Origin of the sequence: Legionella cincinnatiensis, assembly GCF_900452415.1 — a bacterium.
Lineage (GTDB): Bacteria > Pseudomonadota > Gammaproteobacteria > Legionellales > Legionellaceae > Legionella > Legionella cincinnatiensis.
Window position 1 is genome coordinate 288,357 of the sequence record NZ_UGNX01000001.1, and the last position, 115,343, is coordinate 403,699.

Consider the following 115,343-nt stretch of genomic DNA (forward strand, 5'->3'; position numbering starts at 1 on the left):
TACCATTAGACGTTGTTGCCCGAACTTTTTCTTTCAGCTCATGAAGGGCGCTGTTTTTATCCTTCGCTAATTCAGTACCAATTTTGACTTGATTTAAATGTTTTCGTGAATATTTCTCAATTAAGAAAGCAGTATGTTCTACCTCCCATGCTTGGGAAGGACGTTTGGCGTCTGTAGGTAGTTCTACTGTTACCTCTTTTTTTATTCCTTGTTGTTTATCCCATGCGCGGGCAAAAGTAAGTACTTCTTTTTTATCAGATCCTGAGTTGAATTGACTGGCCAAATAATCCCAACCTGCAGCCAGAGCGTATAAAGGTGAGGCGATGATTTTTAGAAGACGCGTAGGAATATCGGTATTAGACTCATTTTCTGCTTCTCCTGCCAAACGCTCTTCCAATAACGTTGCTGTTTTCTTAGCAGCCTGCGACGATTTCTCTTCATGGCCTGCAAAATAGTGAGCATCTTCAAAACCTTCACTGATAATCCCTACCAATGCGGATACAATTTGTGGCACGCCAGGCATACGATCGGAAGTTACGGCGATACTGACTAGATGCCCTAAAAAGAGCAGAATTCGTAACGGAGTCAAGGTCAGTTTTAAAAGAAGGCGAAATGGGTTGAAAATCTGGAACCAATTTTCTGTATCGCGAACATGAGAGAGGTTTTCAGTCACTGACTCATAAACACTGCGAAATATGTTTTTATTCGAGCGAGTTGCCTCATCCACCATTTCTAGAGATTCAGCAGTATTTTGGATGTTAAAGAATATAGCAGATAATCCTGTAATAATTGGATTAATCACGCCCATAATAAAGCTGGGCATCTTTTTCATCCATTCAAATAACGGACGTGCATTACTCGCTATAGTCCACCAAGTTCCTGCAGTACAAATCGTAAGCGCAACCGCTAAACCTGCCAAAAATACGGCCATAGATGCCATAAATACATTACGAACCGTTAAGCCTTGGCTCAAATCATGGCGAAGTTTTTGATACCATTTATTAATGGTATCGTTGTTAATCAGATCGGTGATGGTGTTATAGGTCAACATTCCATAGGCAGCTCCGGCAATGACCGACATGGGAACGATTATGAATGGCCATAATGCAAAGGGAATAGCGGCAAACAAAGGAATCACGCTAAATGCTTCAACGATGAGATAAGTACTACCTAACCCCATAAAAATTGCAGCAAGAGCACTAAAGCCTTTAACATAATTAAACGTAGATTGACGCTTCTCCAGGCGTGCTTGCCATTCGTTTTGCCCATGTTCCGCAAGCCATTTTCTTAACTCAAGCTCATACGCAGAAGGCTTTTCTTCATTTGGCAAATCTTTGGAAACAAAAAGCTGTAACGCAAACCATTTTTCCATGTCTGCTAAAGTTTTTTCGATTTGCTCTTTTTGCCTTTGACTTGCCTTATCAAGTTGTTTGTGATGAAACAGGTTAAGAAGTTGCAGTTGTTTCTCATAATCCTTGAAAAACTGAGGGCAATTTGGATCATCCGTATTCTCGGGAAAATTTTGTAATAGATACTCCTTTGCTAAATGATTTTCTAAGTAATTACTTTTAAATAATTTTTTAAAGGCACCTTTAATATTTTGCAAATAAATTTCACCTTCATAAGCGACTGAGAGGCCAAAAGTGGCAAATGCTAATGACAAAGCGGGAATCAATGCATACATTCCACCAAAACTTAAAAAACCAAGGATTAAACTAGCACCCGTTGTAAGAAGTGTTAGAAGCAGATAATAGGGAATTTTTTTTATAGGAAAAATTTTTTTATTGATTGCCATATATTTGTTCATTCAGTGGATTAGGGGCCCCACTTTATCCTAAATGAAAATGATTATCAATAGCAAACAGATCAAAAAAAGAGCATGTGCTCATTGTTTGTTGTAACACAACTTTAATTAAGCAGTAGATCCCAGTGTAGAATTTAGGTAAAGTAAATGGCCACGAGTTAATCTCGTTTTAAAATTAATTTAATTTAGGAGTAGAAATGCGTTTGAATCAATGGATGACCTATATCGCAGCGGGTTCGATGTTTGCGAGTGCGAATGTTTTGGCAGCGAATGCTATTCACGAGCAAGTGCAAGTATCTCAATGTCTGGCTGCAAAAATTACTACTCCCTATAAGGTTTTGGCAGAAAATAAGGATTTTAAAATCATTGATATTTCCTTAACTGATTTGGATGCTCTAAGTCATTTAGCAGATCAAAACCAATGTGGGCGATTTGTCAATGTGAGCCATAAAATTGAAGGCTCGCAAATTGCGCTAAAAAAACAATCAGCGCAAAGACTGTTACAGCAAAAGACAGTGAAAGCAAAACCTCTAAGTGATGTTGCTTATGAGATTAAACACCAAAAGGAAGTTAATGAAGAGTTAAAAAATATAGTACCTGATAATATTTGGCACACTCTATCTCAATTAACTTCATTTCATGATCGTTCAGCAACTAAAGATACAGGCGTATTAGCTGCTAATTGGTTAAAAGACACATTTGAACAGATGGTCACTGCAAGTGGTCGCACGGATACCGCAACTTTCTTTGTGAAAACAGGTCGGTATAAACAACCTTCCTTAGTAACTGTTATTGGTAAAGACATTAAAGCACCTGCGGTAGTGATTGGGGCGCATATGGACACGCTTGATGGTGATGGAAGATATTTGCCTATGCCAGGAGCGGGGGATGATGGTAGTGGCTCATCATCGAATATGGAAATGGCACGCGTATTGTTGAATTCTAAAATAGCATTTAAGCGACCCATTTATATTATTTGGTATGCTGCAGAAGAACGCGGTTTAGTCGGCTCTCAGTATGTAGTTGATCATTTTAAATCTAAATCTATCCCGGTAAAAGCAGCAATCCAATTTGATATGACTGGCTACCGCGTAGATCCTAAAGATCCGACTATGTGGGTATTTACTGATTACACCGATAGGAACTTAAGTAAATTTGTCGCTCAATTAATTAAGACTTATGTACAAGTTCCAGTTGATTATTCAGAATGTGGTTATGGATGTAGTGATCATGCGTCATGGCATGAAATGGGGGTTCCAGCAGCATTCCCATGCGAGTCTAATTTTGAAGATCATAATCCTTACATTCATTCTTCTGCTGATACAATGGAAAAATTAAGCCTAGAACATATGACTAATTTTTCTAAATTGGCTTTAGCCTTTGCTATCGAAATGGCTTCAGAGTAATTGTCAATGCCCCAATTGGGGCATTTTATTTTTTGGCGTATCATGTAAATCTTTCTGCACTAGTTCTCCCAGCCGGCGTCCTCGCGGTTTGTTCCTGATCATAACTTAGTGTGAGTATTGTTATTAAGATAAGCGAACGAGGATTTACTTCGACCCCTTCGGGCAGAGGAAGCGCATCAGCGCCGTCTCGAAGCCTTGGCAGTACTTTCGCACTCGATACCAAGGCTTCGAGACGGCATAAATGCCTCCTCAGCCTGAACGGGTTGAGACAGAGGTGGATGTAAACCGATACTTTATCTGAAATTCACACACACTCAACGTTAGTTATGGATAAGCGAACGAGGATTTACTTCGACCCCTTCGGGCTGAGGAGGCGCACCAGCGCCGTCTCGAAGCCTTGGCAGGTACTTTCGAATTCGATACCAAGGCTTCGAGATGGCATAAATGCCTCCTCAGCCTGAACGGGTTGAGACAGAGGTTGGATGTAAACCGATACTTTATCTGAAACTCACACACACTCAACGTCAGTTATGGATAAGCGAACGAGTGATTACTTCGATCCGTTCGGGCTGAGGAGGCGCACCAGCGCCGTCTCGAAGCCTTGGCAGGTACTTTCGAATTCGATACCAAGGCTTCGAGACGGCATAAATGCCTCCTCAGCCTGAACGGGTTGAGACAGAGGTTGGATGTAAACCGATACTTTATCTGAAACTCACACACACTCAACGTTAGTTATGGATAAGCGAACGAGAATTTACTTCGATCCGTTCGGGCTGAGGAGGCGCATCAGCGCCGTCTCGAAGCGTTGGCAGGTACTTTCGAGCCCGCTGCCAAAGCTTCGAGACGGCATAAATGCCTCTTCAGTTTGAACGGGTTGAGACAGAGGTTGGATGTAAACCGATACTTTATCTGAAACTCACACACACTCAACGTCAGTTATGGATAAGCGAACGAGGATTTACTTCGACCCCTTCGGGCAGAGGAAGCGCACCAGCGCCGTCTCGAAGCCTTGGCAGGTACTTTCGAGCCCGCTGCCAAAGCTTCGAGACGGCATAAATGCCTCCTCAGTTTGAACGGGTTAATACAGAGGTGGGATGTAAACCGATTCTTTATCCGCAACTCACACACACTCAACGCCAGTTATGGATAAGAGATCAAGTAATTACTTCGAGCCGTTCGGGCTGAGGAGGCGCACCAGCGCCGTCTCGAAGCCTTGGCAGGTACTTTCGAGCCTGATGCCAAAGCTTCGAGACGGCATAAACGCCTCCTCAGTCCGAACGGATCGTGATAGAGACTTGTTATAATTATATCTTTATTTCAAGTCTCGATTAATTAGGTGATAAATATTCTGGATCTCGTGGATAAGCCGACGTTGTTGCAGATTTATAAAATTTGTTTTTTAATCTGGGGGATGAAAAAAAATAATATGGTATTACGAACCTAATCGGCATGACTTCTGTTCGAATTAATCTCTTAGTATCCAACTATCGTGATTAGATCCGTTTGCCACTTTCCTCGCCATGAAAAAAAATTGCAAAAGAGTCAGTTTCTAAAGTAATCAGAAAATGAAAAGGGCAATAATCGCTTTTGTTCAGACACAAACATACTATTTGGAATAGACATCTAACTGTTTGTTAAGTACAGCATGTTTAAAATGAAATAAAGACTATCAGGAGAATATTATGTCTACAATCGCTTTATTAGATGTCGATAGCACTTTATTATTTAACGGCAGTGATTTGAACTATGCTTTGTTGGATTCTTTATTGAAAAATGGCATTAAAGATGTCTATTTGTTTACTAACATGGGTTTAGAGGATATCCGGAATTATAACCAAGACTATGCTCCCTTGAGCCGTCACGTAATTATCCAGACGATGCAGCAAATGGGGTTCAATGTTCATGGTGTAATTACCCCTGCTGATGCAGGTAACTATGATAACCAACGTCAATTACGACCTGTTGGTACCATCTTTAATCAATTATATACCCCATTAATGGAGCAAGTAATAAAAAGCGGAGAACCACTGGACCTACAAAACTTTGCCAGCAATAAGGAGCTTATCTGTAACTATTACGTTAATGAATTAGCAATGAAGACAGCTGAATGCATTATAGACGCTCGTCTGAACAATCCTGCAGGAGAAAAAGTAAATATTAATTTACCTCAATTAACTTTGGTAGATGTTTTAGCTTCACCTCCAAAACGAATTCCTGTTAACAAGGAGCAGCTTATGGAAGAATTGAATAAAGGGACAATACCCAGGAATCCTTATTTAATTGATTTTTCTGAGGGCAATCAAAAAGTAGAAGTAATGGGTGCAGACTTTCCTCCAGATACTGCAAATAAAGCGTTGATGATGGAGGCATTCCTCCAGCAATTTGCATCCAAATATCCTAACTTATCCATAGCTTATTTTGATGATGATGAGAGGCAGTTGCAGGCTTGCCAATTGGCTGTTGTCCACTATAACAGTACTCATATCACTCCGGTTCATTTAACGACACACCAGGTATCTAAAGATTATAATATTGCTAATAACAGTGTAAATAGCTATACAGATGTAATAAAAAATTCTCAATTAATTGATAAAACATTAAATCAAGCGATTAAAGATGTTGCTCATCACTATTCTGCCGCTTTATACGATCAAATGGGGGCCGCAAAATTCATTCAAAGGCACTTCAAAGATATGAACTACCAGCAATATATTGAACTAGCAAAAGTCGCTATGAAAGGGAATACAATAATGTTTAATCCAGGTGGAGCTAATTCCGCACTTCATTGCCTGCGCGTTGCTATGCTTTTGACTAAAAATGATAGTCAGGAAAATGAGGTGATAAATGTGTGTCGGCAACTCATGGAGAAATACAATTATGATGAGCTAAAAACACAAAATGTGGATAAAAACCTGATGGAAGTTTATAGTGCATTCATGAGAGCAGCTGTCGAAGTTAATCCAAAACAAAACAAAGAAATAGTCCGCCAATTTGATGCATTAAAAAATAATATTGGCAAAACAAACCTAACTTCGCACTTTAGAGAAAAGTTTGGTTTCTTCCTTCATAGGGATACATCAAATGAGCTTTCTCAACAAGAAATTTATGAAAATAAAAATCAAATAAAAAAGTAACTCGCCGCGTTATCCTTCAAGTGATTTATGCTGCTTGAAGGCCTTTCTGCCCTCTCGACCAGATACAAATCAAGCGTTAGGGAGCGGTTTAGGTGGACAATGGTATTCTTGGGTAATTTCATTTTCAGAGTTTACTGCTTGCAATACGATAGGGAATTGCCACAAGGAATAAAGATGTTTGAGTACATCTGTGGTGGTATTACCCAAGGGAACTCGATTGTGTTGAGCATATCTTAAGGTCATGGAGCGGTCACCTTGTAAATCAATGGAATAAACTTGGATGTCTGGTTCAAAATAACCTAAATTATATTGTCGTGATAAGGCTTCTCTTATTTTTTGATATCCGGATTCATTATGAATGGCATTGACGTAAAGATCAGGGCTGCGATCATCATCGACGATATGAAATAATTTCAAGTCTCGGATTAATTTAGGCGATAAATATTGGGCAATAAAACTTTCATCTTTATAATTACGCATAGCTGTATCTAGACTGGTTAACCAGTTTGTATTTGCTAAATAAGGAAACCATCGTTTATCTTCTTCACTAGGATTTTCACAGATCCGTTTGATGTCTTGCATCATATGGTACCCCAATGTATAGGGATTAATACCACTATAATAAGGGCTATTGTAAGGCGGTTGCATGATGACATTAGTATGGCTTTGTAATATTTCCAGCATAAACTCGTCAGTAACTAAACCTTCATCATACAGAGCATGTAAAATCGTATAATGCCAAAAACAGGCCCATCCTTCATTCATTACTTTAGTTTGGCCTTGGGGATAAAAATATTGCGCCATTTTGCGTACTATACGTACAATTTCGCGTTGCCAAGGTTCTAATAAGGGGGCATTTTTTTCAATAAAATATAAAATGTTTTCTTGAGGCTCTTCTGGGAAACGCTTTTTCGGAGACTGACTTACCACTTGCTTGCTGTGTGGGATTGTTCGCCATAATTCATTGACCTGAGATTGCATGTATATTTCGCGGTTTTGCTGGCGAATCTTTTCTTCTTGCATGGATAATGGGGCAGGGTGTTTATAACGATCTACTCCATAATTCATAAGGGCATGGCATGCATCAAGTATCGCTTCAACCTCATTAATGCCATAGTGTTCTTCACAATCACTGATGTATTTTTTTGCAAATACTAAATAATCAATGATGGCATCAGCCGAAGTCCACATTTTAAATAAATAATTATTTTTAAAAAAGGAGTTATGGCCATAACAAGCATGAGCAATAACCAAAGCTTGCATAGGCATAGAATTTTCTTCCATGAGATAGGAAATGCAAGGGTTAGAATTGATCACTAATTCATAAGCTAAACCCATTTGTCCACGTTTATAACTTTTTTCAACACTTACAAAATGTTTGCCAAAAGACCAGTGATGATAACCTATAGGCATACCTACGGCGGCATAGGCGTCCATCATTTGCTCAGCAGAAATGACCTCTATCTGGTTAGGATAAGTGTCAAGCTTAAAGTCTTTAGCAATGCGTGCGATTTCGCGATCATAATCCTGAATTAATTCAAAGGTCCATTCTGCGCCTGTAGATAATGGCTTCTTTCTCATACAGTTTTCCTTTTAAAGAGCTCATGGAATACAGGATAGATATCTGCTACCGTATCAATATTTTCCATGGCAAAATTAGGATAGCTCTCTTTAACGAGCTGATAAACTTCCCATAAACTTTGATGATGACGCGGCATGATTTCGATGTAAGCAAAATATTGCAATAAAGGCATAATCTTATCTTGAAGTAGCTCTTGGCAATAAGGTGAGTCAGCATTCCAATTATCACCATCTGATGCTTGAGCTACGTAAATATTCCAAGACTCAGGTGGATAGCGGGCCTCAATAATGGCGCTTAAAAGCTCCAATGCACTGGAAACTACAGTTCCTCCTGTTTCTCGAGAATAAAAGAACTCTTCTTCATTGACTTCTTTGGCTGATGTATGGTGGCGGATAAACACTAATTCAATTTTTTCATAATTCTTAGTGAGGAACATGTAGAGTAAGATGAAAAAACGTTTTGCAATGTCTTTTTTAGCTTCATCCATTGAGCCTGATACATCCATCACGCAGAACATGACTGCTTGAGTAGAAGGAGAGGGGATGCGAATACGATAATTATAGCGGAGATCAATAGTGTCTATGAATGGGACGGTTTGTATTTTTCTTTTCAAAAATTCAATTCTTTTTTCTAGTTTTTTTACTTCCTCTGTATCTAGAACAGGTTGTGCTTGCAGCTTATCCAATTCTTCAACAGCATCTTTTAATTGTTTTTTATAGGGTGATGCTAAAGCTACTCTTCGCCCTGTTGCTTGTTTCATGGAGCGCAGAACATTAATATTGTTAGGGATGCCGCTGGTTGTTACTCCGGCACGTACGGTTTTGAACGTACTAATTTGTGCGAGTTCTTTTTTAACCAAATCAGGTAATTCAAGATCTTCAAAATACAAATCGAGAAATTCTTCTCGCGATAATTCAAAAACAAAATTATCTTCGCCCTCTCCACTATCACTCGCACTAGAGCTATCGCCTCCTCCTCCAGAGCCACCACTAGGTCTTTTTATTCTATCGCCAGCTATAAAATTGTCATTACCCGGCAATACGCGCTCTATGTGTCCACCCTGGCCTCGGCGAAACATAGGCTCAGAAATATCTTTAGCTGGAATCGTAATTTGTTCGCCTTGGTCAATTTCAGTAATACTACGTTTTCCAACGGCATCGGAGACAGCACGTTTGATCTGATTTTTATAACGACGAAGGAAACGTTGACGATTCACCGTGCTTTTTTTCCCTGCGTTTTGTCGTCTATCAATCAATTGCGACATAATTTATCCCCATACAAAATCATTTTTGGTGAATACTTGTAGCTTTAGTGAAGCACAACTATACCCTCAGGAGCTTGAGCCCATCCTGCATCCCATCGTAATCATAGATGAGATGTTTTTATTATTGTGACTTCCGTACTCGCAAATACCATTCACAAAGCAAACGTACTTGTTTGCGCGTATACCCTTTATCTATCATTCGTGAAATGAATTCCTCATGTTTCTTCTTATCATCTTCAGAGGCTTTAGCATTGAAGGAGATAACTGGCAACAAATCTTCAGTATTGGTAAACATTTTTTTCTCAATAACAGTTCTTAATTTTTCATAACTGTTCCAAACAGGATTCTTGCCTCGGTTATTGGCGCGGGCCCGTAACACAAAATTTACTACTTCATTACGAAAATCTTTTGGATTTGATATCCCGGCTGGCTTTTCAATTTTTTCCAATTCTTGATTCAATAAAGCCCGATCAAAAATTTCGCCGGTATCAGGATCACGATAATCTTGATCTTGTATCCAGAAATCAGCATAGGTGATGTAGCGATCGAAGATATTTTGTCCGTATTCAGAGTAGGATTCCAAATAAGCTGTTTGAATTTCTTTGCCAATAAACTCAACATACTTAGGAGCAAGATACTCTTTGATGAAACCTAAGTAAGATTCTTGTATTTCTTGAGGAAGCTGTTCTTGTTCGATTTGACGTTCTAACACATACATTAAATGTACTGGGTTTGCTGCTACTTCACTATGGTCAAAATTAAACACTTTAGAAAGTATTTTGAACGCAAAACGAGTGGAAACACCACTCATTCCTTCATCAACACCAGCAAAATCACGATATTCTTGATATGATTTTGCTTTTGGATCAGTATCTTTTAGGCTTTCTCCATTGTACACACGCATTTTAGAGTAAATACTAGAGTTTTGTGGCTCTTTTAAACGCGTTAAGACGGAAAATTGGGCTAACATATCCAAGGTCCCGGGTGCACAATGAGCTTGGGTTAATGAACTGTTATCAATAAGCTTTTGATAAATTCTATTTTCTTCAGAAACACGCAGACAATAAGGGACTTTTACAATATTGATACGATCAATAAATGCTTCATTATTTTTATTGTTTCTGAATGTTTGCCATTCTGATTCATTAGAGTGAGCTAAAATAATTCCTTCAAAGGGTATGGAAGATAAACCCTCCGTTGGATTGTAATTGCCTTCTTGAGTTGCTGTTAATAAAGGATGTAAAACTTTAATGGGGGCCTTAAACATTTCAACAAACTCTAAAAGACCACGGTTGGCTCGGCATAGCCCTCCAGAATAACTGTAAGCATCTGGATCATCTTGAGAAAATTCTTCTAATTTACGAATGTCAACTTTACCTACCAATGAAGAAATATCCTGATTGTTTTCATCGCCGGGTTCTGTTTTAGCGATTGCAATTTGTTTTAAACGGGAAGGTTTTACTTTAATTACTTTGAATTTGCTGATGTCTCCATTGAATTCATGTAATCTTTTTACCGCCCAGGGAGACATAAGGTAGCGTAAATAGCGGGAAGGGATGCCAAAACGCTCTCGCAATAATTCTGCATCTTCTGTCGGATTAAATAAAGAGAGTGGGGATTCAAACACCGGCGAACCTTTAATGGCATAAAATGGGACTTTTTCCATCAAATCTTTTAGTTTTTCAGCAATTGACGATTTACCACCACCAACAGGTCCCAAGAGATAAAGCACTTGCTTTGTTTCTTCCAACCCTTGAGCCGCATGTTTTAAAAAACCGACAATTTGCTCAATCGGCTCTTCCATGCCGTAAAAATCTTGGAACACATGATACTGTGGAATCACTTTATTGGAGAAAATTCTTGATAACACAGGATCATGGCGGGTGTCGATCATTTCTGGCTCCCCTATAGCCATTAATAAGCGTTCCGCTGGATTGGCATAAGCAGAAGGGTCATTTTTACACAATTCCAGGTATTCTTCCAAACTCAGTTCTTCTTCTTTATTATCAACAAAACGTTTGGTATAGCCGGTTAAAAAGTCTTGAGTGTTCATGTGCCATCCCCTTATACATATCCTGGTGAAGGATATAAACATATGTTTCTTTACATTTAATACTTCTCGTGGATAAAAGCAATAAATGTTTTTAGTTAACTTCTCACTCTTTATAATGTTTGATCTAAGAAGCTACCCCTTTATAATTATTATAGGCTAAACTAAGTAAATTTTTTATATAACTCAATAAATTAATCACTCTTTCGCAAAGGATGTCATAATCATGCCAAACACTACTGTTTTTTTGAAAAATTACCAGGCTCCTTTTTTTACAGTAGATACTGTGAATTTAAATTTTGACTTATATGATGATCATGCATTGGTTAGCAACGAACTTAAATTAATTCGCCGTCATAAAGGAGCATTGCGTTTATATGGTGACGAATTGGAATTAGTAAGTCTACATATGAACGGTCAAAAATTAGAACCTTCGGCTTATACCTTACAATCTGAAGCACTCATTATAGAAAATTGTCCTGATGAGTTGACCTTAACTATAGTGACACGTATTTATCCCCAAAATAATACACAATTATCCGGACTATATCGCTCCAACCATTTATTCTGTACTCAGTGTGAAGCAGAGGGATTTAGACGAATTACGTATTTTCCAGATCGCCCTGACGTATTAGCGACTTATACCACGCGTATCTCGGCAGATAAAAAACAATATCCTATTTTGTTGTCTAATGGAAATTTAGTCGATGCAGGGACTTTGGCTGATGGACGTCATTGGGTGATTTGGAAGGATCCTTTTAAAAAGCCTTCTTATTTATTTGCTTTGGTTGCGGGTAATTTGGCTCAAGTCAGCGATCAATTTGTCACTTGTTCTGGGCGGACTATCGATTTGCATATTTATGTTGAACCTGGAAATGAGGATAAATGTGCTCATGCAATGAAATCTTTGAAAAATGCCATGCGTTGGGATGAAGAGGTTTATGGACGAGAATATGATTTGGATATTTTCATGATCGTAGCCGTCAGTGATTTTAATATGGGAGCAATGGAGAATAAAGGATTAAATATTTTTAATTCTAAATACATTCTCGTGCGTCCAGATACAGCAACCGATCAAGATTTTGCTGATGTTGAAGGAGTAGTTGGGCATGAATATTTTCATAATTGGACAGGCAATCGGGTTACATGCCGAGATTGGTTTCAATTAAGCCTAAAAGAAGGCTTAACTGTTTTTCGTGATCAAGAGTTTTCTTCTGATATGAATTCACGTGATGTGAACCGTATTATGGATGTGCGTGTGTTACGTAGCGCCCAATTTCCAGAAGATGCTGGTTCAATGGCGCATCCTGTGCGACCAGACTCGTACCAAGAAATAAATAATTTTTACACGGCAACCGTTTATAATAAAGGTGCTGAGGTAATTCGCATGCAGCATACTTTACTTGGAAAAGAAGGTTTTCGCCGTGGTATGGATTTATATTTTGAACGTCATGATGGTCAAGCAGTGACTATTGACGACTTTGTTGCAGCCATGGAGGATGCGAATCAAGTAGATCTGACTCAATTTAAACGATGGTATAGCCAGGCAGGAACCCCAGAGGTTACGGTAATCAGTACTTATGCAAATGGTACGTTAACCTTAAAGATGCAACAATATTGTCCTCCTACTCCTGAATGCCATCATAAGAAACCATTTCATATTCCTATTCGTATTGCCCTCTTTAATTCTCAAGGTCATAAGATGTCTCTAGATAGAGATATTTTGGAGTTAAAAGAAACAGAACAAAGTTTTAGTTTTTCTGATTTGAGCGAAAAACCTGTTTTCTCCTTATTAAGAGGATTTTCTGCTCCTATCAAATTGAAACATGATTTAAGCCAAGATGAGCTACTTTTCTTATTGCGATATGAAACAGATGGATACGCTAAGTGGGATGCTGCCCAGAGTTTGGTGTTGAGTTGTATTAAGGATTATTTAGAACAGCCATCAAATACGTGGCAAATTCCTGCTGCCTTGAGTTCAGCATTCAAACATGTCTTACTCGATGAGTCATTAGATGCTGATTTACGCGCAGAATTATTGACTCCCCCTGGTTTTGAAGAGATTGCAGCAACATTAAATTGTGTTGATGTGGGTGCAGTAGAGGTTGCTCGTGATTTTTTCCGTCAACAATTGGGTTGGTATTTGTATGACTCAGCACAAACACTTTATCACCAATTATGGCAAGCAGAAGATCATCAGATGCATGGAGTGGCTTATGGTCGTAGAAAACTACGTAATATTTGTTTGTGGCTCATGATGAAGGCTAAGGAAACCGCTGCTTTAGAGACGTGTCAGCAGCAATTTATCTCTGCACAAACGATGACCGATCAAATAGCGAGCTTTTCTTTATTAGCCAGTTGTACCAACCAAGGATTACGGGAACAGGCAGTTGAGGATTTTTATAAACAATGGGCTAAAGATGACTTGGTTTTAGATAAGTGGTTCACAATACAAGCAACCAGTGAGATTCCAGACACCTTAACTCATGTCAAAACCTTATTACAACATTCTGCATTTAATATTAAAAATCCTAATAAGGTTCGCGCTTTAGTTAGTGCATTTTGTATGGCAAATCCACGTAATTTTCATGCTGTTGATGGCAGCGGATACAGCTTTTTAGCAGACATATTAATTACGTTAGATAAGATCAATCCACAGATTGCAGCGCGCGCTGCCAATCCATTTACGCGATGGCAGCGTTATGATAAATCCAGGCAAAGTTTAATGCATAATCAGTTAGAACGATTAGCGAAGCAGAGTCTATCGCGTGATTTAGCCGAAGTTGTTTCCAAAAGTTTGGAACACCATTAAGTTGTCTTTTCAGCAATTTTGCCTTCCGCAAAGCGGAAGGTCTAAATCTCCATAATTATTATCAAAGTTGCATTACCAAAGTATGATACGGTTTTGTTCATAGAGGTGAGTTAAATGAATTTGTTGGAAAAAGTATTATTCTTAGAGCAAGAGGCTGCTGATTTTGGCTTTCAGTGGGAAACGACGGCTCAAATTATAGAGCAAATTCAAAGTGAATGTATGGAAATTTCAGAACATTTACAGTCAAAACAGAGCATGAATCAATCTGGGTTACAAGAAGAAATTGGTGATCTATTGCATGCGGTATTTTCCTTATGTGTTTATTGTCAATTTTCCCCTCAAGATACGCTTAAAAAAACATTAGAGAAATTTGAGCGTAGACTACAAGCAGTGAAAACAGTTGCAAAAGAAAAAAAACTAAATAATTTACAGGGACAATCTTTTGATGAATTGATGCTCATTTGGAATTTAGCGAAAAAGCGTGTGGGTTAAGTATAAGTGTTGTTTGGAGCTCCATTTTAATGACTATTGATTGCAACCAAATTTGGAATGGAATGGAGCATTAAGAACCAATATTAACCAAAAACAATAGGCCTACTATAAAGGATACTCTGCGTTTTAATTCAAAATATCAAAAACCGCCATGGCCCACAATTGCAGTTTCAGCTATCTATAACGAAACTTTAGCGCTTTCAGCAGGAAGCGCACTAATCCAATTACAAAAATCCATAGGATTCAATGTATAATAAAGTCCTATACCCAGCTCACATAAGAAAATAATGAGCACAAGCATACTAAAAAGAGAAAAGAGGAGCTGCTTACTTTTTCTTTTTTTCTCATGAATCTTATTTAAAATGGTTTCATTACTATGGAATAATCGATCACTAATAATTTTGATAATGGCCTCTACAATAGCTTTATGGCAGCGTTGATTTTCTAATGCATGTAATTGACTAATGGAAGTGTGTAGCACAACAACTGACTCAATAGCAATTACTGTAAGCGCACACGTACGATTTTGAATGGCCCTCATTTCATCAATTGTTTCACCAGCGGCTAATGTTTCTATAAATTCGGGATCAGAATTCTCATCCTCTTTCTTATAAAGACCAACAGTGCCTGAAATAATGATAAAAAAATCATCACTTATTTCTCCTTCTTTAAGTAAGAGGTCGCCTTTTCCAAAAGTTGTTCTAGACGAAATAGCCATGAACAACTGATAGTTCTTTTCAGACAAATGTTTCAACAATGGACTGTTTCTCAATATATTTTTTTCGTGTTCGGAAAAATCGCTCATTGAATTTTCCTTAATTCAAATTTAATTTTTATTCGTAATCACTGTATGACAGCAAAGGCGATACGAAGAAGGAGGGTTTATTTTAATTATTGTAAAATTATGTATTTTTGCAAGAAAAGTTAAATAATTCTTGGATTAATTGGTGTTGGTAGTACTAAAAATTACTGCGAGAGCTTGCCTTATAGAATTGAATTATTGAAATTAGATCAAAAAATTTCTAGGGTGTCCTGATGATTACCGCATGTTTCTGATATTATTGATGCTGTCGTAATGATACCAAATACCAATAAAAAGGAGAGTGAATTGCCTCAGCGTTATGCAGTTATGGGTAATCCTATCGCACATAGTCTATCCCCTATCATTCATCAACATTTTGCCAAGCAGGTCAATGTTTCAATAACTTATGAAAAAATTAAAGTAGATGATCACACTTTTGAACAACAAGTGACTGATTTTTTTAATCAAGAAGGCAAAGGACTTAATATTACTTTACCTTTTAAGCAACGTGCTTTTACAATGGCGCAACAACGTAGTCATCGCTGCCAGCAAGCTGGAGCAGCAAATACTTTATGGATAAATGCAGATCAACTGCAGGCAGATAATACAGATGGTATTGGTTTTATTCGTGATTTGAGTCGTTATCTTTCGGTACAAAACAAGCACATATTAATCCTGGGTGCCGGAGGTGCTGCACGTGGGATTATTTATCCATTACTAGAAGAGCATCCTGCAGCCCTTATCATCGCGAATCGGACGCCTGAGAAAGCAGCCGCATTGCAGCTGGATTTTCCACAGATCAAATGTATCAACCTTCATGAAGTTGAGGGTGTGTTTGATATTGTTATTAATGCCACCTCTGCGAGTTTGGCAGGTGAGTTTATTGCTCTACCTTTGGAGTGTATGGCTGCAAAACCGTTTTGTTATGATTTGTCTTACAAACATCAAGATATAACGGCTTTTGTCCAATATGCTAGAGATTTAGGCTGTGACGCCGTTGATGGCTTAGGGATGTTGGTAGAACAAGCAGCAGAGGCTTTTTTTATTTGGCATGGAATTCTTCCCGAGACTAAGGATGTGTTGCGATTGTTACGCTCATAATCTATGAGCATTACATCATTTAGGCACGTTTATTCTATACGAACATCTGGTGGAGTTGGTCAGAGCGTGTCACTCAAAAAAAGCAGCCACTTCTTTTGCATTGTTCATCGTATCTTGAAAACCTAACTGAAGAATCTCTCTTGTGAAATCTTGTTCGAAAAGAACAAAACTTAGAAGATCGCCAGAATGCTTCTTTTCACCTAAAAAGTTAAGTAGATATCTCAACAATGTGGGTAAGGCTTTAAAATGTCCTTGAGCTAAAGGCGCTAAATCTTTACTAGGGCGCAGGTGTAATGTTGTAATAGGCCGCCAAGGAGAACGACGCTTCTTCCAGATGGATAGGAGCATGGCAATTTCGTTCATTCGATTTACCATTTCAATATCACGGTCAAGATTATCTAAAAAAAGCGCATTGAGCATATTTCCAAAGATATGCGAAAAGGGAATATCGTCGTTATTACGCAAATTTTCCTGCTCAACGAATGTAGGTATGGCCCGAGTTCCTAAAATTAAAATTTTATCCACTTCAAATCGAATAGCACCACGAAGTGGTGCTGCTAGGCCTATACTTCCATCGCCATAATGAAATCCATCCACTAATACTGTAGGAAAAAATAAGGGTAAGGCACTGGATGCTAAAATATGCTCTGCTTTAATATTGGCGCGCTTACTGCTATGTCGCGGATAATTCCAATCAATAAATTCAGGATTGTTATGCTCATAAAAAGAAATTGTTTGGCGTGTTTCATAGCAATTACTAATTATTTCCAGCGTATTTAGTGTTCCGTTGGCTATATTTTGGGTGATTTTAGTGAAGTCAAGCTCCTCTTCGATCATCTGCTTCAGTGGGGTTGTGTCCAATAAATGTGCGGCTTGGCGCTGTTTGATCATCATCGTACTCATATTTCGTACTACTGATTTACCTAATGCAAAGTTGCTGGCTTTGTAGATTTGTTGGCAATGGATTTCACTCCATATGGTTTCCAGTTTATCAAGGGCAGTTGGAAAGTCATCCGCATTTTCAGCAAGTACAATCGCATTAATACTGCCTACACTAACGCCACTGACTACTTCAAAAGGAAGTGTTTTAACTTGTAATATCTGGCCAATTGCTTTGAGCACCCCTGCTTGATAAGCGCCTCGGGCACCTCCTCCAGCTAAATAAATGGCTTTTTTAGACATGATGATTTTTTTTGTCGCATTTTATTGAATATTTATGTGAAATATAGTTGAATTTGAGATGAATTAGCAAGCTCTTCATAAGCTCTCTTCTCAAAATTTACTCTCCTGGTTAAGTGACTTAAGATCTTTTAAGCTAACAAGGTCTATTGCAAAAAAATTAAAACTCCTTTACTTTAGCTTTAGACAAAGCAGTCAAATTATATGACGCACGATAAGGAACTTAAACTACTGGATTTTTTGAATTTTTTAACGATAATGGAAGCGCTTGTTTCCCAAAAAAATCCAAAATTTGCCCTTTAAGGAAGAACGCTTATGGTAAATATTCTTCGCGAACAACCACGCGCATTTCATATGATTTTTATGTTGGAATTATGGGAACGGTTTGGGTTTTATACAGTACAAGGAATTTTAACCCTGTTTTTTATCCGCTACTTGGGATATACAGATACGGTTTCATATTATACATTTGGTGCTTTTTCTGCTCTTGTTTACGGAATGGTAGTTATTGGTGGCTACTTAGGAGATAGGGTATTAGGTACCAAACGCACCATAGTTCTTGGTCTTATTGTTTTAGCTGCGGGATATTTTTCATTAGCGGTTACTGATAAAGAACATGTATTTTTTGCACTAGGTTTAATATGTGTAGGGAATGGCTTATTTAAAGCAAACCCATCGAATTTATTAGCTAAATGTTATGAAGAAAATGATCCTCGGTTACATGAAGGCTTTACTTTATATTATATGGCAATTAATTTAGGTAGTATGATTGCATTATTTGCAGGTCCTTCCATTTCCAGTCGGTATGGTTATTCTTACGCCTATATGATGAGTGCAATCGGTTTGTTAATTGGATTAGCGAATTATTGGTTACAACATCAATTTATTGCCCATATTAACACTGATGCAGATAAGCGTGAGATCTCCGCATTCCATTGGCTAATAATACTTTTTGGAGTATTTTTTCTCACAGAATGCTCGGCATATTTATTGCAGCATGTAATGCTCACAAAAAATTTATTTTGGGTTATTACCCTTGCCGTGATTGGCTATTACGTATTTATACTACGCAAAGAAAATAAAGTGGTAAGAAATCGGATGTTAGTTGCCTTAGCACTCATGTTCGAAGCGGTAATTTTCTTTACGTTGTATCAGCAAATGCCAACATCCCTCAATTTATTTGCGGTACATAATGTGACTCCTGTTTTCTTAGGTATTACTATTGATGCACAAAGCTTCCAAGCATTGAATCCTATTTGGATTGTATTGATGAGCCCAGTTTTGGCTTGTTTTTACGGTTTACTCAATAAAAAAGGAATTACATTTTCTATTCCTTATAAATTTTCTTTAGGCATGACCATGTGTGGATTGAGTTTTTTAATGCTCTTTTTTGCCCGCTATTTTTATACGGAACATGGAATGGTTTCATCATGGTGGCTCATTATAAGCTATTTGTTCCAAAGTCTTGGCGAACTGTTAGTTTCTGCTTTGGGGGTGGCTATGGTTGCAGAATTAGTCCCCGCACAAATTACGGGTTTCGTGATGGGTATGTGGTTTCTAACTTCTGCAATAGCTGGATTTATTGGTGCGACCGTTGCTTCATATACGGCACTTCCTGAGCAAATTAAACCAGGAGTTGGTTCTTTGATGATTTATACTCATGTATTTGCTTGTATTGGTATCGTAACTTTAATAATTGCGCTGCTTATGTGGATATTATCACCTCGATTAAGCCGTTATATAGCAACAAAAAATACAAACTCTCATCAGGAAGTGAAGGAAGTTGAATATTCTGTATCTAGATGCTTTATAAAGCCTGCTGGATTAGAAAATCATTCTAATTCTTAGGAGCTTAATTTATACTCGATAAAACTAAAAATTGTGTTTTTATTGGAGTGTATGTTTAAGAGAGCGTCACCTTTTGGGAGGGCAGGAGGCTATTGACGGTATGTAGTAAGATGACGATTCTAAAAGGTTTGTTGATTTTTAGACCTTCTGCTTTTTGTGCATAGGCGTCAATTTTTTCTTAAATTGACGCCATTATGCGGGCTCTTACGAAGTTATTAGCGCCAATGACCATGACCACCGCCGTGCCAGCCACCACCATGCCAACCACCACCGCCGCCGTGCCAGCCGCCACCACCGCCGTGCCAACCACCGCCATGCCAGCCGCCACCATGCCAACCACGACCATACCAATTATTACTATTCCAATAGCCCCATCCACTACCTAATCCTCCACCCCATCCGGAGTAGTAGTAGTTTGGGTAATAACCCGAATAACCACTATAGTAATAGCTTCCTGGGTAAGAGGTGACATAACAACCATTTAAGAGTAGGGTGGGTACAAGTACTAGAACTGCGATTATCGTTTTTTTCATGCTCGTTCCCTCGGTCAATTATTGTACTTTAAGTATAAGGCATGAATTAAAATTGTACAGAAAGAACAATTATTTTCTATTGACCGGTAGCTTGGGAACTTAGGAGTAATACACGATGGGGAATAGCTACAGTGTGTTTTACCGCAATAGAATAACCAAGAAAATAATAATTTTAAATTAGTGTAACCCGCGAAGTTTGATGTTTATGTAGGTATGGGTTTATAATTTATAAAAAATTTACAAAGCTCAGAAATGAAAAGGATTTTCTGTATTCTCTTAGTTTTTTTTATCGTTCACCTTCCTGTAAAGGCTGCAGTTATCATTGGTACGCCTATTTATGATCCACCTTACGCAGTTAATGATAAAGTTATTGGTGTTACAGGCTTTGATATTGATGTAATGAATATTATTTGTAGTCGCCTCAAATGGGACTGTCACTATGTGTCCATGCACTATTATGATTTATTTTCGGCCTTGGACGCAGGCAAAATTGATTTTGCAATTGGTGCTTTAGTTATTACTCCCGACAGAGAAGGAAAATATCTTTTTACTTTGCCTTACATGACCTCTGAGGGTGGCTTTTTACTGAAAATCGATAATCCAATTAACAGCGTCAATGAATTAGAGACCAAACGCATTGGAGTATTACAAGGAAGAGAGTATTTAAATTATTTATCTCAAAATGAGTTAGGTAAATATACTATTATTGGTTATAAACGCCCGGTTGAATTAGTAAATGCCTTATATAATAACGAAATAGATGCCCTATTTGGAAACTATTTGACAGTGTTGTATCTCCATTCCCAATATCCAGAATATACCAAGGTATTAAAAAACCACTTCAAAATAGGCAGCGGGCTGGGCATTGCTACCCTCCCTTCTAATAAATTGAAAGTAGAGCAGATCAATACAATAATATTACAGTTTTGGTCCGATGGAACATTTATCAAATTATATAAATATAATTTTCAATTTATTTCTTCTTAATTTTTTTAGCACAAGTAGTATTGCTTTTTCATATTCCCAGAGAGCGTATTTAATCTTATCGATTCAAGGAGTGAAAATCAGAATTCATTTTATCAAGAATATCTATTTTGCGGGATTTGATGTAGCATTAAGTGCTTCAGTAAAATTTGAAGTTAAACGTTGTGATGGATATTGCAATCAGTCTGCGTTCACAAAAGTGGATAAAAAAATATTTACTTGCCAGCGGTGTTCGACGAAATGAAATCTTACCTCCTACTTCTATAAAGTTCAAAACTTTAATTTCTTGGTTAAGTACCGATCCCATTAAATCTTTTGAAAAGTCCAAAAAGAGCCAAAAGATGGAATTTATTCTTGTTTCTTTACAAACAGCGTTCTTGAGAGATTTAGGTCTTTCTATGAAAGGCGAGTATGAAAAAACAGAGAAAAAAAATAACAACAATTCTTCGGAAATGAGCAAGATCAAATTTCTTTTTCTTACGTCTGCAGGAATTTTAATCACTGCGTGCCAAGGGTTTGATGGTGTTGTAACTATGTTAAGTGTATTTGCTTTGTCACCTTCGATTATGCTTGGGATAGGATTTGCTTTTATTTTGCTTTCCGTTATTGTTTTTTTTGGAGTGGACTTAGTTAAAGTCTCTAATGCCTTAGGCGTTAAATTAAGTGAATATAAATTATTAGATGCTTATCTAATACAATTACAAAAGATCAAGGTGATTAGGAAGAAAATTAATGATTACACTCTTGTAGCCATGTCACAAGAAGATTTGCAACAGTTGGAATTAATACTTTCTATGTTGCAAAAGCGCTTTATGTTTCTTGCAGTAGCCAGTAAGCAATTTGATGAGGCTTTAAATAGTAAGAATGTGCAAATGATCAAGACCGCTATTTCTGGAGTATCTGCACTGTTTTTTTTTGGTAGTGGTTTTTTTGCAGGACAATCTGTTGCTCTTTTTATTGCAAGCCTTATTCTGGATTCAGTACTTCCCACTTTTTGGCCGATAATTGTTTTTAGTGCGCTTGTGGGATTAGCAGCACTTAGTATTTATTGGTATGTTGAGCGTCCTGGATTAGAAAAATTAGTGACTAATTGGTTTGGATTGAATGAGGAAAACGTACAACAATTATGTGATAAAAATTCATTGAACAAAGAGATAAAGAAATTAGCAAGTTTAAAAGAAAAAGTGATTAGCACCGCAAGAATCACTAAAAAACTTGCACAATTAGAGCAGGAAATCAATAGCAACGAACCATTGGCTTTGGAGACAACTCCTAATAAAGCTGTGGCTGAGCTACGAGTAAGTACCAATTTTTATTCTTTCCTTAAATCTCCTGTTTCAGCAACTGCTCATGAAAAGCAAGATTTTAATGAGGCGATGTCTTGTGGGGTGATGTAGTTTGAAAACTCATGTTAGAGCAAATCATTAAATATTTAAAGTACCCTTTACAAAGGGAATCGTTATTTTTCGCTGTGCTTCAAGAGAGGCATCATCCAGACGATTAAGTATATGATGTAGATCATGCATATTTCTCGAGCATCTATTAAGCAGAAATTGACCAACACTATCTGGTAAATCAAATCCTCGTTTTAATGCATGGTGTTTTAACGTATTAATTTTATCTTCATCATCGAGCTCCATTAATTGAATGACTAAGCCCCAACTTAATCTGGAACGTAAGTCTGCAAGCTGAATAGGAAGGTTTGTCGGTGCTTGGTTTCCAGAAATAATTAAAATACTTCTCTCTGTATCTTTGATTTTATTATACAAATGAAATAACGCCTCCTCCCAAATCGGATCTGTAGCAATAATATGAATGTCATCTATACAGATTAATGTTTGCTCTTCAATACCCTCTATAGTTTGTGGCCCCCACTCTTTAAGGAGCGTCAAGGGAAGATAGATTGCCGATTGAGTTGAGTTGACTTCTTGACAGCATGCTTGTAATAAATGTGATTTGCCACTTCCAGAAACACCCCAGAGATAAAGTAATCGATTTTCTCTGTAATTTAGCATGTTCTCCAATTGTTGTTGCAGCAGCTTATTATTTCCCCAATTAAAATCTTCCAGGCTTGCTTGATTGTTTAATTTTATAGCTAAAGCTAACTGCTTATTCATTTTGACAGTTCTTTTTTGGGCCATGCTTTTCTGCCCCAGGTCCAAAGATAATCAATGTAGGTAATTACTGTAGTTATTGTTGTCAAACAGATTAATGTGGTTAATAAATAGACGGGGAAGGCAAAATAAGCCAATTCAAAGAGGCATGAAGTCACTAAAGTGAGCTGCAATGCTGTATTGATTTTGCTTAGAACCGTGGGTTGAAACTCTAGTTTTTGGCGAATAAAGTGGTACCAGGCTACTACCCCTAGAGAAATAGTTAAATCTCTAAGAAAAACTAATGCAACTAACCACCAAGGCAGTACGCCTATTAATGCTAATGAAATAAAGCTGGAAGCGATTAATAATTTATCGGCTAAAGGGTCGACAAAGGACCCAAAAAAACTTTGCCAGTTAAAGCTTCTCGCTAAAAAACCATCTAAACCATCACTAAGACCAGCCAGAATAAATAAGTAAAAAGCAATAATATATTCATGAACATATAAATAGAATAAAAAAGGAACGATTAATAGTAAGCGCAATAAAGTAAGCGCATTTGGTATATATTTTAATATCATAGGCCATACGATAATTTAATTACCCCTTATTTCGTCCAGTACCTTGCTAAATCAAAGATAAGATTGACTCTGGAAGGGAATATGTTATTTGCCAATTAGTAAGGTCTAGTGTATACAATACTTAGGGTTCTGTCACTTATGTTTCTCTTCATTTTTACGATACATAATGACTGTGTTACCAATCATTTGTATGAATTCGGCCTGTAATTGATGACACAATTCATGAGCCATGATAAGTCGGTCTTCTTTTTCTGCGCCATTTATTTTTACTTTGATGAGCTCATGTGAATGTAAGGCAACATCCGTTTCCGCAATCACTGCTTCAGTTAAGCCCTTGGCACCAAGAAGGACAACTGGTTTTAGATGATGAGCTTTAGCTTTAAGTGATTTTTTTTGTGAAGTATCCACTGTAATAATCCTAAAATAATTTCCCAATTAACCTAAGTCATTTGGAGGTTAAATGATAAAATGGCAAATTATTGCACGTTTTGCTGGGAAAAGGTAGTGAAATTCAGTATGATAAGGCATATTGAAATCGATATAAAAATTTATGAAGCGTACTAAAAGCAGTAAGCGCTGGCTGCAAGAACACTTTGATGATGTTTATGTAAAAAAAGCACAAGCAGAAGGTTATCGCAGTCGTGCTGTCTACAAGTTAAAAGAAGTAGATGATAAGGAGTCATTACTTAAACCAGGAATGACTGTAGTTGATCTTGGTGCTGCTCCAGGGGGGTGGACTCAGTATATTTCTGAGCAATTGAAAGGTTGCGGACGTATTATCGCTTTAGATATCTTGCCCATGGATGCTCTACCGGATGTGGATTTTATTCTTGGTGATTTTCGAGAAGAAGAGGTATTGCAAAAGTTAATGAATTTGATTCCTGAACATAGCGTGGACTTGTTATTATCAGATATGGCCCCAAATATGAGTGGAAGTAAAGCGATTGATATTCCAAGAGCAATGTATTTGGCGGAGCTTGCTTTTGATTTTGCTGAAAAAATGTTAAAACCTGGTGGTGCTATGTTAATTAAAGTTTTTCATGGTTCAGGTTTTGATGATTTAGTAAAACAAGCAAGATCTTTTTTTGAAAAAGTAGTTATTCGTAAGCCATTGGCTTCACGTGCTCGTTCAAAAGAAACCTATTTGCTGGCAAAGGGATACAATTTATAGTAACTTTATGATCTAATAATTTCGATTGCACAATATAAAGCAGTTCGTCACTAACGAGGTTAATACTTTGAACGACATGGTTAAGAATTTATTTTTATGGCTGATTATAGCAATAGTTCTTGTTTCAGTTTTCAGTAATTTCGGCCCTCGAAACTCGGTTGCTGAGAAACTTTCTTACAGCCAGTTTTTGAAAGAAGTTGATCAAGGTATGGTCAATTCAGTCACCATTGAAGATGATAAAATCATCAAAGGAATCACCAAAAATAATAAGCGTTTTGTAACTTACATGCCTATGCAAGATAATGCTCTACTTGGTGAATTGTTAAAAAGTAAAGTAGAGGTAAGTGGTCAGGAAAAGCAACAAGAAAGTTTCCTCCTGCATTTATTTATCAACTGGTTTCCGATGTTGCTTCTCATTGGTGTTTGGGTCTTTTTTATGCGTCAAATGCAAGGAGGTGGGGGCCGAGGTGCTATGTCTTTTGGGCGATCGCGCGCGCGCCTGCTTGGTGAAGATCAAGTTAAAGTCACTTTTGCAGATGTTGCCGGAGTTGATGAAGCCAAAGAAGAAGTTAAAGAATTGGTTGATTTTTTGCGCGACCCTACCAAATTTCAAAATCTTGGTGGACGCATTCCCCGTGGTGTGCTCCTCGTTGGTTCTCCCGGAACTGGTAAAACACTCTTAGCGAGAGCCGTTGCCGGTGAAGCAAAAGTTCCTTTTTTCACGATTTCAGGTTCTGATTTTGTCGAGATGTTTGTTGGGGTAGGAGCCTCTCGTGTTCGTGATATGTTTGAGCAAGCAAAAAAACATGCACCTTGCATTATTTTCATCGATGAAATCGACGCTGTAGGGCGTCATAGAGGAGCAGGGCTCGGGGGGGGGCATGATGAGCGTGAACAAACCCTGAACCAATTGCTTGTTGAAATGGATGGTTTTGAAGGCAATGAAGGTGTTATTGTTGTTGCTGCAACCAACCGTCCAGATGTTTTGGATCCTGCATTATTACGTCCAGGGCGTTTTGACCGCCAAGTGGTAGTACCTTTGCCTGACATACGAGGACGAGAGCAAATATTAAGAGTACATTTGCAAAAAACTCCCGTAGATACCAATGTAGATGTGATGGCCATTGCTCGAGGAACTCCTGGGTTTTCTGGCGCTGATTTAGCAAATCTCGTTAATGAAGCTGCTTTATTTGCCGCACGAGCGAATAAACGTAAAGTCAGTATGATTGAGTTGGATAATGCAAAAGATAAAATCATGATGGGAGCTGAACGACGCTCCATGGTGATGGATGATAATGAGAAAAAGTTAACCGCATACCACGAAGCAGGACATGCGATTGTAGGTTTATGTGTACCAGAACATGACCCTGTTTATAAGGTATCTATTATTCCTCGTGGACGTGCCCTCGGTGTGACTATGTTTCTACCAGAGCAAGACAGATATAGCCATAGTAAACGTCGCTTAGAAAGCCAATTATCTAGCTTATTTGGCGGACGAATTGCTGAAGAGCTTATTTTTGGTCCAGAGAGTGTGACTACAGGTGCTTCAAATGACATTATGCGTTCTACTGAAATAGCGCGTAAAATGGTTACTACTTGGGGGTTATCGACTTTGGGACCGCTTACTTTTGGTGAAGAAGAAGAAGAGGTATTCTTAGGTCGATCTATGAATAAACATAAAGAAATGTCAGACCGGACGGCACAACAGATTGATGATGAAGTTCGGGCAATTATTGATAGAAACTATAAGCGAGCCAAGGAAATTCTGGTTACTAATATGGATAAACTCCATTTAATGGCTCAAAGCTTAATAAAATATGAAACTATAGATTTCCAACAAATCCAAGAAATTATGTCAGGTAAAGAGCCTTCGCCACCACAAGACTGGGGTTCATCAAAACCTTTAGATGGTTCTGACACGCTGAATCATAATAAATTGTCTGAAAAACCAACCGATCCTGAAGTAATAGTAAATCCTGCTGAAGAGCACTGAAATTATTAATCATAAGTGAGAGAAGCAGGTGAATTCAAAGCAATTTATGAGTTGGCTTCAACGTCAACTCGTACCCGATAGCCTTTTTGAAAATCCATTAATTATGGGTATATTAAATGTCACACCAGATTCTTTTTCTGATGGAGGCCAGTTTTTATCAGTGAATCATGCATGTGAACATGCATTTCAATTAATTGCCCAAGGGGTAGACATAATTGATATTGGGGGACAATCTACACGGCCTGGTGCACAGCAAGTATCAGTAGATGTTGAATTAAAGAGGGTTATTCCGATAATTGAACAACTTCGGTTTAATTCAGATATTTGTATTTCTATTGATACAAATAAACCAGAAGTGATGGAGGCTGCTGTAAATGCTGGTGCTAATCTGATTAATGATGTTTATGCGCTACGCACCGACGGTGCACTTGCAATGGCAGCTAAATTGGCAGTTCCCATTTGCTTAATGCATATGCAGGGGGAACCACAAAATATGCAGAATGAGCCTTATTATTCAGAGGGCGTACTTACTGCAATACTGAGTTTTTTTAAAGAGCGTATCGCAGAATGTGAGCGGCAAGGGATTGATCGCCAAAATATCATTTTAGATCCTGGTTTTGGTTTTGGAAAGCATATACAAGATAATTTGCTCTTAGTTAAAAAGCTTGATATTTTTGCTTCGTTTGGATTGCCGTTGCTTTTAGGGGCATCACGTAAAAGCACTATTGGGGCGATACTTGGAAAAGAAGTTAATGATCGTTTAATAGGCAGTATTGCAGTAGCTGTTTATGCTGCATTGAAAGGCGTTGGAATTATCCGAACGCATGATGTCGATGAAACAAAACAAGCGCTACATATGATCAATATGATCTGTCGTGCGAATATTACATTCCCTGGCAGTATCGATTAAATGAGAGGTAAGTAGGATGAGTCAGCGAAAATATTTTGGTACTGATGGTATTCGTGGGCATGTAGGACTATCAAATATTAATCCTGAATTCATATTAAAGTTAGGCTGGGCAATTGGACAAGTATTGGCGAATGGTCATCGTAAAAAAGTAGTTATCGGAAAGGACACTAGAGTGTCTGGCTATATGTTAGAGTCCGCTTTAGAAGCTGGCTTATCCGCAGCTGGAGTTGATGTCGCTTTATTGGGTCCCATGCCAACTCCAGGCATTGCTTATTTAACGCAAACATTAAGAGCTAATGCAGGTATTGTGATCAGTGCTTCGCATAATCTGTTTGAAGATAACGGGATTAAGTTTTTTTCCGCGGAAGGTGGAAAATTACCTGATAGCGTTGAATTAGCCATAGAAGAAGAACTGGAAAAAAAAATGCAAACAGTGCCTTCTGAAAAATTGGGTAAGGCAACACGAATCAATGATGCAACGGGACGTTATATAGAATTTTGCAAATCTACTATTCCCTCTCTAACACGATTATCCGGTTTAAAAATCATTGTTGATTGTGCTAATGGCGCGACTTACCACGTTGCGCCTAATGTATTTGCTGAGCTTGGAGCTCAAGTTATCTCTATAGCCAATCGTCCTGATGGCTTTAATATCAATGAAAATTGTGGCTCAACATCCCCCGAGTTATTAAGGCAAAAAGTAATTAGCGCGGGTGCAGATATCGGCATTGGTCTTGATGGTGATGGGGATCGCACTATATTAATTGACGCAGAGGGTAACATCGTTGATGGTGATCAAATTTTATATCTTATTGCCAAAGATAGACACCAACGTGGAGTATTACATGGAGGAGTAGTTGGAACATTGATGAGTAATTATGGCTTGGAACGTGCGTTTAATGATCTAGGGATCCCGTTTATCCGTTCAAAGGTTGGTGATCGATATGTTTTAGAGGCTTTACACAAAAATGATTGGAAAATTGGGGGTGAACCCTCAGGCCATATCGTCTGTTTGGATAAGACTACAACAGGGGATGGGATAGTTGCTGCGTTACAAGTATTATCTATGATGGTCAAGCAAGGTAAAACATTACACCAACTAACACAAGGGCTGACTTTATTACCACAAAGTCTTGTAAATTTTAAAACGAATCATGCCGAGCTTTTAGCGAAAAATCCTCAAGTAATTGAAAAAGTTAAGTCATTAGAAAAAAGTTTAAATGGTGAAGGTCGGGTTCTATTAAGACCATCAGGTACTGAACCACTCCTACGCATTATGGTAGAAGGTATTAATGAGTCTTTAGTAAAACAATACGCAAAAAAGCTTTGTGATGATATAAATCAAATTGATGAGCATGAATTCATTAAGTAGGTTTTGGGATCAATATCATTCGTAATAAGAAAAGCTTTTAATAAAAAAAATGCAATAAGACTACACATCTTGTTTGAGTTTGGGTATAGTCCGCAGTGGAGAATAAGAGGGTTAATTAATGAGACAGAAAATAGTCGCTGGCAATTGGAAAATGAATGGTCAGTTACACCAGGTAGTTCAATTAACTAATGAGATTAAAGAGCTACTTCAGTCTGTTAAAAATACCCATGTTGTAATTATGCCGCCATCAATTTATGTACCGCAAGTAAGAGACTTAGTTGCGGAGTGTAATATTGCTCTCGGGGCGCAGAATGTATATCCAAAGGATTTTGGTGCTTATACAGGAGAGATATCTGCTCCTATGTTAAAAGATTTTAACTGCCGTTATATCTTGGTAGGTCATTCTGAGAGAAGACATGGATTTCATGAAGATGAAAATTTTGTCGCGCAAAAATTCCACCATGTAAAAGATCATGGTATGATACCTGTTCTTTGTGTCGGTGAAACACTAATTGAGCGTGAAAAAGGACATACAGAACAAGTAATAACAAATCAATTATTGGCAGTAAGCGAACAAGATAAAAATTGCTTTCGTGATTGTGTAGTAGCTTACGAGCCTGTGTGGGCAATAGGTACAGGAAAAACTGCATCACCAGAACAGGCTCAGGAAGTTCATAAATTCATTAGAAAGTTAGTTGCAGAAATAAATGATAGCGATGCAGAACAACTCCCCCTCCTTTATGGTGGTAGTGTCAATGAAAATAATGCTAAAGCACTGTTTTCAATGCCAGATGTTGATGGTGGTTTGGTAGGAGGAGCATCGTTGAACGCGAAACAGTTTGTGGAAATTGTGAAATGTATCAATTGATATTAATGATTCATGTAATCGTTGCAGTAGTCTTAATCGGCTTAGTACTTATCCAACATGGTAAGGGTGCCGATGTAGGCGCAGCTTTCGGATCAGGCGCTTCCAATACCCTATTTGGTAGCCAAGGAACTGGGGGGTTTTTGTTTAAGCTAACGGGTGCTTTAGCGTTGACTTTTTTTGCTACCAGTTTATTGTTATCTTATTTAGTATCTATGCAATATCAAAAAACGGAACCACAAGTAATCCCTCAACAAACAAGTGTACCGGTGAATTCAATTCCAGTTCCGATTGATGGCAATGATAAAAAGAACAAATAAATTTTTTACTTTGTTTTTAAAGTAAAAAGAAATGGTTAGAAGTAATAATAAATAGAAAAACATGCCGAAGTGGTGAAATTGGTAGACACGCCGTCTTGAGGGGGCGGTGGCGTAAGCCGTGCCGGTTCGAGTCCGGCCTTCGGCACCATTTTAATTCGTGCAAGGTAAAAAAATGCTATCTCAATATTTTCCAGTTCTCATTTTCATAATAATTGGAGTCGCATTAGGTTTAGCGATGTTAGGTGCTGGTAGCCTATTTTCAAAACATATGCCCGATGATGCCAAAAATGCACCTTACGAATGTGGATTTGGTGCCTTTGAAAATGCGCATATCCCTTTTGATGTTCGCTTTTATCTTGTAGCCATACTTTTCATTATCTTTGATTTGGAAACGGCTTTCTTTTTCCCTTGGGCTTTGGTTCTACGTAAGATAGGTTGGTTTGGTTTTGCAGGAATGATGTTATTTCTAGGATTGTTAGTTATTGGTTTTATTTATGAATGGAAACGCGGCGCACTTGAGTGGGAATAATTTTAGTGCAAGCATGTTCACTTCTGATCGCTTTCTACAGTAGAAGCATACGATTAGAAGGACTCTTTTTTTATTAATATTTAACTGCTTAGAGGCTAGCTATGGCGGTTGCTGAATTGCAAAAAAATGGCTTTGTGACGACTTCTGTCGAAAAACTTGTTGGATGGGCGCGTAGCGGTTCTATGTGGCCTATGACATTTGGTTTAGCATGTTGTGCCGTAGAAATGATGCATGCTGGTGCTGCACGTTATGATTTGGACCGGTTTGGAGTTATTTTTCGTCCTAGTCCTCGTCAATCTGATGTGATGATAGTGGCTGGCACATTGTGTAATAAAATGGCTCCTGCTTTACGCAAAGTTTATGACCAAATGCCTGAACCTAGATGGGTGATTTCCATGGGATCATGCGCTAATGGAGGTGGATATTATCATTATTCCTACTCAGTAGTGCGTGGGTGTGATCGTATTGTTCCTGTAGATGTTTATGTGCCAGGGTGTCCTCCAACTGCTGAAGCACTACTTTATGGAATTATTCAATTACAAAACAAAATCAGGCATAAAAAAATCTTAGAAGCTTAAGATTATCAAAGGTGCAAATAGATGACAAAAAATGATTATTTGGTTGAACAACTCAATAGTGAATTGACAAGTTACATCAGCACTGTATCTGTCGCTCATGATGAGGTAACCATTGAAGTTGATGCATCAAATCTAAAAGCCGTAATGCTTGAATTACGTGATTTAGAGGCTTTTTGTTTTGATCAACTTATTGATCTTTGTGCGGTAGATTATTTGCTTTATGGTCAATATGATTGGGAAACAGATGCAGCAACAGAAAAGGGTTTTTCTCGAGGCGTTGAGCGCCAAGAAACCAACGCATATACACTCGATAAACCTCGTTTTGCCGTAGTTTATCACTTGCTTTCAACTAAAAAAAATCATCGTATACGTGTTAAAGTATTTGCTGATGAGTCACACTTAATTGTTCCATCAATACATGATTTATGGAAAGGAGCAAATTGGTTTGAGCGTGAAGCTTATGATTTATATGGTGTTTTATTTGAGGGCCACCCAGATTTAAGACGTATCTTGACGGATTATGGTTTTATTGGACACCCATTTCGTAAAGATTTTCCCCTAAGCGGCCATGTTGAAATGCGCTATGATGCAAAATCTGAAAAAGTCATTTATGCTCCAGTAGATATTGAGCCTAGAGTTTTAGTGCCTAAGGTTATTCGTAATGATAACCGTTATATTGGTAACAAAGGTGGCGAAAATGATTGAATTGAAAAACTATACTTTAAATTTTGGCCCACAACACCCAGCGGCACATGGCGTATTACGTTTAGTTCTTGAACTTGAAGGTGAAACAATCATACGTGCTGATCCTCATATTGGTTTATTACATAGGGCAACAGAAAAATTAGCAGAAACAAAACCCTATATCCAAACTATTGGTTATATGGATAGGCTCGATTATGTCTCTATGATGTGTAATGAGCACGCATATGTGCGAGCAATCGAAAAGTTATTAGGCATAGAAATTCCCTTACGTGCTCAATACATTCGGACTATGTTTGATGAAGTAACACGTATTTTGAATCACCTTTTATGGTTGGGTGCCATTGCACTTGATATAGGAGCTATGACTGTCTTTTTATATTGCTTTAGAGAGCGTGAAGATTTATTTGATTGTTATGAGGCTGTATCTGGAGCGCGGATGCATGCTACTTACTATAGGCCTGGAGGTGTAGCACGAGACTTGCCCGATATGATGCCTAAGTATCAAACCTCAAAATGGCATAATGATCGTGAAGTTGAAAAACTAAATGAAGACCGTAATGGCAGCTTGCTTGATTTTCTCTGGGCATTTACTGAGCGTTTTCCGCGCTGTGTCGATGAGTATGAAACATTATTAACCGATAATCGAATTTGGAAGCAACGCACCGTTGATATTGGTATTGTTTCACCTGAAGATGCACTTCAATGGGGTTTTACAGGCCCTATGCTTCGTGGTTCTGGAATTGCCTGGGACTTACGAAAAAAGCAAAGTTATGCTGCTTATGATCGTGTAGATTTTGATATCCCTGTAGGTAAAACAGGTGATTGTTATGATCGCTATTTAGTTCGTGTAGAAGAGCTAAGACAATCAAATCGCATAGTCAGACAATGTATTGAGTGGTTAAAGGCAAATCCTGGTCCAGTTCGAGTAGATGACCATAAAATTACGCCTCCCCGACGTGTAGAAATGAAAGCAGACATGGAAGAGTTAATCCATCACTTTAAGTTATTTACTGAAGGTTTTTGTTTACCTGCGGGTGAAGTATACAGTGCTGTTGAGGCGCCTAAAGGCGAGTTTGGTATTTATATGGTATCTGATGGTGCTAATAAACCCTATAGAATGAAAATTCGTGCTCCTGGGTTTGCTCATCTGTCCAGTTATGATGAAATGACTCGAGGACATATGATCGCTGATGGGGTCGCTATTTTAGCAAGCCAGGATATAGTATTTGGTGAAATTGATCGTTAATTCTTAGGGTGTTTTATTGCAAAGTTTTTGCTATGACCTTGCAGGAGTTTAATTAAAGATCGTAGAAATTTATATAATTTGTGCTTGATTTGCTGTCAAATTGACATGTTTGATAATGCGCAGGCACATATTGGTATGTAGTATATGAAGCATTTTGCAAATGAAATGTCAAGATGATGGTTAAGATATGATGTGAGTCATGTAAATTTTTTGCACGACTCCCTAAATAAAAGGTTTAGAAATGTCTGATAATTCAGCAAAAATATTGCATCAATTAGTCTCGGCTGAGAGAATAAAAGATATTGACCATTGGATAGCAAAATATCCAATAGATCAAAAACAATCTGCTGTAATGAGTGTTTTAAGAATTGTTCAAGAAGAGCATGGCTACTTAACTACTGAACTAATGGATGCAATCGCGAATTACCTTGATATGCCTCCAATTGCGGTTTATGAAGTGGCCAGTTTCTATACGATGTATGAGCACAAGCAAGTTGGTAGACATTTGATAAATGTATGTACCAATATTTCATGTATGCTCTGTGATTCTGCCGCGGTTGTAAAACATCTAGAAAAAAAATTAGACATAAAATTGGGTGAAACTACGGATGATGGGCGCTTTACCTTACGAGCAGTGGAATGTTTGGGGGCTTGTGTTAATGCACCAATGATGCAAGTGGATAAGGACTATCATGAAAATTTGACTCCTGAATCAATAGACAAAGTGTTGGAACAATACCAATAAAAGATAGAGGTGGTTGCCGTGGTTGAATTAAATCAAGTTTGCTATCGAACATTTCATCTACCAGAACCTTGGACACTATCTGCATATGAAAGTGTTGGTGGATACAGTGCTTGGAGAAAAATTTTAAAAGAACAAACTTCTCCTCAACATATTATTGACGAACTCAAAACTTCTGCATTACGAGGTCGAGGTGGCGCTGGGTTTCCTACTGGATTGAAATGGAGCTTTATGAATCGCAATAATCCAGTACAAAAATACGTTGTATGTAATTCTGATGAAGGTGAGCCAGGTACTTGTAAGGATCGAGATATACTCAGATTTAACCCTCATCAACTTATAGAAGGTATGGCTATAGCCGGATATACCATGGGAGCAACTGTGGGTTACAACTATATCCGTGGTGAATTTTGGCTGCCTTATGAACATACCGAGATGGCCATAGAAGAAGCCTATGCTGCAGGTTTATTGGGCAAAAATATCTTAGGTTCTGGTATTGACTTTGATCTATACAATCACTTAGGGGCAGGGGCCTATATCTGCGGTGAAGAAACTGCTTTACTTAATTCTCTTGAGGGAAAAAAAGGTCAACCACGATTTAAACCTCCGTTTCCTGCAAATTACGGTTTATACGGCAAACCCACGACAATAAACAACACTGAAACTTTTGCTTCCGTTCCCGTTATTATGGAAAAGAGTGGTGAATGGTTTTTAAAATTAGGTAAACCCAATAATGGAGGCGCTAAGTGTTTTAGTGTTAGTGGACATGTCAATAAGCCAGGAAATTTTGAAATTCCACTAGGCACCCCTTTTAAAATACTTGTAGAGTTAGCAGGTGGCGTTCGCGAAGGTCGAAAGATAAAAGCGGTAATTCCTGGGGGAACATCGATGCCTGTCTTGCCAGGTGACGTTATGATGGGTCTTGATATGGATTATGATAGCATCCAGAAAGCTGGTTCAGGACTAGGATCAGGAGCGGTAATCATCATGGATGAAACTACTTGTATGGTAGATGCGTTGTATCGTATTGCAGAATTCTACATGGATGAGTCTTGTGGTCAATGTACTCCATGTCGAGAAGGTACGGGTTGGATGGTTCGTCTATTACACCGCATTAAAGAAGGCCATGGTGAACCTGGGGATGTAGAGAGATTAGTCAATGTCGCGAATAATATCGAAGGACGCACTATTTGTGCATTAGGCGAGGCAGCCGCTTGGCCTGTACAAAGTTTTATTAAGCATTTCCGCGATGAATTTGAATATTTCGTGAAACATAAACGCTCAATCGTCGCAGCATAAATAAAAGGTTTGACTATGACTACTACTATTGAAATCGACGGTAAAGTTTTTGAAGCAGAAAATGGTCAAATGATCATTGAAGTGGCAGATGAAGCAGGTATTCATATCCCACGTTTTTGCTATCATAAAAAGTTATCAGTGGCAGCAAACTGCCGCATGTGTTTAGTTGAAGTTGAAAATGGCAGAAAACCAGTTCCTGCTTGTGCAACGCCAATTACAAACGGGATGAAAGTCTTTACTAAATCAAAAGAAGCCTTACACTCTCAAAAAGCAGTTATGGAGTTTCTTCTCATTAATCACCCCTTGGATTGCCCAATATGCGATCAAGGTGGGGAGTGTGAATTACAAGATAACTCTATGGGATTTGGTTCAGGCTCATCAGAATACAAAGAAACAAAGCGGTCTGTGGATGATGATAATTTAGGGCCACTCATTTCTACTGAAATGACGCGATGTATCCATTGCACTCGTTGTGTCCGATTTGGCGAAGAAATAGCAGGATTAAGAGAGTTAGGTGCAACAGGACGTGGTGAACATATGCAAATTGGCACGTATGTTCAGCATAGTATGAAGTCAGAAGTTTCTGGTAATATTATTGATTTATGTCCTGTAGGGGCTTTAACCTCTAAACCCTTTCGTTTCACAGCAAGAGCTTGGGAATTAACGCAACATGAAGGTGTTGCACCCCATGATTGTTTGGGATCAAATATTTATTTACACACACGCCGAAATGAGTTGATGCGTGTTGTTCCTAAAGAAAATGAAGTAATTAATGAAACCTGGCTCTCTGATCGTGATCGATTCAGTTATTTAGGATTAAAAAGCGCAGCAAGAGCTTCTCAGCCTCAAATTAAACGCAATGGTCAATGGGAAACAGTTGATTGGGAAACGGCCTTAAAATTTACGGCAGATGGGCTAGCTCGTGTTATAAAAAATAATGGACCTGAACAAGTAGCCGCATTTGCATCGAGTTCTTCTACCTTAGAAGAACTATTTTTATTGCAAAAACTGATGCGCGAAATTGGAGTGCATAATCTTGATCATAGAGTGCAACAAATTGATTTCAAAGATCAAGAAAATCAAACAACAACCCCTCAAAGTTCTTTAGCGTATGCCGACATAGAGCATCAAAATTCTATATTGCTCGTTGGATGCAATATAGATCGCGAAGTCCCCTTGGCTGGTGTTCGACTTCGTAAGGCTTTTCGTAATGGCGCCAAAATTTATGCAATTAATCCAGTAGATTTTGAATTCCGTTTTGATTTAAGTGAGCGCTTTATAATTCCACCCTTGGAAATGCCAATGCAATTGGCCAAACTTATTTTAGCTCTTACTGATAATATAAAGAATTTACCTGAGGAAATACAAAAATTATTGATAGGCTTAGAACCAGACGAAGCGATTCGAAGTGTTGCTAAGGCATTAAAAGAAGGCAAGGCATGCCTCGTTACTGGTGCTCTTTGTGAAAATCATCCAGAGGCTGCTTTATTGCGTACTTTTGTTTTCTTGATCGAAAAGTTAAGTGGTGCAAAGGTACTCAGACTTACTCAGGGTGCTAATACTGCCGGAGCATGGATGGCGGGAATGGTTCCCCATAGAACAACAGCAGGAAAATCTGTTTCCACTGTCGGAATGGATGTCCAGTCAGCGATCAATGCAAAACTTAAAGCATATTTTTTAATGGGAGTTGAGCCTGGCTTTGATTTTGCTAATCCTTTTGGTGCAAGACAAGCGATGCTTGCCGCAGAATTTGTGGTGCTTCTCTCTGCCTATAATCATGATTCAATGCATGATTATGCGGATGTAATCTTACCTATAGCTCCTTATGCAGAAACTTCAGGAACATATGTTAATGTTGATAATACTTGGCAAACAGTAAAAGGCGCTTTGTCTCCTCATGGAGATTCTCGGCCGGCATGGAAGATTTTACGAGTGTTAGGTAATTTGCTCCACTGCCATGATTTTGAATATATGTCGACTGAGCATGTGTTAACAGAAATAAAAAATATTATTGCAATTACAATGGAGCAGGAATATAAACCTTATTATCCTGAATGTTTACCACTAATGAATCAATCTCTAATTCGAGTTGGCGAATGGCCTCTATACCGTAGCGACGCGATTATTAGAAATGCTAAAGAGTTACAATTATGTGCTGCGGCTGAGTCGGCATGTATTCGCATCAATCCTGAAACGGCAGATAGATTAAATTTAGATGATGTTGCTACTGTATCTCAGGGAGATATTGAGATAACATTGCCGCTTAAACGTGATGAGCGCATTGCGGCCGATGTTGTATGGGTAGCAAACGCGATGCCTGAGACAGTTGATTTAGGTCATTCATTTGCTGCAATAACTATTAAGCGCTAGGCAGGTAAAAAAATGCTGCAAGATATTAGCATATTAATTTGGGTCATTATCAAAATATTAGTGATAGTAATACCTTTATTACTTTGTGTTGCCTATTTAATTTACGCTGAGCGTAAAGTAATAGGATATATCCAGGCTCGGATAGGTCCAAACCGAGTTGGTGTTAAAGGTTTACTTCAGCCTATTGCTGACTTAATTAAATTGATTACAAAAGAAATTATTATTCCTACACGATCAAATAGATACCTCTTTATTGCTGCACCATTGTTTGCCTTGGTACCTGCTTTAGTTGGTTGGGCTGTTGTTCCTTTTCAAGAAGGAGTTGTTCTCGCAAACATTAATGCAGGTGTGCTCTATATTTTTGCAATGAGTTCCTTAGGCGTGTATGGGGTATTAATTGCAGGGTGGGCGTCTAATTCTAAATATGCAATGTTCGGTGCCTTAAGAAGTACTGCCCAGACTGTTTCTTATGAGATAGCGATGGGTTTTGCGTTAGTAGGGGTACTGCTGGCAGCAGGAAGTATGAACTTAACCGACGTCGTTAATTCACAAAAAGGAGGCATTTTACATTGGTGGTTTATTCCATTATTGCCACTCTTTCTTGTATTTTGGATTGCAGGTATCGCTGAAACAAATAGAGCCCCCTTTGATTTGGCTGAAGGAGAGTCTGAAATTGTTGCAGGGTTCCACGTTGAATACTCTGGGATAGGATTTGCACTATTTTTCTTGTCCGAATATGCCAGCATGATTCTTATTTCTGTATTGCTCAGTGTTTTATTTCTCGGGGGATGGATGTCTCCATTTGAGGGAATACCGATTTTAGAAGACATCTTTTTTGTTGTTCCTGGTTTTGTTTGGTTGCTCGTAAAAGTATGCTTTTTCCTTTACGTGTATTTGTGGATAAGGGCAACTTTTCCTCGTTATCGTTATGACCAGCTTATGCGTTTAGGTTGGAAAGTACTTATTCCAGTCACCATCGTTTGGATTATTGTAACTGCCTTAATGGTTATAACACATCTTAAACCTTGGTTTTGATGATTAATAGAGAAGCCGATGAAAAAAGCATATCAAAATATAAAATATTATTTACGTAGTTTTCTTTTAGTAGAATTATTATTGGGGCTAAAGTTAACGGGTAAATATTTCTTTAAGAAAAAAGTAACTGTGCAATTTCCTGAAGAAAAAACACCCATTTCACCTCGTTTTAGAGGCTTACTGGCGTTGCGTCGTTATCCCAATGGTGAAGAGCGTTGTATCGCGTGCAAGTTATGTGAGGCGGTGTGCCCAGCATTGGCCATAACAATTGAAGCAGAACCGCGTGCAGATGGTACACGTCGCACAACACGATATGATATTGATATGTTTAAATGTATTAATTGCGGTTTATGTGAGGAATCATGCCCAGTGGACTCTATAGTTGTTACCCCAATACATCATTATCATGTTAGTGAGCGTGGGCAAAACATTATGACTAAAGAAAAGTTATTGGCGCTTGGTGATTTGATGGAACCCAAACTTGCAGCAGATCGAGCTGCTGACGAAAAATACCGATGATGAGGTAATTTTTATGCATGATTTATTAGTTCAAGTGATTTTTTATATCTTTGCAGCATTAGCAATCGGTGCTGCCTTTATGGTAATTATCCAAGATAACCCAGTGCGTAGTGTTTTATTTCTTGTACTTACTTTTTTTGCCAGTGCTGTATTATGGATACTTGCGGAAGCGGAGTTTCTCGCGCTTATTCTTGTGTTAGTTTATGTTGGCGCAGTGATGACATTGTTTTTATTTGTCGTCATGATGCTCAATATTGATGTTGAAATAATGAAGAGCCATTATAAACGTTATTTACCCTTTGGACTGATTCTTGTTGCTTTGTTCCTTGGACTTTTAATGGTGTCTATTCCTTCTGGGACCTTTAAGAAAAACGTAGAAGTTCAACAAAGTCATGCAATAAGCTCACAACTGCTTGATGCAAAACAAAATGGCACTGAAGAACAACGACCATTATCGAATACTGAAGCTTTAGGTATGGTGCTGTATACAGATTATTTATTGGCTTTTGAAATTGCAGCTGCTTTATTGTTAATAGCAATCATTTCCGCAATAACTTTGGCTCATAGAGGCCCGAGAAAATCGAAAAGACAAAATGTGAAACAACAGATTCTAACGCATAAAAATCAGCGAGTAGAATTAATTAATATGAAAGCAGAAAAATAATATTGGGGAATTCTAGATGATACCTGTTAATCATTACCTAATTTTAGGAGCCATTTTATTTGGTTTTGGTCTTATTGGCATTATGATGAATCGGAGAAACATCATTTTATTGCTCGTATGCATCGAATTAATGTTACTCGCAGTGAACACGAATTTTGTTGCATTTTCACATTATTATAGCGAAATTAGTGGACAAGTTTTTGTTTTTTTTATATTAACTGTTGCTGCTGCAGAAGCGGCTATAGGTTTAGCCATAGTGATGTTGCTTTTCAGAAATAGAGGTAACATTAACGTTGATAAGATGAATCATTTAAAAGGTTAACATTGTGAGTATCCAACAACTTTGTCTAATAATTGTTCTAGCGCCTCTTGCAGGTTCTATGATTGCTGGCTTTTTTCGTAATCAAATAGGACGAGCTGGAGCTCATACAGTCACTATTTTGGGAGTTGCGATTTCTTTCGCAACATCAGTGTATTTGGCGTGCCAGCTTTTTTCTGGCCACATCTCAACTGAGAGTACTGTTGTTTATCATTGGGCGAGTGGCGGATTAATTCTTCCATTCGAATTTAATATAGGATTTTTAATTGATCCGTTAAGTACAGTCATGTTGGTTATCGTTAACTTTGTATCGTTACTCGTACATATATACAGTATTGGATATATGGCGGATGATGATGGGTATCAACGTTTTTTTAGTTATATTTCGTTGTTTACCTTTATGATGCTGATGTTGGTAACTGCCAACAATTTCTTACAATTATTCTTTGGCTGGGAAGGTGTAGGACTAGTGTCTTATTTGCTTATCGGTTTTTGGTACCAGAAAGAATCGGCTAATGAAGGTAGTCTGAAAGCGTTTATTGTAAATCGCGTAGGCGATTTTGGATTTTTATTAGGTATTGCTCTCGTTTTTGCATATACAGGAAGCATTGATTATACAACTGTGTTCCAAAATGCAAACTACTTGGCTACTCAAAATATAGAGTTATTTCAAGGACATCCTTGGTCTTTGATGACGGTAATTTGTTTGGCTTTGTATGTGGGGGCTATGGGAAAATCAGCACAAATACCTTTACATGTATGGTTACCTGAATCTATGGAAGGTCCAACACCAATTTCAGCACTTATCCATGCTGCAACAATGGTTACAGCAGGGGTATTTATGATAGCGCGTATTTCTCCACTTATTGAATATTCTACTACTGCGCTAAGTGTGGTCCTGGTGATTGGTGCTAGTGGTGCACTCTTTACGGGAATTTTAGCTTTGGTGATGAATGACATTAAACGGGTTGTAGCCTATTCGACTTTGTCACAACTTGGTTATATGATGGTAGCGATGGGTGCTTCTGCCTATAGCGCTGGCATCTTTCATCTGCTTACCCACGCATGTTTTAAAGCATTATTGTTCCTTGGTGCGGGTTCAGTTATTATTGGCATGCATCATGAACAAGATATGAGAAAGATGGGTGGCTTATGGAATAAAATGCCTATTACCTATGTGACTTACGTTATTGGTTCTTTGGCTTTATGTGCGTTTCCACCTTTTGCAGGATTTTATTCAAAAGATACAATTATCGAAGCAGCCCAATTATCGCAGATCCCTGGAAGTAGTTATGCCTATTTTTGTGTCGTTCTCGGTGCTGGTGTAACGGCGCTCTATACATTTAGATCTTTATTTATGACTTTTCATGGCAAGCCGCGCATGGATGAACATACATTAAGCCATATTCATGAATCACCATGGGTAGTATGGCTCCCGCTGGTTTTACTCGCCATTCCTTCTGTTATATTAGGCTACGTACTTTATATGCCTATGCTCTATGATAACCCAAGTCTAATTGGTTCATCACTGTTTATTCTACCGCAACATAATGTTTTAGCAGAACTAGCGCATGAAGTTGTTTCTCCTTTTGAAAGCATGCTACATTCAGTGTACTCCTTGACGCTTTGGATTACTTTAGCTGGCGCCGCTATCGCGTGGGTTTGCTATATTGCTGTTCCATCTCTCCCAGGACAATTAGCACGACGCTTTTCACTCATTTATAAAATACTTGTTAATAAATATGGTTTCGATGCTTTTAACAATTTGTTTATTGTAAAAGGTTCGAAGGGAATAGGACGAATATTTTATAATGTCGGTGATCAGAAATTAATCGATGGAATGGTTGTAAATGGCAGTAGTCGACTTATTAGATGGTTTTCAGCTAAAGGTCGCACGATACAAAGCGGTTATCTGTATCATTATGCGGCAGTAATGGTATTGGGGTTATTTGGATTTTTATGCTGGTTGATACTCGGCTGAATATAGGGTGAAGGTATGCATTATTTGCTCAATTTACTAATTTGGTTGCCCATAATAGGCGGTGTTTTTGTTCTTCTCGTTGGAGATGATCGTAACCCGAATATTTCACGCTACTTAGCTTTATTTACGGTAATACTTTGCTTGTTGCTTTGTATTCCACTTGTTGCAGGTTTTGATACCAAAACATTAGGAATGCAATATTTGGAAGAATTTCCGTGGATGCCAGCCTTAGGGATTAGCTATAGTTTAGGCATTGATGGACTCTCTTTGCTTCTTATTGTGCTTAGTATTTTTACTAACCTAATTGTTATTTTAGCTACTTGGGATAGTATCACCAATAGAGTTTCTCAATATTTAGCTGCATTTTTAATTATGCAGGGCCTATTAGTTGGGGTGTTTTCTGCTTTAGATGCCATTTTATTCTATGTGTTTTGGGAAGCAACATTGATCCCCATGTATCTGATTATCGGTATCTGGGGTTCGGATAATCGAGTCTATGCTGCTATTAAATTTTTCTTATACACTTTTTTAGGCTCGGTGTTAATGCTGGCCAGCTTTTTGTACATGGGATATATCGCTGGTACATTCAATATTGAAGCTTTTTATGCAATTAAACTTGGCATGACCGCACAAACATTGATTTTTATTGCTTTTTTCCTAGGCTTTGCAATAAAAATTCCTATGTTTCCTGTTCATACTTGGTTGCCAGATGCTCATACGGAAGCACCTGCAGGGGGCTCTGTAGTGTTAGCCGCAATTTTACTGAAGCTAGGCGCTTACGGATTTATTCGTTTTTCTTTGCCTATAGTTCCTGATGCATGTAATCGATACGCCGGGATAATGATTGCTCTCTCTTTAATTGCGATTGTTTATATTGCTTTGGTTGCAATTATTCAAAAAGACATGAAACGACTCATTGCATATTCTTCAATTTCGCATATGGGATTTGTGACCCTAGGTTCCTTTGCTATTTTTGCTATTGCGAAACAATCAGGTCTAAGCGGAGCAGGTTTAATATTAGAAGGTGCAATCGTTGTAATGATTTCACATGCCTTTGTCTCCAGTGGGCTTTTTGCGGGTGTTGGATACATTTATGATCGGATGCATACCCGAAAATTAGCGGATTTTGGTGGAATCGTAAATACAATGCCTATGTTTGCTTCGTTCTTTATGCTCTTTTGTATGGCAAATGCAGGACTACCAGGAACCTCCGGATTTGTTGGCGAGTTTATGGTAATTTTGGGTTCACTTAAAGCGGGCTTCTGGGTTGCATTTTGGGCCGCAACTACGTTAATTACATCTGCAGGCTATAATCTCTGGATGTATAAACGCGTCATTTTTGGGCCTATAGCTAATGAAAAGGTTGCAGCGCTAAAAGACCTTACGGGCTTTGAGTTAAGTGCTTATATCCTGCTTGCTTTAGCAGTAATTGTTATGGGTGTTTATCCTAAGCCATTGTTAGAGTATATCCATCAAACAGTAAGCCATACTCTCGCATTAGCAAGCCAATCAAAACTGTAATCAAGGTTAATCAATATGACAGCATTACTAGAAAATATTCATGTAGCCCTTCCTGAAATGGTTGTGTTGGCTACAGCCTGTATCGCATTGCTTGCCGATTTATTTTTAAGGCATCGGTATAAGTCAGCTGCTTATTTTATATCCTGCATCGGATTGATTGTAGCTGCCTTGATTAGCTTCTTTTATATTGGGATGTTTAAAGTTATTACTTTGAGTGGCTTGTTTATTAGTGATGATGTAGCTCATATAATGAAGTTTTTTATTTATCTTACTGTTTTGCTCAGTTTTATCTATTCAAGAAACTACATCGATGAGCGTCAAATGCCATCCGGTGATTATTATGTATTAGGAATGTTTTCTGCATTAGGTATGATGCTTCTTGTTTCAGCTCATTCATTGTTAACCGTATTTCTAGGGTTAGAATTATTATCTTTACCTTTGTATGCTATGACAGCCATTCGCAGAACAGATGGTGATTCTTCTGAAGCTGCAATAAAATATTTCGTAATGGGATCCATCGCATCGGCTATGCTTTTATACGGCATGTCTTTAATTTATGGAGCTACCGGGAAATTAGATCTATTAGATGTTGCTAATGCAATTGCTGCAAATTGGCAACAGCAAAATGCATTATTATCTTTTGCCTTAGTCTTCATTTTGGCAGGGGTTGCGTTTAAATTAGCTGCTGTACCGTTTCACATGTGGGCTCCTGATGTATACCAAGGAGCACCTAGCTCCGTTACTTTGTTTATTAGTGCCGCACCAAAAATAGCTGCAGTTGGTATGACTTTTAGATTACTTACTATTGGTTTGGTAGATATTAGTTCGCAATGGCAACAAATTTTGCTGGTAATCACGCTGCTTTCTACTGGCTTAGGAAATCTATTTGCTGTAGTTCAGAGTAGTATTAAACGCTTACTGGCATATTCAGCGATATCACATATAGGATATGCTTTGTTTGGTATTCTAGCTGCAAGTGCATCAGGATATTCAGCTGCTCTTTACTATATTGTAGTTTATTCGATTACATCAGCAGCTGCTTTTGGATTGATTGTTTTAATGTCAAGTCAAGGGATGGAAATTGATAATGTTGATGATTTAAAAGGACTTAGCAAAAGAAGTCCTTGGCTTGCATTTATGATGCTAATCATTATGTTTTCAATGGCAGGTGTTCCTCCTACAGTTGGATTTCTTACCAAATTACTCGTGCTTAAAGCTCTAGTCGATGCACAAATGACGTGGGTTGCAGTAGTAGGTTTATTCTTTACAGTTATTGGCGCTTATTATTATTTGCGTATTGTTAAAATAATGTATTTTGATAAACCTGTTCATAATGAACCCGTTATTGTAGATAAAGGTAATGTTTTAATTTTTTCTTTCAACTGTCTCTCATTGCTTTACTTGGGTATTTTTCCCGGAGCTTTAGTTGTAACGTGTATCAATGCTTTTGCTTCTTAATAACCTATGTCTGCATCATAAATTGGTCTTTTGGGGATGCAGAACACATTTTATTGACAAACTTGAACGAAAGTACTTGCTAAGAAGGAAGAGTCTCAGTATACTTGCCTTCAGTTGACGCGGGGTGGAGCAGCCTGGTAGCTCGTCGGGCTCATAACCCGAAGGTCGTAGGTTCAAATCCTGCCCCCGCTACCACTTATTTAGAACCCCATTTATGGGGTTTTTTATTATCTTAAAAAACGTAGTTGGATTGCAGTGAAAAGGTTAACGTACAATCATTCACCGTAAATCAAATTTTTTAGGATTGTATTTAATTTGTAACTGCACTAAGAACATAGTAGCCCTGTAGAATAAAGTCATTCTGTGAAATTTCTACTTATAGAAGATTTCCAAATATATGCTTTATCTTCAGCCAGGTTACTGTACCGTATTTGTATTAGGCAATATGCCTTTTTGAAATTATAAATAGTATGATACAAGATGAATTGGAACATTTATTAGCTCCTGTAATTGCTGATATGGGCTATGAACTTTGGGGATGTGAATATCTTTCACAAGGTAAGCATTCTTTGCTGCGAATATACATTGATAAATCTGATGGAATAACAATTGATGATTGTGAAGCGGTAAGCCATCAAGTAAGTGCCTTACTTGATGTAGAGGATCCAATTCATGGAAATTATAGTTTAGAAGTATCCTCTCCTGGCATTCCTAGACCTCTATTTAAAAGTTGGCAATATCAACGATATTTAGGGCATGAGATTCAGGTGAAAACTTTTAAGCCGGTTGGCGGTAAACGTAAATTGATGGGCATTCTAGTTTCAGCATCTGAAACTTCTATAGTGCTTAATCTAGGCAATGAAGATCAAGAATTACTTTTTTCAAATATTGTGAGAGCAAGTTTGACAGTATAGAGAGGCGAACAATGAGCAAAGAATTGTTACTGGTTGCAGAGGCATTATCAAACGAAAGAGGTGTAAGTAAGGACGTTATTATACTTGCCATTCAGGCCGCATTAGAGTCTGCAACTCGCAAGATCTTTGGGCTAGACATAGGTGTAAGAATTAAATTAGATTCTCGTACAGGAGACTATGAAACTTTTAGATATTGGGATGTTGTTAATGAGGATGATCTTGAATATCCCGATCGTCAGCTCACCTTAGAACAAGCAAGGATACGTAACCCATCAGTAAATATAGGTGAGCGTATCGAAGAATCAATTCCTTCTATTGAGTTTGGGCGAATCGAAGCTCAAGCGGCTCGTCAAGTGATTATGCAAAAGGTCAGAGAAGCGGAGCGTGAGTTAGTAATTGATCAATTTAGAAGTAAATTAGGACAGTTGATTTATGGTACTGTAAAAAAAGTAACTCGAGACAACATTATTATTGACCTAGGTGGAAAAGCAGAAGCATTCTTGCCTCGAATAGAAATGCTTCCTCATGAAATGTTTCGTCCTAATGATAGAGTACGTGCTTATTTATATGAGATAACACCACAGGCACGTGGCCCTCAATTATTTGTCAGTCGTACTCGTAATGAAATGCTTATCGAACTTTTCCGCATTGAAGTGCCAGAAATCGGTGAAAATGTTATTGAAGTTAAAGCAGCCGCTCGTGATCCAGGAAATAGAGCAAAAATCGCCGTTAAAACGAATGATGGCCGGATTGATCCAGTAGGTGCTTGTGTGGGTATGCGTGGCGCCCGCGTTCAAGCAGTTTCCAGTGAACTTGGCGGAGAACGAGTTGATATTATCTTATGGGATGATAATCCAGCTCAATTAGTTATAAATGCCATGGCGCCAGCAGATATATCTTCTATTGTTGTTGATGAGGATACACATACTATGGATCTTGCTGTAGAAAAGGATCAGTTATCGCAAGCAATTGGTAGAAATGGTCAAAATGTTCGCTTAGCAAGTCAATTAACAGGTTGGACTTTGAATGTTATGACTACAGACGAATTTGAAAATAAGAATTTAGAAGAGTCAAGCAAAATTATTAAGTTGTTTACTTCCGCACTGGAAATTGATGAAGAAATAGCTACATTATTAGTAGCACATGGTTTTTCTTCACTCGAAGAAATTGCCTATGTACCTAAAGAAGAACTCTTAGCTATAGAAGAATTTGATGAAGAAATCGTTGAAGAACTAAGAAATAGAGCCAACGATAACTTGCTTACTATGGCTCTTTCTTCCAATAAAGATTTATCGGGGTTACCTGATGATTCTTTGCTCACAATGGAAGGAATGAATCAAGATCTCGCTAATCAATTAGCTACTCGAGGAATTACATCTATGGAAGATTTGGCCGAGCAATCTGTAGATGAGTTATTAGAACTTGAAGGCATGACAGAAGAAAAGGCTGCTGCTTTAATTATGAAGGCTAGAGAGCCATGGTTTTTATAGAGCCATGGATTTTTGATAATATTGTAGTACAAATGATACGCAGATAATAAAGTTACTGCAGAAAGGGGATTAAAATATGGCGGATGTGACGGTTAAGCAATTAGCTCAAGTTGTTGGTATTCCGGTTGAGCGCCTATTGAACCAGTTACAGGAAGCAGGATTGTCTTTTAAAGATGATCAACAAACTGTGAATGAAGAGCAAAAGCGAATTCTTCTCAATCACTTGAAGAAAACTTCTTTGCGCGATACCAATGTTTCGCCTGAACGAATTACTTTAAGACGAAAAAGCTTATCGCAAGTTACTATTGGTCATGATGCTTATAGTGGGAAGACCGTTAATATTGAAGTTCGTAAAAAGAAAGTTTTTGTGAAGCGAAGTCCGGTCATAGAGCAATCTGAACCCGAAGAGCCTATAGTTGCTGCAGAAGAGAATGTGGCAGTACCTGAGCAGCAACCTGCAGAGATTGTACTTGAAACTCCTTCTGTAGAAGAATCTACAGAATTATCTATAGAGCCAGTTCAGACGGTACCTGAAACAAAAGTCGAGCAGGATCACGAAGCAAAGGACGAAGAACCTTCCCAAGAGGAAGAAAAAACGAAAGAATTATCCGATATATTGACTACAGAGATCCCGGAAAATACCTCCGAGCTTGAAAAAATAGCAGAGTTTTCACTAAAAGAAGAGCATAAACCTGAAAAACAAACTAAGAAGAAACATATAGAGCAAGCAGCTGAGCCCGATTCATCTGATTTCAGAAAAGCTAAGAAAAAGCCAAAATACCAAACTTACGATCGTGAGGAAGAGGAACAAGAAACTCATAGACGTGGTGGGCGTAGTAAGTTTAAAAAACGTAAGGGTACTGAAAAATCAGATAAGTATCGAGAGGCTGAGGAATCATTAAAACATGGTTTTGCCTTACCAACTGCACCAGTAGTAAGAGAAGTTTTACTTCCAGAAACGATCACTGTTGCTGAATTGGCGAAAAGAATGTCAGTAAAAGCCGCAGAAGTGATAAAAGTGATGATGTCACTTGGTGCAATGGCTACTATTAACCAAGTAATTGATCAAGAAACTGCAGTGATTGTGGTTGAAGAAATGGGGCATAAAGCTCGTATTATTAAAGAAGACGCAATTGAGGCAGGTTTAGGTGAATCTATTACTGAAGGAAGCCATCATGAGTCTAGAGCCCCCGTTGTGACGATTATGGGGCATGTTGATCATGGAAAAACTTCTTTACTTGATTATATTCGTCGCACCAAAGTTGCTTCAGGCGAAGCAGGCGGTATTACACAACATATAGGTGCTTACCATGTGAGTACTCCTAAAGGCGATATTACATTTCTAGATACACCCGGCCATGCTGCATTTACAGCGATGCGAGCTCGTGGTGCTAAAGTGACCGATATTGTAATTTTGATTGTTGCAGCAGATGATGGAGTTAAGCCACAAACTATTGAGGCCATCCAGCATGCAAAAGCAGCAAAAGTTCCTATCATAGTTGCTATTAATAAAATGGATAAGCCAGATGCTGATCCTGAACGAGTTATGAACGAATTGACGGTTTATGAAGTAATTCCAGAAGCATGGGGCGGAGACACCATGTTTGTTAATATTTCAGCAAAATCTGGAATGGGGATTGATGATTTACTCGATTCAATATTATTGCAATCAGAAGTTTTAGAGCTGACCGCAGTTACAGATGGGGCTGCAAAAGGCGTGGTTATTGAATCTCGTTTGGATAAAGGTAGAGGTCCAGTTGCTACTGTATTGGTGCAAAGTGGCACCTTACGTAAAGGTGATATCCTCCTTGCCGGTTTTCAATATGGTCGTGTGCGGGCTTTAGTAGGCGATAATGGTGATATGGTAGAAAGTGCAGGTCCCTCAATCCCAGTCGAGGTACTTGGTTTATCAGCAATTCCCCATGCAGGAGATGAGGCAGTAGTTGTTTCTGATGAGAAAAGGGCTAGGGAAGTAGCTTTATTCCGTCAAGGTAAGTTCCGTGATGTAAAACTAGCGCGACGCCAGAAGTCAACGATTGAAGGCATCATGGAAAATATGGCTGCTGGAGAGTCTAAAGCACTTAATGTTGTTCTCAAGGCAGATGTACAAGGTTCTCTTGAAGCAATTTCAGATGCTTTAGTGAAGTTATCTACTGATGAAGTTAAAGTTGCTGTTATTTCTAGCGGTGTAGGTGGTATCACTGAATCTGACGTTCACCTTGCTATTGCCTCTGATGCAATTTTAGTTGGTTTTAATGTTCGGGCAGATAGTAGTGCTAAAAAGCTCGCTGAACATGAATCAGTGCCCCTACATTATTACAGTGTTATTTATGACATCGTTGATCAAATCAAAGGTGCTTTAACTGGTATGCTTGCACCACAATTTAAAGAAGAAATTATTGGTATTGCTGAAGTTCGCGATGTATTTAAGTCGCCTAAAATTGGTGCAATTGCCGGATGTATGGTTGTAGAAGGTGTAATTAAACGTAATAATCCGATTCGTGTATTGCGAGCCAATGTGGTTATTTATGAGGGTACTTTAGAGTCTTTACGACGATTTAAGGATGATGTTGTTGAAGTTCGCCAAGGATTTGAATGCGGTATTGGTGTGAAAAACTACAATGACGTGAAACCAGGCGATTTAATCGAAGTATATGAAATAGTTGAAATTAAGCGTGATTTATAAAGATGAGTCATAATTTTAAACGTACAGACAGAATTGCTGAAATGATTCAGCGAAAGTTGGCTCAGATTATACCGCAGGAAGTTAAAGATCCACGACTAACTGGATTTGTGACTATATCAGCAGTGAAAGTCGCTGCTGATTTGGGGCATGCTAAAGTGTATTTTACTGTGCTTAATGACGATCGCGAAATGGTTGCATCTATTTTAAATGCAGCTTCAAGTTATTTACGCAGTGTTTTAGCGCGTAGCATTACCTTACGTACAGTACCACAACTCCATTTTGTCTATGATGAATCAATAGAGTATGGGCAACGATTGAGTCGGTTAATTGATAAAGTAGCTCCTCCTGATGACCATGAAAGTGACTAGTTCATTATCAACAAAAATTGATGGGATTCTTTTGCTTAATAAATCGCAAGGAATGACTTCTAATTATGCGTTACAAAAAGTAAAAAGATTATTGGGCGCTAAAAAAGCAGGGCATACTGGGAGTCTAGATCCCCTTGCTACAGGGATGTTACCTATCTGTTTTGGTGAGGCGACAAAAATATGTCAATTTTTGCTTGAGGCAGATAAATGCTATGAAACTACTGGTTTGCTAGGCATCAAAACAAATACTGCGGATGCAACAGGAGAGGTGATTGCCCGTAGCGATGAGTTTACAATTTCTAAGCAGCAGCTGACTGATGTATTAGATAAGCATAAGGGAGTTATAAAACAGGTTCCATCTATGTTTTCTGCATTAAAACACCAGGGAACTCCACTTTATTGTTTTGCTCGAAAAGGGATGAATATTGAGCGAGCAGCGCGTGAAATTTTGATTAGTGAATTGGAGCTGAATGCGTTTGATGGAGTACAATTTTCCTTGACAGTAACTTGCAGCAAAGGAACCTATATTCGAAATTTAGTGGAAGATATTGGTGATGTATTAGGAGTAGGAGCGCATGTGACTCGTCTACATCGAGTATATACTGCTGGCTTAAAGGATATGCCTATGTATTCTCTTGATGAATTAGAGTCAATGTCTTTGACCGAAAGAAAAGCTTGTTTCATTCCTATAGATAGAGCGGTTGATTATCTAGAGCAAGTGACACTTTTGGATGATGAAGTGATCTCTATCCGCCAAGGTAGAACAATCACAAATAAAATAGATGTTGAACTGGCTGATTGTGTTCGTCTTTATGATACGAGAGCACAATTTATTGGATTGGGTGAACGAAGTGCTGGCATTATTAAAGCGAAACGATTACTTTCTTTTTAAATTTTTCATTTTAGTGAACAAGTGAATTGAACTAATATGAAATTTTTTGCACAAAATTAATTTGTAGTACTTGTTTCGTTGACTTTGCCTTGGTAGAATGTTCGCCTTTGAATGAACACATAGTAGTTCCGGGAGTGTAGAATGTCGCTAAACAGCGCGGATAAAGCAACAATTGTAAAAGAATACCAACGTTCTGATAAAGATACTGGTTCACCAGAAGTTCAGGTTTCTATTATTACAAGCCGTATCAAATATTTAACAGAGCATTTTAAAGAACATAAAAAAGATTTTCATTCTCGACGTGGACTACAAGAGCTGGTGAATAAGCGTCGTAAATTGTTAAAATATTTAAAGCGTACAAATGAAGCACGTTATCAAACATTAATCCAATCGTTAGAATTGAGAGATTCTTATTGATTAATGAGCAAAACATTTCTTTAGAGATGTGCTTTATAAAAACAAATACTTTAAATAAAGGCGCAATTTTCTGCGCCTTTTTTTCGTTATAATTACTTAATGAGGGAGATTACGTGGCGAAGTTTACAAAAGAAATAGCATTTGGTGACCACACTCTTATATTAGAAACTGGTGAAGTAGCACGACAAGCTGATGGAGCAGTTTTTGCCAGTATGAATGGTACCCAAGTGTTAGCTACAGTAGTAGGAAAAAAAGACGGTGGTGAAGACAATGGATTTTTTCCTCTGACAGTAAATTACCAAGAAAAGTTTTATGCAGTAGGGAAAATACCAGGGGGGTTTAACAAACGTGAAGGTAGACCCGCTGATCATGAAACACTAATTTCTAGGCTCATTGATCGCCCGATTCGACCTCTATTCCCTGAGGGTTTTTCTAACGAAGTGCAAGTAATCGCTACGGTTCTTTCATTAAATCCTGAAGTATCTCCAGACATTGTTGCAATGATTGCTTCCTCTGCTGCCTTAGCTCTTTCTGGGGTTCCATTTAATGGACCAATTGGTGCTGCGCGTGTTGGTTATAGAGAAGGTATTTATTTATTAAACCCAAGTCGCAAAGATTTAGAACAATCTAAATTAGATTTAGTTATTGCTGGAACTAAAGATGCTATTTTGATGGTCGAATCAGAAGCTAAAGAATTGAGTGAAGACATTATGCGTGGCGCGATCATGTTCGGTCATGAAATGATGAAGAATGTGATTAAAGGAATAGAAGAACTGGCAGCGCAAGGAGGTAAAACGCGTTGGGATTGGACTCCTCGTGAAGTAGATGTTAATTTGCGGTCACGAGTCGCTGACATGATAAAACATGAAGTGGAAGCTGCTTATCTTATTAAAGATAAACAAGAGCGCTATCAACGTTTAGCGGAATTAAAAGAACAAACCATTACAGCGTTACAAGCTGAAAATGACGAGTTAAATGCAGACATTATTAGTAGTATATTCGTTGAACTAGAAAGTGTTACAGTGCGTAATCGTATACTTGATGGTGAGCCCCGCATTGATGGTCGTGATTGTAAAACAGTACGTCCGATAGCGATTCGTACCAAGTTATTAGAAAGAGCACATGGTTCTGTTTTGTTTACTCGTGGGGAAACTCAAGCCATTGTTGTTGCTACCTTAGGAAATGAAAGGGATGCGCAAATACTGGATAATATTTCTGGAGAAACGAAAGATCGGTTTATGCTCCATTACAATTTCCCTCCTTATTCCGTGGGGGAAACGGGTATGATTGGTAGTCCTAAGCGTAGAGAAATTGGTCATGGTCGTTTAGCAAAACGTGCGATGATGGCAGTTTTGCCTGAGTCAACTGAATTCCCTTATGTACTCAGAGTCGTTTCAGAAATTACTGAATCGAATGGTTCAAGCTCTATGGCTACAGTTTGTGGTACAAGTTTAGCGCTTATGGATGCTGGTGTGCCTATCAAAGCACCTGTCGCCGGAGTTGCAATGGGTCTGATTAAAGAAGGTGATCGTTATGCTGTTCTTACAGATATCTTGGGAGATGAAGATCATTTAGGTGATATGGATTTCAAAGTAGCCGGTACAGAGCAGGGGATCACTGCGTTACAAATGGATATCAAAATTCAGGGAATTACCGGTGAAATTATGGAACAAGCTCTGGATCAAGCTTTAGAAGGGCGTATGCATATTCTTGGAGTAATGAATAATGCATTAGCAGAACACAGAGAAGAATTATCACAACATGCTCCTAGAATTAGTACCATGAAGGTTGCTGAAGATAAGATTCGCACAATCATTGGGAAAGGTGGTGCAACGATTAAAGGGCTTATCGACAGTACTGGAGTTTCTATTGATATAGATGATACAGGTGTCGTTCAATTATTTTCACCTGATCTGAAGGCATTAGAGGAAGCACAAAAACAAATTAAATCTTTAATTGCTGAAATTGAGGTGGGTCAAACTTACCAAGGAAAAGTAAGCAAAATAGTTGATTTTGGTGCTTTCATCAATCTCTTACCTGGCAAGGATGGATTGCTACACATTTCGCAAATCTGTAATGATAGAACCCAAAAGGTCGAGAGTGTTTTACAAGAAGGTCAAGAAATAGCAGTTTTTGTTGCTGGTATTGATAAACAAGGCAGAGTAAAGCTTGAGTGGAAAGATAAACCACAGAATGAAGAGGCAGTAGCTCTTGTTGACGAAAGTAGTCATGATGCATCAAACGTAGAGACTCCTCAGGAAGGTCAGGATGAAGAATAGTTGTAAATGATGCATATCATGATGTTCATTTAACGCAAGCTCGACATAAAAATCATTTTACTTTTTATGTCGAGCTTACGTTTTTTTAGTGATTAGTATTTCTCCGAGTTTGTACCGCATAATCGATATCAGCGCTGAGATCTTTGCAGCCCACTCAAGCGGCGAAATATCGAAATATTGGAAAGTCGGGTTGAGCTGGGTCAGAGGATTCAGATTTTTGTAGAAGGCATCCATGCAGAATCATTCGCCTATGTGAAGCGTTCATGAGGCTGTAATTGTGTCGTTGCAGACCTTGGCGAAGTATTCCAGAACGATAATACTGCTGCATTGAAGATTGAACTGGATTACTTCAATTTATTTATAATGATGGCTATTTTTTATCTGACTCATAAAGAAGGGTATGAAAACAAACCCAGACACTTCGATGTTTATTTCCCGTGAATTAAAGTCAAAAACTCAGCCCTACTTGTTGGGTTATTACGCATGTCACCAAGCATTACTGAAGTTGTCATTACGGAATTTTGTTTTTCCACACCACGCATCATCATACAAAGATGTTTTGCTTCAACAACTACGGCGACACCACGTGCGCCAGTAATTGATTCAATACAATTTGCTATTTCTGTAGTTAAGCGCTCTTGAATTTGTAAGCGTCTTGCAAAATAATCAACAATACGGGCAATTTTAGACAAGCCAATTACTTTTCCATGAGGAAGGTAGCCAACATGACATTTGCCAAGAAATGGAAGTAAATGATGTTCGCACATAGAATACATTTCTATATCTTTCACTATAACCATTTCACTCATATCTGATTCAAATAGAGCACCATTGATAATGTCTTCAAGATTCTCTTGATAACCTTTAGTCAAGTAATGCATCGCATTTGCTGCACGTGCTGGAGTGTCTATCAACCCCTCACGGGTTACATCTTCACCAATTAGTTTTAACAGCTCTGTATATAATTGTTCCATAGTAATTCCTAACCTGGCGGCCAAGTCATGTGACGTCCGCCCAGTAAATGTAAATGAATATGATATACTGTTTGACCTCCGTCGGGATTGATATTAAGAACTAAGCGATAACCTGAATCACTAATTCCTTCAGCATGAGCAATTTTTTTTGCCTCTAACATCATTTTTCCCAACAGGGCTTGGTGTTCATTGCTGGTATCATTCAGCGTAGAGATATGCTGTTTTGGTATGACCAACACATGTTTAGGAGCTTGCGGATTCAGATCCCGAAACGCCATTATCTCATCATCTTCAAAGACTACTGATGCAGGGATCGCACTTTGTGCAATTTTGCAAAACAAGCAATTCATAAGCAATCTCATTATTAAGTATAAATAGGCTATTATACATTGCTAACTTATATTACAACAGCTTATCTTTGCCTTTTGGGATGATTTTTCGCATAATATCTGCCTTATGTACCTCTTACAATTTTAAGGTAAATCTATTTTGTGAGGGCTGTTTATTTTTATTCGATTATTAAGGGAGAGGAGTCAATGAGTTTAATGAAAATCAGTAGTGGTCGGGATTTACCAAAAGAAATTAATGTGGTTATTGAAATCCCTATGCATAGTGAACCTGTAAAATATGAAATGAATAAAGAATCTGGCGTATTATTCGTTGATCGATTTTTAACAACACCTATGTTTTATCCTGCGAATTATGGCTATATTCCTCAGACTTTATCTGAAGATGGAGATCCTGTTGATGTATTAGTTGTAACTCCAGTGCCTTTAGTGGGTGGGTCTGTTATCCCATGTCGAGCGGTAGGAATGTTGAAAATGACCGATGAATCAGGTATCGATGCTAAGATTCTGGCTGTTCCAACGAATAAGTTGACCAAAATTTATGAATCCATCCAATCTTATGAAGACTTACCTCAGCATTTGTTGCGTTCAGTAGATCACTTTTTTAGCCATTACAAAGACTTAGAAGAAGGGAAGTGGGTGAAGCTTAATGGTTGGGTTGGTCCTGATGAGGCGTTCAAGGAAATTTTATCCAGCGTTGCACGTTTTAATGAACAAAAATAACGTTTTAAAATAAGCAAACTGACTTGCTTTTCATTTCAATAGCATAACAGAAACAACATTGATTTAAGCACTCGCACAGCATTACCTGGATATTTAAGAAAATCAGGTAAATGCTGTGCTTTGCCATAATTGATGTGAATACAATAAAAAGCGGCACATTCTTAGAAATTAGCTCCCTTTTGTAAATCAAATAATTTCACTTCATTTACTCTCAACCAGTGATCTCTCAATACGTTCTCAACAGGATGTAATCGCCACCATTATTTAAAATTTTCATATGGTATATAAATACAATCAATTGTGCTAATAATCACCCGCATGACTAAATATTGTTAAAACTTTATGGAGTTAAAAATGCAGATCAAACACATTCGAGTTTTAGAGTATGAGTATGGCTATGAAGAATTAATAAAAAATATCTTATATAACTCTAACGAACCTATTTTAATAAAAATAAAAAACTTCACAGATAAATTTTCTTTGGATTATTTTATTGATCGTTTTAGTGGAGAAACAATATACAGTACTTTTGAAAATAATTTATTTGTGAATCATCAACGCAGTCGATTGAAAACAGCTCTCTGTGAAATTAAAATGAATAAGCCATATCGAATTTTTTCTCAAATTTTCCCTAGAAATGAATCTAAAAAAATAGAAGAGTACGTGCCTCTTTGGCAAAAATTTCCTTTAAGACCAAGATTTTTTAATAAAGATTATAAAGTAGGATATTATTTTGGTGGAAATGGCGCACATACAGAGATGCATTATGATCGAGAACATTGCTGTAACCTCCATTTATGCTTAAGTGGAAAAAAGAATTCTTATTATTCACCCAAGACCAAAGCGATCATATTTATAAACTTCCTTTTATTAGTAATAGCTTTATAGATTTTGGCCATTCAATAGATTCTCTACGTAAAATGTTTCCTAGAATAAATAAAGCTCAAGGATATAAAGTAATTCTTGAGAAGGGGGACATGTTATTTATGCCGAGAAACTGTTGGCACTATACAACGTATCTTGAGCCTTCAACTTCTGCTACGTATGTTTTTTATCCTAATAAATTTCTTCATCTTTATGGGTTGAGTCATTAGTTTGCGTAGGATTCAATTTCTTTATCTAGGATTATATAACTCGATTTTCCAGACTTATTCCTCATCTCGCTTTCTTGCAAACCATGTGTTACTTTATTTCCTGTTCTAAAAGCTTAAGGAAACTCGGTGGAACTTCAACTTTCTACTCTATCCATCCTATTATTATTTTTAATCATATTGGCTGCTTTTTTTGCCGGTACTGAAATCGGGATGATGTCTATTAATCGATATAAATTAAAACATCTAGTGAAGAAAGAAAATAAACAAGCCATTAGAGTGAATCAGATTCTTGCACGCCCTGATCGATTATTAAGCGTTGTATTAATTGGTAATACATTGGCTAATATTTTTGCATCAACAATAGCAACTTTGATTGGACAACGACTCTACGGTGATGTTGGGATCGCTGTGGCAACAGCCCTTTTAACATTAGTCATATTAGTGTTTTCTGAAATGATTCCTAAAACATTTGCAGCAATTCATCCGCAACAGGTTGCCTTTGTTACGTCGTTACCATTGAGCGTTTTACAATGGATTTTTGCACCTTTAGTTTATGTGAGCAGTGCAATGTCTAATGGTGTTTTACACTTATTCCGTGTCTCTGTGGATAAAATGCAAAAAGAATCATTAACCGGTGAAGAGTTACGGTCAGTGGTTCATGAGGCTGGAGGATTATTGCCTGTTGAACATAAAAGTATGTTAATTAGTCTTTTAGATTTAGAAACAGCAACAGTGGAAGATATTATGATTCCCAAATCAGAGATTATTGGGATCGACATTGAAAAACCTTGGTCAGAAATATTGGAACAATTGGAAACTGCAAAGCATACCAGACTGCCTTTATATCGTGATTCAGTAGATGATTTAGTTGGAATGATTCATATGCGCGATGCCTTAAATCTGGCTATAGAAGATAAATTAGATCTTAATAGCTTATTACATGCAGCTGATGAACCCTATTATATTCCGGAGGCTACCCCATTAAATGTCCAGCTTTTAAATTTTAGAAAAATGAAAAAACGCAGTTCTTTTGTAGTGGATGAATATGGAAATATTCAAGGATTAGTCACTATGGAAGATATTCTTGAGGAAATTGTCGGTGAGTTTACTACAGATGTAGCGGCATTAAGTCGAGATATCACTCCTCAAAATGACGGCTCGGTTATTGTGGACGCTGGTTTAACTTTACGCCATTTAAATCGATTAATGGGATGGCAATTACCGCATATTGGACCAAAAACCTTAAGTGGCTTAATTGTTGAATATCTTGGCTACATTCCTCCAGCGGAATCATGTTTAACCATAGAAAATTATCGTATTGAAATATTAAAAGTAGGAGATAATACGATTAAAAGTGTGAAAATGTTTAAAATAGGTAAAAAGCCACAAATTTTGGAGCTTTTTGCAACAAAAAAATAGTGTTACTCACTAAGTTCTGAATAAGGCGCAAGTAACGTGAGATGAAATAGTGCATTAAGTACATGATTGAGGCAAACGAGCTTGCAACGCTCTGTATAGAACTTAGGGAGTGGCCCTATATCCCTTTCAGGGGAGAGTGGTTGAAGCAGAGTATACATCAACAGGAAAGGTTTTCGCCGCTCTCATAAAACTATAAAAAGATTATGATCTTATATCACTTTCTTTTAACGTTGTGACTTGCGCAGTAAACATATAACCACCATTACGAATAGTTTTAATTAATGCTGGTTTTTTTGCATCTATCTCTATTTTTTGACGAAGTCTGCTTATTTGTACATCAATTCTTCGATCAAAAGGATTTAGATCGCTATTTTTAGTAATTTGCAATAAAAGCTCTCGATCTAAAACTCGTTGGGGTTGTTGAACAAAAGTCAGTAATAAATCGTATTCACCTGCACTTAATGACAACTCTAGGTGGTCATCACGAAAAACACGTCTGGATGCAGGATAAAGTCTCCAGTTAGAAAAAATAAGTACTTCTTTTTCATGGGCAAGATGATGTTGTGCTCTTAAAACGCGCCGATTAATAGCGCTTATTCGTGCATGCAGTTCTCTTGGATAAAGAGGTTTTATTATGAAGTCATCAGCGCCTGCATCGAGTACTTCAATACATGCATCTTCATCTGCAGTATCATTTATCACTAATAAAGGCACTGGATAGTTTGTATAAAACTGATGAATCATTTGCGGTTCATTTTTTAAAATCGACCAATGAATTAGAATTGCTGCAGGTATTCCTGATATATTTTGCAGAGGATCAAGTTGTTTTTTTTGAACTATTTTTATATTAAATTGTGCAAAATAATTTTTTAGATCGTCACTGACTGGATCTTCATCAATAAATAGCAGATAGCTTGATTGTAGCATTAAATTCTCTAAGTTTAGGCATGATGTTGATGCATAATTTTGGCAAGTTTATTGTCTGCTTGCAATTATTTTCGATATTCGTAAGTTCAAAACCCTATTTTGTTGTCGAGAAATTAATTAGGGTCTGTTGACAAGTGGTTTCCATTGCCTATGTATCGCGTGTAACATGTAGAGGATCAGAATGAATTGTCAACCAACCCTATTGTTTTTTCTTTTTTTCCAATAAAATGGTACGTAATAATTGAATGATAAATGCGCCTAATTTTCTTTGTCTGCCTGATTGAGTCAGCGGGATGCCAATCTTTCTTGAGATTTTAGCTTTCAGAGCAGAGATACCAATAAGTCTTTTCCAGGAAAAGCCGCCACGATTCATTTCTACTCCCTTACATCAAATTAATAAATCTTATTATCCTAAAAAAAATAAAGAAGTTCTACTGAGTGTTGTCTAGAACTTAGTGGATGACGTTATAGAGTTAAGGTAAAGGTAAAAAGAGTTTGTTTCCATAAAATTGATGGAGTTGTTGATACATTTGAGAAGCCGGTGTAGCTTTCGCAAAGTTGCTCTTTAGATCATCATCCCATGCACCCGTAGAGAGATTTTGAATCACTGGAATATAATTTTTCTCATCTGGGTAAAGAACCAGTACCCAATTATTTTTGATTATTCCATATAGTTTTTGTTCCTCAAAATATTGAAGCTTATTAGGCTTAATTTCAAGCTCCCCTGTTTCAGGATTAACCATATAAAATAAATGACCAATCTTTATGGATTTTTCTTTTGATAATTTTTGGTTAGGAAATATGCCACTTTCAATAAAAAAGGTTCGTTTGGGTAAAATGTAGCTAGAATTAAGCACTGCTGGAAGTAAAGAAATTCCATCCATTTTTTGTTTATTTGGGAGATGCAGAAAATCGAGAATGGTAGGTGACAGATCAATTAATGCAACGCGTGTGTCAATTTTGTCGTCTTTCGTGATTATTTGCCCATTTTTATAAATTCTGAAAGCTAATACATTATGATACTGTTTAGGGCTTAATATATCCGAACCATGGCCGGCGCTTTTATTTAAATCAGTAGCAGTTTTTTCTTTGAGATATTCTGCAAATTTACTAGGAAGCGTGCCTTGATAATTAGAGTAATTGGTTAAACGAGAATTAGGATGGTACAGTACTTCCCCATGATCGCTTAATATGATAAGGAGACAATTGTCCAAATAATGATTCTCTTGTAAATACATGAAAAATGATTCAAATTGTTGATCGACTTTTTTTAAAGCTTGCTGATAAAGAATATCTCTTTTTTCAAGACTAAATTCATTATTAACTTGTTCGGGTAAGGATGACGCCCATGCATAAGGCCAGTGTGGGAGTGTGAAATGAACTCCAAGAAAAACGGGCATGGTATGTACCTCTGAGGCGAGATCATGTTTTAATTTAGTCGTAAAAGTTTGTGGATAGTAAGAAAAAAAACTAGCTCGATTGCTGTAATTATAAGGAAATAACCAGGAGCTAATTCGAAAATTGATTAATAAATTAGACAGCGGTAGGTCATTAGACGTTCCAAGAATGACATCATTAATACCGAGTCTAGGACCAATAACGTCTTCGAACCCAAACTCCTTGTCGATATTATTAAATCGCCTGTCGTCTGTCGCATAGATTGTCGTATATCCTTGTTTTTTTAGCATCCAAGCAATACTTAACTCACTTTTGACCATATCTTTGGCTACTAAATTCTCCTCACCATGATGATGCTCTGCATATAATCCGGTTAAAATACTAGACCATGCGGGGTAGGTTCTTGCAAGTGGGCTGATTGAATCAGTAAATTGGGTGCTTTGATTCACTAATTTAGAGAAAAAAGGCATGCTTTCAGAAGTCACACTATCTGGACTTAGTGAATCTATTCCTAATAGGATAATGTTAGGTTTTTCACTAGCGTAGGGTTGAGTAGTTTGGTTATGGGTCAGATTTAAAATTAAAGGAAGAATGGCTATGACTGCTAATGTATATAAACTTTTTCGATAAAGAATACTGTTAATGATTAAAAAACTTAATCCTAATACTGAAATACTTAATACAATCAGCATAAATGATTCTGGTATTGGAGGCGAAAAGAGCTTGCTAAAGATGCTAAGTGGAAAATAATAGCTATTTGCACTAAGTATGGCGCAAACAGTACACACCCAAATAATAATGATCCATTGCTGATCCGTAAAATAATGCCAGGGGCGTTTTAGTATTCCAATAAGCAAAAGCGTCTGAATGAACGATAACAGGATATAAAGAAAGAGGTGAATCATGAATGTTGTGATTAATTCTATCCAAATTTGCGCCGGAAGTTTTATTGCATTAACAAAACTACTGTTGTTGGTGTACACTAATGCTAATTGTAAAACAAAGAAACATAAATTGAATAAAATAAAATAAGTAAAATAAGAAAATACTGCATTTGTTTTTTTCATTGGAAATCGTAGTACGGCTATTTATATTTATATGTCAATTATAGATCTTAAAATTAAAAATAGGGCAAGCTTACACATTTTTTTCATTAAAGATCAGCCGTAGGGCTATTAATATGCCAATTGTAGATATAACCATCAATACTATTAATGTGCTTCAGCTGACTTTGTAAAGGCTCAGTAGCAAATATTAATAAATGAAAAACTACATCTTGTTTTGTGCCGCCAAAATCTTCTTCATACCATTCATAGATCTTAGAGGTGATGAGCTTTCCTTCGACAACATGTACTCCTCTAAGAGAATTAATATAGGTTGTAGCTGCTTGATTTAATTGCTCTTCTAGTTTATTTCCCTGATAGGCTTTTCTACTTAAGTTTGGAGCACCGATGGTGGCATTATTTAAAGCATAATGAGTGCGAGGATCATTCCAAATTGCTCTAATAATACGATTATTGATATCATCCAAGGTCAAGGGGGTGTCCTTAATAGTGATTAAATTTGCTCCCCAAGGACCTACACTGAATAAACCTGGAGAAATATTAATTTCTTGAATGGTGGTAATAGGGTAGTAGTTAGCAACAATTTGTACTGTCAAGGCATTATAAACATTAAGCCAATAAGCGAGTTGTTCATTACGATTGTAATTATCAATGTTGATTTCTGACATGCTTTTTAAATAATCTTTTAATAGGTTTAAATCTATTTGAGTCATATGGTTATAATCAACGAGATTAATGTTCTCTTCATTAGTAATGACACGACGGTTTAGAAAAGTTTGCCAAAGTTGATGATTAATCACTTTATGTGATAATGGATTATTCACTTCCCATTTAGGCCATAAATTTTTATAAAAAGAGGCGTTTGCTAGCTCTGTAAAGAGGAGCATCAATAATAGGACGAGAGACTTTTTCGTAAACGTTACTAAAGAGAAATATTGCTTTTTCAGCAGGGCCCTTGAACCCACATGCGACTGCGTATACGCGCACTTAGAACTCTTTTTCATCTTTCTCTTTGTTGTGAGTTTCCGAAAGAGGCTCATATACTTGTTACTGCATGCTGTTTTAAACATGAATTATTGCTCTGTTGCGGAGAGCGTTTCCTATAGTATTGCCATCCAAAAACTCTAATTCTCCGCCTGAAGGGATACCATGCGCTAATTGAGTCATATTGACTGGCTGATCACGTAAAAGCTGATGAATAAAATGAATGGTGGTTTGTCCTTCTACACTAGGACTCAACGCTAATATTACTTCTTTAATATTTTCTTCAATGATAAGCTTTTTAAGTCGTGGCAACCCTATGTCATCTGGCCCTAATCCATCAAGTGGAGAGATTTTTCCCATAAGGACAAAATATTTACCTTGAAAGGCATTGCTTTGTTCTATAGCAGATACGTCAGCTGGACTTTCTACTACACAAAGTAAGGAGGCATCTCTATCTGCGTTTTGGCAGATAGCGCAAAGATTTTGCTCTGTGTAATTAGCACAACGTTCGCAATGCTGTATTTGATTCATTGCTTGCTCCAAGCAAGAAGCAAGGAGCAATCCTCGCTGTCGTTGATGTTGGAGCAAGTGAAAAACCATACGCTGCGCAGATTTTGGACCTACGCCTGGAAGACAGCGGAGTGCTTCGACCAAGCGAGTTAAAATATCCATGCTTAGGATTATTCCTTATCGCCCTTATCGCCACCCATTAAGTCAGTAGGAATATTAAGACCTGCAGTTAATTGGCTGATTTTTTCTTTGGATGCTTTTTCAATTTTTCGTACTGCATCGTTAATAGCGGCTGCTACTAAATCTTCGAGCATTTCTACATCCTCTTCCATCATGGATGGTTTGATTTTCACTTCAGTTGCATCATGGCGGCCATTCATTTTAACCACTACCATGCCACCGCCAGCTTCACCGGTAACCACTAATTGGCTTAATTGCTGTTGCGCTTCTTGCATGCGTTGTTGCATTTTTTGCGCTTCTTTCATTAGGTTACCAAGATTTTGATTCATATCCATTTGTTAGGACCTCATATGTTTAGGGTTTAAATCGCATATATTATAAGTCATCTTTTAATGAGACAATAGAATTTTTGACCAATTCAGCTGAAAATTCTTGCTGAAGTTGCTGGAATACAGGGTCATTAAGTAATGCATTCTCAGCATTTTTTTGTTTTTGTTGCATTATTTGTTCTTTTTGTTGAGCAGGGGATGCGTGCACTGACTCATCAGTGTTGAGATTAATTTTTACCTGATATTGATAATATTGACTTAATGCACTTTCGATCCGAGTAAGTACCGTTGGTGTAAAAAGGGATTGATGCCCTTTAGCTACACGTAAAGTGATTTCCCGACCTTCTTTTGCAATGAGTTCAGCGTTTTCAACAGCGTTAAGTGCTAAACCGGTTAGTTTAAGATCTTGAATAATACTCGACCAATTTTTAGTTTCTTGATGAGTAACTTGCTGGTTCTCATCACTGTCTTTCCTAGCCGAACTAACCACATTGGGTGCTTTCTCTTCAGTATATATTTTAGGAGGATTTATCGTAGTGCTGCGCACATTTGCAGGAGGCGTTTGTTGCTGAGGTAAGCTATTCTGATAGGAAGCTAAAGGAGGGGGGGCTACTTTAGAAATGGGTCTAAACGTTTGCATACGTAAAAGCGTCATGTTAAAACCAATAACTAATTCCGGAGCAAGATGTATTTCTTCTCGTCCTTTTAGTCCAATTTGATAAAATAATTGAATATCTTCAGCTGAAATATGATGCGCAAGATTTATTATTTCTGAGGAGGGATTAATTAAAGGATTATTGTCACCAACGTTTTGGTAGATGGCTATTTGATGGAGATAGTTAAGAAGCTCATCCAAAACATATTGAAAGTGTCCTCCTTCAAGAGAAATTTGGTGGCTGATTTTTAAGAGCATGGAAGCATTTTGCTCCGCCAGTGCTTGAAGTAATTGCAGGGCATAATCCTGTTGGGTATAGCCCAAGAGCGTTTTAACCTCGCTTGCACATAATTGAGTATTGCAGCCAGCAATGGCTTGATCTAAAAGACTTAATGCATCACGCATACTGCCGTGGGCTGCCTGAGCTAATATATCTACAGCTTGGTTTTCAAAATCTAATTGCTCTTCCTTAAGAATTAGCTGCAACTGTTGGCTAATAAGTTCAGAAGTTAAATGCTTCAAATGAAATTGCAAGCAACGAGATAAGACTGTAATGGGTAATTTTTGTGGATCGGTGGTCGCTAAAATAAATTTAACATGTTCTGGTGGCTCTTCCAGCGTTTTTAGCAGCGCATTAAAACTATGTTGCGATAGCATGTGTACTTCGTCGATTAAATAAATTTTAAAGCGACCATTAGTAGGAAGGTATTGTACGTTATCCAGTAAATCACGTGTATCTTCAACACGAGTTTTTGAGGCCCCATCAATTTCAATCAGGTCAATAAAGCGACCTTGTTCGATTGCACAGCACGTTCCGCATTGTAAACAGGGCATAGAGTTAATACCTTGTTCACAATTTAGTGCTTTAGCTAAAATTCGCGCAATACTTGTTTTTCCTACACCACGTGTTCCTGTAAATAAATAGGCATGGTGTAAACGTTGTTGATTGAGTGCATTAATTAATGCATTTTTAATATGATCTTGTCCAACCAGCTGAGAAAAAGTACGTGGTCTCCATTTACGGGCAAGTGCCAGATAGCTCATATTTAATGTTTCATACGTTGGGTGGCGGCTCTAAGAGCCACACTTCGGCGCTCGAATCAATCGTTACCGCTGCTCCCTTCCGGGCCTGACGGGGTTCACAATCTATCGCCGCGAAGGGACCAATAGAGCCACCATAGTTGAATCGCGAAGATTAGCAAAAAAAAAGGGGAATAGCCAGCCCTGTAAAAAATTATTTAAATATCAAGCTTGCATTTTCAACATCATGTACTACATTAATATACGTTGTTTATTGAAAATTAAAAATTTAATACAAAATATTTTATAAAAAAATGCAGAAAGTGTTTGACACTGGATGTGAAATGAGTAGAATACGCAGCACACCTTGAGGGTGAGTTCATTAAGAAGAGAGAAGACAAACTGTGTGGGCACTTTAGAGAGCTTTGAGTGCTTAAGAAGTAAATAGAAGAAGTAAGAAGCTGGTTTAAGACTAGCACAGGAATTGAACTGAAGAGTTTGATCCTGGCTCAGATTGAACGCTGGCGGCATGCTTAACACATGCAAGTCGAACGGCAGCATGACCTAGCTTGCTAGGTTGATGGCGAGTGGCGAACGGGTGAGTAACGCGTAGGAATATGCCTTGAAGACTGGGATAACTTGGGGAAACTCAAGCTAATACCGGATGATGTCTGCGGACGAAAGCTGGGGACCATTTTGGCCTGGCGCTTTAAGATTAGCCTGCGTCCGATTAGCTAGTTGGTGGGGTAAGGGCCTACCAAGGCGACGATCGGTAGCTGGTCTGAGAGGATGACCAGCCACACTGGAACTGAGACACGGTCCAGACTCCTACGGGAGGCAGCAGTGGGGAATATTGGACAATGGGGGGAACCCTGATCCAGCAATGCCGCGTGTGTGAAGAAGGCCTGAGGGTTGTAAAGCACTTTCAGTGGGGAGGAGGATTGATAGGTTAAGAGCTAATTGATTGGACGTTACCCACAGAAGAAGCACCGGCTAACTCCGTGCCAGCAGCCGCGGTAATACGGAGGGTGCGAGCGTTAATCGGAATTACTGGGCGTAAAGCGTGCGTAGGTGGTTGATTAAGTTATCTGTGAAATCCCTGGGCTTAACCTGGGCAGGTCAGATGATACTGGTTGACTCGAGTATGGGAGAGGGTAGTGGAATTTCCGGTGTAGCGGTGAAATGCGTAGAGATCGGAAGGAACACCAGTGGCGAAGGCGGCTACCTGGCCTAATACTGACACTGAGGCACGAAAGCGTGGGGAGCAAACAGGATTAGATACCCTGGTAGTCCACGCCGTAAACGATGTCAACTAGCTGTTGGATATATGAATATATTTAGTGGCGTAGCAAACGCGATAAGTTGACCGCCTGGGGAGTACGGTCGCAAGATTAAAACTCAAAGGAATTGACGGGGGCCCGCACAAGCGGTGGAGCATGTGGTTTAATTCGATGCAACGCGAAGAACCTTACCTACCCTTGACATACAGTGGAGCTTGCAGAGATGCGAGTGTGCCTTCGGGAACACTGCTACAGGTGCTGCATGGCTGTCGTCAGCTCGTGTCGTGAGATGTTGGGTTAAGTCCCGTAACGAGCGCAACCCTTGTCCTTAGTTGCCAGCACGTAAAGGTGGGAACTCTAAGGAGACTGCCGGTGACAAACCGGAGGAAGGCGGGGACGACGTCAAGTCATCATGGCCCTTACGGGTAGGGCTACACACGTGCTACAATGGACGATACAGAGGGAAGCGAAGGGGTGACCTGGAGCCAATCTTAGAAAGTCGTTCGTAGTCCGGATTGGAGTCTGCAACTCGACTCCATGAAGTCGGAATCGCTAGTAATCGCGAATCAGCATGTCGCGGTGAATACGTTCCCGGGCCTTGTACACACCGCCCGTCACACCATGGGAGTGGGCTGCACCAGAAGTAGATAGTCTAACCTTCGGGGGGACGTTTACCACGGTGTGGTTCATGACTGGGGTGAAGTCGTAACAAGGTAGCCGTAGGGGAACCTGCGGCTGGATCACCTCCTTAAAAAATAAGGCATGAAAGGACCTCAAAGTGCCCACACAGTTTGTTTTCAGAAAGATGAAGAATCCTAAGCCCCAAAAGGGCAAAAGATGCTCGAATACAGTCACTGCAAGTGCACAGCGCGAGCAGTAGCACAGAGTGATTCGAAGCATTTTTACAAGAGGTTTTGTTTGAATCAAGGCGCAGGCATGAGCAAGCGAGGGAGCATACATCAGTAGGTGACCGAACGAGAGAATGCAGGTAACGCCGAGTAAAACAAAATATCGCAGTAAAAATTTGGGTCTGTAGATCAGTTGGTTAGATCGCACCCCTGATAAGGGTGAGGTCGGTGGTTCAAGTCCACCCAGACCCACCAATTTTAGGTATTTTTCTAAGGATAGTCCAGATTAAAGTGCTTTGCGGAGTATTTTCATCTGGAATAACCAGACGTTCATTAAAAAAATGGGTAAATAAAGAGGTAACACAAGCGACTTGTATTGAGCAGTAAAGCATATAATTTTGAGGTAATTGAGATTATATGGTCAAGAAGAGAAGCGCAAACGGTGGATGCCTTGGCAGTAAGAGGCGAAGAAGGACGTGGAATCCTGCGAAAAGCTTTGGTGAGCTGGAAACGAGCGCTGAGCCAAAGATGTCCGAATGGGGGAACCCGGCCATGCGTGAGCATGGTCATCTATGACTGAATACATAGGTTATAGAGGCGAACTCGGGGAACTGAAACATCTAAGTACCCGAAGGAAAAGAAATCAAAAGAGATTCTCCAAGTAGCGGCGAGCGAACGGGGAGGAGCCTGGCGTGATTTATTGTGAGAGGAAGTGGAACAATTTGGGAAAGTTGGCGATAGAGGGTGAAAGCCCCGTACACGGGAAGCTCATGAAGAACTAGGCACGCGAATAAGTAGGCCGGGACACGTGTAATCCTGGTTGAAGATGGGTGGACCATCATCCAAGGCTAAATACTCCTTACTGACCGATAGTGAACCAGTACCGTGAGGGAAAGGTGAAAAGAACCCCGGAGAGGGGAGTGAAATAGAACCTGAAACCGTTTGCGTACAAGCAGTGGGAGCATGGCTTAGGCTGTGTGACTGCGTACCTTTTGTATAATGGGTCAGCGAGTTACTTTCAGTGGCGAGGTTAACTGAATAAGGGAGCCGTAGAGAAATCGAGTCTGAATAGGGCGAGAGTCGCTGTGAGTAGACCCGAAACCGGGCGATCTAGTCATGTGCAGGATGAAGGTTGGGTAACACCAAGTGGAGGTCCGAACCGGGTAATGTTGAAAAATTATCGGATGACGTGTGACTAGGAGTGAAAGGCTAATCAAGCCCGGAGATAGCTGGTTCTCCCCGAAAGCTATTTAGGTAGCGCCTCGTGAATGATTGTTGGGGGTAGAGCACTGTTTCGGCTAGGGGGCTGTCATGGCTTACCAAACCGATGCAAACTCCGAATACCGGCTAATTGAATCACGGGAGACACACGGCGGGTGCTAACGTCCGTCGTGAAGAGGGAAACAACCCAGACCGCCAGCTAAGGTCCCCAAGTACTAGTTAAGTGGGAAACGATGTGGGAAGGCACAGACAGCCAGGAGGTTGGCTTAGAAGCAGCCACCCTTTAAAGAAAGCGTAATAGCTCACTGGTCGAGTCGGCCTGCGCGGAAGATGTAACGGGGCTAAAACTAGTCACCGAAGCTGCGGATGTGTGCTAGGCACACGTGGTAGGGGAGCGTTCTGTAAGCTGATGAAGGTGCATTGAGAAGTGTGCTGGAGGTATCAGAAGTGCGAATGCTGACATGAGTAACGATAATGAGGGTGAAAAGCCCTCACGCCGGAAGTCCCAGGTTTCCTGCACGACGTTAATCGGAGCAGGGTGAGTCGGCCCCTAAGGCGAGGCTGAAGAGCGTAGTCGATGGGAACCAGGTTAATATTCCTGGACTTTTTATAAGTGGTGAAGTGGGGACGAAGAAGGCTAGGTGAGCCAGGCGATGGTTGTCCTGGTATGTGCATGTAGGGGGATGGTTTAGGCAAATCCGGACCATTATTAACTCTGAGGTGCGACATGGTGCTGACACTTCGGTGTACGGCGAAGTCATTGATGCCCGGCTTCCAGGAAAAGCTGCTAGCCATAACTTATAGAGAACCGTACCGCAAACCGACACAGGTGGACAGGTAGAGAATACTAAGGCGCTTGAGAGAACTCGGGTGAAGGAACTAGGCAAAATGGTACCGTAACTTCGGGAGAAGGTACGCCCTTTTCGGTGAAGGAATTTACTTTCTGAGCTGGAGAGGGCCGCAGAGACCAGGTGGCTGCGACTGTTTATTAAAAACACAGCACTCTGCAAATTCGTAAGAAGACGTATAGGGTGTGACGCCTGCCCGGTGCCGGAAGGTTAATTGATGGGGTTATCTTCGGAGAAGCTCTTGATCGAAGCCCCGGTAAACGGCGGCCGTAACTATAACGGTCCTAAGGTAGCGAAATTCCTTGTCGGGTAAGTTCCGACCTGCACGAATGGCGTAACGATGGCCACACTGTCTCCACCCGAGACTCAGTGAAATTGAAATCGCTGTGAAGATGCAGTGTACCCGCGGCTAGACGGAAAGACCCCGTGAACCTTTACTATAGTTTTGCACTGGACTTTGATGATAACTGTGTAGGATAGGTGGGAGGCTAAGAAGTATCCACGCTAGTGGGTATGGAGCCGACCTTGAAATACCACCCTGTTGTTATTGAGGTTCTAACTTGGTCCCATTATCTGGGATAAGGACAGTGTATGATGGGTAGTTTGACTGGGGCGGTCTCCTCCCAAAGAGTAACGGAGGAGCACAAAGGTACCCTCGGTACGGTCGGACATCGTACCAAGAGTGTAAAGGCATAAGGGTGCTTGACTGCGAGAGCGACGGCTCGAGCAGGAACGAAAGTTGGTCTTAGTGATCCGGTGGTTCTGAATGGAAGGGCCATCGCTCAACGGATAAAAGGTACTCCGGGGATAACAGGCTGATACCGCCCAAGAGTTCATATCGACGGCGGTGTTTGGCACCTCGATGTCGGCTCATCACATCCTGGGGCTGAAGCAGGTCCCAAGGGTATGGCTGTTCGCCATTTAAAGTGGTACGCGAGCTGGGTTTAGAACGTCGTGAGACAGTTCGGTCCCTATCTGCCGTGGGCGTAGGAAAATTGAGAGGAGCTGCTCCTAGTACGAGAGGACCGGAGTGGACGAACCTCTGGTGTACCGGTTGTCACGCCAGTGGCATTGCCGGGTAGCTAAGTTCGGACGGGATAACCGCTGAAAGCATCTAAGCGGGAAGCCTCCCTCAAGATGAGTTTTCCCTTGAAGCCCGTTGAAGACTACGACGTTGATAGGCAAGGTGTGGAAGCGTAGTAATGCGTGAAGCTAACTTGTACTAATTGGCTGATTGTCTTGACCATATAATCTGAGTTACTTCAGAGTGAAACGAATATAAGTGACACCATGACTCTCTTTGTTTACCGGAAGTAACGCGCTCCAAGGCGCGCTACTCAAAACAGTTTTCCTGGCGACCATAGCGGTTTGGAACCACCTGATTCCATCTCGAACTCAGTAGTGAAACGAACATGCGCCAATGATAGTGTGAGGTTTCCTCATGTGAAAGTAGGTCATCGCCAGGGTCTTTTTCTTAAGCGGCTTTTATGCCGCTTTTTTTGTTACGTTAACAACGTATTTTTCAAACCGCTTTAAGCCTTTAGAGCTACTCTTAATTGATTTTTATTGAACTTTAGTTTAAGGTAAATTTATTTAGATCAGGTCGTGCCATGTTAGTCCAGCGCATTTTGGATTTTATTAGGAGTATTGAAGAGGCAGATGAGCCTATTTTATGTGACGTATCATTATGTGATCATCTTTCATTATATTTTTCCAAAAGATCACCAGACGATAATTTGAATAAAGAAGACATTCAAGTTTTACTGGATTGTTATAAAAGCCGCTGGGATTTAATTATTGATAGTGATAATGATTATACACTTAATCCTTCAAGTGTGAACCAGCGTTGGATTGATTTTGCTCGAGAACTTGAACCCATAGCCAAACGAAGTTATTTAAAAATATTAATACCTACCGTAACCAATGAGATAGATTTAAATGATTTTTCACCACTGACTGAGACAGTAAATCTATTTAATTTTTATCTTGGTTTCGGAGGCAGTACTTTATATAGAAAATTAAGCTTTTGTCGGCATTTAGAGCGTTGGCAATTTGTTTTATCAACATATAGAAATGTTACAGACCGAACGTTGAGCGTGGTTACAATAGATGAGCTAGCTCGTTTAAAGTTATGCAAACAAACGACAAAAAAAGTGGCAATTGATACTGAAATTTTCGACAATTTTTGGGATTTAATGAGAAAAAAAGTGTTCATTCATTTGAGCGATAATGGACAAATTCCCATAGGTTTATTACCGCATTTGTTGGAATTAGTTGAACGATATTATTTTTTAAAATCGAATGGGTTAGATTTTTCGGTATTTAAAAAGGATGTTAAAAATTTCTTTCGTCGCTTATATGATTATGAGTTGGCAGCTGTGAATTCTTTATATGGAGCAAAAATCGAATATAAGAAAGAAGAGCAATATTTATTGGATGTCTTTATCGATCTTCATACTGCGACTAACTTTTCTGAGATGGAGTTAGCCATTCAAGCCCTAAGTAAATGGTTGTTTCATTTTGATCCAGAATTAAAGGCCTCGAGTATAGAATTAGAAAGCGTTTATGAAGCATTATCTAAGAATGAGCGGCAAATAGTTGTAACCAACAACAGCCAATCCAAAGATTTAGAAAATTGTTGTACTTTGTTAGTTTCTCTATTAACTACAAAATTTAAGGTTTCTACCTCGTTCACAAAAAAGTCTTATAGTTTATGGGATAAATCAAACGAGATACTTCCCGAGCTAGAAGATATTTTTACTATTTTACTGCCTTTGATTACTGAAAATCGACCTGATTCGTTAGCACAAGCTTACAGAGATATTATTAAGGACATTATTGCTCCTGTAAGTGCCGATAAAAGTTGGTATACTTGGGCCACTCGCTCTGAAGAAACTGTTAAATGGTTAGATCTTGTTAAGAACCGTAAATTAAATGAACTTGGCGCTTATTGGTTTGAACCAGAATTATTATTTTCTGCATTGCTTCTATTCAATACAAATCATCAATCTTTGAAAGCACGTATTAATCTCTTCTTAGATGATATCGTTCAAACATATGCCCAGGATCAAAATGATTTAATGAAACAATTTCGAGTCAATATTTTATTTAATGAATTTCTCATGGGATTAAGTGAACATCACCAAGTTAATTTATTGAGATTAATAAAACTTTGTGATCTCAAAACCGCCAAATCCAATTTTCTCAATAACTGTGCTTCATACATTAATGATCGTTTGTCTCAATTAAGTCAACTTCCAACAGAGACTCGGACAGTGTCTTTTTTTTCTCAACTGTACAAGCTAGATAGTGCTAAATTATTTAAATTACCCGAAGAAAAGAAAGATGTAAGTTCCATGATAACAGAATATAAAACTCAATTGCTTTCTCTTAACCTTGAGCCAAAAATTTCAGAAAAAATAGGTAAATATTTGCTTAAAATTGGACAGCCTATTTTAACTGTGGCACAAAAAGAAATGGCAAAAAGTGGCAGTCGCCCTATGGATTATATGGGGCAATATACTTAGAAAGATAGTTTTTAGTAGTATTTGATCTATGTTGCATGGATGTTATTTTAACGTCAACTCGATGTACTGTTTTTATTTAAAACTTGGTTCACGGGACATAAAAGGCAGTTCTATGCCTTTTATGTTCGGCCCACATTATTTTAATATTTATCTGACGGAATCGTATTGAGCACAAAGTTTAATGAAATTTTCGTATCGTTTGGCAGAAATTAAACCTTCGGTCACTGCTTGAATGATGGCGCAATGAGGTGTGTCTTTATGAGTGCAATTGCGAAATTTGCATTGTGATAAATAAGGTCTGAATTCAATATACCCATGAGCAATTTCCGCCATATCGATATGCCATAAACTAAATTCTCTTACTCCGGGGGAATCAATTAATGCACCACCACTAGGCAAATGATAATAGCGTGAGTTGCTGGTGGTGTGTTGACCTAGTTCTGAAATTTCAGAAAGCTCTTGCGTAGCAATATTGGATTCATGAGGTAAAACGCTTGCAATGAGGGATGATTTACCTACACCTGATTGACCTACAAAAACACTAACTTGGTGATTGAGTACTTGCTTTAATTGTACTAACCCGGTTGAAGAATGTTTATTTGTTAACAAAATGGGGTAATTTAAATTGCCATAACTCTTGAATAATTGCTCTTGCAGCATTTCACAAGGTAAATCAGTTTTATTCAGTAAAATAACGGCGTGCAGTTGTAATGTTTCAGCCATAACTAAATAACTATCGAGCAAGGGCCAAGATGTCTCTGGTTTGGAGGCAATAACGATAACTAGTTGTGTCATGTTTGCCGCGACAGGTTTTTTTACTCCAGCATTAGTTGGTTTTGCTAAAAGGCTATTGCGCGGATAAATGCTGACCACTACGCCTTGATTTTTGCCTTCCATTTGCCAAATAACTCTATCTCCGGCAACTAAGGTTTCCAGATTCGGTCTGATGGAGCAACGTATGTGATTCCCTTGATTATCTTCTACTTCAACATGTTTGCTAAATCGCGTAATCACTAAACCTTCTATAAGAGCATCATTATTTTGCTTATGCTGATGATAATCTTGTTGTATTTTTTCAATTCGTGTCGATTGTTGTTTACTAATACGTCTTTTACTCATAGTTCGGATCTATAATATAATGTGCTTCCTGATTTTGAAGATAAGATCAGGCTAAATAAACATACAGTATGAAGGTAAATTTAATTTAATGAAAGTATACTTAGTTGGTGGTGCTGTTCGTGATCAATTATTGAATCTGCCGGTAAAAGAACGGGATTGGGTTGTAGTAGGCTCCAGTCCTGATGAGTTATTGCAAAAAAAATTCAGGCAAGTTGGACGTGATTTTCCTGTTTTTTTACATCCTGAAACAAATGAAGAATATGCCTTAGCGCGAACAGAACGAAAATCAGCACCCGGTTATTATGGTTTTTCTTGCGATTTTAGTAAACAGGTTACGTTAGAAGAAGATTTAGCACGACGTGATTTAACGATTAATGCAATCGCTACGGATGAGCAAGGCCAACTTATCGATCCCTATAATGGACAACAGGATTTAAAAGATAGGGTCTTGCGCCACGTTTCTCCTGCTTTTGTTGAAGATCCTGTACGCGTATTACGCGTTGCTCGTTTTGCAGCACGCTTTCATTATCTAGGTTTTAAATTGGCTGAAGAAACACGTTCTCTAATGTATACCATGGTTAAACGAGGGGAATTAACGCATTTGGTTGCAGAACGTGTTTGGCAGGAATGGCAACAAAGTTTAGAAGAAAAAAATCCCGAGCAATTTATTTGGACATTGCGATCATGTGGCGCATTGGGTGTTATTTTGCCTGAAATCGAAGCGTTATTTGGGGTGCCTAACCCTTATCGTTATCACCATGAAGTGGATAGTGGTATTCATAGTTTATTGGTTTTGCAAGCTGCAGTGGCTTTAACAAATGATCCTATCGTTCGGTTTGCGGCTTTGGTGCATGATTTAGGTAAAGCTTTATCGCCGATGGACAATTGGCCCAGCCATCATGGCCATGAAGAACGAGGGGTAACTATAATACAGTCTTTGTGTACTCGTTTGCGGATCCCAAATGATTATCGTAATTTAGCAGTTATGGTTTCGCGGTTTCATTTAAATATTCATCGTTTATTCGAATTGCAAGCAGTGTCTATCGTGAAGATTTTAGAACAAAGTGATGCATTTCGTCGTTCATCGCTTTTTTATAATATGTTAATTGCGTGCCAGGCTGATGCAGAAGGCTGCGGCAAAACTGTCAATTATCATCAAAGTAAATTATGGGGTTATTTGTTAACAGAGTGTGCTAAAGTAAATACTAAGGCAATCGTAGCACAGGGTTATGAGGGAGAAACAATTAAGCAAGTTCTTCATCAAAGACGTGTGGCATGTGTTGAATTGATATTAAATTCTTGGAAGGCAAATGAAAAATAATCAAAACTTAATTTGGATAGATTTAGAAATGACAGGGCTTAACCCTGAGCAGGATAGAATTATTGAGTTGGCTACTGTTGTGACAGATCCCCATTTAAATATTATTGCTGAAGGACCTGTTTTTGCCATATCTCAGTCTAAAGTTTTGCTCGATGGCATGGATTCTTGGAATACAAAACAGCATGGCCAATCGGGCTTAGTCAAGCGTGTTCTTGAAAGTGATGTTAGTGAAGTACACGCTGAAAAACTAACCATTGAATTTTTAAAACGGTACTTGGATAAAGGTAAGTCCCCTATGTGTGGTAACAGCATATGCCAAGACAGGCGATTTCTCTATAAATATATGCCTGATTTAGCCTCTTTTTTTCATTATCGGAACTTGGATGTCAGTACTCTTAAGGAGCTTGCGATACGTTGGCGGCCTGAATTATTAAATGGAGTTGTTAAAGAATCAAAACACCTTGCATTAGATGATATTAAAGATTCTATTGCCGAGTTAGTTTATTATCGTAAACATTTTATAAATTTGCTGGATACAACAAAATGATACAAAGAGAACGATTGGAATTACCGAAGAAAGCAGATAAATTATTACTGCATTCATGTTGTGCGCCTTGTTCTGGTGAGGTAATGGAAGCGTTAATTGCTTCTGAGATTGATTTTACTATATTTTTTTATAATCCTAATATTCATCCTGCGCAAGAATACGAAATTAGAAAAAATGAAAATGTTAATTTTGCAAAAAAACACAATATTCCTTTTATAGATGCGGATTATGATAAGGACAATTGGTTCGCTCGAGCTAAAGGCTTGGAATGGGAACCTGAGCGAGGTAAGCGTTGTACTATGTGTTTTGATATGCGTTTTGAACGCACGGCTTTATATGCTCACGAACACGGTTTTCCTGTGATTAGCAGTTCTTTAGGAATTTCACGTTGGAAAGATATGAATCAAATTAATGATTGTGGCGTTAGAGCGGCCAGTAAATATCCTAATTTAGAGTATTGGACTTACAATTGGCGAAAAAATGGTGGTTCAGAGCGCATGTATGAAATTGCTAAGCGTGAAGAATTTTATAAACAAGAGTACTGTGGGTGTGTTTATTCGTTACGTGATACCAATGCCTGGCGTAAACAAAAGGAACGGAACCGAATTAAAATTGGTGTTAATTATTATACTGAAAGTTTAAATAATGAAGGTACATCATGAGCATACACTCACATGGTGAGTCGCATCACCATCATCATCACCATGGGAATAATAAAGATGCAGTAACTTATAATAAAGCTTTTATTATTTCCATTATTGCAAATGGTTTATTCGTTGTGTTGCAAATTGTTTTTGCCTATTTAGCTAACTCAACCAGTTTGCTTGCAGATGCTTTTCATAATTTAGGTGATGTATTAGGCTTGATATTGGCATGGGTTGCTACTGTTCTTATGAAACGTACACCAACTATGAAAGCAACTTATGGTTTAAAAAAGACGTCGATACTTTCTGCTTTGGCAAATGGAATTTTGTTAGTCTTTACATGCGGTATTATTGCTACAGAAGCAGTATATAAGTTATTTTCTCCGGCAGAAGTTCAAGCAGTATCGGTGATGATCGTTGCTGCTATCGGTATTGTGATTAATGCGACTACTGCATTATTATTTATACGTGGTTCCTCTGATTTAAACATTAGAGGTGCTTATCTTCATTTGTTCTATGATGCTTTGGTTTCAGTAGGTGTTGTAGTGTCTGCTGCATTACTTTATTGGACTGATTGGCTTTGGATAGATCCTGTAGTTGGTTTACTCATCGCAATTATTATACTTAAAGGAACTTGGTCTTTATTTACAAGTAGTTTCAGATTAATTATTGATGGTGTTCCAGAGCATATTTCTTGGACAGAGGTAAGTGAATTTTTATTAAATAAGCCTGGAGTGAACGCTTTTCATGACCTGCACATATGGGCGCTTAGCACCCAGGAAAATGCAATGTCTGTTCATTTACATATGCCTGAGGAACCGCTTTCTGATTCATTAAGAGCTGAGTGGGTTAAACAATTGCGTCAGCAGTTTAATATTCAACATGTAACTATTCAGGTAGAGCGCACGGCAACCGACTGTAATGATGCATGCCATAATCCCGGGTTTTTATAATGTGAGAGCCTGTTGAGTATATAGTTAGCTGAACGGAGGGGCTTACCATGACGATGAGGTTTAGATTGACTTTGGGAAAGTTGCCTAACCAATTATATGATACCCGCTATCAATATAAATAACATCACCAGTAATATTTTTCGCATAGTTGCTGGCAAGAAAAGCGACCATGGCGCCGACATCATCGATATCTACTAACGATTTAAGGGGTGATTTTTCTTTTGTATGTTGGAGCAAATGATCAAACTTTTCAAGCCCTGAAGCTGCGCGTGTTTTGAGAGGTCCTGGCGAAAGTGCAATGACTCGAATTTGATGTGGGCCTAATTCTACGGCCATATAGCGTACAGAAGCTTCCAATGCCGCCTTAACTGGCCCCATGAGATTATAATTTTCAACTACTTTTTCAGCCCCATAGAATGACATGGCAAATAATGAACCTCCATTTTTCATGAGTGGTTTAGCGAGATTGGCCATGCGAATAAAAGAGTGGCAAGAAATGTCCATAGCCATGAGAAATCCTTCTTTAGAACACTCATACACAGGCCTTTGCAAATCCTGTTTTGGCGCATAAGCAATTGAATGGATGACTATATCAATTTGTCCCCATTTTTTGTCGATTTCTAAAAATAAATTATCTAAATCATGATCTTTGGTGACATCACATTCACAATAAATAGACGGTTTAAGATCGATTGCGATTTTATCTACGAAGGGTTTCGCTTTTTCATTTAAATAAGTGATTGCGAGCTCAGCTCCTACCCTTTTCAAGACGCGTGCACAACCGAAAGCAATGGAGCTGTCATTGGCAATACCGATTATTAATGCTTTTTTTCCTGCAAGTAATGTACTATCCATTTTCATAATTCCTTAATTTTGTCTTAGTATAGAGCATTAAACGGATTTTGTTTGAAATTTGACATTAAAGATTAAACCTAAAACAGCTTCTATTATGTCCAATGGGTAATCTGTAATACTGCACTCGATTATGGAAGTTTCACTACAATAACGAGAGAAATGCAATGAGCAATGTTCCTAATAAAAATGGTCATGAAATTGCTGGAGATATTCTTAAATTAATTCTGATGCCTGTATTAATTATTACAATAATGTTATCTAATTGTCTCCATTATGGTAATCACTCATAGAGTATGTGTATTTCGTCATTGTGAGTCTTAGCGAAGCAGAACGCGCTCACATTGAGGATTTGAACTGGATTTTGCTCGACTTATTTTTATCGGGCTCTTAAAGAAGAATATACTCCACCAACGCTACCAATTATAATTTTATGGTTTTTGTAACCTCATCTTAAACTATTTTTTCGTGAGCAGCTCTAGGCCTTTCTTGTAACTGTTGCAAGCGAGTGCTTCTTCTCCCAGCTTTTCATGAAGCTTTCCTTTCGCTTCATAGGCCAAAGCTGTAGGTTCTATCTCATTGGATTTTTCAAGGTAATATTTTGCTTTTCCCCAGAGTTGGAGCTTAATGCACAGTTGACCTAAACATAAATAAAGAGCCGCTGAATGGGTATTTTTTTTCAATAAGGATTCTGCGAAAGTCAGTTGGTGTTCATCAGCGGGTAACATTGCGTAAAGCCCTATTAATTGTGAATTAAAATTCTTGCGTAGTGTGCGGTATAATAGGTTTTTTGCTGCGGTGAATTCATTGTTTTTTAATAGAAAACGCGTATATTCTGCAATAATTTCGGGGTTATTAACCAAAGTTTTAGGGATACTCTGAAAGAAAGAGTTTACTGCATCGGATTGATTTTGTTTGGCAAGAGCAATCAGTCTTTGCAAATAAGTATCATATTGTATTAAATCGAATTTTTGTGGACTAATGACTTTATATTTTTTTAGATCTGGCAAAAGAGCAATAAGCTGAGGCCAATCCTTTATCTCTTGATAGAGTCGCATCATCAGCATTAACACATAGGGATGGCGTGGTGCAATAGCATGCAAATGCTTTAATGTTGCCAAAGCTTGTTCCCACTGATGATTTGCTAATTGCAACTCTGCTTGGGTTAATTCAACTGCAATTTTTGCTTCGGGCATGGATTGCTGTGCTTCTCGTAAATAATCATCACGTAATTGATTATCCCCCATTTTTTGAGCTGCTCGTGCTGCAGTTAAATAATTCAGTAAAGGCGTATCGGAATTGGGTAAAGCCTGGATTAAATGATTTTTGGCTTTTAGCCAGTTGCCTTCGCTATACTCAATTAAACCTTTGCGGGTAATTGCTTGTGCTTTTCGAAACCGTTTTTTGGCACGCCATCGCGTTAATGTACTCGGAGTATGAGTAATTTTCTGACAGAGACGCATACAAAGATAGAGGATCATAAATAAGAGAATTAAGGTAAAAACAGCGACCCAAACAGTAGTTTCTATAGTCCAATGGTTCATTGCAATTAATACATAACCAGGATCTTTATTAAGTTGAATACCTATAATTACCGCAACCAATAAGATTAAGAAGGCAAAAAGAACACGTATCATTGTTGATTTCCTCCTTGTTCATTATTTGTGGATTGATCCGTGGTTCCTTTTTTACTCTCAATCAACTCATTAAGCATAGGCAGTGCTAAGCCCAAGGGTGGTCTTTTTTGAGTAATACTGATTTGCTGTAACTCGGTCAGTTTTTTGATTAGAGACGCCGTATTTTGTGTGTTTTCATTAAAATTTGTTTTAAGCGTGTTAATTGCTTGTTTAAGAACCAGTTGATAAACAAAAGAATCATGATTAAGAACGGCCCATTGAGCTTCCTGGAGGTTGAGATGTAGATTTTCTTTAAGTGCCGCTTCTAGTAAGGGGGACAAAAGCGGTTTGATTTCTTGATCATGACGACGTATGATCACCAGTTTCCCTAATATATTCATACTTTCTTGTAAATGCGTACTCCAAGCAGAGGAATTATTGGATGATGTTTTTGATTGCTCCATTGTGGCTTTATTTTCATTTTCAGGCAAAGGAATGCTGAGATTATTAATGCTGTTTTGTGCTGCATCTAATTGACTTAGCAAGCCGGCAATATCTACAGGAGGTATTGCTTGAATCTGTGCTATATCTTTTGCTATTGCTTGTCTTATCGCAAAGACCTTAGGCTCGTTAAATTGCTTTAATAGCTGATCTGCTTGCTCCAATAATGCTATTGTTGCATCAGAACTGTTGCTCCAATGGGCATTAATTTGGGCTAATTCAAGATAATAACGTGCCTTAAGAAAAAGCCAATCTTGATTGTGATAAAATCTTTGGCTCATCGCATTTTGTAATTGTTTGCTTAGAGCATCAAACTTTGTTTGAAATTGGGTTTGGATTTCTTCAGTATTTTTTGTTTTTGCATTAGTTATTTCTTGAGTTTTATTTTGTTTTTGTTCTAACTCTTTTAACTCTTCAGCGAAATTAGCATTTGTATTGGCCAATTGCTCATGGAATTGATTATTTAAGAAAAGCGTATATGTAGCAATGGCTAAAGCCCCTAATGCAATGATGATCGCTACAGCAGCTATGATAAAATTGTTTTTAGAAGCAAAAGAATTATTGTTGTGAGACTTTGACCCTGCATTTTGTCCTATATTTGACGTTTTTTTTACTTTTTGCATCTGTTCTTCATTGCTACTGGCCATAGTTAATCCTTGTTTACGTAGTCAAGCAGTGTATTTAGCACCTGATTAGGGTGACTTATATTAATCTTATGTATTCCTAATGAAGAGGCAATTTGAGCGAGACGCTCACTAATAACTAGCCATGTTTTATTTTTTAGCCAATGGTGGGCCTCTTTACCGAACAGTTTAAAAAGGTTAATCAGAGACTGTTCGCTTGTTAACAGTATAATGTCCACTAAGTCATCGCGCCATATTGATTGAACGAATAAGGGACTTAGTTTGGGCATCACTCTTTGATATACCTTTAGAATAACTAGATTTGCTCCTTTTTGTATCAGTTGCTCTTCAATAAGTGGTCTGCCTTCTTTTCCTTTAAATAGTAGCACGTTTTGCTTTTCAAGGTGTTGTAACGTTTCTAATGATAATAAATGTTCACTATCAGGGAACTCAGGGATAGCACTCACTTGGATGTTATATTTTTGCAGTGCGGTGGCGGTTCCTTGACCAATTGCAATGACCTGGATTGAAGTAGGCCAATTTATGTGCAGTTGATTGAATTGAGTAAAACAATAGTGAACTGCATTGGCACTAATAAAAAGAGCATGATCTACGGTGTTTAAATTAGGTAACAAATAAATCCAATCGCTGTTTGATGCTTGAATTTCTAGTGCAGGAAGCTCAAGTGCTATACCTCCTGAAGCAAGAATGCTTTGGGTGAGCTTATGTGCTTGCTCTCGGGGTCGAGTATTTAAAATGCGCAAACCCTTTAGTGACCGTTTCATTGCATAACCGATGCTAGAAGATTGGCTGCGCCTTGTGCTATTAAGGATTGGGAACAACGCTGGGCCATGTTTGCTGCCTGCTCTAAAGATCCCGTTTGGGTATCTTCAATGGTTTGGGAGCCATCAAGGGTCAGAATTTTTGCTTGCAGGCAAAGTTGATTCTTGTCAATGGGAGTGCAGAAAACCGCTAATGGGACATGGCAGTTTCCGCCTAATTGTGCATTAACTTGTCGTTCTGTATGAACACAAAGCGACGAAATAGGATCGTTTAATGCTGCAACAAGAGCATGAATTTCTTGATCATCTGTTCTGCATTCGATTGCTAAGGCTCCTTGTCCACATGCAGGCAACATAATTTTTGCGGATAATTGCTCTGTAATCACATGGGTGAAACCCATACGTTCAAGACCAGCAGCAGCGAGAATGATCGCTTGATATTCTCCAGATCTAAGCTTTTCGAGGCGCGTGTTGATATTGCCTCGCAAAGGTTTAATACATAAATCAGCTCTATAAGCTAATAGTTGAGATTGCCTTCTCAGGCTGGCTGTTCCAATGACGGCTTGCTGAGGTAGCGTCTGTAGGCTGGTATAATGATGACTGACAAGAACATCAAAGGGATTATCTCTTTTACAAATTGCAGCCAGACAAAGTCCGTGGGGAAATTCGGCAGGCATGTCTTTTGATGAATGTACGGCAAAATCTGCTCTCTTATCCAGTAATGCTTCTTCTAATTCTTTGACAAATAAGCCTTTTCCACCAACAGCCAAAAGCTTATCTTTGAGAAACTTATCTCCAGATGTAGTCATAGGTAATAATTCAATATGGAGTTTTGGCCATTTGTTTAATAAAAGTTGACGCACATAATTTGCTTGCCATAGAGCGAGTGGGCTTTGACGTGTCGCTATACGTATTATTCTTGAATTCATTTTAATACTGCATTCAGGAGGAATGCAGTATCATACTCTTTTCATGATAAGGATGCACGTACTCCAAGTGCTATAAAAATATAGGTCCAGCCGTTAATTATCATATCAATGGCAATAAACATTCCTATAACCCAGAGTCCACTTATTGGCCATTGAATGAGGATTAACAGGCCAAGGATAATGGCGGTAATTCCCGCGAACAACAACCAACCCCATCCTTGGGCGCTTTTTAACGATAATGCTAAAACGATTCGAGTAATGCCAATAATAATAAGGACTATGGCTAATAATGCTGTAATGAGTGTGGAGGCTAAAAAAGGGTCATAAAAGACAATTACAGCTCCAATCAGGTATAAAAATGCAATTATTGCTTGCCAGAAGATACCCTGCCAGTCTTGATGTTTAAAAATATCTATAAAATGAGATAATGCAGAAACAATTAACAACGCAGCAAAAAAATACATACTGACAAGGGTTAATCCAATTACCATACTTAACCCAATAAAGCCTAGAAAAACAAGTAATATACCTAATCCTAGGAGCCAACCCCAGTTATGTCTCAGGGTATTTGGTGTGCCAAAGCCATTGTTTGCCATATCCATTTTTCCTTTTATGTAATCCATTAATAATGATAATACCAATAGAAATATAACCTGTTTTTCAAAAGGTTGTCGAATTTTTAAATTCTTTTAATTTCATTGTCTGGAAAAAAAAATCACTTCTCTGTATTATCATTGCTTATTGTCATGATGGTGTCGAGGCATGAGGTTAGGGTTATTCATTTCATTGTATTGTTTTTCATTGATGTTGTATGCCAGTGATGAAACGCAGCAACAAGAAATTCAATTAAGAATTCAACCCGTAGGCCAAGTCTCTGTACAAAATAAAGCCAAATCAGATAATAAAGCTACGAGTGATGAAGAGTCTGGACAAGAAACTTATGAACGTTATTGTGTTGTTTGTCATAAGGATGGGCTGGCCGGAGCACCTAGATTTAGAAATGAACAAGATTGGAAGCCTAGATTGACGGGTAGAACGTTAGATGACTTAGTTGCATCTTCACTCAAAGGTTTAAATGCTATGCCAGCAAAAGGAACATGTATTAAATGTAATGAAGATGATCTTAAAGCTGCCATATCCTATATGTTGCCAAAATCATGAGAAAAAATACTTATCGAAAAGTTCAAACATTCACTGCAGCACTGACAGCATTTGTATTATTTGCATCCTTCTATTTTGAATATGTGGTTGGACTGATTCCTTGTCCTTTATGTATGATGCAACGCATTTGTGTTTTTTTATTATTGGCGATTTTAGGAATAAGTTTTTACACATTAAAAAGAGCTCATATTATTAGTGCCTTGCAAATCATCATTGCCAGTGCAGGCTTATATTTTTCGTTACGCCAATTATGGCTGCAGTCTTTACCTGCTGGAAAAGCGCCGGCGTGTATGCCGGGTTTAGATGTTTTAATTCGTTATTTTCCTTGGCAGACAGTAGTAAAAACGCTGTTTTTAGGAACAGGTGACTGTGCTGAAGTCAATTGGCAGTTGTTGGGAATTTCAATGCCTGGGTGGTGTGCGCTGTATTTCTTATTTATCGCATTGTTGGGATGCTTTTTATTTTGGCATACGCGAAGAAGTACTCTTCATGAAAATTTATTTTGTCTATAAAAAGTACTTCATCCAGGTCGTCTTTTAGTGCCTCTTGTACTGCTACTCTTAGTTGACCATTAATTAATATTCCTACGGACTTATTACATCAGAGTGCTCGTGCTTTACAGGACAAGCACTAAATTGTTTTTGACGTATTAAACTGCAGATTTTGACTCGTACACTCTGCATGATGCTCCTGCTGCCCAAGTAAAGTGTGCGATAAATAAGGTATCACTTGGCTTTTTTCAGCATGAGAAAATCGGAACATTTGGCTTTTAAAATGGGTAATACGAGCAGCAGATTCATCCGACTGGGGAAATGCTACTGTTTGCAATAATTCTAATAGTATAGGTCGTGGTTGATGGCAGACAATTAACATATCACAACCGGCTTTAAGTGCTTCTTCAGTTCGTGTCATTAAATTACCGATGTCTGCACCTGTCATACTCAAGCAATCACTTAAAATCAAACCGGTAAATCCTAACTCGTGGCGTAAAATTTCTTGCAACCAAATTGTTGAAAATCCAGCTGACTTACTTGCATCCACTGCCTTATAAGTCACATGAGCAGGCATGATTGCGCTTAAGCGGCCTTTTTTTATGAGCTCAATAAAGGGTTTTAAATCCTTAACTTTCAATTCATCAAAAGAAATCGTAGAAATTGGCATGGTGATATGGGAGTCGGAATTGACTCTCCCATGTCCCGGAAAGTGCTTGCCTACAGCAGGCATTCCTGCGGCATTCATTCCCTCAATAAACGCGTTTGCTAGAGCTATAACTGCCTCAGGATCATGATGAAAGGCACGATCTAAGCGAGCAATAATAGGACTCATATCATGTAAATCAAGAACAGGCGCTAGGCTTAAATCAACACCGCAGGCTAATAAATCCTTGGCCATGATTTCCCCATACTGTCTTGCAAGTTTAATCCCTGTTTCTGGAGATAGGTCATATACATCGCCATAGACACGGGCAGCGGGTAAAGAGCGAAAACCTTGGCGCAAAAATCGCTGGATAAATCCACCCTCATGATCAGCAGTAATGAAAATATGGGGATTGAGTATATGAATTTCAGAAGTGAGTTTTTCTAATTGTTGTGGGTTAGCAAAATTGCGAGTGAAAAGAATGACCGCTCCAACATTAGGATGCTTTAGAATTTCTCGTTCAATATCAGAAAGCTCAGTGCCTTCAAGATCAATCATGAATAAATTAGAATTTGAGCCGGGCATATTGGAATCCTTATTAGAATTGGGTAACGTTCATCACTGTAGCCGCACCTAAGCGGACTTTCCTACGCTATGGAATGGTGGTGAATGGTTACGAATTTAGATGAATAAGGCCGTGCTTTCATCGATTTAGCGCATGATATCATAAATTGCATAATTTTTAATATGCTTCATGCTGGTAATCTAAGGTTGACTTAGATATCATCGCATATTTTGAGTCATTTTTATCAATGAAAACTTTCTCCTGCCAAGTGTTACACAAACACTCAGCGACTCAGGCACGTGTGACACGTATTGTTACAGCTCATGGTGAATTTATTACTCCTGTTTTTATGCCAGTAGGTACTCGAGCGGGGGTAAATAATATGACTCCAATTGAATTACATGAGGCACATAGTCAAATCATTTTAGGGGGTAATACCTATCATATGTTATGTGCTCCAGGAATGAAAGTTATTGAGCAAGCAGGCGGAATGCATCCTTTTATGGGATGGCATGGCCCTATGTTAACCGATAGTGGTGGCTTTCAAGTTTTTAGCTTATCTAAAAATAATGAAATTTGTACTATTGATGAAGAGGGGGCGCATTTTAGATTGCCTGGAAGTCAGGGCTTGATTCACATGACACCAGAAATGTCCTTAGAAACTCAGAAAATCATTGGTGCTGATATAATTATGGCCTTTGATCAATGCACTCCAGATAGTTGTACCAGAGATGAAGTAAGTCATATCATGACGCGGACGCATCGCTGGTTAAAGCAATCAATGGAGTATCATCGCCAATACCCCAATTCACGATATGGATACGCGCAAGCACTTTTTGGCATTATTCAAGGTGGAACTTTTAAAGATTTACGCCGTGAGAGTGCCGATTTTGTAGCATCAATGAATCCGGAAGGTATTGCTATAGGTGGCGAAACCATAGGATTTAATATGGCAACTACAGTTGAGGTTATCCGCTGGGTTCGTGATTATTTACCTGAAAATAAGCCGCGTTATACCATGGGCGTAGGAATGTCACCTCAGGACCTTTTGGACGTGGTCGCAGAAGGAATCGACATGTTTGATTGTGTTGCGCCCACGCGTAATGCGCGTCATGGCTCTTTGTACTGTGGTGAGCTCGTTCGTGAAGGCAACTGGATGCGTTTTGTCAGTGAGTATGAAAACGAGCGAATTCAAATAAAAAAATCATGTTTTGCTGATGATATGTCACCAATTATGGCACAATGTACCTGTTATACATGTCGCCATTACTCACGTGCTTATTTGCATCAGCTCTCCAAGCAAAAAACGAATTTATTTACGGCATTAGCGAGTATTCATAATGTTCATGTCATGCATGATGTTTGTGATAAAATGCGTGATTTGATAATGAATGAGGGTGTGACATAACCATGCTTTTTATGTCGCGAGGTGAAGGTTATTTCAAGCATCTGAGATAACATCTTTGATATAAAATACCGCAAATTTTATATCCTAAACAGACGCTATTTTGCATTAACTTAAAAATGACAGGAGCGATAATGATCGTTATTAGTACATCTAAAGGTGATATTCATATACAGTTAGATACAGAGAATACTCCAGCAACAGCAGAAAATTTTCTTAATTATGTGCGCAGTGGTTTTTATAATAATACCATTTTTCATCGTGTTATTGCGGGTTTTATGATTCAAGGAGGGGGGCTTGATTCTGAAATGAAACAAAAGACGACTCATGAGCCTATCAAAAATGAAGCAAAGAATGCGAAACCAAATAAGCGAGGTTCTATCGCAATGGCTCGCACCATGGACCCTCATTCTGCAACGGCTCAATTTTTTATTAATGTTGTTGATAATCCATTTTTAAATTATAGCGGTGATCATATGCAAGGATATGGTTATTGTGTTTTTGGTGAAGTTGTTGACGGTATGGATATTGTGGACGCTATTGCCAAGGTAAAAACAGGACAACATATGGGGCATGCAGATGTCCCAGTAGAGGAAATAAGTATTATCGACGTGAAAGAGATATAAGTTTTCGACCTATAAGGCATAAAAATGTCTTATAGGTCTCGTTCAACGAACGTTATCCCCTAAAATGTGCGGCATTTATACGGGATCCAGCTCCAAATAAAAGCAGATCGATGTTGGGTAAAGAGCGCCTGGGCTGAAGGCTCTTAAGACCAAACCCGAGATTTTCTTTTCTATCAAATTAGGGCTTTCGTTTGCGTTTTTTGATACTTTCTGAATAATCGAAAATGGGTATTTCAATATGAAAGAAAATCGCTAATAGGCGAGCAGCAAAAATACTGGCAAATGTAATAATCACATTAATATTTTCTGGGATATGAAAATATTCTAGAGTGATAAAAAGCAATGCGCCGGCAAGTGCAATCACTGCATAAAGTTCTTTTCTCAATACCAAGGGAATATCATTACATAAAATATCGCGTAACATCCCGCCACAGATGCCTGTTATCATGCCGCTAATAATGGCAATACTAGGTGATAACCCATGATGGAGTGCTTTTTGAGTGCCAATAATAACAAAAGTAGATAAGCCCAATGCATCAAGTATTAAAAAGATCTTAATAATCCGGATTAGGGAATGGGCAATAAATATAGTTAGAAAAGCACATAACGATGTATACAAGAGGTACTCAGGATGAATAACCCAAGTTAATGGATAAGTATTAAACAGCGTATCTCTTACTGTTCCGCCACCTAATGCAGCAATACTTGCAATAAGCATAACACCAAAAAAGTCCATTTTTTTGCGCCCCGCAGCCAATGCGCCTGTAATCGCTTCAACGCAAATACCGATGATAAATAAAGAATGAAGTAACATTTGGATTTAGTGTGTTTTTAAAACGCAATGATAGCACTATTGAGCCAAATGGAGAAATATTAAGGCTTATAAAAATGTTTTGCTGAGGCTAACGCTAAATCAATAATTTTTTTGGATTGATCTTCATTTGCATTAATTAGGCTGACATCATTAATTAGTTCCAGTAAAAAACGAGATATTTCGGGTTCTGATAAGGCGCTGTTATAGAGGCATGATGCTTTTGTGAAGATATAGTGAAGCAAATTTTTGCTAATAGAAATTTTATCTTGCGAGATACCTTGATCATGGAGGGGGTCACCAAATAATAGCCAACCAGGAGACACTTGAAGTTTTGCTGCAATATCTACTAGTTTCACCGGTTCAGGGATGGCTTCACCACGAAGATACTTACGGCATATTTGTAGTGAATACCCGGTAATTTCAGAAAGCTTATGGATGCATACTCCAGAGGTAGAGCGTTGGGAGTTATACCCCGCAGCAACCATTGCATCACGCAAACGATTAGCAAATTGTTTCGCCAAGTTGGTTTTTTCCATAGTGGTGCTCGGGTCAGAAATTTGGAATGATATTAGTATAACAAAATGAAGTTTATCCGCAAATAAAAATAATAATTGGAAACTTTAAGTTTCTTTTCGAAATTTAAAGTTGACAATAAAAACTAAATAACTATAATGTGCACCTGAAACCAATAAAAAGGTTTCCACATTGTCCAAAGAAAATATGTGACGCATGATGGAACAAGTTCACATATAGAGTCCAAATAAAAGAGAAAGTGGTCTAAACATAGCACTTAACCTCGCAATAAGGCCTGAGTGGTCCCCTTCCACTCAGACCTTTCTTTTGGATAGAGAATTTAAAATGAGATGATTTCAAATGTATCTATATTTTAGAGGAGAAAAGAGCTTCGTTGGAAACATACCCTAGAGAGAATGAGTTTTTTTGTTATATATCTTTTAACAAATTCACCAGTAAATTAATCGAGTTAGCAAGAGTTATCTGCTCATTTTCGTCTAAAGCTTGGAGGTTTTCATTTAACCTATTATGGAGAAGGTAGGGGGCGGCGCCTACAAATTCTCTCCCTTTTTCGGTTATATCAATATAAATGATACGGCGATCTTTATTATCTCGTGTGCGAAGAACAAATTCTTTTTCTTCCAATCGATCTATTACCCCTACTAAAGTACTCATTGATAAATAGACTCTTTTAGAAAGAGTTGAGATTGTCATAATCCCATTTTCGTAAATTTCATACAGGCATACAATTTGTGGTACGGTTAAACCATAGCATTTATTTAACCTTCGGGAATGAAAATCCATTTGTTGCATGATCATGCGTAAAGCAAGAATAATACTCTTAGAGCGCTGCTCAGATTGCATCTCCCGCTGTTCTTTTTTCTCATTAGGGTCTTTTAAAATATTATTCATGGATGGTCTTTCAAAGATTGAAGGTTGAAAAAAAGTATATTAACCGTTAGTATCCTTAAATAATTTGTATACGAATTATATCAATAGATATGAATATTCAAGGCACTGTCTATTGTACCTGACTATTCAAGCTAACTATATAGAGCTCCTCAAAAATATCGAAGAGCGTGACTTGTCAATGGCATCCAATAATAATAAAAAGAGGATTAATTATGCGAAGTCAACTCAACGAATCCTTATCACAATTAACTGAAGATATTCCTCAACCCAATAGTCAAGAAGAAATTTGTTTTAATAGTGGGGGAATCCTCACTTTAGGTGTAGAAATTGAGCTGCAACTCATCGATGCCGAAACCTACAATCTGTGTTCCAGAGCAGAGGATATTCTTGCTGCTATGTCTCATTTGGAAAAAATTAAGCCAGAATTTTACTTAAGCACCATTGAAGTAAACACGAACAAATGTAAGATGGTTCAGGATGTTGAAGATGATCTTTATGCAACATTATTTGAACTTCAACATGTATCGAAAAAACTTGGAATTTTACTTTCAACAACAGGCTCACACCCATTTTCTAAATATTCTGACTGGGAGATTTCACCGACAGCTCGTTATCTGGATTTAATTGATCGTAATCAATGGCTTACGCGCCGTATGAGTGTCTATGGTCTACATGTACATCTGGGTATGTCGAGTGGGGAAGAATGCATACGATTTAATAATTTCTTTATGTATTTTCTCCCCCATTTGTTAGCCCTTTCTTCAAGTTCCCCATTTTGGCAAGGAATAGACACTGGACTTGCTTCATGTCGTCCGACTACCTATGAGGCTCTTCCTACAGCAGGTCAACCTTACCATGTGCGCTCGTGGCAGGATTTTGAGCATTTGTATAGAACACTAAAGTCATGTGGTTCCATAAAATCGCTTAAGGATTTATGGTGGGATCTAAGGCCAAGTCCAAATTTTGGAACATTGGAGATTCGTGTCTGTGATGGTACGGCGACACTTGCGGAAACCTTGGCCCTGGTTGCATTGATACATGCTCTTGCCCATTGGTTTGCCGATAATGGAAGTTGGCTTGAGTCCGTAGCCTATCCTCCTTACTGGCTTTCTCGAGAAAACAAATGGAGAGCAATTCGCTATGGTTTAGATGCGGAATTGGTGATGAACACAGAGGGCAAAATCAAATTAATGCGTGAAGATATTCATGAGTGGATAGAAAAATTAAAACCTTACATTGAGCAACTTAACTATCACACCTATTTTGCAACGCTTCAAGCGATTATGAGTTCAGGAACAAGTACTGAGCGCCAAAGAAAAGTGTTCGCGTACAATAAATGTTTTAAAGATGTTGTGAAACATAACGTGAGTGAATTTTTACTGCAAGTTCCTTTATATAGGCGTGAGTTGATTGTTTCTTGAGCAAAATTAGGAACAAATCATTGAAATCATTTGCTTTGTAACGTCACCTTATTATATACTTCCTGGCAATATAGATGCAGGTCAGTTTATAGGCACGTAGCTCAGTGGTAGAGCACCACCTTGACATGGTGGTGGTCGGTGGTTCGATCCCACTCGTGCCTACCATGCAACTGAATTAGTAGTTCGGGAGCTGTCACTTTCCATGTAGTGATACTGAATCCATTAAAAGTTTTAAGCCCTGCCATGCAGGGTTTTTTTTTAAGATGCTTACGGATAAAATCATGCCAAACATTAAATTGCCTGATGGAAGTGTAAAACAGTTTGAAGCACCTTTAACTGTATATGATGTTGCTCATAGTATAAGTCCTGGGCTTGCTAAGGCTGCTTTGGCTGGTCGTGTTGATAACCGATTAGTTGATACTTCTTATCTGATTAAAAATGATTGTGCATTAGTGATTCTTACTGAAAAACAAGAAGAGAGTCTTGAAGTTATTCGTCACTCTACTGCTCATTTATTAGCACAAGCTGTTAAAAGTATTTTTCCTTCAGCTCAAGTAACTATTGGCCCAGTAATTGAAGATGGCTTTTATTATGATTTCGCTTTTCAAAGAGCGTTTACTCCCGAAGATTTGGAGTTAATCGAAGCCAAAATGGTGGAGTTAGCAAAAGCAAATTATCCTGTGACTCGTAGAGAATTGCCACGTGATGAGGCAATCCAGTATTTTAAGAGTATTGGTGAAGAATATAAAGCAAAGATTATTGCTGATATTCCTAAAGATGAAGTGCTTTCGTTATACAAACAAGGGGATTTTGAAGATCTCTGTCGTGGTCCTCATGTTCCTGCAACTGGTTTTTTAAAAGCATTCAAATTGACTAAAGTGGCAGGAGCATATTGGCGTGGTGACTCCAATAATGAAATGTTACAGCGTATTTATGGTACTGCTTGGGCTGACAAAAAGGCACTGGCTGATTATTTGTTCCGTTTGGAGGAAGCTGAAAAACGTGATCATCGTAAATTAGGTAAGAGTTTGGAGCTATTTCACTTCCAAGATATTGCACCGGGAATGGTTTTTTGGCATCCCAAAGGTTGGACCATTTATCAAGAGTTGGAACGTTATATGCGTCATCGCTTGGCCGACTTTGGTTATCAAGAAATTAAAACACCTCAGTTAGTTGATCGTGTGCTTTGGGAAAAGTCAGGCCATTGGGCTAATTTTAGAGATGAGATGTTTGTTACTGAAACAGAAAATCGTCACTATGCTGTAAAACCAATGAATTGTCCTTGTCATGTCCAAGTATTTAATCAAGGCTTAAAAAGTTATAGAGATTTACCTTTAAGATTTTCAGAGTTTGGTAATTGCCACCGATGTGAACCATCAGGATCATTACATGGTCTCATGCGAGTTCGCAATATGGTTCAAGATGATGCTCATATTTTTTGTACTGAAGATCAAATTCAATCAGAAGTGGCAATGATGTTAGAGTTAGTCCAATCGGTATACATTGATTTTGGGTTTAAAGAAATTAAGTATCGCTTGGCATTACGCCCTGAAAAAAGAGTAGGCAGTGATGAAGTTTGGGATAAGGCTGAAGCAGCTTTAAAACAAGCGATGAAAGACAGAAATATAGAATGGGTTGATGCGCCAGGTGAAGGTGCTTTTTATGGGCCCAAAATTGAATGCTCCTTATCTGATTGCTTAGGTAGAATTTGGCAATGTGGTACGATACAAGTTGATTTTTCGATGCCTGGACGTTTGGATGCTATTTATATTGCCGAAGATGGGAGCAAACAAACTCCAGTCATGGTGCATCGTGCTATCCTAGGATCATTTGAACGCTTCATGGGGATTTTGATCGAACATTATGCAGGAAAGCTGCCTTTGTGGTTGTCGCCGGTGCAAGCAGTAATCATGACAATTAGTGAAAAACAAAACGAGTATGCAGAAAAAGTAACACAAATTTTGCAAAAAAGAGGAATTCGTGCCAACTTTGACTTGAGAAATGAGAAAATTGGTTTTAAAATTCGCGAGCATACTTTACAAAAAATCCCATATCTATTAGTAATAGGGGATAAAGAAGTTGAGTCAGGCCAAGTTGCTGTGCGAACCCGAGAAGGTACAGACTTAGGTGTGATGACAATAGATACAATTTGTGATACCTTGATGCAAGAAATTGCTCAAAAAGGGTCAATTATTAATTAATGAATAGGGGGGATTAGACCATTAGTGCACCAACTAAGCGTGAAAGTGATCGCGCACGAATTAATGAACAGATCAATGTACCTGAGGTACGCTTAATTGATGTCGATGGTAATCAGGCAGGAATTGTTTCCACACGTGAAGCCCTGCGTGCAGCGGAAGAAGGTGGATTGGATCTTGTGGAAATTTCTCCAACAGCCAAACCTCCCGTATGCCGTATTATGGATTACGGTAAGTTTCTCTTTGAGCTGAGTAAAAAACAAGCCGAAGCTAGAAAAAAGCAGAAGCAAATTCAGGTTAAAGAATTAAAATTCCGTCCAACGACGGAAGATGGAGATTATCAGGTCAAGCTACGCAACCTGATCCGTTTCCTAAATCATGGTGATAAAGTCAAAATTACACTGCGGTTTCGTGGTCGTGAGATGGCTCATCAAGAGCTGGGCATGAAAATTCTTGAGCGTATACAGCAAGACACGGCTGAGTTTGCCGTTGTGGAACAGCAGGCCAAGCGCGAAGGAAGACAGCTATTGATGGTATTATCGCCCAAAAAAACTAAAAGCTGAGTAAATGCGGAGTATATTGTTATGCCGAAGTTGAAGTCACATCGCGGAGCGTCTAAACGCTTCCGTAAAACAGCAAGTGGCGCGATTAAACGTCGCGGTGCTTATAGAAATCATATCCTCACTAAAAAGTCCACTAAGCAAAAACGTCATTTGCGCGTAGAAGCTGGAACTTTAAAGCCATGCGATGCACGTTTGGCAGAACGTATGTTGCACGGTAGTTAAGGAGGAAATGAAAAATGCCAAGAGTTAAACGTGGTGTGATCGCCAAAGCGCGTCACAAAAAGGTTATGGATCAGGCAAAAGGTTATTACGGCGCTCGTAGTCGAACCTATCGCATGGCCAAACAAGCAGTAATTAAAGCAGGTCAATACGCATATCGTGATAGACGTCAGAAAAAACGTCAGTTTCGTGCATTGTGGATCACTCGTATTAATGCACAAGCTCGTGAGTGTGGTTTATCATACAGCCGCTTAATTGATGGATTGAAAAAAGCATCAATTGAATTGGATAGAAAAGTATTGGCTGATCTAGCTGTTCATGACAAAGTAGCTTTTGCTGCAATTGCAGAACAAGCTAAGGCTGCATTAGCAAAATAGTCTTTTAATGTGTTTTTTTCTGGGAATTTATAAGCCTAGGTTAATAACATGATAAAGGTACTGTTAGCAAAATGAACTATTTGAGGAGGCTGCGGCCTCCTTTTTACTTGTGGGTATAATTATGCAGGATATCATCACCATACAAGAACAGGCTGCTGAAGCGATTGAAAATGCTCAGGATGTCTCTGGATTAGAGTTAATTCGCGTTGATTTTTTGGGTAAGAAAGGAAAGCTCACTGAAATTTTAAAAAGTCTTGCTCATTTATCCGCTGAAGAAAAACCTAAAGTAGGCCAACTTGTGAATCAAGTAAAACGTGACATCAGTACTTTGATTGAAACGAAAATGCTTGAACTGAAACAAAAACAACTCTTAGAAAAGCTGTCAGCTGAACGTATTGATATAACACTTCCTGGTCGCAAGAAAGAGAGTGGGTCCTTACATCCAGTAACCCAAGTAAAGCATCGAATTAATGAATTTTTTAGCCGTATGGGCTTTGATATTGTTGATGGTCCCGAAATTGAATCTGAATTTTATAATTTTGAGGCACTGAATATTCCCGTGCATCATCCAGCCCGTGCGATGCATGATACTTTTTATTTTGGTGATGGTCGCCTTTTACGAACACATACTTCGCCGGTACAAATTCGTACCATGGAACAACGCAAACCTCCATTTCGGTTAATAGCTCCAGGAAGAGTCTATCGTTGTGACTCTGATCTGACGCACACACCGATGTTTCATCAGGTTGAAGGGCTACTGGTGGACAAACAGGCTACTTTAGCGAGTTTAAAAGGTCTACTACACGATTTTTTTGCTGATTTTTTTGGTCGTCAATTAGCATTGCGGTTTAGACCCTCGTATTTTCCTTTTACAGAACCTTCGGCTGAGGTTGATATTGAATGTACTCAATGTAGTGGTGAAGGCTGTCGTTCCTGTAAATTTACTGGGTGGTTAGAGGTTTTAGGTTGTGGTATGGTGCATCCTAATGTTCTAACAGCAGTAAATATCTCGCCTGAGGAATATCAGGGGTGGGCATTTGGTATGGGTATGGATCGATTAGCCATGTTGTATTATGGAATAGATGACTTGCGTATGATGTTTGAAAATGACCTGTCTTTTTTAAGTCAATTTTGAAGGTAGAGGTTGTTAATATGCTTCGATGACCATGCGTTTGTGGTGCGAATTGAAAATATCTTGAGTAAAATCAATCATGCAGTAAGGACTTTAGATGAAATTAAGTAAATTGTGGTTACGTGAATGGGTAGATTTCTCATTATCTGAACAAGAATTGGCAAGCCAACTAACTATGGCTGGTTTGGAGGTGGATGCAGTAAGCCCTGTAGCAGGAGAGTTTTCTCATGTAATCGTTGCTGAAGTTCTTAGCACAAAACCTCATCCTAATGCAGATAAATTGACTTTATGTGAAGTAAACGCAAATACAGAGAAACCCTTGCAAATCGTTTGTGGTGCTTCGAATGTAAGAGACGGATTAAAAGTGGCTCTAGCCATGGTTGGGGCACGCTTGCCAGGTGGTTTTAATATTAAAGAATCAAAGTTACGAGGAGCGCTTTCACAAGGAATGCTCTGCTCCGTCAGTGAGTTGGGAATGGCAGAGCAATCTGATGGAATTATGGAGTTAGGAAGTGACGCGCCTGTAGGAATGGATTTGCGCGAGTATCTGACTCTTGATGATCATATATTGGATATTGATTTAACGCCTAACCGAGCAGATTGTTTTAGTGTTTTAGGTGTTGCGCGTGAAGTTGCTGTATTGAATCAACTACCCTTATTAGAAAAAGAGATTTCCGCGGTTACTCCAAGTATTGACGATGCATTCCCAATACAATTGAACAATCCAGAAGCATGCTCACGTTATTGTGGTCGTGTTATTCGCAAGATAAATACTCAAACAAATACCCCTTTATGGATGAGTGAGCGTTTACGCCGAAGTGGCATTCGCTCCGTTCATCCTGTTGTTGATGTAATGAATTATGTCATGCTTGAGTTAGGTCAACCCATGCATGCTTTTGATTTGAATGCAATCAACGGTGAAATAAATGTACGCTATAGTAATCAGCAAGAGCAATTAAAATTACTTGATGGCCAAGAATTAACCTTGAATGAGAAAGTATTGGTGATTGCAGATCAAGAAAGGCCGTTGGCAATGGCCGGCATTATGGGCGGAGAAGCAAGCTCTGTGCAGGCACATACCACTGATGTATTTTTAGAAAGTGCTTTTTTTAATCCCATAGTAATTGCAGGAGTAGCTAGAAAGTTTGGTTTATTTAGTGATTCATCACAACGTTTTGAACGAGGTGTAGATCCTAACGTACAAATAAGAGCTTTAGAAAGAGCTACAGCATTAATTTTAGAAATTGTTGGTGGTGAGGCTGGACCTATTATTGAAGTCTCTAATCAAAAATATTTGCCGAGTACAGTACATTTTTCTTTCAATACAGAAAAAGTTAAAAATTTGACTGGACTTAATATTTCTCTGAAGGAAATGAGGCGTTTTCTTGAGGGTTTAGGTATCACGATTACACGAGAGCAAAATCATTTTCTAGAGGTTATTATTCCTTCATATCGCTTTGATATTCAGCGAGATGAGGACTTGGTAGAGGAAATAATTCGTCTTTATGGATATGATAATTTACATGCAGAACCAGTATATACGCGAGTACAGGCAGGAAAAACATGCGGTAATGAAGCAATAGCAACGATGCTTGCGCGCTGGTTTGCAAGTAAAGGATACCACGAAACGATCAGTTACAGTTTTGTTGATCCTGAATTACAACATGAGCTTTATCCACAGAAAGAGTTTATGCAATTACTGAATCCTATTTCTTCTGAGTTATCGCAAATGCGTGCTGGGATGTGGCCTGGTTTAATTGCATCACTGATTTATAACGTACACCGCCAACAAAATGAGGTTAAGTTTTTTGAAATTGGTGTTGTTTTTGATGTACACCAAGGGCAGCTAAAAGAACGTCCTTGCATTGCAGGTTTGTTGATGGGGGAGCAAGGGAGTGTTAATTGGAGTGAAACGACTCGATGGTATGATTTTTTTGACTTAAAAGGAGATCTTCAATCTTTATTCGCTTCATTAAAACTAAAGCAAGTAGAGTTCGTTGCCGCAACTCATGAAGCATTACATCCTGGACAATCTGCTCAAATCAATATAAATGGCGTTCCCTCAGGTTGGATAGGAACATTGCATCCGCGTTTAGCAGATGCTTTGGATTTAAACCATGATGTTCTTCTTTTTGAAATTAACTTAGAGGCATTAATAGGACATGAATCGCCACGTTATAAACCGATTTCAAAATATCCTCAAATTCGCAGGGACTTATCATTTTTAGTCGATAATAATATCGAGGTCATGCAAATCGAATCAGTAGTAAGAACTACTGTAAAAGAAAATTGGTTAAAATCTTTTGATGTCTTTGATGTATATACTGGAGAAGGTATTCCTTTAGGGAAGAAAAGCTTGGCGATTTCTATAACAATTCAAGATGAAAGTCGTACTTTGGTTGATACCGAGATTAATTCTTTAATTGATGCTATAATCAATACGTTAGAGAATAAATTTTCAATCATATTGAGGGAGTAATCGTGAATGCATTGAGCAAAGCTATAATGGCAGAGACCTTGTGTGATGAATTAAAATTGTCCAAACCTGCATCGAAAGAGATGGTCGAAAATTTTTTTGAAGAATTACGACATGCTCTTGAGCATGGACATCATGTAAAATTATCTGGATTTGGTAATTTTACCCTAAGAGATAAGCCACAAAGGCCAGGTAGAAACCCAAAGACTGGAGAGGAAATTCCCGTAGTGGCTAGAAGGGTTGTGACTTTTAAACCAGGTTTGAAGCTAAAAAGCAAAATTGAATCTATAGGAAAATAATTCATTGAACTATTACTCGAAACATATTTTTTTATGTACCAACAAAAAGGCAGCAGGTAAACAATGTTGCGCTAATTCTGGTGGAGAAGAGTACTTTGATTATATAAAATCACGGCTTTTAGAGCTGGAAATGCATGGCCCGGGAAAAGTTCGCATTAGCAAAACAGGTTGTCTTGGCCGCTGCAGTTCAGGTCCTTGTATTGTGATCTATCCTGAAGGTGTGTGGTATACTTATTCATCTTTTGCTGATATTGATGAAATCATAGAAAAACATTTAATTTCTGGTAGTATTGTGAATCAGTTGTTAATCGATCCAGTGTGAAAGTTGTCCGATTCATATGGATTTTAATAATTGTTTGTAAATTTTTGTCCTTTTTACTTGTAGGATGATTCTGTTTTGGTTAAAATCGCCCGTCCATGATAGAAGATTACCAATTTAGGCGGTTCGGAGTTCATTTAATGAAGACATTTAGTGCCAAAAGCCATGAAGTCAAACGTGACTGGTTAGTGGTTGATGCCAGCGATAAAGTTTTGGGTCGCTTAGCAACTGAAATTGCTCGTCGTTTACGTGGCAAGCATAAAGCTGAGTATACCCCCCATGTTGATACTGGCGATTACATTATCGTTACAAATGCTGAAAAAGTTATTGTAACTGGTCGGAAGTTTACCGATAAGATGTACTATCGTCACACTGGATATCCAGGTGGAATAAAATCAGATAGTTTTGAGAAATTACAAGCAAGAAATCCTGTTAGGATTATCGAGCTAGCTGTTAAAGGTATGTTACCAAAGAATCCTTTGGGAAGAGAGATGTATCGTAAGCTGAAAGTCTATGTTGGCAATGAGCATCCACATACAGCACAGCAACCCAAACAACTTGATATTGAGGAATAAGTATTATGGCTGAAGTGAAGCAATACTACGGCACTGGTCGTAGAAAAAGTTCAACAGCTCGAGTGTTTTTACGTCCAGGTAAAGGCGACATCAAAGTCAACGGTCGTACTTTACAAGAGTATTTCTGCCGTGAAACTTCTTGTATGGTTGTAATGCAGCCGCTAGAAACTGTTGATCTTGTCGATAAATTTGATGTTTACATTACAGTAACTGGTGGTGGAATTTCTGGTCAGGCAGGTGCTGTACGTTTAGGAATTGCAAGAGCATTGGTTGCTTATGATGAAAAAGGATTGGCAGAAGATGCAGAGCCTAATCCTGATTCCGTGCGTAGAAAGCTTCGTGCTCGTGGTTTACTGACTCGTGATTCACGTCGTGTTGAAAGAAAGAAAGTCGGTTTGCACAAAGCTCGCCGTGCAACCCAATACTCAAAACGTTAATTGTTTTTTGGTTAAAGAAACCCCGCATTGGCGGGGTTTTTTGTTTTGCTACGAGATCTAGTGAAACATATAGCGTCATCCACTAAGTTCTAGATAGGCTGCAAGTAAAGTGAGGATAAGGGATGTACTCAAAGTACATGACGGAGACGACCGAGCTTGCAATGATGTGTAGAACTTAGTGGGGGGCGCTATACAAAACGGGCGGCATATGGTGAATGACAACTCTGAGCCTGAGCATGATCAGGATAAAAATGATTTGGTAGATACGGAGCGACGCCGATTTTTGGTAGCTACAACCAGTGTATTAGGAGGTATTGGGGCCCTATGTGCCTTAACTCCTTTTGTTGCTTCTTGGTTACCTAGTGCTAAGGCTCAAGCCGAGGGAGCCCCTGTAGAGGTTGATTTAAGCAAATTGGAACCTGGAGAACAAGCCATCGTTGAATGGCGTGGCAAACCAGTATGGATCATTAGACGAACATCAGAAATGTTGCAACAAATCACCAAGAACTCTTCTTTGCTCCGAGATCCTCATTCATTGACTGCTCAGCAACCCTATTATGCAAAAAATGAATATCGTTCCATTAATCCAGAATATTTAGTACTTATAGGAATTTGTACCCACTTAGGTTGTTCCCCTAAATACAAGCCTAATCTGAGTGAGTTAGGGCCTAACTGGCCAGGTGGTTTTTTTTGCCCCTGTCATGGATCTACTTTTGATCTTTCGGGTAGAGTCTTTAAAGATGTTCCTGCACCGATTAATCTGGAGGTTCCTCCATATTATTTTATTGATAAACATACTCTTGTAATTGGTGAGGATAAAGCATAAGTTTTATGCTTGCATCACGTGTTTTATGATTTGTAATAAGATAGAGGCTAATTAAATGAATAGACTCTTCAATTGGATCGATGAGCGTTTTCCTTTGGCGAGTACCTGGAGAAAGTATTTCAGTGCTTACTATGTCCCCAAGAATTTGAATTTTTTTTATATTTTTGGTGCATTGGCAATCGTAGTTTTAGCCAATCAATTGATTACTGGTTTGTGGCTTACTATGTTTTATACGCCGAGTGTTGAACAAGCATTTTCCTCTATTGAATACATCATGCGCGATGTTCACTTTGGTTGGTTATTACGTTATATGCATTCAACAGGAGCTTCAGCATTTTTTATTGTCATTTATTTACATATGTTTCGTGGTCTGCTTTATGGTTCTTATCAAAAACCTAGGGAATTAGTCTGGCTTTTGGGAATGTTTCTATATGTTTTACTTTTAGCGGGTGCATTTTTTGGTTACTTATTGCCTTGGGGACAGATGTCTTATTGGGGGGCTGAAGTTATCACATCCTTATTTGATGCTCTCCCATATATAGGTAAAAATCTTGTTATTTGGCTTAGAGGGGATTATGCGGTTGGCAATGCTACATTGCAGCGCTTTTTTGCGTTACATGTGATTGCTATTCCATTATTGCTCTTTTTGTTTGTATTTTTGCATATTGTTGCCGTACATAAGGTAGGCTCGAATAATCCGGAAGGAATTGAGTTTAAGCATAGATTGGGTGTAGAAAAACAGTTTGATTTAATTCCTTTTCATCCTTATTACCTTATTAAAGATTTAGTTGCCGTCCTTGCGTTTTTTATTTTGTTTTTTGCGGTGGTATTTTGGGCTCCTGAAATGGGCGGATATTTCTTAGAGCACAATAATTTTGTGCCAGCAAACCCGCTTGTCACTCCAGATCATATCGCTCCAATGTGGTATATGTCACCTTTTTATGCAATGTTGCGGGCGATACCCGATAAATTATTTGGAATTACATGCATGGGCTCCGCACTATTATTATTATTTTTCTTGCCATGGCTTGATTGTAGTCCGGTACGTTCTATGCGTTATAAAGGGAAATGGTCTCAAATAATGTTCTTTTTAGGCGTGCTGGCATTTGTAGTATTGGGTTATTTGGGAACGATTCCAGTAACTCCTGCACGCTTGTTTTTTGCTCGACTAGCTACATTATTGTATTTTGGCTATTTTATCCTTATGCCCTTTTATACTCGATTAGAGAGCACTCATTCATTGCCTCTTCCCTCAGGAGAGTGTTGATGCGGATCAGGGCGCTTTTTTATTTTTTCTTATTATTTGGAGTTTGTCAGCAGGTGTATGCAACTTCATTGTCAATCGACATAGACGATAAGGCAAGCTTACAAAGAGGCGCTAAACTTTTTATGAATTACTGTTCGGGTTGTCATTCCTTAAAATATTTAAGGTATAATCGTATGGCCAAAGGCTTGGGTTTAATGCGTTTTGCCGGGCAAATTGATGAAGATCTCTTAAAGAATAATCTTATTTTCACTCAAGCAACAATTCATGATCCAATTCAGATTGCTATGCCCCCTGAAGATGCAAAGCAATGGTTTGGGATAGTACCGCCAGATTTATCGTTAATTGTGAGAGCAAAAGGAGCCAAATGGCTCTACAATTACTTAAGTAGTTTTTACAAAGATGATTCTAGACCTTTTGGAACGAATAATTATCTTGTGCCTGATGTTGCGATGCCCAATATTCTGGATACGTTGCACGATAAAATGCAATCACGACAATTTGATGAGAGTTTATTAGATTTGGTGACTTTCCTCACCTACGTGAGTGAGCCCACAAAAACGGAACGTTATCATCTGGGATTCTTTGTAATTGGGTTTTTAGTCATTTTATTTCTTGTTTCTTTGTGCTTAAAAATAGTTTATTGGCGAAAAATCGGCATAAAGTAGCCCAAAAAGGCAAAAATGTGGTAAAGTAATGGTTTTGCTTATTCTTAGCATACTCGTTCACATTTTTATAAAATTGATAGGAGTTGCCCATGGCAATTGTTGCGAAACGCACTATAATGTCTTTATTTTCTGATACTGATGATGTCTACAGTCATCAAGTTCGTATCGTATTGGCTGAAAAAGGGGTTAATGTAGAAATTCTTGCAGCCAGGCAAGCTGAACCAAATGCAGATCTTTTATCAGTTAATCCATACGGAACAATTCCTACATTAATTGATAGAGAGCTTGTACTTTATGAACCACGTATTATTATGGAATATTTAGATGAGCGTTTTCCTCATCCACCTTTATTACCTGTTTATCCTGTTGCTCGTGCGGAAACGCGGAAAATGATGCATCGGATAGAGCATGATTGGTATTATTTAATGAATAATATCTTAAGAGATAATAATACAGAAGATGCTAGAACGAACTTATTTGAAAGTTTAGTCGCTCTTGAGCCAGTTTTTGCAGATAAGTCTTATTTTCTAAGTGATGAGTTTTCGTTGTTGGATTGTGCATTAGCCCCCTTATTGTGGCGCTTACCTCGGTTAGGGATAGACGTTACACCAGAGTTTAAAGGAATAATTGCTTACATGCAGCGCTTGTTCAAACGTGAATCGTTTCAAGCAAGTTTGACTGATGTTGAGCGACAATTGCGAGCGGCATAAATATATGACTATGACATCAAATAAACCTTATTTAATTCGTGCGGCCTACGATTGGATAGTTGATAACGAATTAACGCCTTATATTTTGGTAAATGCAGCATATTTAGGTGTACAGGTTCCAACAGAGCACGTAAATCATGATCGTATCGTGTTGAACATTTCCCCAGCAGCTACTCGAGGTCTCTTGTTGGAAAATGATCGGATAATCTTCACCGCGCGCTTTTCAGGAAAAACGGAGCAAATCTTTGTTCCACCAGGAGCTGTATTGGAAATATATGCCAAGGAAAATGGCAGGGGTATTGCCTTTGCACTCGAAGATGAAGAAGAGCCGCCTCCAGCGTCTTCTGGTTCGTCAACTTCAGATGTTGAGGGCCCGGCGTCTTCTAAAAGTAAGCCTTCGTTGAAATTAGTGAAGTAGCATGTCAGAAAACGCCCTTTATCGTTGTGAGCAAATTAGAGTTTGTGAACAACAGGCTACTTCTTTATTTCACTTAGACGAAAATACACTTATGTCTCGAGCTGGAGCAGGGGCATTTTCGCAGCTAATAAAACTTTATCCTCATGTTCGACATCTTGCAGTTTATTGCGGCTCGGGAAATAATGCAGGTGATGGATATGTTGTTGCACGATTAGCCCATGAACATGGATTATTAGTTACTGTTTACCAATGTAAGGCATTGGCGGATTTGCCTCTTGCAGCCCAGCATGCAGCTTTGATGGCAATAAATGCAGGAGTTGACTGTCAACCTGCAGATGAGCCTTTAGATAGCGAAGCGGAGTTAATTGTCGATGCACTACTTGGAATAGGTTTAAGAGGACCTGTGCGTGGCAATATTGCCTCAGCAATTCATCAGATCAATGCAAGCGGCCTTCCTGTCATAGCATTAGATATTCCATCAGGTCTTAATGCAGATACAGGGTTGGTGGAAAACCTTTGTGTTAAAGCTAATGCTACCATAACATTCATCGCCCAAAAGTTAGGTATGTATACTGCAGATGGCCCAGATCATTGCGGGGATATTTATTGCTGTTCATTAAGCCTAGAGGCGTGCACCAATCAATTAGCGCCTGCTGCACGTTTGTTAAACTCCACTACTTTATCGTTACCTTTTTCTAAGCGCAAAAAAAACTCTCATAAAGGAAATTATGGCCATGTTTTAATAGTAGGAGGAGGGCCAGGTATGCCTGGAGCTATTAGTCTTGCGGCAAAAGCAGCACTAAGAACGGGTGCTGGATCAGTTACTGTTGCAACTTGGCCTGAATATGCAAAGGGTGCTTTATCTTTAATTCCTGAAGCGATGGTAAGCGGTGTTAAAACCGCAAAAGACTTAAGACAACTCTTAGCAAATGCTTCTGTTTGTGTTATAGGACCTGGTCTTGGAGAAAGTGATTGGGCTATGGACCTATTTTTGCCAGCAATTACTTCGCAATTACCTATGGTGATTGATGCGTCGGCACTAAGATTATTGGCGAGTAATTCACAAATTGACGACAATTGGGTTTTAACGCCCCATCCTGGAGAAGCAGCGGCTCTTCTTGCTTGTTCTACTGATTTGATTCAGAAGGATAGATACCAAGCAGCGGAAAAAATTCAACAACAATATGGTGGTGTTGTTGTATTAAAAGGTGCTGGAACAGTGATCCAAACCCCTGAAAAAAGTACTTTTGTCTGTCCTCGTGGAAACCCTGGTATGGCGAGTGCGGGTATGGGCGATGTATTGAGCGGTATCATTGCTGGTTTTTGCGCCCAAGGTTTTTCTTTAGCCCAGGCAGCACAATATGGTGTTTGGGTGCATGCAGTTGCTGGAGATCGTGTCGCGAAAAAATTAGGTGGAGTTGGGTTATTAGCTAGTGATTTGTTAGATGCTATTCCACATGTATTGAACTATCCAAATGATGAATACAAATCAATCTAATGCACTAATACTGGATTTACCAGACGAAAAATCGAGTGTAAATTTTGCCTCTCGTTTAGCTTCATGTCTTTGTCCTTCTTTAATCATGACTTTTAGTGGTGATCTAGGCGCAGGAAAAACCACGATCATTCGTGCCATGTTAAAATACTTAGGGGTGCAATCTGCGATTAAGAGTCCTACCTTTTCATTAGTAGAAAGCTATACATGTCATGACATGCTCGTGCATCATTTTGATCTGTATCGAATTCATCATGAGGAAGAATTAGAATACTTAGGTTTTCGAGATTATTTTGTGCCAGGTAGTATTTGTTGTATTGAATGGGCTGAAAATGCAGGATCAGCATTGCCTTATATAGATATTCGTTTTAAGTTAAACATGAAAGGGGCTGGACGTGAAATGCAAATAATAGCATTGAGCGCAGCCGGTAAAAAAATTTTAGCTCGCCTGGCAGGAGAAACATGATCGTTCGCTTATGGATTTTTGTTGTATTATGTCTTTGGTCTGTTGTTACATCGAGCGCCCAACTTAAATCGATTGTTTTAAAACAACAAGGAAACCAAACATCCCTTTACTTTACAATTGCAGGCCCTTTTACACATAAGCTATTTTCATTAAGTCAACCAGACCGAGTAGTATTGGATTTAAAGGAGACTCAATTAGCTGTAGATTTAAATCAATTGGGTCTGATTAATGGTCTAGTGAAGCAAGTGCGTAGTGGCCATTCTGAGCCTAGAACGTTACGATTAGTTTTTGAAGTAAATCAAAAAGTACTACTACGTTCAGCCCCCTGGCGGCCTAATGGGACTTATGGAGGAATACGAGTTGATTTATTACATAGTGGCCGCCTTGTCCCTCCAGTTGCTGCGAATACTCCTAAAAAGGCGTTGCCAGTAACTCAAAAAGTGCCAATAAAACAGCCGCAACAACAATTTTTAAAACAGAACATTAGGGCACCGCAACCACCAGTACAACCTATTTTAGCAAACCAAGCACCTATCAAGGTAAGTAATAAGCCTACTCGATTGCGTGATGTCATTGTGGTTTTAGATGCAGGTCATGGCGGCAAGGACCCCGGTGCTCGTGGGCCGCGCAATAGTCGCGAGAAAGATGTGGTATTAGCAATTACTTTGAAACTAAAGCAATTAATTGATAGACAGCCTGGTATGCGTGCTGTATTAACGCGTTCAGGAGATTATTATGTAGGTCTGCGTCAACGCTTGAACATTGCTCGAAGACATAATGGCGATATCTTTGTTGCCATTCATGCTGATGCATTTAATAATCCTCATTCTCATGGCGCCTCAGTATTTGCTTTATCACAAAGAGGAGCAACGAGCGAAGCGGCCCGTTGGCTTGCTGAAAAGGAAAACTATTCTGAATTAGGTGGTGTGAATTTAGGTGATTTAGATGATCAGAATGGGGTAGTGCGTTCTGTATTAATTGATTTATCACAAACAGCTACGATTAATGCAGGTTTGCAAATGGGGGGACGTGTTTTAAATCAGCTGGGTAATTTTACTGTACTACACAATCACAAAGTAGAACAAGCACGTTTTGTTGTTTTAAAATCCCCAGATATTCCTTCAATTTTAGTGGAAACAGGATTTATTTCGAATCCTGTTGAAGAGCGAAATCTCACGAATCCTGCTTATCAAGCTCGTTTAAGTCAAGCCATTTTTCAAGGTATTAAAGGATATTTCTGGGAGAATCCTCCACATGGATCGCGTATTGAAGCAATGGCAACGAATACGATTCATTTAGTTAGAACAGGTGAAACTTTGCCTGCTATCGCCGCTCGTTATCATGTCTCAGTTGCAGCCTTGCAATCCGCAAATCATTTGCGAGGGGTCAGTCGACTTCGACCAGGGCAGAAATTGGTGATTCCTCCAGCATGGGCATGAGAATTCGACAGTTACCTCCATTAATAGCAAATCAAATAGCTGCTGGAGAAGTAATAGAGCGTCCCGCATCTGTAGTAAAAGAATTACTTGAAAATTCTTTTGATGCAGGGGCTACTGCGATTACGGTTGAAACGAGTTATGGTGGCCTAAATCAAATTAAAATTAGCGATAATGGCGTAGGAATTGTAGCAGAAGATTTGCCTTTGGCTATTGCTCCCCATGCTACAAGTAAAATTAATTCGCTTGATGATTTGTACGCAATTGATAGCATGGGTTTTCGTGGCGAAGCATTAGCCAGCATTGCCTCAGTAGCTAAAGTTAGCATCAGTTCTAAGCCTGCCCAGCAAGAAACAGCGATGATGTTGCGTGTGAGCGGTACAGAAATAACGTGCTCTCCTTGTGCTCGAGCAGTAGGAACAACAGTAGATGTTGTTGATTTATTTTTTAATGCACCAGTACGGAAACGATTTTTAAAGAGCGAAAAGCTCGAGTTTCAGGCAATAGAAACAGTAGTCAAACGTTTTGCTTTAAGCGCACCTAAAATTGCGTTAACGCTAAAACATAATGGCAAGCAGGTATTCTATCTTCCTGCGGTAACAAGTGAACAATCGTTATTATCCCGAATGACGCGTATATTAGGTAGTGCCTTTGTTCAAGATGCGATTTATCTTGATGTGGATCATGGTTCAATGAAACTGTGTGGTTGGATAAGTGGCATTAAATTTCAGCGTAGTCAAAGTGATCGCTTATGGGTTTATGTCAACGAACGAATGGTAAAAGATAAGTTAATTCATCATGCATTAAAACAGGCTTATGATGGTTTATTACATCCTGGTCGTTTTCCTGCATGTGTGTTGTATTTTACAATAAATCATGCTGAAGTTGATGTGAATGTTCATCCTACTAAGCATGAAGTGCGTTTTCAACAGCCTCGGCTAATCTTTGATTTTTTTACGTCCCAATTGGCTGTAGCATTGGACACTCAAAAAAAGAGAAATCACGAAACCGTAGGTGAGTTAAATATACCAGCCAACCACGCCAAAAAGATTTGTGAGCCTTATCCCAAGCTCACGCTAATAAGCGAGAATGTTAACTCACTAGAGCAGCCTTGGGTTATTTTAAATAACCACTATATTTTGGTCTTTATTCATCAACAACCCTATCTCGTTAATCTTATAGCTTTGCAGCAATTTAAAATACAACAACAATTATCTGAATTGTCTTTCCCATTGGCCAGTAGGCCTTTATTGGTACCAATTCGTTATTCTCTTCCTCCTAAGAACACTGTAAACTTTCCAAATTTTATTCAATGTTTGTGTCAATTAGGAATACATATTGAACCTTTCAGCGATCAGGAAGTGTTAATTCGGAGTATCCCACTTTGTATGCCTTATTTGGATTTACGTTTATTTTTAGAAACCGTGATCGCGCAGGAGGTACTGCACTCTTCTAAGTTGGTTGAGCTCATGATTCAAGCCCAAGTTGTAGATCCCAGATTATTAAGTCATGAGGAAAAAATGGAGCTAAATGAATTGTTACTGAATGTACATGCAGAGAAAAATAAAGAAACTGGATTGTTTCGAGCATTGACCGTTGATGATTGTCGGAATTTATTAGATGTCTAATTTGATTTTTTGTTTCATGGGGCCTACTGCTGCAGGGAAAACTGCTTTAGCTTGTGAATTAGTAACACATTATCCTTTTGAAATTATTAGTGTCGATTCGGCAATGATTTATAGGGAAATGGATATTGGAACCGCTAAACCCAGTCCTAAAGAGCTAAACCTCGCTCCTCACCATTTAATTAATATTAAAGATCCAGTGGAATCTTATTCCGCAGCTCAATTTTGCAGTGATGCTTTATCTTTATGTGATGAGATCACTAGTAAAGGTAAGATCCCCTTACTGGTTGGGGGGACAATGATGTATTTTAATGCGCTGCAAAAAGGTTTAGCTGTTTTACCCGAAGCTTGTCCTGTTTTACGTGAGCAGTTAGAAAAAGAAGCTGCTTTGCATGGTTGGGGGAAGCTCCATCAACAATTAATGCACATTGATCCTGATACTGCGAAACGGGTTCACGCGAACGATGCACAACGAATTCAACGCGCATTAGAAGTATATTATTTAAGTGGAAAAACCTTGACTGCTTTTTTTGAGCAACAAAAGGAAAAAGACGTACATCATTTTATCAATTTTATCCTTTTTCCCGAAAATCGGGTATGGTTACATGAACGGATTGCACAACGTTTTGAGCAAATGTTACAGACAGGACTTATTGAAGAAGTAATGCAATTACAGCAAAAATGGCCGGTATCAATAAATTTGCCTGCGATGCGTTGTGTGGGTTATAGACAAGTTCTAGAATATCTGCAAGATGCTTATGATTACTCTACCATGCGTGATAAAGGAATAGCTGCTACGCGACAATTAGCTAAGCGTCAATTAACTTGGTTAAGACATTGGGATGAAGCATTATATTATGATCCACAAAATGAAGCTTTTCACGATCAGATTCTAGCGAAAATTAGGGAAATATTAGATAATTCTAAAAAACCGTTTTAAAGGACCATTATGTCAGAAACTAAAACCATACCCGCGAGTACTCAAAAAAATTATGTAATACATCGTGATGAGTTACCTCTAAGTTGTCCAACAAAAGATATGGTATTATGGAATGCGCATCCAAAGGTTTATTTACCTATTGAAAAAACAGGAGTAGAGGTTTGTCCTTATTGTGGTTCGCGATTTGTTTTACAGAATGATTAAATAATAGCTTAAGCCCCCAGGTTCCATGTTTATTCGAACGGTTGGAGTTGAGCGTAGGTTGTGTAGAGTTTTTCTAAAAAACAACATAGGGCATTGATTAGGAAAGTTTTACCACCACTTGCGCTAAATACGTCCGTTCTCTGATAGAGACTGACCACCTACATGATTAATTCGATTTGTATTGTAAGATTATCTGCCTTAGGTGATGTTCTAATGGCTGTTCCTCTTATTAGAACTTTACAGGCTAGTTTACCACAAACTACATTGACTTGGATTATCTCCAAACCTGCCTTTGATTTAGTGGAAGGGATGGCTGGTATTGAGTTTATTTTAATCGATAAGCCTAAAAGCATTAAAGATTATTGGTATTTTAAAAAGCAAATGAAAGGACGTACTTTTGACGTGCTTTTAGCACCCCAGGCAAGTCTTAGGACAAACTTACTTTATCCATTGATTCGAGCGAAACGCAAAATAGGCTATGATGATCATAGAGCAAATGATGCTCATGGCTTGTTTGTTAATGAACGAATTAAACCAGGATTAGAACATACTTTAGATGGTTTTTTAAAATTTGCCCAAGCGTTAGGGATACAGGAGCGAGTTATTCGCTGGGATTTACCTATTTCTCCTGCTGATTATCAATGGGCTGAACATCATTTACCCAAAGAGGGCCCCATTTTAGTTATTAATCCTGCGGCGAGCAAGCCAGAGCGTAGTTGGCCTGTTGCGCGTTATATCGAAGTCTTGCAAACAGCCCAAACTCGTTGGAATGTGCAGGTGGTCATTACGGGGGGCCCTAGTGATTTTGATAAAAATCTTGCAGAGCAAATTACTCAGGTTATTCCAGCAATTAATCTCGTTGGCAAAAGTCAGCCAAAACAATTGCTTGCTCTTATCAGCAAAGCAACAGTTGTTCTTTGTCCTGATACGGGGCCCTCGCATATGGCTACAGCAGTGAATACTCCTGTTGTCGCATTGCATGCTGTAACCAATCCCCTTATTTCGGGGCCGTATCTTTTTCAGCATTTAGTAGTGAATCATTATCCTGAAGCAGCGAAAAAAATTCTGGGAAGCAAATGTATCGAAGATGTATGGGGACAACATGTACATGGCGATGAACCTATGCAATTAATTTCTGTTGAAGAGGTGCTGGAAAAGTTGTCTGTAGTTTTAGATGGTTTTAAAAACACTAAAGTATATTAGGTCCCGTCCCTAAAGTTTTTTATCGATTTCCCCGCTTGAATTGCAACCTGAGTTTATGACTATGGTTTTATCCCATAAACTCAGATTCAATACTTGAGGTGAAAGAAAACATAATCGATATTTAATTAGGCACCATTAAATGAGGTTTCGTTTCTAGATTTTCGGAAGTACGATCTGCGGTTATGCTAGAAATACAACCACTCCAAAAAGAGTGGGTTGTAGCGTTATTCGTTAAGGGTTTCTGGGAGGCAGTAGGCTCTTGGATACAAATTGATTCATTGTTATATCTCGGAGTATGTTTATTCATTTTAGTATGGGAGCCTTCGAAGGAGGATTCTTTGGTATCTTCTGTTGTTTTTTGTTGCAAATGCTCTAAAGGCTGTTGTTTGAAGCGATAAACGTTCATGAAGGTAATACAGGCTTGAGTAATCATTAATGCTACACAGATAACGGGGTTAAGGGTAAAAATTGCTGCAGCCGGTATTGCCGCACTATTATAAATCAAATTCATGGCTAGATTTTGATTTATATTTGCTACAGTTTGTCGTGAAATTGCAAAAGCTGAGGCAATAGGTAATAAAGTTTCATTATGAATAACGATGCCAGCTACTTGTTGTGTCAACTCATCACTACCATTAGAGGCCATAGCAATGCCTAGATCACAGGCTGCAATTGCCTCAGCATCATTTCCTGCATCACCTATCATGGCAACCTTCCGCCCTTGTTTTTTTAGAGCATGAATATAGGCTGTTTTTGATCGAAGATTGTTTTCCATCGAGCTTGCAATGCAATTGGCATAAACTTTTTCAATACCCAGAGCTTTTGCATAACGAAGAGCGGTTTCTTCATCAGCACCAGTGCATAAATGAATTTCTTTGCCCATGCTCTTTAAGACATTAATGGTGTGATGTGCCTCTTTACGTAAAGGATCTGTTAATACCATAACGCCAATGATTTCTTGGTTACGCGCTACATAAACGAGCTGATCTCCTGCTGCTAACGACGGGTGTTCGAACTCTGATGGGATCGAAATTCGTTTTTCACGCATTAAAGCTTTGCTACCAATGGTATAGTAATTATCCAGTACTACTCCACTTACTCCAGAATGATATGTTTCATCAAGCTCAGTTACATCTAATTTTGGTTTGTTTTTCTGATTAGCAAAAGAATAAATAGCCTTTCCTATGGGGTGACTTGATTTTTTTTCTAAGGATTCGCAAATGGAAAGAAATTCTGCCTCTGATAGTTTACTGTTATCCAATAAATAAAGATTTTTTACTTTAGGGACTCCAGTAGTTAAAGTGCCATTTAAGTCAAAAATTACAGTATCGATTTGCTCGGCTTGTTGTAATGTTTTTGCACTTTTAAATTGCACGCCATTTTCTGCAGCCTTATGCATGCCAGTGTTTACTGCTAGCGGGGTAATAAGTCCCAAAGTACAGGGACATGCACTGGCTAAAATTGAAATCGCACATTGAATTGCCACGGCAGTGGGAAAAAAGAATGCCATCATCACTCCAGAGATAACTGCTAATGCAATTACCGCTGGAATAAAGTAATTCAATAATTGCTCCGTCTTTATTTCAATGGGTGCTTTTTCTAATACGGATTGCTCTATTGAGTCATCAAGTCGTTTCAGATAAGAGTTGGTATGTGTGTGAGTCACGCGGATTTTTAACGGATTTGTATTCTCTGCTAAGCGCATACCTGCTAATACTTTTTTTTCAGCTGAAAAATAATGAGGTAGGGTTGCTCCTGTAATAATTGTATCGTAAATAATGCTTTCATCCATACAGATACCATCCACTGGAATAATTTCACCTGGATGAATAACAATCACATCATTGACTTGAATATGCTCTAAGTTAATTTCTTCAACATCAAGATCACTTTGTTTTCTTGCAATTTTAGGTGCTCTGTCTTGAAATCGAGCAGTACTTATTTTGTCTTTAATCGTTTCTTCTATGGCAAGGCCTATGTGTCTAAAACCATAGATAAGCAATCCTGCTTCAAACATCATTGGTAGCCAAGGGACAAACAACGAGGTAATGGAAACAGCCAAAATGGATAGTGAACTTAGGGCAAATAAACTATCCATGGTTAAGATACCTGTTTTAGTTAATTTTGACCAAGCTTGATAATAAGAACTTGCTCCTAATGTCAAAGTAGCTAAGGTACTGAAAATGGCTATTGGAACCATAAAAGCAAGGGAGCCTCCTGTAACAAGACAAGCAATAAGCACGGCAAGCCCTGCAATACATCCTATGGCACCAAGAAACCAATGGGAGGCGAAAAGCGCTTTTGTTTTTGTAATGAGAGTATTCAAAGAAAGTGTTTGCTGAGGTTGTTTTTGGCGCTCATTTTGAAGTGCTGTTTTTTGAATTGATTCAGGGGAATATTCATATTCTCTACAGCTAAAACCAATATCTTCTATCTCTTCTTTGAGTTCCGACCAAATTATTTGATGTGCTCGTGTATCTTCATCGTTATTAAGGGTTACAATCGTTTTTTTAGGATCAGCTGTGGTGATAGCTACATGAAAGTATTGTAGTGTGTCGCCGAATTTGTTTCTTAAACAATGTCTTATGCCGTTGCTGCAATTGGTACAGGTCATTCCATCAATATAAAAAACGTAGGTTTTAGACATATAGGCTCGCCAATTTAAGGGTTAATGATTATTTTTATAGCCGATACTCCATGATTTTCTGCATTTGATAACGCATATATTGTCTCTGTCTGTCTCCAGTGATAGTTCATGAAATACGCGTTTTGTTTAATTTTGAAACCATGTATTTTTTCTTAAAAAACAGGATGTTACAATTTTGCTTGAAATAATATCATATATGGCATTTTTTGCACCTTTTTTATTGAAATAATAAACGTGAATGTAAATCGATTATTTGTATTGTGTACCAAACAAAGCATACATTTTATGCAGATGAAATTGAGAAGAATTAGAGTCCTGGGTAAACGAATATTTACCCAGGAGTTTCAGCGATTTATTGTTGTTGCTGTTGTTGTGTCAAATCAGCAGAAGGGGCTGTTGAACGAAGGCTTTGCATTAATAAGATAGTGTTGGTTAGCAACAGACGTTCGTGGATTTGGCGATCTAGGTACATTTGATAATTAATTTCAGCAAGTAAAACCGCGATTTCTTTTTCTACAGTTACAGAAGATGCATTATTTATCTGGTTAAGCCACTGAGTATTACCTGATTGACCAGTTTGGCCTGATTGAGTCGCATTGGCGGGATTAAAAATTCTCCATGTTGCCATATTAAATTCATTTAAAGCTTGGCTGGTGGGTGGAGAGCTAGGAATTTGGACATAATTAGCAAGCGGTTGTTTGGGAGTTTGGGGTAACCTCTTTGACAAAATGTAATATAAGTTACTGATT

General features: G+C 38.5%; 102 protein-coding genes, 4 tRNA genes, 3 rRNA genes, 1 other RNA gene and 2 pseudogenes (2 of these 112 cut by a window edge). 79 read left to right on the forward strand and 33 right to left on the reverse strand.

The annotated features are described in order from the left end of the window. Positions 1-1,795 carry the 5' portion of a T4SS effector ferrous iron transporter IroT/MavN gene (gene iroT / locus DYH34_RS01235; RefSeq protein ID WP_058464325.1) on the reverse strand. Its footprint begins 143 nt before the window's first position, so 1,795 of the gene's 1,938 nt are visible here — the first part of the coding sequence; it begins with the start codon at positions 1,793-1,795; its stop codon lies off the left edge, out of view. A 206-nt stretch (positions 1,796-2,001) separates the two neighbouring features. Between iroT and lapA the strand changes: the two genes are divergently transcribed. Together lapA and DYH34_RS01245 are read left to right on the forward strand one after the other, a co-directional pair. Then, entirely contained in the window at positions 2,002-3,210 is a 1,209-nt protein-coding gene (gene lapA / locus DYH34_RS01240; protein ID WP_058464019.1) for an aminopeptidase LapA, read from the forward strand. A 1,682-nt stretch (positions 3,211-4,892) separates the two neighbouring features. Beyond that, complete coding sequence (locus DYH34_RS01245) at positions 4,893-6,344, forward strand: hypothetical protein (protein ID WP_058464018.1); 1,452 nt, start codon at positions 4,893-4,895, stop codon at positions 6,342-6,344. Between the two features lie 69 nt (positions 6,345-6,413). Here the strand turns inward: DYH34_RS01245 and DYH34_RS01250 are convergent, their stop codons facing one another. The 3 genes from DYH34_RS01250 to DYH34_RS01260 all read right to left on the reverse strand — a co-directional run bounded on the left by DYH34_RS01250 (position 6,414) and on the right by DYH34_RS01260 (position 11,243). Continuing rightward, a complete protein-coding gene (locus DYH34_RS01250; protein ID WP_058464017.1) occupies positions 6,414-7,925 on the reverse strand; it encodes a SpoVR family protein in 1,512 nt (503 codons plus the stop codon). Further along, on the reverse strand, positions 7,922-9,190 hold the full coding sequence (locus tag DYH34_RS01255) for a YeaH/YhbH family protein (RefSeq protein WP_058464016.1): 1,269 nt from the start codon (positions 9,188-9,190) through the stop codon (positions 7,922-7,924). Before DYH34_RS01255 ends, DYH34_RS01250 begins: the two co-directional genes overlap by 4 nt. 121 nt (positions 9,191-9,311) lie before the next feature. After that, entirely contained in the window at positions 9,312-11,243 is a 1,932-nt protein-coding gene (locus tag DYH34_RS01260) for a PrkA family serine protein kinase (protein ID WP_058464015.1), read from the reverse strand. A 223-nt stretch (positions 11,244-11,466) separates the two neighbouring features. Between DYH34_RS01260 and pepN the strand changes: the two genes are divergently transcribed. Together pepN and DYH34_RS01270 are read left to right on the forward strand one after the other, a co-directional pair. Next, the gene (pepN, locus tag DYH34_RS01265) at positions 11,467-14,052 is read left to right on the forward strand and encodes an aminopeptidase N (protein ID WP_058464014.1); all 2,586 of its coding nucleotides are present in this window, start codon (positions 11,467-11,469) and stop codon (positions 14,050-14,052) included. Positions 14,053-14,166: 114 nt separating this feature from the next. After that, entirely contained in the window at positions 14,167-14,544 is a 378-nt protein-coding gene (locus DYH34_RS01270; protein WP_058464013.1) for a MazG nucleotide pyrophosphohydrolase domain-containing protein, read from the forward strand. A 178-nt stretch (positions 14,545-14,722) separates the two neighbouring features. On the opposite strand, the gene DYH34_RS01275 is transcribed toward DYH34_RS01270, so the two are convergent. Next, the gene (locus tag DYH34_RS01275; RefSeq protein WP_058464012.1) at positions 14,723-15,349 is read right to left on the reverse strand and encodes a Crp/Fnr family transcriptional regulator; all 627 of its coding nucleotides are present in this window, start codon (positions 15,347-15,349) and stop codon (positions 14,723-14,725) included. A gap of 303 nt (positions 15,350-15,652) precedes the next feature. Here DYH34_RS01275 and aroE point away from each other — a divergent pair, with 303 nt between their 5' ends. Then, complete coding sequence (gene aroE / locus DYH34_RS01280; protein WP_058464011.1) at positions 15,653-16,447, forward strand: shikimate dehydrogenase; 795 nt, start codon at positions 15,653-15,655, stop codon at positions 16,445-16,447. Positions 16,448-16,516: 69 nt separating this feature from the next. Here the strand turns inward: aroE and DYH34_RS01285 are convergent, their stop codons facing one another. Then, positions 16,517-17,629, reverse strand: a complete 1,113-nt coding sequence (locus tag DYH34_RS01285) for a patatin-like phospholipase family protein (RefSeq protein ID WP_058464010.1) — start codon at positions 17,627-17,629, stop codon at positions 16,517-16,519. Positions 17,630-17,941: 312 nt separating this feature from the next. On the opposite strand from DYH34_RS01285, the gene DYH34_RS01290 reads away from it, so the two are divergent. Then, positions 17,942-19,474, forward strand: a complete 1,533-nt coding sequence (locus tag DYH34_RS01290; protein ID WP_058464009.1) for an oligopeptide:H+ symporter — start codon at positions 17,942-17,944, stop codon at positions 19,472-19,474. 215 nt (positions 19,475-19,689) lie between these two features. On the opposite strand, the gene DYH34_RS01295 is transcribed toward DYH34_RS01290, so the two are convergent. Beyond that, the gene (locus DYH34_RS01295) at positions 19,690-20,007 is read right to left on the reverse strand and encodes a hypothetical protein (RefSeq protein WP_058464008.1); all 318 of its coding nucleotides are present in this window, start codon (positions 20,005-20,007) and stop codon (positions 19,690-19,692) included. 252 nt (positions 20,008-20,259) lie between these two features. Here DYH34_RS01295 and DYH34_RS01300 point away from each other — a divergent pair, with 252 nt between their 5' ends. Together DYH34_RS01300 and DYH34_RS01305 are read left to right on the forward strand one after the other, a co-directional pair. Further along, positions 20,260-20,994, forward strand: a complete 735-nt coding sequence (locus DYH34_RS01300; protein ID WP_083502718.1) for a transporter substrate-binding domain-containing protein — start codon at positions 20,260-20,262, stop codon at positions 20,992-20,994. Between the two features lie 164 nt (positions 20,995-21,158). After that, positions 21,159-22,388 carry a hypothetical protein gene (locus DYH34_RS01305; protein WP_238589433.1) on the forward strand — a complete coding sequence of 410 codons (1,230 nt, stop codon included), beginning with the start codon at positions 21,159-21,161 and terminating at the stop codon, positions 22,386-22,388. A gap of 27 nt (positions 22,389-22,415) precedes the next feature. On the opposite strand, the gene hda is transcribed toward DYH34_RS01305, so the two are convergent. The 3 genes from hda to yhbY all read right to left on the reverse strand — a co-directional run bounded on the left by hda (position 22,416) and on the right by yhbY (position 24,073). Continuing rightward, on the reverse strand, positions 22,416-23,108 hold the full coding sequence (hda, locus tag DYH34_RS01310; protein ID WP_058464322.1) for a DnaA regulatory inactivator Hda: 693 nt from the start codon (positions 23,106-23,108) through the stop codon (positions 22,416-22,418). Further along, on the reverse strand, positions 23,105-23,665 hold the full coding sequence (locus tag DYH34_RS01315) for a CDP-alcohol phosphatidyltransferase family protein (RefSeq protein ID WP_058464007.1): 561 nt from the start codon (positions 23,663-23,665) through the stop codon (positions 23,105-23,107). Before DYH34_RS01315 ends, hda begins: the two co-directional genes overlap by 4 nt. Before the next feature lie 132 nt (positions 23,666-23,797). Next, positions 23,798-24,073, reverse strand: coding sequence for a ribosome assembly RNA-binding protein YhbY (gene yhbY, locus DYH34_RS01320; protein WP_058464006.1), 276 nt, complete (start codon positions 24,071-24,073; stop codon positions 23,798-23,800). Positions 24,074-24,215: 142 nt separating this feature from the next. On the opposite strand from yhbY, the gene rlmE reads away from it, so the two are divergent. The 30 genes and pseudogenes from rlmE (at position 24,216) to pnp (ending at position 54,308) form a co-directional block, all read left to right on the forward strand. Further along, positions 24,216-24,836, forward strand: coding sequence for a 23S rRNA (uridine(2552)-2'-O)-methyltransferase RlmE (gene rlmE, locus DYH34_RS01325; protein WP_058464005.1), 621 nt, complete (start codon positions 24,216-24,218; stop codon positions 24,834-24,836). A gap of 76 nt (positions 24,837-24,912) precedes the next feature. After that, on the forward strand, positions 24,913-26,829 hold the full coding sequence (ftsH, locus tag DYH34_RS01330) for an ATP-dependent zinc metalloprotease FtsH (RefSeq protein ID WP_058464004.1): 1,917 nt from the start codon (positions 24,913-24,915) through the stop codon (positions 26,827-26,829). A gap of 28 nt (positions 26,830-26,857) precedes the next feature. Next, on the forward strand, positions 26,858-27,739 hold the full coding sequence (folP, locus tag DYH34_RS01335) for a dihydropteroate synthase (RefSeq protein WP_058464003.1): 882 nt from the start codon (positions 26,858-26,860) through the stop codon (positions 27,737-27,739). Between the two features lie 16 nt (positions 27,740-27,755). Next, a complete protein-coding gene (gene glmM, locus DYH34_RS01340) occupies positions 27,756-29,111 on the forward strand; it encodes a phosphoglucosamine mutase (protein WP_058464002.1) in 1,356 nt (451 codons plus the stop codon). A gap of 118 nt (positions 29,112-29,229) precedes the next feature. Continuing rightward, positions 29,230-29,979, forward strand: coding sequence for a triose-phosphate isomerase (gene tpiA, locus DYH34_RS01345; protein ID WP_058464001.1), 750 nt, complete (start codon positions 29,230-29,232; stop codon positions 29,977-29,979). Further along, on the forward strand, positions 29,967-30,296 hold the full coding sequence (secG, locus tag DYH34_RS01350) for a preprotein translocase subunit SecG (protein WP_058464000.1): 330 nt from the start codon (positions 29,967-29,969) through the stop codon (positions 30,294-30,296). Before tpiA ends, secG begins: the two co-directional genes overlap by 13 nt. A gap of 63 nt (positions 30,297-30,359) precedes the next feature. Continuing rightward, a tRNA-Leu gene (locus tag DYH34_RS01355) sits at positions 30,360-30,444 on the forward strand. A 24-nt stretch (positions 30,445-30,468) separates the two neighbouring features. Further along, entirely contained in the window at positions 30,469-30,825 is a 357-nt protein-coding gene (locus tag DYH34_RS01360) for an NADH-quinone oxidoreductase subunit A (protein WP_058463999.1), read from the forward strand. Positions 30,826-30,926: 101 nt separating this feature from the next. Beyond that, positions 30,927-31,403 (forward strand): NuoB/complex I 20 kDa subunit family protein, encoded by a 477-nt coding sequence (locus tag DYH34_RS01365; protein WP_058463998.1) that lies wholly within the window; start codon positions 30,927-30,929, stop codon positions 31,401-31,403. Between the two features lie 21 nt (positions 31,404-31,424). Next, complete coding sequence (locus DYH34_RS01370) at positions 31,425-32,108, forward strand: NADH-quinone oxidoreductase subunit C (protein ID WP_058463997.1); 684 nt, start codon at positions 31,425-31,427, stop codon at positions 32,106-32,108. After that, positions 32,101-33,354, forward strand: coding sequence for an NADH-quinone oxidoreductase subunit D (locus tag DYH34_RS01375; RefSeq protein WP_058463996.1), 1,254 nt, complete (start codon positions 32,101-32,103; stop codon positions 33,352-33,354). The genes DYH34_RS01370 and DYH34_RS01375 overlap by 8 nt, the downstream gene beginning before the upstream one ends. 241 nt (positions 33,355-33,595) lie before the next feature. Further along, on the forward strand, positions 33,596-34,099 hold the full coding sequence (gene nuoE, locus DYH34_RS01380; RefSeq protein WP_058463995.1) for an NADH-quinone oxidoreductase subunit NuoE: 504 nt from the start codon (positions 33,596-33,598) through the stop codon (positions 34,097-34,099). 18 nt (positions 34,100-34,117) lie between these two features. Continuing rightward, positions 34,118-35,395 carry an NADH-quinone oxidoreductase subunit NuoF gene (gene nuoF / locus DYH34_RS01385; protein ID WP_058463994.1) on the forward strand — a complete coding sequence of 426 codons (1,278 nt, stop codon included), beginning with the start codon at positions 34,118-34,120 and terminating at the stop codon, positions 35,393-35,395. Positions 35,396-35,410: 15 nt separating this feature from the next. Further along, positions 35,411-37,765: an NADH-quinone oxidoreductase subunit NuoG gene (gene nuoG / locus DYH34_RS01390; RefSeq protein WP_058463993.1), complete on the forward strand. Its 2,355-nt coding sequence runs from the start codon at positions 35,411-35,413 to the stop codon at positions 37,763-37,765. Positions 37,766-37,777: 12 nt separating this feature from the next. Next, positions 37,778-38,800 (forward strand): NADH-quinone oxidoreductase subunit NuoH, encoded by a 1,023-nt coding sequence (gene nuoH / locus DYH34_RS01395; RefSeq protein WP_058463992.1) that lies wholly within the window; start codon positions 37,778-37,780, stop codon positions 38,798-38,800. Between the two features lie 18 nt (positions 38,801-38,818). Beyond that, a complete protein-coding gene (gene nuoI / locus DYH34_RS01400) occupies positions 38,819-39,319 on the forward strand; it encodes an NADH-quinone oxidoreductase subunit NuoI (RefSeq protein ID WP_058463991.1) in 501 nt (166 codons plus the stop codon). A 13-nt stretch (positions 39,320-39,332) separates the two neighbouring features. Further along, complete coding sequence (locus tag DYH34_RS01405; RefSeq protein WP_058463990.1) at positions 39,333-39,983, forward strand: NADH-quinone oxidoreductase subunit J; 651 nt, start codon at positions 39,333-39,335, stop codon at positions 39,981-39,983. Between the two features lie 16 nt (positions 39,984-39,999). Continuing rightward, a complete protein-coding gene (gene nuoK, locus DYH34_RS01410) occupies positions 40,000-40,305 on the forward strand; it encodes an NADH-quinone oxidoreductase subunit NuoK (protein WP_027272536.1) in 306 nt (101 codons plus the stop codon). Positions 40,306-40,309: 4 nt separating this feature from the next. Beyond that, the gene (gene nuoL / locus DYH34_RS01415; RefSeq protein ID WP_058463989.1) at positions 40,310-42,283 is read left to right on the forward strand and encodes an NADH-quinone oxidoreductase subunit L; all 1,974 of its coding nucleotides are present in this window, start codon (positions 40,310-40,312) and stop codon (positions 42,281-42,283) included. A gap of 15 nt (positions 42,284-42,298) precedes the next feature. Beyond that, positions 42,299-43,804: an NADH-quinone oxidoreductase subunit M gene (locus DYH34_RS01420; RefSeq protein ID WP_058463988.1), complete on the forward strand. Its 1,506-nt coding sequence runs from the start codon at positions 42,299-42,301 to the stop codon at positions 43,802-43,804. A 15-nt stretch (positions 43,805-43,819) separates the two neighbouring features. Beyond that, a complete protein-coding gene (gene nuoN / locus DYH34_RS01425; RefSeq protein WP_058463987.1) occupies positions 43,820-45,262 on the forward strand; it encodes an NADH-quinone oxidoreductase subunit NuoN in 1,443 nt (480 codons plus the stop codon). Between the two features lie 118 nt (positions 45,263-45,380). Further along, positions 45,381-45,457, forward strand: a tRNA-Met gene (locus tag DYH34_RS01430). Positions 45,458-45,732: 275 nt separating this feature from the next. Continuing rightward, complete coding sequence (gene rimP / locus DYH34_RS01435) at positions 45,733-46,176, forward strand: ribosome maturation factor RimP (RefSeq protein ID WP_058463986.1); 444 nt, start codon at positions 45,733-45,735, stop codon at positions 46,174-46,176. A gap of 11 nt (positions 46,177-46,187) precedes the next feature. Further along, positions 46,188-47,666 carry a transcription termination factor NusA gene (nusA, locus tag DYH34_RS01440; RefSeq protein ID WP_058463985.1) on the forward strand — a complete coding sequence of 493 codons (1,479 nt, stop codon included), beginning with the start codon at positions 46,188-46,190 and terminating at the stop codon, positions 47,664-47,666. 76 nt (positions 47,667-47,742) lie between these two features. Next, a pseudogene (locus DYH34_RS18660) lies at positions 47,743-48,084 on the forward strand (translation initiation factor IF-2 associated domain-containing protein); the annotation flags it as partial. An 87-nt stretch (positions 48,085-48,171) separates the two neighbouring features. Beyond that, positions 48,172-50,352, forward strand: a pseudogene (gene infB, locus DYH34_RS01445) (translation initiation factor IF-2); the annotation flags it as partial. Positions 50,353-50,354: 2 nt separating this feature from the next. Beyond that, complete coding sequence (gene rbfA, locus DYH34_RS01450; RefSeq protein WP_058463983.1) at positions 50,355-50,720, forward strand: 30S ribosome-binding factor RbfA; 366 nt, start codon at positions 50,355-50,357, stop codon at positions 50,718-50,720. After that, positions 50,707-51,612: a tRNA pseudouridine(55) synthase TruB gene (gene truB, locus DYH34_RS01455; RefSeq protein ID WP_058463982.1), complete on the forward strand. Its 906-nt coding sequence runs from the start codon at positions 50,707-50,709 to the stop codon at positions 51,610-51,612. The genes rbfA and truB overlap by 14 nt, the downstream gene beginning before the upstream one ends. 141 nt (positions 51,613-51,753) lie before the next feature. Further along, positions 51,754-52,029 (forward strand): 30S ribosomal protein S15, encoded by a 276-nt coding sequence (gene rpsO / locus DYH34_RS01460; protein ID WP_058463981.1) that lies wholly within the window; start codon positions 51,754-51,756, stop codon positions 52,027-52,029. A gap of 113 nt (positions 52,030-52,142) precedes the next feature. Then, positions 52,143-54,308: a polyribonucleotide nucleotidyltransferase gene (gene pnp, locus DYH34_RS01465; RefSeq protein ID WP_058463980.1), complete on the forward strand. Its 2,166-nt coding sequence runs from the start codon at positions 52,143-52,145 to the stop codon at positions 54,306-54,308. 428 nt (positions 54,309-54,736) lie between these two features. On the opposite strand, the gene folE is transcribed toward pnp, so the two are convergent. Together folE and DYH34_RS01475 are read right to left on the reverse strand one after the other, a co-directional pair. Beyond that, complete coding sequence (gene folE / locus DYH34_RS01470; protein ID WP_058463979.1) at positions 54,737-55,282, reverse strand: GTP cyclohydrolase I FolE; 546 nt, start codon at positions 55,280-55,282, stop codon at positions 54,737-54,739. 8 nt (positions 55,283-55,290) lie between these two features. Next, the gene (locus DYH34_RS01475) at positions 55,291-55,632 is read right to left on the reverse strand and encodes a histidine triad nucleotide-binding protein (protein WP_058463978.1); all 342 of its coding nucleotides are present in this window, start codon (positions 55,630-55,632) and stop codon (positions 55,291-55,293) included. Positions 55,633-55,818: 186 nt separating this feature from the next. Here DYH34_RS01475 and ppa point away from each other — a divergent pair, with 186 nt between their 5' ends. The 4 genes from ppa (at position 55,819) to DYH34_RS01490 (ending at position 58,865) form a co-directional block, all read left to right on the forward strand. Next, positions 55,819-56,352: an inorganic diphosphatase gene (gene ppa / locus DYH34_RS01480; RefSeq protein ID WP_058463977.1), complete on the forward strand. Its 534-nt coding sequence runs from the start codon at positions 55,819-55,821 to the stop codon at positions 56,350-56,352. A gap of 354 nt (positions 56,353-56,706) precedes the next feature. After that, entirely contained in the window at positions 56,707-57,240 is a 534-nt protein-coding gene (locus tag DYH34_RS01485) for a hypothetical protein (protein WP_058463976.1), read from the forward strand. After that, a complete protein-coding gene (locus DYH34_RS18280; protein WP_238589432.1) occupies positions 57,150-57,446 on the forward strand; it encodes a cupin-like domain-containing protein in 297 nt (98 codons plus the stop codon). Before DYH34_RS01485 ends, DYH34_RS18280 begins: the two co-directional genes overlap by 91 nt. 126 nt (positions 57,447-57,572) lie before the next feature. Then, positions 57,573-58,865, forward strand: coding sequence for an HlyC/CorC family transporter (locus DYH34_RS01490; RefSeq protein WP_058463975.1), 1,293 nt, complete (start codon positions 57,573-57,575; stop codon positions 58,863-58,865). Positions 58,866-59,066: 201 nt separating this feature from the next. Here DYH34_RS01490 and DYH34_RS01495 read toward each other — a convergent pair whose 3' ends face one another. From DYH34_RS01495 to ffs, 8 genes are all read right to left on the reverse strand, one after another. Continuing rightward, positions 59,067-59,792: a winged helix-turn-helix domain-containing protein gene (locus DYH34_RS01495; protein ID WP_058463974.1), complete on the reverse strand. Its 726-nt coding sequence runs from the start codon at positions 59,790-59,792 to the stop codon at positions 59,067-59,069. A gap of 199 nt (positions 59,793-59,991) precedes the next feature. Beyond that, complete coding sequence (locus DYH34_RS17930; protein WP_165481798.1) at positions 59,992-60,165, reverse strand: hypothetical protein; 174 nt, start codon at positions 60,163-60,165, stop codon at positions 59,992-59,994. A 100-nt stretch (positions 60,166-60,265) separates the two neighbouring features. Further along, positions 60,266-62,257 (reverse strand): sulfatase-like hydrolase/transferase, encoded by a 1,992-nt coding sequence (locus DYH34_RS01500; protein WP_058463973.1) that lies wholly within the window; start codon positions 62,255-62,257, stop codon positions 60,266-60,268. Between the two features lie 86 nt (positions 62,258-62,343). Beyond that, positions 62,344-63,141 carry a DUF547 domain-containing protein gene (locus tag DYH34_RS01505; protein ID WP_058464321.1) on the reverse strand — a complete coding sequence of 266 codons (798 nt, stop codon included), beginning with the start codon at positions 63,139-63,141 and terminating at the stop codon, positions 62,344-62,346. Between the two features lie 175 nt (positions 63,142-63,316). Next, positions 63,317-63,910, reverse strand: a complete 594-nt coding sequence (recR, locus tag DYH34_RS01510; RefSeq protein ID WP_058463972.1) for a recombination mediator RecR — start codon at positions 63,908-63,910, stop codon at positions 63,317-63,319. Between the two features lie 8 nt (positions 63,911-63,918). Next, positions 63,919-64,263 (reverse strand): YbaB/EbfC family nucleoid-associated protein, encoded by a 345-nt coding sequence (locus tag DYH34_RS01515; protein ID WP_058463971.1) that lies wholly within the window; start codon positions 64,261-64,263, stop codon positions 63,919-63,921. 40 nt (positions 64,264-64,303) lie between these two features. Then, entirely contained in the window at positions 64,304-65,956 is a 1,653-nt protein-coding gene (dnaX, locus tag DYH34_RS01520) for a DNA polymerase III subunit gamma/tau (RefSeq protein WP_058463970.1), read from the reverse strand. Positions 65,957-65,984: 28 nt separating this feature from the next. Continuing rightward, positions 65,985-66,081, reverse strand: an RNA gene (gene ffs, locus DYH34_RS01525) — signal recognition particle sRNA small type. A gap of 337 nt (positions 66,082-66,418) precedes the next feature. On the opposite strand from ffs, the gene DYH34_RS01530 reads away from it, so the two are divergent. The 5 genes from DYH34_RS01530 (at position 66,419) to DYH34_RS01550 (ending at position 73,656) form a co-directional block, all read left to right on the forward strand. After that, a 16S ribosomal RNA gene (locus tag DYH34_RS01530) occupies positions 66,419-67,963 on the forward strand. Positions 67,964-68,238: 275 nt separating this feature from the next. Beyond that, positions 68,239-68,315, forward strand: a tRNA-Ile gene (locus DYH34_RS01535). A gap of 164 nt (positions 68,316-68,479) precedes the next feature. Then, a 23S ribosomal RNA gene (locus DYH34_RS01540) occupies positions 68,480-71,376 on the forward strand. A 103-nt stretch (positions 71,377-71,479) separates the two neighbouring features. Then, a 5S ribosomal RNA gene (gene rrf, locus DYH34_RS01545) occupies positions 71,480-71,595 on the forward strand. The 16S, 23S and 5S rRNA genes sit together here with 1 tRNA gene alongside, the layout of an rRNA operon. A 144-nt stretch (positions 71,596-71,739) precedes the next feature. Further along, entirely contained in the window at positions 71,740-73,656 is a 1,917-nt protein-coding gene (locus tag DYH34_RS01550; protein ID WP_058463969.1) for a hypothetical protein, read from the forward strand. 147 nt (positions 73,657-73,803) lie between these two features. On the opposite strand, the gene rsgA is transcribed toward DYH34_RS01550, so the two are convergent. Beyond that, the gene (rsgA, locus tag DYH34_RS01555; RefSeq protein ID WP_058463968.1) at positions 73,804-74,775 is read right to left on the reverse strand and encodes a small ribosomal subunit biogenesis GTPase RsgA; all 972 of its coding nucleotides are present in this window, start codon (positions 74,773-74,775) and stop codon (positions 73,804-73,806) included. 88 nt (positions 74,776-74,863) lie between these two features. Here rsgA and DYH34_RS01560 point away from each other — a divergent pair, with 88 nt between their 5' ends. From DYH34_RS01560 to DYH34_RS01575, 4 genes are read left to right on the forward strand one after another with little or no spacing between them, the layout of a single operon-like run. Beyond that, the gene (locus DYH34_RS01560; RefSeq protein WP_058463967.1) at positions 74,864-76,096 is read left to right on the forward strand and encodes a multifunctional CCA addition/repair protein; all 1,233 of its coding nucleotides are present in this window, start codon (positions 74,864-74,866) and stop codon (positions 76,094-76,096) included. Then, positions 76,086-76,643 carry an oligoribonuclease gene (orn, locus tag DYH34_RS01565; protein WP_058463966.1) on the forward strand — a complete coding sequence of 186 codons (558 nt, stop codon included), beginning with the start codon at positions 76,086-76,088 and terminating at the stop codon, positions 76,641-76,643. Before DYH34_RS01560 ends, orn begins: the two co-directional genes overlap by 11 nt. Further along, on the forward strand, positions 76,640-77,305 hold the full coding sequence (locus DYH34_RS01570; protein ID WP_058463965.1) for an epoxyqueuosine reductase QueH: 666 nt from the start codon (positions 76,640-76,642) through the stop codon (positions 77,303-77,305). The genes orn and DYH34_RS01570 overlap by 4 nt, the downstream gene beginning before the upstream one ends. Then, a complete protein-coding gene (locus DYH34_RS01575) occupies positions 77,302-78,240 on the forward strand; it encodes a cation diffusion facilitator family transporter (protein WP_058463964.1) in 939 nt (312 codons plus the stop codon). Before DYH34_RS01570 ends, DYH34_RS01575 begins: the two co-directional genes overlap by 4 nt. An 84-nt stretch (positions 78,241-78,324) precedes the next feature. On the opposite strand, the gene fabI is transcribed toward DYH34_RS01575, so the two are convergent. From fabI to DYH34_RS01605, 6 genes are all read right to left on the reverse strand, one after another. Then, a complete protein-coding gene (fabI, locus tag DYH34_RS01580) occupies positions 78,325-79,095 on the reverse strand; it encodes an enoyl-ACP reductase FabI (protein ID WP_058463963.1) in 771 nt (256 codons plus the stop codon). 455 nt (positions 79,096-79,550) lie between these two features. Then, positions 79,551-80,729: a heme biosynthesis HemY N-terminal domain-containing protein gene (locus DYH34_RS01585; RefSeq protein WP_058463962.1), complete on the reverse strand. Its 1,179-nt coding sequence runs from the start codon at positions 80,727-80,729 to the stop codon at positions 79,551-79,553. Next, complete coding sequence (locus DYH34_RS01590) at positions 80,726-81,856, reverse strand: uroporphyrinogen-III C-methyltransferase (protein WP_058463961.1); 1,131 nt, start codon at positions 81,854-81,856, stop codon at positions 80,726-80,728. The genes DYH34_RS01585 and DYH34_RS01590 overlap by 4 nt, the downstream gene beginning before the upstream one ends. A 2-nt stretch (positions 81,857-81,858) precedes the next feature. Further along, positions 81,859-82,617, reverse strand: coding sequence for a uroporphyrinogen-III synthase (locus tag DYH34_RS01595; protein ID WP_058463960.1), 759 nt, complete (start codon positions 82,615-82,617; stop codon positions 81,859-81,861). After that, positions 82,614-83,543: a hydroxymethylbilane synthase gene (gene hemC, locus DYH34_RS01600; protein WP_058463959.1), complete on the reverse strand. Its 930-nt coding sequence runs from the start codon at positions 83,541-83,543 to the stop codon at positions 82,614-82,616. Before hemC ends, DYH34_RS01595 begins: the two co-directional genes overlap by 4 nt. Positions 83,544-83,584: 41 nt before the next feature. Continuing rightward, a complete protein-coding gene (locus tag DYH34_RS01605) occupies positions 83,585-84,139 on the reverse strand; it encodes an HdeD family acid-resistance protein (protein ID WP_058463958.1) in 555 nt (184 codons plus the stop codon). 166 nt (positions 84,140-84,305) lie between these two features. On the opposite strand from DYH34_RS01605, the gene DYH34_RS01610 reads away from it, so the two are divergent. Then, positions 84,306-84,704: a c-type cytochrome gene (locus DYH34_RS01610; RefSeq protein ID WP_058463957.1), complete on the forward strand. Its 399-nt coding sequence runs from the start codon at positions 84,306-84,308 to the stop codon at positions 84,702-84,704. Continuing rightward, entirely contained in the window at positions 84,701-85,216 is a 516-nt protein-coding gene (locus tag DYH34_RS01615) for a disulfide bond formation protein B (protein ID WP_058463956.1), read from the forward strand. Before DYH34_RS01610 ends, DYH34_RS01615 begins: the two co-directional genes overlap by 4 nt. Positions 85,217-85,334: 118 nt before the next feature. Here the strand turns inward: DYH34_RS01615 and nagZ are convergent, their stop codons facing one another. Further along, positions 85,335-86,426, reverse strand: a complete 1,092-nt coding sequence (nagZ, locus tag DYH34_RS01620; protein ID WP_058463955.1) for a beta-N-acetylhexosaminidase — start codon at positions 86,424-86,426, stop codon at positions 85,335-85,337. A gap of 227 nt (positions 86,427-86,653) precedes the next feature. Between nagZ and tgt the strand changes: the two genes are divergently transcribed. Next, positions 86,654-87,814 carry a tRNA guanosine(34) transglycosylase Tgt gene (gene tgt / locus DYH34_RS01625; protein WP_058463954.1) on the forward strand — a complete coding sequence of 387 codons (1,161 nt, stop codon included), beginning with the start codon at positions 86,654-86,656 and terminating at the stop codon, positions 87,812-87,814. 131 nt (positions 87,815-87,945) lie between these two features. Continuing rightward, positions 87,946-88,437, forward strand: coding sequence for a peptidylprolyl isomerase (locus DYH34_RS01630; RefSeq protein WP_058463953.1), 492 nt, complete (start codon positions 87,946-87,948; stop codon positions 88,435-88,437). 178 nt (positions 88,438-88,615) lie between these two features. On the opposite strand, the gene DYH34_RS01635 is transcribed toward DYH34_RS01630, so the two are convergent. The 3 genes from DYH34_RS01635 to DYH34_RS01645 all read right to left on the reverse strand — a co-directional run bounded on the left by DYH34_RS01635 (position 88,616) and on the right by DYH34_RS01645 (position 90,676). Beyond that, the gene (locus tag DYH34_RS01635; RefSeq protein WP_058463952.1) at positions 88,616-89,251 is read right to left on the reverse strand and encodes a trimeric intracellular cation channel family protein; all 636 of its coding nucleotides are present in this window, start codon (positions 89,249-89,251) and stop codon (positions 88,616-88,618) included. A 59-nt stretch (positions 89,252-89,310) separates the two neighbouring features. After that, on the reverse strand, positions 89,311-89,787 hold the full coding sequence (locus DYH34_RS01640; RefSeq protein WP_058463951.1) for a helix-turn-helix domain-containing protein: 477 nt from the start codon (positions 89,785-89,787) through the stop codon (positions 89,311-89,313). Positions 89,788-90,193: 406 nt separating this feature from the next. Continuing rightward, positions 90,194-90,676 (reverse strand): MarR family winged helix-turn-helix transcriptional regulator, encoded by a 483-nt coding sequence (locus tag DYH34_RS01645; RefSeq protein WP_058463950.1) that lies wholly within the window; start codon positions 90,674-90,676, stop codon positions 90,194-90,196. A 212-nt stretch (positions 90,677-90,888) separates the two neighbouring features. Between DYH34_RS01645 and DYH34_RS01650 the strand changes: the two genes are divergently transcribed. From DYH34_RS01650 to DYH34_RS01765, 24 genes are all read left to right on the forward strand, one after another. Then, positions 90,889-92,097, forward strand: coding sequence for a carboxylate-amine ligase (locus DYH34_RS01650; protein ID WP_058463949.1), 1,209 nt, complete (start codon positions 90,889-90,891; stop codon positions 92,095-92,097). 90 nt (positions 92,098-92,187) lie between these two features. Then, positions 92,188-92,262, forward strand: a tRNA-Val gene (locus DYH34_RS01655). Positions 92,263-92,378: 116 nt separating this feature from the next. Then, positions 92,379-94,298, forward strand: a complete 1,920-nt coding sequence (thrS, locus tag DYH34_RS01660) for a threonine--tRNA ligase (protein WP_058463948.1) — start codon at positions 92,379-92,381, stop codon at positions 94,296-94,298. 20 nt (positions 94,299-94,318) lie between these two features. Further along, a complete protein-coding gene (gene infC / locus DYH34_RS01665; RefSeq protein WP_058463947.1) occupies positions 94,319-94,858 on the forward strand; it encodes a translation initiation factor IF-3 in 540 nt (179 codons plus the stop codon). A 21-nt stretch (positions 94,859-94,879) separates the two neighbouring features. Beyond that, positions 94,880-95,080, forward strand: a complete 201-nt coding sequence (rpmI, locus tag DYH34_RS01670; protein ID WP_027270874.1) for a 50S ribosomal protein L35 — start codon at positions 94,880-94,882, stop codon at positions 95,078-95,080. Positions 95,081-95,094: 14 nt separating this feature from the next. Beyond that, positions 95,095-95,454, forward strand: a complete 360-nt coding sequence (gene rplT, locus DYH34_RS01675) for a 50S ribosomal protein L20 (RefSeq protein WP_003633276.1) — start codon at positions 95,095-95,097, stop codon at positions 95,452-95,454. A 121-nt stretch (positions 95,455-95,575) separates the two neighbouring features. After that, on the forward strand, positions 95,576-96,589 hold the full coding sequence (gene pheS / locus DYH34_RS01680; RefSeq protein WP_058463946.1) for a phenylalanine--tRNA ligase subunit alpha: 1,014 nt from the start codon (positions 95,576-95,578) through the stop codon (positions 96,587-96,589). A 94-nt stretch (positions 96,590-96,683) separates the two neighbouring features. Further along, a complete protein-coding gene (gene pheT, locus DYH34_RS01685) occupies positions 96,684-99,065 on the forward strand; it encodes a phenylalanine--tRNA ligase subunit beta (protein ID WP_058463945.1) in 2,382 nt (793 codons plus the stop codon). 2 nt (positions 99,066-99,067) lie between these two features. Beyond that, positions 99,068-99,361 carry an integration host factor subunit alpha gene (locus DYH34_RS01690; RefSeq protein ID WP_058463944.1) on the forward strand — a complete coding sequence of 98 codons (294 nt, stop codon included), beginning with the start codon at positions 99,068-99,070 and terminating at the stop codon, positions 99,359-99,361. Between the two features lie 4 nt (positions 99,362-99,365). Then, positions 99,366-99,683: a (2Fe-2S) ferredoxin domain-containing protein gene (locus DYH34_RS01695; protein ID WP_058463943.1), complete on the forward strand. Its 318-nt coding sequence runs from the start codon at positions 99,366-99,368 to the stop codon at positions 99,681-99,683. Between the two features lie 137 nt (positions 99,684-99,820). Next, complete coding sequence (gene rplM, locus DYH34_RS01700; protein ID WP_058463942.1) at positions 99,821-100,255, forward strand: 50S ribosomal protein L13; 435 nt, start codon at positions 99,821-99,823, stop codon at positions 100,253-100,255. Between the two features lie 5 nt (positions 100,256-100,260). After that, positions 100,261-100,692 carry a 30S ribosomal protein S9 gene (gene rpsI / locus DYH34_RS01705; RefSeq protein ID WP_058463941.1) on the forward strand — a complete coding sequence of 144 codons (432 nt, stop codon included), beginning with the start codon at positions 100,261-100,263 and terminating at the stop codon, positions 100,690-100,692. Positions 100,693-100,900: 208 nt separating this feature from the next. Next, positions 100,901-101,518 (forward strand): ubiquinol-cytochrome c reductase iron-sulfur subunit, encoded by a 618-nt coding sequence (gene petA / locus DYH34_RS01710; protein ID WP_058463940.1) that lies wholly within the window; start codon positions 100,901-100,903, stop codon positions 101,516-101,518. Between the two features lie 55 nt (positions 101,519-101,573). Beyond that, positions 101,574-102,785, forward strand: a complete 1,212-nt coding sequence (locus tag DYH34_RS01715) for a cytochrome b (protein ID WP_058463939.1) — start codon at positions 101,574-101,576, stop codon at positions 102,783-102,785. Further along, positions 102,785-103,450: a cytochrome c1 gene (locus DYH34_RS01720; RefSeq protein WP_058463938.1), complete on the forward strand. Its 666-nt coding sequence runs from the start codon at positions 102,785-102,787 to the stop codon at positions 103,448-103,450. The genes DYH34_RS01715 and DYH34_RS01720 overlap by 1 nt, the downstream gene beginning before the upstream one ends. Positions 103,451-103,539: 89 nt before the next feature. Further along, on the forward strand, positions 103,540-104,160 hold the full coding sequence (locus DYH34_RS01725; RefSeq protein WP_058463937.1) for a glutathione S-transferase N-terminal domain-containing protein: 621 nt from the start codon (positions 103,540-103,542) through the stop codon (positions 104,158-104,160). Between the two features lie 4 nt (positions 104,161-104,164). Then, positions 104,165-104,578, forward strand: coding sequence for a ClpXP protease specificity-enhancing factor (locus DYH34_RS01730; RefSeq protein ID WP_058463936.1), 414 nt, complete (start codon positions 104,165-104,167; stop codon positions 104,576-104,578). Between the two features lies 1 nt (position 104,579). Then, positions 104,580-106,076 (forward strand): bifunctional ADP-dependent NAD(P)H-hydrate dehydratase/NAD(P)H-hydrate epimerase, encoded by a 1,497-nt coding sequence (locus tag DYH34_RS01735; protein WP_058463935.1) that lies wholly within the window; start codon positions 104,580-104,582, stop codon positions 106,074-106,076. Beyond that, complete coding sequence (gene tsaE, locus DYH34_RS01740) at positions 106,054-106,539, forward strand: tRNA (adenosine(37)-N6)-threonylcarbamoyltransferase complex ATPase subunit type 1 TsaE (RefSeq protein WP_058463934.1); 486 nt, start codon at positions 106,054-106,056, stop codon at positions 106,537-106,539. Before DYH34_RS01735 ends, tsaE begins: the two co-directional genes overlap by 23 nt. Next, the gene (locus DYH34_RS01745) at positions 106,536-107,978 is read left to right on the forward strand and encodes an N-acetylmuramoyl-L-alanine amidase (protein ID WP_058463933.1); all 1,443 of its coding nucleotides are present in this window, start codon (positions 106,536-106,538) and stop codon (positions 107,976-107,978) included. The genes tsaE and DYH34_RS01745 overlap by 4 nt, the downstream gene beginning before the upstream one ends. Beyond that, positions 107,969-109,603, forward strand: a complete 1,635-nt coding sequence (gene mutL / locus DYH34_RS01750; RefSeq protein ID WP_058463932.1) for a DNA mismatch repair endonuclease MutL — start codon at positions 107,969-107,971, stop codon at positions 109,601-109,603. The genes DYH34_RS01745 and mutL overlap by 10 nt, the downstream gene beginning before the upstream one ends. Further along, positions 109,596-110,540: a tRNA (adenosine(37)-N6)-dimethylallyltransferase MiaA gene (miaA, locus tag DYH34_RS01755; protein WP_058463931.1), complete on the forward strand. Its 945-nt coding sequence runs from the start codon at positions 109,596-109,598 to the stop codon at positions 110,538-110,540. Before mutL ends, miaA begins: the two co-directional genes overlap by 8 nt. A 9-nt stretch (positions 110,541-110,549) precedes the next feature. After that, positions 110,550-110,744 carry a zinc-finger domain-containing protein gene (locus DYH34_RS01760; RefSeq protein ID WP_058463930.1) on the forward strand — a complete coding sequence of 65 codons (195 nt, stop codon included), beginning with the start codon at positions 110,550-110,552 and terminating at the stop codon, positions 110,742-110,744. Between the two features lie 162 nt (positions 110,745-110,906). After that, positions 110,907-111,947, forward strand: coding sequence for a glycosyltransferase family 9 protein (locus DYH34_RS01765; protein ID WP_058463929.1), 1,041 nt, complete (start codon positions 110,907-110,909; stop codon positions 111,945-111,947). Between the two features lie 121 nt (positions 111,948-112,068). Here the strand turns inward: DYH34_RS01765 and DYH34_RS01770 are convergent, their stop codons facing one another. Both DYH34_RS01770 and icmX read right to left on the reverse strand, forming a co-directional pair. Continuing rightward, positions 112,069-114,594, reverse strand: a complete 2,526-nt coding sequence (locus DYH34_RS01770; protein ID WP_058463928.1) for a heavy metal translocating P-type ATPase — start codon at positions 114,592-114,594, stop codon at positions 112,069-112,071. 352 nt (positions 114,595-114,946) lie between these two features. Beyond that, positions 114,947-115,343: the end of a type IVB secretion system protein IcmX gene (icmX, locus tag DYH34_RS01775; protein ID WP_058463927.1), read on the reverse strand. The gene runs 1,004 nt beyond the window's last position; 397 of the gene's 1,401 nt are visible here — the last part of the coding sequence; its start codon lies off the right edge, out of view; its stop codon occupies positions 114,947-114,949.

What these genes read in the sequence shown, in the direction of transcription:
- lapA (WP_058464019.1), top strand. Translation starts at nt 2,002, where the DNA reads ATGCGTTTGAATCAATGGATGACCTATATCGCAGCGGGTTCGATGTTT.
- DYH34_RS01245 (WP_058464018.1), top strand. Translation starts at nt 4,893, where the DNA reads ATGTCTACAATCGCTTTATTAGATGTCGATAGCACTTTATTATTTAAC.
- DYH34_RS01250 (WP_058464017.1), bottom strand. Translation starts at nt 7,925, where the DNA reads ATGAGAAAGAAGCCATTATCTACAGGCGCAGAATGGACCTTTGAATTA.
- DYH34_RS01255 (WP_058464016.1), bottom strand. Translation starts at nt 9,190, where the DNA reads ATGTCGCAATTGATTGATAGACGACAAAACGCAGGGAAAAAAAGCACG.
- DYH34_RS01260 (WP_058464015.1), bottom strand. Translation starts at nt 11,243, where the DNA reads ATGAACACTCAAGACTTTTTAACCGGCTATACCAAACGTTTTGTTGAT.
- pepN (WP_058464014.1), top strand. Translation starts at nt 11,467, where the DNA reads ATGCCAAACACTACTGTTTTTTTGAAAAATTACCAGGCTCCTTTTTTT.
- DYH34_RS01270 (WP_058464013.1), top strand. Translation starts at nt 14,167, where the DNA reads ATGAATTTGTTGGAAAAAGTATTATTCTTAGAGCAAGAGGCTGCTGAT.
- DYH34_RS01275 (WP_058464012.1), bottom strand. Translation starts at nt 15,349, where the DNA reads ATGAGCGATTTTTCCGAACACGAAAAAAATATATTGAGAAACAGTCCA.
- DYH34_RS01285 (WP_058464010.1), bottom strand. Translation starts at nt 17,629, where the DNA reads ATGTCTAAAAAAGCCATTTATTTAGCTGGAGGAGGTGCCCGAGGCGCT.
- DYH34_RS01290 (WP_058464009.1), top strand. Translation starts at nt 17,942, where the DNA reads ATGGTAAATATTCTTCGCGAACAACCACGCGCATTTCATATGATTTTT.
- DYH34_RS01295 (WP_058464008.1), bottom strand. Translation starts at nt 20,007, where the DNA reads ATGAAAAAAACGATAATCGCAGTTCTAGTACTTGTACCCACCCTACTC.
- DYH34_RS01300 (WP_083502718.1), top strand. Translation starts at nt 20,260, where the DNA reads ATGAAAAGGATTTTCTGTATTCTCTTAGTTTTTTTTATCGTTCACCTT.
- DYH34_RS01305 (WP_238589433.1), top strand. Translation starts at nt 21,159, where the DNA reads ATGGATATTGCAATCAGTCTGCGTTCACAAAAGTGGATAAAAAAATAT.
- hda (WP_058464322.1), bottom strand. Translation starts at nt 23,108, where the DNA reads ATGAATAAGCAGTTAGCTTTAGCTATAAAATTAAACAATCAAGCAAGC.
- DYH34_RS01315 (WP_058464007.1), bottom strand. Translation starts at nt 23,665, where the DNA reads ATGATATTAAAATATATACCAAATGCGCTTACTTTATTGCGCTTACTA.
- rlmE (WP_058464005.1), top strand. Translation starts at nt 24,216, where the DNA reads ATGAAGCGTACTAAAAGCAGTAAGCGCTGGCTGCAAGAACACTTTGAT.
- ftsH (WP_058464004.1), top strand. Translation starts at nt 24,913, where the DNA reads ATGGTTAAGAATTTATTTTTATGGCTGATTATAGCAATAGTTCTTGTT.
- glmM (WP_058464002.1), top strand. Translation starts at nt 27,756, where the DNA reads ATGAGTCAGCGAAAATATTTTGGTACTGATGGTATTCGTGGGCATGTA.
- tpiA (WP_058464001.1), top strand. Translation starts at nt 29,230, where the DNA reads ATGAGACAGAAAATAGTCGCTGGCAATTGGAAAATGAATGGTCAGTTA.
- secG (WP_058464000.1), top strand. Translation starts at nt 29,967, where the DNA reads ATGTATCAATTGATATTAATGATTCATGTAATCGTTGCAGTAGTCTTA.
- DYH34_RS01360 (WP_058463999.1), top strand. Translation starts at nt 30,469, where the DNA reads ATGCTATCTCAATATTTTCCAGTTCTCATTTTCATAATAATTGGAGTC.
- DYH34_RS01365 (WP_058463998.1), top strand. Translation starts at nt 30,927, where the DNA reads ATGGCGGTTGCTGAATTGCAAAAAAATGGCTTTGTGACGACTTCTGTC.
- DYH34_RS01370 (WP_058463997.1), top strand. Translation starts at nt 31,425, where the DNA reads ATGACAAAAAATGATTATTTGGTTGAACAACTCAATAGTGAATTGACA.
- DYH34_RS01375 (WP_058463996.1), top strand. Translation starts at nt 32,101, where the DNA reads ATGATTGAATTGAAAAACTATACTTTAAATTTTGGCCCACAACACCCA.
- nuoE (WP_058463995.1), top strand. Translation starts at nt 33,596, where the DNA reads ATGTCTGATAATTCAGCAAAAATATTGCATCAATTAGTCTCGGCTGAG.
- nuoG (WP_058463993.1), top strand. Translation starts at nt 35,411, where the DNA reads ATGACTACTACTATTGAAATCGACGGTAAAGTTTTTGAAGCAGAAAAT.
- nuoH (WP_058463992.1), top strand. Translation starts at nt 37,778, where the DNA reads ATGCTGCAAGATATTAGCATATTAATTTGGGTCATTATCAAAATATTA.
- nuoI (WP_058463991.1), top strand. Translation starts at nt 38,819, where the DNA reads ATGAAAAAAGCATATCAAAATATAAAATATTATTTACGTAGTTTTCTT.
- DYH34_RS01405 (WP_058463990.1), top strand. Translation starts at nt 39,333, where the DNA reads ATGCATGATTTATTAGTTCAAGTGATTTTTTATATCTTTGCAGCATTA.
- nuoK (WP_027272536.1), top strand. Translation starts at nt 40,000, where the DNA reads ATGATACCTGTTAATCATTACCTAATTTTAGGAGCCATTTTATTTGGT.
- DYH34_RS01420 (WP_058463988.1), top strand. Translation starts at nt 42,299, where the DNA reads ATGCATTATTTGCTCAATTTACTAATTTGGTTGCCCATAATAGGCGGT.
- nuoN (WP_058463987.1), top strand. Translation starts at nt 43,820, where the DNA reads ATGACAGCATTACTAGAAAATATTCATGTAGCCCTTCCTGAAATGGTT.
- rimP (WP_058463986.1), top strand. Translation starts at nt 45,733, where the DNA reads ATGATACAAGATGAATTGGAACATTTATTAGCTCCTGTAATTGCTGAT.
- nusA (WP_058463985.1), top strand. Translation starts at nt 46,188, where the DNA reads ATGAGCAAAGAATTGTTACTGGTTGCAGAGGCATTATCAAACGAAAGA.
- rbfA (WP_058463983.1), top strand. Translation starts at nt 50,355, where the DNA reads ATGAGTCATAATTTTAAACGTACAGACAGAATTGCTGAAATGATTCAG.
- truB (WP_058463982.1), top strand. Translation starts at nt 50,707, where the DNA reads ATGAAAGTGACTAGTTCATTATCAACAAAAATTGATGGGATTCTTTTG.
- rpsO (WP_058463981.1), top strand. Translation starts at nt 51,754, where the DNA reads ATGTCGCTAAACAGCGCGGATAAAGCAACAATTGTAAAAGAATACCAA.
- folE (WP_058463979.1), bottom strand. Translation starts at nt 55,282, where the DNA reads ATGGAACAATTATATACAGAGCTGTTAAAACTAATTGGTGAAGATGTA.
- DYH34_RS01475 (WP_058463978.1), bottom strand. Translation starts at nt 55,632, where the DNA reads ATGAATTGCTTGTTTTGCAAAATTGCACAAAGTGCGATCCCTGCATCA.
- ppa (WP_058463977.1), top strand. Translation starts at nt 55,819, where the DNA reads ATGAGTTTAATGAAAATCAGTAGTGGTCGGGATTTACCAAAAGAAATT.
- DYH34_RS01485 (WP_058463976.1), top strand. Translation starts at nt 56,707, where the DNA reads ATGCAGATCAAACACATTCGAGTTTTAGAGTATGAGTATGGCTATGAA.
- DYH34_RS18280 (WP_238589432.1), top strand. Translation starts at nt 57,150, where the DNA reads ATGCTTAAGTGGAAAAAAGAATTCTTATTATTCACCCAAGACCAAAGC.
- DYH34_RS01495 (WP_058463974.1), bottom strand. Translation starts at nt 59,792, where the DNA reads ATGCTACAATCAAGCTATCTGCTATTTATTGATGAAGATCCAGTCAGT.
- DYH34_RS17930 (WP_165481798.1), bottom strand. Translation starts at nt 60,165, where the DNA reads ATGAATCGTGGCGGCTTTTCCTGGAAAAGACTTATTGGTATCTCTGCT.
- DYH34_RS01500 (WP_058463973.1), bottom strand. Translation starts at nt 62,257, where the DNA reads ATGAAAAAAACAAATGCAGTATTTTCTTATTTTACTTATTTTATTTTA.
- DYH34_RS01505 (WP_058464321.1), bottom strand. Translation starts at nt 63,141, where the DNA reads ATGCTCCTCTTTACAGAGCTAGCAAACGCCTCTTTTTATAAAAATTTA.
- recR (WP_058463972.1), bottom strand. Translation starts at nt 63,910, where the DNA reads ATGGATATTTTAACTCGCTTGGTCGAAGCACTCCGCTGTCTTCCAGGC.
- DYH34_RS01515 (WP_058463971.1), bottom strand. Translation starts at nt 64,263, where the DNA reads ATGGATATGAATCAAAATCTTGGTAACCTAATGAAAGAAGCGCAAAAA.
- dnaX (WP_058463970.1), bottom strand. Translation starts at nt 65,956, where the DNA reads ATGAGCTATCTGGCACTTGCCCGTAAATGGAGACCACGTACTTTTTCT.
- DYH34_RS01550 (WP_058463969.1), top strand. Translation starts at nt 71,740, where the DNA reads ATGTTAGTCCAGCGCATTTTGGATTTTATTAGGAGTATTGAAGAGGCA.
- rsgA (WP_058463968.1), bottom strand. Translation starts at nt 74,775, where the DNA reads ATGAGTAAAAGACGTATTAGTAAACAACAATCGACACGAATTGAAAAA.
- DYH34_RS01560 (WP_058463967.1), top strand. Translation starts at nt 74,864, where the DNA reads ATGAAAGTATACTTAGTTGGTGGTGCTGTTCGTGATCAATTATTGAAT.
- orn (WP_058463966.1), top strand. Translation starts at nt 76,086, where the DNA reads ATGAAAAATAATCAAAACTTAATTTGGATAGATTTAGAAATGACAGGG.
- DYH34_RS01570 (WP_058463965.1), top strand. Translation starts at nt 76,640, where the DNA reads ATGATACAAAGAGAACGATTGGAATTACCGAAGAAAGCAGATAAATTA.
- DYH34_RS01575 (WP_058463964.1), top strand. Translation starts at nt 77,302, where the DNA reads ATGAGCATACACTCACATGGTGAGTCGCATCACCATCATCATCACCAT.
- fabI (WP_058463963.1), bottom strand. Translation starts at nt 79,095, where the DNA reads ATGGATAGTACATTACTTGCAGGAAAAAAAGCATTAATAATCGGTATT.
- DYH34_RS01585 (WP_058463962.1), bottom strand. Translation starts at nt 80,729, where the DNA reads ATGATACGTGTTCTTTTTGCCTTCTTAATCTTATTGGTTGCGGTAATT.
- DYH34_RS01590 (WP_058463961.1), bottom strand. Translation starts at nt 81,856, where the DNA reads ATGGCCAGTAGCAATGAAGAACAGATGCAAAAAGTAAAAAAAACGTCA.
- DYH34_RS01595 (WP_058463960.1), bottom strand. Translation starts at nt 82,617, where the DNA reads ATGAAACGGTCACTAAAGGGTTTGCGCATTTTAAATACTCGACCCCGA.
- hemC (WP_058463959.1), bottom strand. Translation starts at nt 83,543, where the DNA reads ATGAATTCAAGAATAATACGTATAGCGACACGTCAAAGCCCACTCGCT.
- DYH34_RS01605 (WP_058463958.1), bottom strand. Translation starts at nt 84,139, where the DNA reads ATGGCAAACAATGGCTTTGGCACACCAAATACCCTGAGACATAACTGG.
- DYH34_RS01610 (WP_058463957.1), top strand. Translation starts at nt 84,306, where the DNA reads ATGAGGTTAGGGTTATTCATTTCATTGTATTGTTTTTCATTGATGTTG.
- DYH34_RS01615 (WP_058463956.1), top strand. Translation starts at nt 84,701, where the DNA reads ATGAGAAAAAATACTTATCGAAAAGTTCAAACATTCACTGCAGCACTG.
- nagZ (WP_058463955.1), bottom strand. Translation starts at nt 86,426, where the DNA reads ATGCCCGGCTCAAATTCTAATTTATTCATGATTGATCTTGAAGGCACT.
- tgt (WP_058463954.1), top strand. Translation starts at nt 86,654, where the DNA reads ATGAAAACTTTCTCCTGCCAAGTGTTACACAAACACTCAGCGACTCAG.
- DYH34_RS01630 (WP_058463953.1), top strand. Translation starts at nt 87,946, where the DNA reads ATGATCGTTATTAGTACATCTAAAGGTGATATTCATATACAGTTAGAT.
- DYH34_RS01635 (WP_058463952.1), bottom strand. Translation starts at nt 89,251, where the DNA reads ATGTTACTTCATTCTTTATTTATCATCGGTATTTGCGTTGAAGCGATT.
- DYH34_RS01640 (WP_058463951.1), bottom strand. Translation starts at nt 89,787, where the DNA reads ATGGAAAAAACCAACTTGGCGAAACAATTTGCTAATCGTTTGCGTGAT.
- DYH34_RS01645 (WP_058463950.1), bottom strand. Translation starts at nt 90,676, where the DNA reads ATGAATAATATTTTAAAAGACCCTAATGAGAAAAAAGAACAGCGGGAG.
- DYH34_RS01650 (WP_058463949.1), top strand. Translation starts at nt 90,889, where the DNA reads ATGCGAAGTCAACTCAACGAATCCTTATCACAATTAACTGAAGATATT.
- thrS (WP_058463948.1), top strand. Translation starts at nt 92,379, where the DNA reads ATGCCAAACATTAAATTGCCTGATGGAAGTGTAAAACAGTTTGAAGCA.
- rpmI (WP_027270874.1), top strand. Translation starts at nt 94,880, where the DNA reads ATGCCGAAGTTGAAGTCACATCGCGGAGCGTCTAAACGCTTCCGTAAA.
- rplT (WP_003633276.1), top strand. Translation starts at nt 95,095, where the DNA reads ATGCCAAGAGTTAAACGTGGTGTGATCGCCAAAGCGCGTCACAAAAAG.
- pheS (WP_058463946.1), top strand. Translation starts at nt 95,576, where the DNA reads ATGCAGGATATCATCACCATACAAGAACAGGCTGCTGAAGCGATTGAA.
- pheT (WP_058463945.1), top strand. Translation starts at nt 96,684, where the DNA reads ATGAAATTAAGTAAATTGTGGTTACGTGAATGGGTAGATTTCTCATTA.
- rplM (WP_058463942.1), top strand. Translation starts at nt 99,821, where the DNA reads ATGAAGACATTTAGTGCCAAAAGCCATGAAGTCAAACGTGACTGGTTA.
- rpsI (WP_058463941.1), top strand. Translation starts at nt 100,261, where the DNA reads ATGGCTGAAGTGAAGCAATACTACGGCACTGGTCGTAGAAAAAGTTCA.
- petA (WP_058463940.1), top strand. Translation starts at nt 100,901, where the DNA reads ATGGTGAATGACAACTCTGAGCCTGAGCATGATCAGGATAAAAATGAT.
- DYH34_RS01715 (WP_058463939.1), top strand. Translation starts at nt 101,574, where the DNA reads ATGAATAGACTCTTCAATTGGATCGATGAGCGTTTTCCTTTGGCGAGT.
- DYH34_RS01720 (WP_058463938.1), top strand. Translation starts at nt 102,785, where the DNA reads ATGCGGATCAGGGCGCTTTTTTATTTTTTCTTATTATTTGGAGTTTGT.
- DYH34_RS01725 (WP_058463937.1), top strand. Translation starts at nt 103,540, where the DNA reads ATGGCAATTGTTGCGAAACGCACTATAATGTCTTTATTTTCTGATACT.
- DYH34_RS01730 (WP_058463936.1), top strand. Translation starts at nt 104,165, where the DNA reads ATGACTATGACATCAAATAAACCTTATTTAATTCGTGCGGCCTACGAT.
- DYH34_RS01735 (WP_058463935.1), top strand. Translation starts at nt 104,580, where the DNA reads ATGTCAGAAAACGCCCTTTATCGTTGTGAGCAAATTAGAGTTTGTGAA.
- tsaE (WP_058463934.1), top strand. Translation starts at nt 106,054, where the DNA reads ATGATGAATACAAATCAATCTAATGCACTAATACTGGATTTACCAGAC.
- DYH34_RS01745 (WP_058463933.1), top strand. Translation starts at nt 106,536, where the DNA reads ATGATCGTTCGCTTATGGATTTTTGTTGTATTATGTCTTTGGTCTGTT.
- mutL (WP_058463932.1), top strand. Translation starts at nt 107,969, where the DNA reads ATGGGCATGAGAATTCGACAGTTACCTCCATTAATAGCAAATCAAATA.
- miaA (WP_058463931.1), top strand. Translation starts at nt 109,596, where the DNA reads ATGTCTAATTTGATTTTTTGTTTCATGGGGCCTACTGCTGCAGGGAAA.
- DYH34_RS01760 (WP_058463930.1), top strand. Translation starts at nt 110,550, where the DNA reads ATGTCAGAAACTAAAACCATACCCGCGAGTACTCAAAAAAATTATGTA.
- DYH34_RS01765 (WP_058463929.1), top strand. Translation starts at nt 110,907, where the DNA reads ATGATTAATTCGATTTGTATTGTAAGATTATCTGCCTTAGGTGATGTT.
- DYH34_RS01770 (WP_058463928.1), bottom strand. Translation starts at nt 114,594, where the DNA reads ATGTCTAAAACCTACGTTTTTTATATTGATGGAATGACCTGTACCAAT.